Below are 92,049 nucleotides of genomic sequence, written 5' to 3' on the forward strand. Positions count from 1 at the left end.
CATGTTTCAGCTGCATAAAAAGAGCCGAAACATGTGAAATATAAGCTTGAAATTATTGGTTAAAACTTCTCGCCAACACCATTTGACAAAGAACCGCTTTTTATTATGACAGATCAAAGGGTGTCTGTTGCACTGTGATAGCTTCTGTGGGACAAGCCTCCCTAGCATCAATTAAATCATCTTCAAATAGCGTTGGAATATTAGCTTGACCTGAATTATTATCTAACGCATTATAAGCAAGTCCTTCATCATCATAATCGTAAATATCAGGTGCCAAAGCTCCACATGAGCCGCACGCGATACATAAACTTTTATCTACTTTCGTGTAATAACACATGTTGTTCCCTCCAAGTTAGCCATCCGTATTCATTCTTATTCTAAAGATTAATGTTAAAAGAGACAACCCTAAGATGGAACTAACGCTCGAATTTTTTTCATATAGCTGATATGATGATAGAAAGGAAGTGACACGATGTTTCGCTATCTCATGATTTATTTACTAAAAACCATTAACAGTAATCGGTCTCCTGCGGCGATTTATCATATCTTAACGGGTAAAAAATCATCTCAAACCATTCAGGATCTTCACTTGTTTCAATTACATACGTATTATCGGTTATTACCAAATTTATCACGCCAAGCTTTTGACTATGATGTTGATCAGATGGTTAATGAAGGTTTGATGGAGTGGCTTAACGCTAAAGATTACCGTCTCACAGACAAAGCGTGGGATTATTTATCGACTTACAAAGATACTTGTGATGAAGCTCATAACTTCGAACGGCCAATTGATCATCAGTCAAAAGAAATCTTTACTAAGCGGTTTTATTTAACGATACAAACGTTTACCCAGCGCGTTATGGATGACACTGGTTTTATTCCCTTGATAGACGATATAACGATTCAAGCATTTGTGAAACAATATTACCATCTGCATAAGCACGCTTTACGTGATTGGCTGGAGCAATGTTACGAACAACTTTACGATGTGTTAAAAACCTATCCCGATATTAGGCGCCACATTTATTTGGATCGTTTATCAACGGCTAATCATAATGGCCAGTCGCTGCAGCAACTTGTCGATCGGTACCATGTGACAGAAGCCGATATTTTACTGACACTGGCTTTAATTGAACGCACGTTATTTATTCGTAGTCAACAACACCAGACCCTTCTATCTGATTTATTGCCTGCTGACAATCAACCAAAGATATACGAACGCTTGATGACACGTTCAGCACGGAAAACGCATCAACTCGTAATCAAAGGCTACAAAATTGAGGATTTAATTCAACTACGTCAGCTAAAACGTGGCACTATTGAAGATCACCTCGTAGAAATCTGTATGTTGGATGATCATTTTAAACTCGATGATTACGTCGAAGAAGAGAAGATTGCGATCATTGAATCTTATCTATCAAAACGTCATACACAAAAACTTGCCGAACTTAAACGCACGTTACCTGAAGAAATGACTTATTTAGACTTGCGGTTAGTGTTTGCTCATTATCAAAAGAGGTTACATCAATGAATGCATTAGAAACGTTACAACATTACTTTAATTACCACGCATTTCAAACCGGTCAAAGAGCGGTCATCGATGATTTAAATGAAGGGCATGATGTACTACTAACGCTCCCAACGGGAGCGGGTAAATCAATATGTTATCAAGTACCCGCTTTAATGAATGACGGGTTAACCCTTGTCGTAACTCCGCTTTTATCATTGATGGAAGACCAAGTAAGACATTTAAAAGCGCACGGAATTAAGCGCGTTGCCGCACTTAATAGTTTTAATACAACGACCGAACGTCAACACGTTTTAAAAAATTTGAAGTTGTTAAAGATTCTCTATATTTCGCCAGAACTTTTACAGCAAGACTGGATTTTAAAGCGATTAAAACAATTGTCTGTCCGATTTTTTGTTGTCGATGAAGCCCATTGTATTTCACAATGGGGACATGAATTTCGTCCGGATTATATGAAATTAGAAAGTGTGTTGCAATCGTTAAAACACCCGACACTACTACTTGTAACAGCCACACTAACAGCGGATGTTAAACGGGATATCTATCAACACTTTTCTTCCAGACAAATCAAAGAACATCTTCATATGATTGATCGAGATAATATTAGTTTTATTGTGGAAAAATGCTCCTCTAATTATGAAAAAGATCGTTATATTGTTGACTGTTTATCCACTTACCACGTCCCAACCATTATTTATTTTTCAAGTAAAAAGGAAACGGAACGTGTGAGTCATTATTTAAAAGAACACGTGCCAACCCATCGTATCGCATATTATCATGGTGATTTAGAAAATAATGAACGGATGCTTATCCAACAACAATTTTTATCAGGTGAGCTTGATGTTATTTGTGCGACAAGCGCTTTTGGTATGGGGGTCAATAAAAAAGATGTCCGATTAGTGATGCATTATCATTTGCCAACGCAAATTGAAAGTTTTGTTCAAGAAGTCGGACGTGCAGGACGCGATCACTTACATAGTGTCAGTATTTCGCTAGTGACGGAACACGACCGATTAATTACCGAACGATTAATTGAAGGCGAAATGATAGAAGAGAATGTCCTGTTACAACTCTTCCGCCTGTTAGACCAACAAACGCATCTGGATTTGGCCCTTTTTTCAGATACCCACCAATTAAATGAGATTCATCGGCGCTATTTACAAAACTACCTTGAAAACCATGACATTATCACCGATAATAAGACTATCAATCATCACAAACTTACCGATCAGTTTAAAGATACATGGGTAAGAACAGTAACAGAAAGGCAACAATTTAAACGCAAAAAATTATTTGAGTTGTTGCTGGCGCTAAGTGATGATCGTTGTATTCGGCGATCAATTTATCAACCGTTTCAGCATGACATAAACAAAGACCGATTCGGTTGTTGCTCGGTATGTGGATTTCGATTGGCCCAATTTGAGCCGATACAATTACAAACGTCAATAGAAAACTTAACGTGGGAAGATAAGTTAAACAGGCGGATTCGTCCGTATACAGAAGTGTAAGATTGGAAGGGTGAATAAGATGGATGATCAACATGAAGATCAGGCAAAAGAATTAAGACAACGCTTCGAACAAAGTAAAACCGAAATAGATGAAAAACGCTTTTATACTGAAGATGAAGAAGCTCAAGATCGCAGCGTTCAAGAGGGAATTGATGTACTTGGGTTACCACCAAGAAGTCGCCTCCATGAAGAAAAAAAGCAGAAAGTAAGACTAAAAATCAGTTATGCGATGATTCGCTTAATGGTGATTATCTTTATTCTTCTTGTCGTATTGCTGCTGACGTATCCATATTGGAAAGATACATTTTTTAACACCTCTCACGAAGAAGTCGTTGGTGCACAAACGTTCGATCAATCAACTGTAAAAGACGACGCTCGTTTTCGTTTATCAAAAGAAATTGAGCGACAGGTAGAAGGACCGGCAGGAGAATTTGTCACGTATGAAGGGCGTTTATATATGACCTTAAAAGATGAAACGTTGGTTCAGATTGTTGACCGGTTTTATCAAACACCGGTCATACTTGACACAATTAAAGACATCAATCATATAACGTCAACAACTGAGGTGTTACCAGAAGGCACCCGTCTCTTTTTACCCCATGTAAAAAAATAAGCATCTAAGGAGGCGTCTTTAAGGCGTCTTCTTTCATGTCTAAATACCTAGTTTATTCAAGCTGTTAAGAAATGATCATAACTTTTTATCGTAACTTATGATATAATATTAACGGTTCAACGGAAGGAGTTGTTTTATTTGGAAGACGTATTAGTTATACATACAGGCGGAACAATCGCCATGATGGATGATGTTACATTAGGGACTATTGTCACAAAAGAGCATCCGTTAAAACAATATCGCAATGACTTAAATCAGTTGGCGACGATTGAGGAAGATTATTTATTTGATTTACCTTCTCCTCATATAACGCCAAAAGAGATGTTGCAGTTAGGTCAACATATTGAATCGCGTTTAAAAGAACGGGCGTTTTCAGGTATTGTTGTGACACATGGTACCGATACTTTGGAAGAAACAGCTTACTTTCTTGATTTATATTTACAAACATCCACACCTGTTGTTATTACAGGCGCGATGCGTTCAAGTAATGAAGTCGGAGCGGATGGATTATATAATTTAATTGGAGCAGTAAGGGTTGCGAGTGCTAAAGAGTCAATCAATAAAGGTGTACTTGTCGTCATGAATGATGAGATCCATAGCAGTGCATATTGCATTAAAACATCATCAAGTTCAGTTGCGACGTTTCAAAGTCCGCAATTTGGTCCGATTGGGATTATTACAAAACAAGAAGTTTACTTTTATCATAAATGGATGGAAAGAGAAAAAATTGCTTTTCAGACTGTAAATACTTATGTGCCATTGATTAAAGCGTTCGCAGGCATGGATGAAAGATTTATTGCGTCTTTGACAGCTCAAGAAATGGATGGCCTAGTGATTGAGGGATTTGGTCAAGGGAATTTACCGCCACAAACCGTTCGAACATTAGAGACGTTAATTGAGCAACAGATACCTGTTGTTATTGTGTCTAGAAGCTTTAAAGGCGTCGTTCAACCGACGTACGGTTATCCAGGAGGCGGCCGTGATTTAAAAGATAAAGGCTTTATCTTTGCTAAGCGTTTATCGGGGCCAAAAGCTAGAATAAAATTAATGGCCTTGCTAGAAGCGGGGTATAAATATCAACGTATCGAGGAAATTTTAGAACGTTAATGTATATTGGGGTGAAATGGATGGTGAAGATTGGAACCAATTTAACGCTTGAATTGAATGGTTTAGATGATGAAGTTAAACGCTTTAAATGTCGAGTTGTTGAACAGAAACAACACAAGCTCTACATTGATTATCCAATCAATGTAGAAACAAATCGAACGGATATTTTTCCAGTTGGCACAACTTTTCAAGTCTTTTATGTTGATGACCAGCAAATGGCGTATCGCTTTGAGGGAGAAATTACTGGACGTGTAAAACGAAACGTGCCTATGTTAGAATTAGTATATGATCCGAAAAAGATGAAAAAAATTCAACGGCGTGAATACGTACGGATTAATTCCAGTATGGATGTGGCGTTAAAAGAAACACAGACGAATAAAAAAATAGTGACACTCACCGCTGATATTAGTGGAGGGGGCATGGCTGTCCATGTGCCTCAAGCTTTGTCTTATCAACCAGGTACGACATTTGATGGCTTACTTGTCTTTAAAGTGAACCATGGTGGTTATCAATATGTTTTCGTTCAAATGGCATTGATTCGTATGAAAGAAGAAGCCGAACGTCACAATGTGATGTCGTTAAAATTTGTGTCAATTGATGAGAAAGATAGAGAAAAAATTATTCAGTTTTGTTTTGAGGAACAACTACGTCAACGACGTGGGGATTAAGAAAAAGGGGTTTTACACATGGAGAAAATTAATATTGCTATTGATGGACCAGCTGCAGCTGGAAAAAGTACGGTCGCTAAAAAGGTGGCAGAAGCGTTACATTACACTTATATTGACACCGGGGCAATGTACCGCGCAGCAACATACCTAGCCCTTAAAAATCATGCGAATTTAGATGATGAGCGAGAAATATTAGCTTTGCTTAAACAAGCGCCAATTTCATTGTCGTATACAGATGATGCTCAACACATTTTCTTAGGTGAGGTGGATGTAACTGATGCTATTCGGACAGATGACGTCTCAAACAACGTCTCACTCGTAGCGACTCATAAAGGTGTCCGAAGAGAAATGGTAAAAATTCAGCGTGAGCTGATTAAACAAGCAGGAGTGGTAATGGACGGCCGTGATATCGGGACACACGTTATTCCAGACGCTGCAGTGAAAATCTTTATGATTGCTTCAGTAGATGAGCGGGCGGAACGTCGATACAAAGAGAATTTGGCTAAAGGTTATGAAGCAGACTTAGAAGCGATTAAAGCGGATATTAGACAACGTGATAAAATCGATCAAGAGCGCGAAGTATCACCACTCGTAAAGGCATCGGATGCGATTGAACTTGATACGACTTCACAGTCGATTGATGAAGTGAAGAATGAGATTTTAGCCATCGTCAAAGAGAAGGTGAACTAAATGTCCTTTTATTATTTTGTGAAAAGTCTTGTATGGTACGCGTTAAAACCTTTATATCGAATGGAAGTCAAAGGTGAGGAGAACATTCCAATGACAGGACCTGTCATTGTCTGTGCCAACCACATTTCAAACCTAGACCCACCGCTTGTTGGCGGTTCAATCAAGCGGGACATGTACTTTATCGCTAAAGAAGAGTTATTTGAGAAAAAGTGGCTGAGCAAACTATTGTCCAGTATACATGTCTTTCCTATTAAACGTGGCATGAGTGATCGCGGGGCATTAAGAAAAGCGTTAGGTCTGTTGAAGAACGATCAAGGTTTAGTCATTTTCCCAGAAGGTACAAGAAGTAAAACCGGTCAATTAGGGAAAGGACTCAGTGGTGTCGGATTTTTTGCCTTAAGATCACAAGCAACGGTCGTCCCTTGTGCGATCATCGGTCCTTATCAAGTAGGGAAAAAAGTAAAAATTGTTTACGGGAAACCGATTGACATGGCCACTTTCCGTCAGGAGAAACAAGATGTGAAAGCTGTGACAGAGCACATTATGCAAACGATTAAACAATTAATTGAGAATAATCAGTAAAATTAGGAGATATCACTTGACAAATCGGCTGAAATGTTAGAACTTAGTACAAGGATAGTTATATTTTTGTTGGAAATGAAGGAGGACTTTTTGATGGATGAAATGACAAATGAGTTAGAAAATTTCAAAACATTTGAAGTAGGTGAAATTGTTACGGGTAAAGTTGTAGCAATTGAAGATAAGGAAGTGCTGGTTGCTTTCGGTTCTAAGGATGATGGCCGTGTGCCACTTAAAGAACTATCGAGTCTACCTATCGAATCACCTCGTGAACTCGTAAATATGGATGATGAATTAACATTAAAAATTATTAAAATTGATGATGAAGGTAGCGCTATTTTATCTAAGCGTGCCGTTGATAGTGAAAAAGCTTGGGATGACCTAGAAGCAAAACTTGCATCTGGCGAAGTATTTGAAGCACCAGTTAAAGATGTCGTTAAAGGCGGTTTAGTAGTGGATGTAGGTGTACGTGGTTTTATTCCAGCGTCACTTGTTGAAACGCATTTTGTAGATGATTTTGAGGCTTATAAAGGTCAAACACTGACACTAAAAGTAGAAGAAATCGATCGTGAAAAAAATCGCGTTATTCTCTCACACCGTGCCGTTGTTGAAGCAGAACAACAAGAACAAAAAGATCAAGTATTAGAGGCGATCGAAGAAGGTCAAGTATTAGAAGGTAAAGTAGCCCGCCTGACTGACTTTGGTGCGTTCGTAGACCTTGGTGGTATTGATGGTCTTGTACACATTTCACAACTTGCGCACGAACATGTTGAAAAAGCAAGTGATATCGTCAGTGAAGGTGATACAATCAAAGTAAAAGTCTTGTCAATTGATAAAGACCAAGAACGCATTTCATTGTCACGTAAACAAACGTTACCAGGACCTTGGGAAAAGGTAGCAGAAGAAATTAAAGCAGGTGACGTTGTTGAAGGTACCGTAAAGCGCCTCGTAAACTTCGGTGCCTTTGTAGAAGTATTACCACAAGTCGAAGGTCTTGTGCATATTTCTCAAATTTCACGTGAACATATCGGCACACCTCAAGAAAAGCTTGAAGAAGGTCAAACAGTAACAGTCAAAGTGCTTGAGGTCAATCCAGATGACAAACGTCTTTCACTTAGCATTAAAGAGCTTGAAGATGAACAAGTAGACCAAGAAGTTAAAGCTTATGAAAGAGAAGATGATGATCAAGGGTTTTCATTCAGTGACATGATTGGTGACAAGCTCGATCAGTTTAAAAACGACTAAGCGGATCGTTAACTAGTGAAGAAGGCAGACGAGTTTCTCGTTTGTCTTCTTTTTTGTTTAGTTAAGTGCAAGATGTGGAATGATATAAGGTAAGTAGTAGTAATAAGGGTAGGAGACCTGTAAGATAAGGGAAGGTCTATTCTTATTATGTACGATAAAATCAATGAAAAAGATTGTTTAATTGTTTGATATTTGCTAAACTTAAACAGTTAGTTTTTTATTGACAACAAGCTTTTTAGTGATGATGTCGGAACAGTAGCATCACTGGAAAATGCCGTTATCATGCATCGTTTGAAGATGAGGACCGCTTATCTTCATGTGGACGTTTTGCATGGTGACACTATAAGAAACAGAACAAATCACAAAACTTCAAATATAGAAAGGATGAACCTTTCATGAGAAAATCAACCGTAGCTATTGTCGGTCGACCGAACGTTGGTAAATCGACTATATTTAATCGATTAGTTGGTGAAAGAATTTCAATTGTAGAAGATGTACCAGGTGTGACACGTGACCGAATTTACTCTCAAGCAGAGTGGCTGACAACGTCATTTAATTTAATTGACACAGGAGGGATTGAACTAGGCGACGAGCCCCTCCTTGTCCAGATGCGCGAACAAGCGGATGTCGCGATTCAGGAAGCGGACGTGATTATCTTTATTGTTAATGGACGCGAAGGTATTACAGCGGCCGATGAAGAAGTCGCGAAAATTTTGTACAAGTCTAATAAGCCGGTTGTATTAGCCGTCAATAAAGTAGATAACCCAGAAATGCGAGAAAGTGTTTATGAGTTTTACAGCTTAGGATTTGGAGAGCCCTACCCGATTTCAGGAACGCACGGGTTAGGGTTAGGGGACATGCTGGATGCGGTGATTGGTCATTTCCCTACCCTTGAGACAGAGGAAAAAGATCTCGATACGATTTATTTTAGCCTTATTGGTCGACCTAATGTCGGTAAATCATCACTTGTGAATGCGATTTTAAACGAAGAACGTGTCATCGTCAGTAATATCGCGGGCACGACTCGTGACGCAATCGATACGCCGTTTAAACGCGATGATCAAGATTATGTCATCATTGATACAGCTGGTATGAGAAAACGCGGGAAGATCTATGAATCAACCGAGCGCTACAGCATTTTACGTGCTTTAAAAGCCATCGAACGTTCAGACGTTGTCTTGACACTTATTGATGCTGAAGAAGGCATCATTGAACAAGATAAAAAAATTGCGGGTTATGCTCATCAAGCTGGTAAGGCGATTGTCATTGTCGTGAATAAATGGGATACCGTTGAGTCAGATGAAAAAGCAATGAAAGCATTTGAGGAAAAAGTTCGTGTTCACTTCCCATTCTTAGATTATGCACCTATCGTCTTTTTATCAGCACTAACGAAGAAAAGAACACACAAATTAATTCCTGAAGTGAAAAAAGTCAGTGAAAATCATGCGATTCGCGTTGAAACGAACGTCTTGAATGATGTGATTATGGATGCCGTTGCGATGAATCCAACGCCAACAATGAATGGTAAACGATTAAAAATACTTTATGCGACACAAGTAGCGGTGAAACCACCTGCTTTCGTTGTTTTTGTCAACGATCCCGAACTGATGCACTTCTCCTATGAACGTTTTTTAGAGAATCGTATTCGTGATGCCTTTGGTTTTGAAGGAACACCTATAAAAATATTTGCCCGCAGACGTAGCTGAGGAGGATAATGATGGAAAAAGTAACGGTTTTAGGTGCTGGTAGTTGGGGTACAGCGCTTGCGCTCGTACTCAACGATAATGGTCATGATGTTTGGTTATGGACGCACTTAGAGGAACATGCTAAAGAAATCAATGAAACCCACCATAACAAAGCTTATTTGAATAACGTAGAAATTCCGGAAACAATCACGGTCACAAGTCATTTGACTGAAGCTGTGAAAGATACGACTGCGCTCGTATTTGTCTTACCGACCAAAGCAATTCGTCCGGTTTGTCAACAAGTGAAACAAGTGTTAGACCATCACGTCACCATTATTCATGGAACAAAAGGGATTGAACCAGAGACGTTTAAACGCGTCTCAGAGATGATGGAAGAAGAATTGACTAAAGCATACTTCGATGAGGTTGTTGTCCTCTCAGGGCCATCTCATGCAGAGGAAGTAAGCATTAAACAACCGACCACGGTGAGTGCTTCTTCATTATCAGAAAAAAGCGCGACGCATGCGCAACACTTATTTATGAACGATCGTTTTCGTGTGTATACGAATAAAGATGTTGTCGGCGTTGAACTTGGAGGCTCACTTAAAAACATCATTGCCTTAGGGGCTGGTATTTCAGATGGTTTAGGATATGGTGATAACGCTAAGGCTGCCTTAGTCACGCGAGGACTTGCAGAAATTGCACGTCTTGGAACAGCGATGGGAGCCGATCCTCTGACCTTTATCGGTCTAACCGGTATTGGTGACTTAATTGTGACTTCAACAAGTCAACATAGCCGTAACTGGCGAGCAGGGAACCTTTTAGCCAAAGGTGGTTCACTCGATGACATTTTACAAGAGATGGGGATGGTCGTTGAAGGTGTAAGAACCGCTAAAGCGGCCTATCAGTTAGCGAAAGAAAAGGGTATTGATATGCCAATTACCTCTGGTATCTATCAGATTTTATTTGAGAATGTCGATCCTCAAGCAATGGTTGATCAATTAATGACGCGTCAAAGACGTCCAGAAACAGATGAAATTCATGAGATGTTAAAAGCGCATTATTTAAAACAAGAACAATAATCTTATGACTAAATAAATACGTTTAATTTTTTACACATATACACCTTCTCTTGCATATAGTAAGTATTATGCAAGGGAGGTGTATTTTTTGGATCAAAAACAAATTGAACAGTTTATGGGCTACATTGAACGTCATACGTCTTTATCTGCGGATGATATTTTAAAGGTCGTACAGTCAGTTGATCATGCTGATTTCAGCGATGAGACGACGGTGCACGGACTGGTAGAGACTTTAGAACGTCTCACGCATAAAGAATTATCACCTCAGAAGAAACAAGAGGTCATCCGCATTATAACTTCTAATCAGCAACAATCGGGATTGTTGTCACTATTAAAGTTCTTCCACTAACAAATTCATGATTCGATGCATAAACCTCCCCCTACTCATCATACGCTTTAATATGAGCAGCTTGTCTTGAGATAGGGGAGGATTTAAATGGATAATGAGGCAGTCTTAAAAGATATTTCACTGAGAACAGATGGCGATATTTATTTAGGTGTTGTGGGTGCAGTCAGAACGGGTAAATCAACGTTTATTAAGCGATTTATGGAACGGGTGGTTTTACCACACATTAGCGATTTCTCAGAACGCGAACGAACAAAAGACGAACTACCACAAAGTGCTAAAGGTCGAACAATTATGACAACTGAACCAAAATTTGTCCCGAATCAAGCGGTGCAATTATCGGTCGATGAGGGGTTTGATGTCAGAATTCGCTTAGTGGATTGTGTCGGTTATATTATTGATGAAGCCCAAGGTTTTGAGGATGAACATGGCCCGCGGATGATTCACACCCCGTGGTTTGATGAAGCCATACCTTTTAAAGATGCGGCTGAAATTGGTACAAGAAAGGTAATTCAAGACCATTCAACGATCGGTGTCGTTTTATCAACGGATGGTAGTTTTGGTGAAATTCCAAGAAGCCACTATGTTGAAGCAGAAGAAAAAGTGGTCAGTGAGTTAAAAGAAGTCGGTAAACCGTTCATTATGGTGTTAAATACAACCAAACCAACGAGCGAAGATACCTTATACTTACGTGATACGTTAAAAGAAAATTATGATATTCCGGTTATTCCTTTAAATGTTGAGGAAAGCACAGAAGAAGAATTATACGCGATTTTACGCGAAGCGTTATTTGAATTCCCAGTATTGGAACTAAATGTGCAATTACCAGAATGGGTGTTGACCTTACATGATACGCACTGGTTACGGCAACATTTTAACCAAGCGATTAGTGAGACATTAAAAGAAATCAAACGATTACGAGATGTTGAAGAAATGATTCAAGCCTTTCGGACGTATGATTATATTAGTGAAGCCCATATAAATACAATGGAAATGGGGCAGGGCATTGCCTCGATTGATTTAGATACGACCGATGACATTTATGACCGCGTCTTAACGGAAATGATTGGCGAAGAAATTGAATCCAAAGCTCAATTTATAAAATTAATGCACCGTTTAACCTTAGCAGAAAAAGAGTATCGCGAAGTAGAAGGGGCACTACAGATGGTCAAGCAAACCGGTTATGGTGTCAGTAGTCCACAATTAGAAGATATGACGTTAGACGAACCGGAAATTATTAAACAAGGTCAGCGCTACGGTGTGAAACTTCATGCGAAAGCTCCATCGATTCATATGATTAAAGTTGATGTAACCTCGGAATTTGCGCCGATTATTGGGACGGAAAGTCAAGGTGAAGAATTGATTCGCTATTTGATGCGAGACTATGAATCCGATCCATTATCGATATGGGACCGTGAAGTTTTTGGTCGCTCACTTAGTGCGATTGTAAGAGACGGCATTCAAGCGAAACTCGCGTTAATGCCAGAGAATGCAAGAGAAAAACTCCAACTGTCACTGACAAAGATCGTCAATGAAGGGCATGGCGGTTTGATTGCGATTGTTTTATAATTGAAGCGTACGGCTTTGCCGTACGTTTTTTTAAAATGCATGTTTAAAACGAAAACAGTAGGGAAAACTGAGGATGAGCTTCTGTCATTGAGTCGTAACAAGTGCCATTATTGCTAGTAAAAAGGCTGAAATTAAGTGTTTTAAGGTAAAAAATGGGTGATAATTAACGAGAATGGGTTATTTTTCATTCTTTCTTTCGATTTTTGTTGAATTTATGGTAAAAGTCGTATATTATAAGGCTTGTCACCGATTTATTTGTGACAGAAGTATAGAATTGCAGAAACTTGTGAACGAATGGATTAAACACCATTTAAATTCTCATGCTTCATGAATTTAAATGCGGGAGGAGGTGAATATCATGAACAAGACAGATCTAATTAATGCTGTAGCTGAAAAAAGCGAACTTTCTAAAAAAGACGCAACTAAAGCTGTTGATGCAGTTTTTGAATCAATCATGGATTCACTTAAAGATGGTGAAAAAGTACAATTAATTGGTTTTGGTAACTTTGAAGTGCGTGATCGTGCAGCTCGTAAAGGCCGCAACCCACAAACTGGTGCTGAGATTGAAATCCCAGCAAGCAAAGTACCTGCTTTTAAACCAGGTAAAGCCCTTAAAGATATCGTAAAATAATGTTACATAGGGCTACTTAGAGGATGCAGCTTTCTGCATCCTCTTTTTACATCTAAAATGAAAGGGTGACCAACATGCAACCAGATTACATGATCATTAAAGCATTAGAAAATGGTGTTCAAGTCATCGGTTTGACCCGAGGGCAATCAACGAAATTTCATCACTCAGAGAAGTTAGATGAAGGAGAAGTACTTGTTGTACAATTTACCGAACATACATCAGCAATTAAGGTCAAAGGACATGCCGAAATTAAGTCGGGTTATGGAGATATTACAAGTGGACGAACAGTTCAAACGTGATCTCCATCGATTAGTGGCACATAAAATGAATGGGATGTTGTCGACAGATGAAACAGGTCTGATTGATACGTGTCTTTTGTCTATAGAAGGAGCGACCGTAGACCAAGAAGTTGTGATACATTGCCTGATACCAACACTCTATCTCATGCGTAGTCTTACCTGTCATCAGGTAACAGATGGCGTGTTAAGGGAAAATGTCCTTCAAGGAGATTATTATAGTAGTCTCTTTTACCGCTATATGGTTCAGCACCATTCACTCAGGACGTTAAAACGGGTATTAAAGGTGCTTCAATCGACTTACCTAGCCAATGTGTCTAATCAACAGAATAGACCGGCACCGCTTCAATATTTTCACTTATTATGGCAAGGTGATGACACACCAGAAGGACACCGATCACATCATCCAGTTTCGTTGTCAGACGTTAAAACGCTCGATACATATAAGCAGCAAGTCAAAATAGAAATGGTGTCTCTTTTTACAATGTTTGATTCCACACACAATGATGCGCTCAGTGCTTTAATGACTTCAGGTGGGAAACAAACCCGTCTTACCTTGTTTTATCACGCTTTAACTAAAGATTCGTCACGACAGCGGGATTTATTATCTATCGGGATCGCGATTGAAGGCATACATCTGGCCAGTTTAATTCATGATGACATTATTGACCAAGCAGATATGAGACGTCATCAACAAACGTTACATGAAAAGTTCACTCCTTATACGGCTTTACATATGGGAAATGCCATTTTCACTCAAAGTTTGCTTGCACTTGCCGATATAGAGGATAGAGAAGTTCACCGCGTGTTTAGTCGACTGTTTTATCAAATGGTCCACGGAGAAATACAACAACAATCTAACCGCTACAACTGCCACGTATCAACGTATCGCTACTTGAAAGTCATCCGAGATAAAACCGCGCTCTTTGTTGAAAGCATTTTGTACTTGGCAGGTTATTTATCAGGCTATACAAATGACACATTAAGGCATTTTCGTCGAAGTGGTTATTATATCGGAATGGCTTATCAACTAAAAGATGATATATTCGACTATACATCAACAGCAGCCACACTTGGTAAACCAGTCGCGAGTGATCAGAAAAATGGTTATTATACATTGGCTAGTGCTGTAAATGGGCCAAGACAAACAACACAGTTGGCCCACCGGTTTATTGAACGCGCACTGATTGAACTGCGGCAGTTACCGACCGACATAGATCAACGTGAACTGATCTATTATACAACCATCCTTTATAAACGCACGCGGTAATGAGAGAAAAGAGGAAGAGATATGTCAGACTATAAAGCATTTGTTGAAGCAATTTATAAACAGACAGGGATCGATTTAAAGCTTTATAAAGAAGTACAAATGAAACGACGGTTAACGTCTTTACGAGACAAAAGAGGTTTTACAACGTTTATGGACTATCATGCGGTATTAAAGAAAGATGACGCTCTGTTGCATGAATTTCTCGATAAAATGACGATCAATGTATCGGAATTTTTCCGTAATAAAGCACGGTGGGATGTGTTAGATAAAAAAATATTACCCACCCTGATAAAACCGAATCACACACTTAAAATCTGGAGTGCGGCTTGTTCATCGGGAGATGAACCGTATACGCTGGCGATGTTGCTTAGCCAACACATGGATTTAAAACATGTTGACATTCTTGCGACGGATTTAGATGAAAAAATTTTAGCGCGGGCAAGAGAAGGTATTTATACCGAACGCGCCCTAAAAGAAGTGCCAGAATCGTTAAAAAAACGTTATTTTAGCTTTGATCAAAATGTTTACCGGATTGATCCTGCACTGAAAAAGGCGATCACGTTCAAAAAACATAACTTACTAGAAGACCCGTATCCGAAAAATTATGATTTAATCGTCTGTCGCAATGTGATGATTTATTTCACCGAAGAAGCGAAACATGCCATCTATCATAAATTCTCTGATGCATTAAAAGATCAAGGTGTTTTCTTTGTCGGTAGTACGGAACAGATTTTTAGTCCAGAACGCTATCAATTCAAAGTGATTGATACTTTTTTCTATCAAAAAGTCAATAGTATGCCGAAGTAATCGATGGAGTAGTGTGCTACTCCATTTTTGTTACATCTGTTTAAAAGTGCGAAAAAAAAGAATAATCTATCAATTTATCACACACAACAGTCTAAAGGTATGTTATATTAATTTAAAAATAACTTTTGGGGGAGACGGATTATGAGATACTTAACTGCAGGAGAATCCCACGGTAAACAATTGACGACGATTGTAGAAGGTTTACCAGCTGGGATGCCACTCACAACAGAAAATATAAATGAATCACTACTAAGACGACAAAAAGGCTATGGCCGTGGTAAACGGATGCAAATAGAAAAAGATCTTGTTGATATTTGTGGTGGGGTACGCCACGGTTATACACTTGGTTCACCGATTGCGATGGTCGTAAAAAATGACGACTTTAAACATTGGGAAGATATTATGGGGGAAGATCCGATAGATCTTGATCAAGCGATTAGACGTACCGTGACACGTCCGCGTCCAGGTCATGCCGATTTAAATGGGGCAATTAAATACGGTCACCGTGATATGCGTAATATACTAGAACGCTCATCTGCTCGTGAAACAGGCGCCCGCGTTGCGGCAGGAGCGGTCGCTAAAACCTTGCTGAATCATCTCGGAGTGAAAATTGTCGGTTATGTGCATGAAATTGCCGGTATTACAGCGAAAGATCAACCGAGCTTAACAATCGATGAAAAAATCGAAAAATCAGAAGCATCCGATGTCCGTGTATTAGACCGTGATGTCGAACAACCAATACGTGATGCGATTGACCAGGCGAAAAAAGATGGCGATTCCATTGGGGGTATTTGTGAAGTTATCGTTGAAGGATTACCAGCCGGTATTGGTTCTTATGTACATTACGACCGTAAGCTGGATGCTCGGTTAGCTTTTGCGGTACAATCGATTAATGCCTTTAAAGGTGTGGAATTCGGTATTGGCTTTGAAGCGAGTCGTCGACCTGGCTCAAAGGTGCACGATGAAATCATTTGGTCAGAAGCGACTGGATTTAGTCGACGGACGAATAATTTAGGTGGTTTTGAAGGCGGTATGACCTCAGGAATGCCAATTGTTGTCCGCGGTGTCATGAAACCTATTCCAACGTTATATAAACCACTCCAATCGGTTGATATCGAATCAAAAGAAGTTTTCAACGCCAGTATCGAACGGTCAGATTCTTGTGCGGTTCCAGCGGCAGCTGTTGTGATGGAGCATGTCGTTGCTTTTGAGATCGCTAAAGCTATTTTGGAACAGTTCCCACATGATCAATTCAAGAAATTAAAAACAGCTTTTGATGACTACCGCGAAGAAGTGCGGTGTTTCTAATGGAACAATTATCGATTAAAACGAGTACACACGATTACCCTGTCGTGATTGATCAAGGACTTCGGTTTAAACTGAAGTCCTTCATCAATAAAGACTATCCATCCGTTTATATTATGACCGATTCTAATGTTGCACCGCTTTATTTAGATGACGTATACAATACACTTAAAGATCAATTCCATGTAACCTATTCCATTATCCCGGCCGGAGAAGAATCAAAAAGCAGTCGGGTTTATTTCGATTTAATGACACAGTTGATTGAAGCAGGGGTCGATCGTGATGGTCTCATCATTGCTTTAGGTGGTGGGATGATTGGCGATTTGGCTGGATTTGTGGCCGCGACCTATTTGCGAGGCGTTGATTTCATTCAAATGCCAACGACCATCCTAGCTCATGACTCAAGTGTCGGCGGCAAAGTAGCGATTAATCATCCACTTGGTAAAAATCTCATCGGCGCTTTTTACCCGCCTGTGGCGGTTATTTATGATGTCGAAACACTGCAAACAATTCCGTTTCGAGAAATTCGCTCAGGGTATGCGGAGATCGCTAAACATAGTATGATTCACACCCCACCATTTTGGGATCAAATTAAATCAGTGACATTAGATGAATCTTTATCTGAGACGACACTTATTCGTGATTTAATCCACGGGATTAATGTGAAAGCGAACATTGTTGAAATGGATGAACGTGAGGCGAATATTCGTCAGTTTCTTAACTTTGGTCATACGCTTGGTCATGCGATTGAATCAGAACTTGGTTATGGTAAGATGACCCACGGAGAAGCTGTGGCGATCGGTATGTTATTTGCGATGGAACTGAGTGAACAACATTTTTCTGTGTCGCTACCTGTTGATGCCTTTTATGACTGGATGAAGCGTAATAATTATCCGTTGAATTTACCACGTCTTAGTGTGAATCGATTGATGGAACGAATGAAACGTGATAAAAAAACGAAGAATGCGACGATTAAAATGGTGTTATTAAAAGCGTTAGGTGAACCTATACTCGTTGATATGGAAGACGTTTCCCTACGTCAACAGTTAGAATCCTTTTTAGAGAAGATGGTGATAAGATGATGAGAGGCATTCGCGGAGCAACGACAGTGAGTCAAAATAATTCGACCGAAATTTATGAAAAAACATCGGCTTTACTTGAAGCTTTAATTGAAAAAAATGCTATTGACCCGGAAGATGTGGCCCATGTGTTCGTCTCTGTAACAGATGATATTGATCAAGCTTTCCCGGCACGTCCCATTAGAGAAAAAGAAGGTTGGATGTTTGTGCCGGTGATGTGTATGAAAGAAATCAATGTGCCTAACGGCCTGCCACTTTGTATCAGGTTGATGTTATCAGTCAACACGGAGCAACCACAACAAGAAATCATCCATGTCTATCAAGAACAAGCTGTGACATTAAGACCGGACTTAGTAGAAAATGCGGAGGGGAAATAATGAAACATAAACAAATCTTTAATCACATGTCACCCTATAAACCAGGGAAACAAATAGAAGAAGTCAAAAAAGAATTAGGTTTAGATCGGATCGTTAAATTAGCATCCAATGAAAATCCATTCGGTTACTCAAAAAAAGTTGATCAAGTTGTGAAAGACTCAGCGAATCACTTTGAGATTTATCCGGATGGTTATGCGACAGTGTTGCGTGAGGTCATCAGTTCAGATTTACAAGTTGATTTAGACCAACTCGTGTTTGGTTGTGGTTCTGATGAAGTGATTGATATTATTTGTCGTGTTTATTTAGAAAAAGGCACCAATACGATTATGGCAACACCAACGTTCCCACAATATAAGCATAATGCTCTGATTCAAGGAGCTGACATAAAAGAAATCCCACTATTAAACGGTTACCACGATTTACAAGGGATGTTAGATGCGATAGATACCGATACACGCATCATCTGGCTCTGTTCGCCCAACAACCCGACGGGTTGTATCATTAATCAACCATCGCTCGAACGCTTTTTAGAAGCTGTACCAGAAGATGTGCTTGTCGTGATGGATGAAGCGTACTATGAATACATTGACCGCGATGATGCGCCTGATAGTTTAAGCTACTTAAATCAGTACCCTAACTTTATTGTGCTTCGTACGTTTTCTAAAGCCTATGGTCTAGCAGGTTTGCGGGTAGGTTTTGGTGTGTGTGACTTAAGTGTCGCCAACGTTTTAAACATTGCTCGTGGACCATTTAATACGACCAAGCTAGCACAATTTGCGGCAACGGAAGCTTATCGAGATCAAGACTTTATTCAGCATACTGTCGGTGAAACGAATAAAAACAAGCAGACGTTTATAGCCTTTTTAGATGAGATGGAGCTGGATTACTTTGATAGTGAAACGAATTTTGTCTTAGTGAAGTTACCTGTCTCAGGTGATGCGCTCTTTGATTACTTACTCAGTAAAGGGTTCATTATTCGGTCCGGTGAAGCGTTAGGTATGCCAAATAGTGTGCGAATTACGATAGGAGAAAAAGCGGATATGGATACTATGCAAGCACATATTCGTACTTTCTTAGCTGAACATGAAAAGGAAGATATGTAATGGCGCGGGTATTAGTAGCGGGTCTTGGTTTAATTGGTGGGTCGTTGGCGCTAAATTTAACGTCACATACCAATCATACGTTATTAGGTTATGACCATGATCAGAAAACCTTGCAGTATGCGAAAGAAAAGGGTCTCGTGCACGAAACCTACACCCTGTTTAAAGAGGCCGTTCAAGCGGCCGATGTGGTCATTTTATCGTGTCCTGTATCCGTCACGTGTCAATTAATTGATGACTTAAATCAGATTCCTTTAACAAAGCCTGTACTAGTGACAGATGTTAGTTCAGTTAAACAGTCCGTGTTAAAACAAGCGGAACAATTAACGAACCCACAGATTCATTTCGTTGGCGGACACCCGATGGCCGGCTCGCATAAACGGGGGGTCGAGGCAGCGAAGGAACATTTATTTGAAAATGCGATTTACGTGCTAACAAAAACAACGAGTGCAACAGCTGACGATATAACGTATCTTGAAGAGCTACTCAGCTCAACAAAAGCAAAGTTTATCGAATTAGACGGGGAAGAACACGATGAAATGACATCGGTTATTTCTCACTTCCCGCATTTGATTGCTTCAAGTTTGGTTCACCAAGCGGAGAAGTGGCAAGAGAAGCATCCGAGTATTCCGACACTCGCAGCAGGCGGGTTTCGAGATATTACCCGTATTGCTTCAAGTAATCCGAAAATGTGGCAAGATATTTTGTTTCAAAATAAAAACGTCATGAAACGGTTATTAAAAGATTGGATTGAAGAAATGAAACAGCTGCATCGCATGTTAGCATCAGATGAATCAGAAGCGATGTATCATTACCTTGATCAAGCTAAAAGATACCGCGATGGACTTGATCGTAAAGGACGCGGAGCTTTAATGTCTTTCTACGATGTCTATGTCGATATTTTTGACCAGCCAGGTGCGTTAAAGACCGTGGTTACTTTATTAGCTGAAGCTGATATCAGTATTAAAAATATTGAAATCCTAGAAGTAAGAGAAGGCATCACCGGTGTCCTAAGGTTAAGTTTTGTTTCAAAAGAGGATCAGTTAACGAGTCATCGCCTACTCATTAAGCATGGCTATGAAACGATGTTAGAAGACTAAAGGAGGGGTAATTTTGAGTGAGATCACATTACAACCAACGACAACACCACTGAAGGGTAAATGTTTTGTGCCTGGAGATAAATCGATTTCCCACCGCGCCGTTTTTTTCGGGGCACTTGCACAAGGTAAGACGGAGATTACGAATTTTTTAACGGGTGATGATTGTTTAACGACGATTAAAGCTTTTGAATCGATGGGTGTACAGATTACCCAACATGATGAGCATGTAGAAATTGATAGTGAAGGTTACAAACACTTTAAGGAACCAACGCAGCCAATTGATTTAGGTAATTCCGGTACAACCGCTCGGTTGTTGTTAGGGGTTTTAAGTGGGTTACCTTTTCATACAACCTTATTTGGTGATCAATCGTTAACGAAGCGACCGATGGACCGAGTGACGATTCCATTGCGTGAAATGGGCGCAAACATTGATGGCCGGGAAGAAGGTAAGTATTTACCACTTGCGGTGCGTGGACAGGCGTTATCGGCGATTACTTTTAAGCCTGAAGTAAAAAGTGCTCAAGTCAAGTCGGGTGTCCTTCTTGCGGGACTGTTAGCAAATGGGACAACGACGGTCGTTGAGTCAACAAAAACGCGCGATCATACAGAGAATATGTTACAAGCATTTGGGGCCGAGGTGACAGTGGATGGCTTAGCTATTCATATTGAAGGTAAACAAACGCTAAAAGGGACAACGATTCAAGTGCCACGCGACATTTCTTCCGCGGCCTTTTTTATTGTGGCTGCTTTAATTGTCAAAGGGAGCAAAATTACAGTAAAAGATGTTGGATTAAATCCGACACGGACAGGCATTCTTGATGCAATTAAGTTAATGGGGGCCACGCTTGATATTAAAGAAACGACAAACATCGGCGGTGAGATTATTGGAGATGTGACGGTGTCCTACCAGACGCCTAAGGGAGCGGTTATCGAAGGGGATATTATCCCGCGAATGATTGATGAAATTCCTATTCTCGCTCTCTTAGCCTCACAGGCCGAAGGTCAAACGGTGATCAAAGATGCAGAAGAACTTCGGTTTAAAGAAACAGACCGGATTGATAGTGTCGTCCATACGTTGCGTCTATTTGGCTGTCACGTTCAGCCGACACCAGACGGCATGATCATTGAAGGTAGCCAAACACTGACGGGTGCGACGGCTGATTCTCATGGTGACCACCGGATTGGCATGATGATTGCGATTGCTTCACTTATTGCGACTGGTGAGACAACTCTGACAGATAAGGAAGCCATTAACGTGTCTTATCCTTCTTTCTTTGACCATTTAACTGCGCTAACAAACGACAAGTAAAATAGAGTCACGCCAAGCTAGTCATCTAACTAGCTTGGCGTTTTTATTGAACTTCGCTCCGATTTTTTGTATGATAGTACTATTCGATTTTTTATCCTATTTAAACAGGAGAAAATAAAGGGGCGTTGACAAGTGGAAGAGATCTATCAAGCGATTCAACTTATTGAACAAAATCAAAACGAAGAAGCCTTACACATTCTTTCAGATTTTTTACCGGAAGCAAATGACGATGAGCAATTCGTCATTAGTGATTTATATATTCAACTCGGATTATTACCAGAAGCGAAGGATATTTTAGAGCGACTTTACACAAAATATCCAGAAGAGACGGAAATTAAACTGGTCTTGAGTGAAATTTATATTGATTTAGAAGATGATGAAGCAGCGTTAACATTGCTTAATCAAATTGATGCGAACGATCCGCATTACTTAGAGAGTTTACTCACACAAGCAGATCTCTATCAAACACAAGGGTTATTTGAAGTGGCTGAACATAAACTCTTAACGGCCAAACAATTGGCACCCAATGAAATTTTGATTGATTTTGCTCGGGCAGAGCTTGCCTTTTCTAATGGGGAGTATCAAAAAGCCATTCCGCCTTATCAAAAAGTTAAACAAGAGAAAGACACAATCGCAGAAGTCGCGATCGATAGCCGATTAGCTGAGTGTTATGCGCAAGTTGGAGAGTTCGAATCAGCTTTAGAACATTATAACCAATTCGATCATGAAGATGAGGAAACGTTATTCAGATACGGTTTTGTCGCTAGTCAAGCGCATCGAAATGATATTGCAATCAAAGCCTGGGAAACGTTGATAGATTTAGAACCAGAATATCCATCGGTCTATCCACAATTAGCTGACATTTATGAAGAAGAAGGATTGATAAAAGAAGCGTATGCCATTGCTAAGCGTGGTCTGGACTTTTTACCGCTGAATAAAGAGTTATTGCTTACAACAGCTGGGTTAGCTCGTCGAAATGGCGAAAAAGAAAACAGTTATCAATATGCTAGAGAATCGGTAGCCGTTGATGTTGGTTATAAAGAAGCGGTGTTATTTTTAATTGAAAATTACCGAGAAGATGGCGATGATGAAGCGATTATTGAACTGATCACGCATATATTAGACCAAGGTGAAGAAGATGGTTATTATCTTTGGGAGCTTGCGAAAGCATATGAAGAAACAGAAAACTTTGACCATGCGCTTGAAGCGTATCAAAAAGCCTATCCGGATTTCAAAGATGATCTTGATTTCTTAAAAGCGTACGGGTTCTTCCTCGTTGAGGAAGGCAAACATGCTGAGGCAAAAATCCTATTTGAACGATATTTATCATTTGATGTGACAGATTATGAAATTGAAAATTATTTGGAACGACTAAGTGATTCATCGTTGTAAGACGATGGAAAAAAACCTTTAATAAAGAAGGTGATAAAGTGACTGTTTCAATGCAGGAGAAAAAAGCGTGTCTTCACTGGTTTTTAAATAGACATCAAGTGAAACAACGCGATTGTATTTATTTGTTGCATTATTTAATGCGTGAAGAACATCTGTTAAACCACGTGCATTTTGTTTATGATGTCCAGTATGCACCGCGTGGTATATTAATATCAGCCGAAGGGGCAAAAAAACCGGCGTTTAAATTTTATAAAAATCATCTTGTCACAACCGAGGTCGATAAAGCGTTTCATGATATGCGGTTAAATAAGGATGAACCACTCTACATTGAACTAAGCTTTCTTGGCGTGAAAAGAAGTTTGGATTATCACCGAGTGTTGGAAGAAAATCCGTATATACCGGATGACTATTATTTGAATGAATCAGATAAACAAACCATCGATGCATTACTTAATCAGACGTTATCTGTCGGTTATGAAGTATGGCTAAGAAAAGAAATTGATCGCTGCTTGGATGAAGGAGATTTGGAACAGTTTCACGTGTTGTCTGAGCAATTAACCCATTATTTAACGGAAGAACAACATACTCTAATGGATTCCCATCCGTTAAATAAAAAGTGAGGAATAAACTGTGGTAACCTATTTTTACACTTTGTTAAAGCAACGTTTGTTTTTAATTGTACTACTGATCATCAACTTTTTCGGGACGATTTATGGCTATATTTGGTACGGTCCGCAACTCGCACAAACACCGGCGCGCTTTTTATTGTTTGTGCCTGACTCCCCGACGGCAAGTTTGTTTTTTACCATTTTTCTGTGGGCGCTGCTACTAAAAAAATCATGGCCACTTGTTGAAGCATTAGCGGTTGTGACCTTGTTTAAATACGGTGTTTGGGCGGTTGTGATGAATGTATTGATGCTTTTGACAACCGGTGATTTATCACCTGCGGGCTACATGTTAATCTTTTCTCATGGTGCTATGGCCGTTCAAGGTCTCTTATACTTACCGTTTTATCAGTTTAAGACAAAACATTTAATCATCGTCTTAATTTGGACATTGCATAATGACTTTATTGATTATGTTTACGGCATGATGCCCTCTTACCGCTCGCTATCAGACTTTACGCCAGCGATTGCTTATTTTACGTTTTGGCTCAGTTTAGTGAGTGTCTTTCTCGTTTATTATTTGATGAAGCACAAAAAAATAAACCACTTGCGTCGAGTCGTTAGGCGCTAAACAAAAGACAACGGTTTTCTTCATTGAAAATGGTTGTCTTTTTTTGTACAATGATGATAGCTTTGTCATTAAATTTGCTGTTTTCTGAAAAATTAGCTAGACTAGAGAGGAGAACGAGATATGTCAGACCGTGATCAACATGTTACATACGATGTCCAAAAGATGCAGACACGAGTGGACCGTTTTATTCGACAATTTGAAGAAGGTTATTTTAGTCCAGAAGTGATGATGTTGCGCTTTACTGAAGAACTTGGCGAATTAGCGAGAGAAGTCAATCATATGTATGGACCTAAGAAGAAAAAAGCATCTGAGGCGGCCAATACAGTGGAAGATGAACTCGGTGATATCTTTTTCGTCCTGTTATCCTTTGCCAATAGTCTTGATATTGATGCAGCAAAAGCGTTTGATCAAGCCATGACTAAAATTGAAACACGCGATAAAAACCGATTTACAAAAAAGAAGGAGTGATTCATGTGGCAAAAATTAACGTTGTCGTCGCTGGAGCGAGCGGTAAAATGGGCAGTGAAGCCTTAAGAATGATAAAAAAACATCAAGATCTTTGCCTTGTTGGGTGTGTAGATTTACACCATAAAGGTATGAAAGTAAAAGAAATTGAAGGGTTACCAGACTTTGATGCGATCTTTTATGATGATATCAATCAATGTTTAGATGAAGTTGAAGCAGATGTACTGATTGATTTAACGTCGCCAAAGGTAGGGTTTAAACACGCAAAAGCTGCGCTATTACATGACGTGAGACCGGTTGTTGGTACGACAGGGTTTACAGCAGAAGAACTTGAGGAACTGACCCAACTAAGTAAAGAACGAGAAGTCGGTGCTGTCATTGCGCCTAACTTTGCGATGGGTGCGGTGTTAATGATGCAGTTTGCTAAACAAGCAGCAAAGTACTTTCCAGATGTTGAAATCATTGAAAAGCACCATGATCAAAAACTTGATGCCCCGTCTGGGACGGCCGTAAAAACAGCCGAGCTTATTCAGGATACGCGGAAACAAAAGTCACAAGGCCACCCAGATGAACATGAGACCATTGATGGTGCGCGTGGGGCGGATTTTGATGGCATGCGGATTCATAGTGTGAGACTACCAGGACTAGTCGCTCATCAAGAAGTTATTTTCGGTGGACCAGGTGAGAACTTCACGCTTAAACACGACTCATTCCACCGCGAATCATTTATGTCTGGGATTAAATTTGCGATTGATCGCGTTGTTAAGTTAGATTATTTAGTATACGGGCTTGAACATTTAATGATGGACTAATGTTAGGGGGATAAGACAGATGAAAATTGCATTGATTGCACACGATGAAAAGAAAGATGACATGATTAATTTTGCGATCTCTTATAAACATATCCTTAAGGAGCATGCTTTATTTGCGACAGGAACAACAGGACAGCGAATTGCTGAAGCTACTGGCTTAGATGTGCACCGGTTTAATTCAGGGCCACTTGGTGGTGACCAACAAATCGGAGCGAAAATTTCAGAGAATGAAATGGATTTAGTAATATTCTTTAAAGATCCATTAACGGCTCAACCACATGAGCCAGATATTAGCGCCTTAATGCGATTATGTGATGTTTATCAAATTCCTCTCGTCACTAATCTTGCGGGTGCTGAAGTGATGATTCGTGCGCTAGAAGCAGGGTTTTTTCATTGGCGCGATGTCATTGATGCGTAAGGCAGGTAACTAAAACGATCATCATGTAAGTCATTATTAATATATTTAAAACACTCATCTTAACAGATGGGTGTTTTTAATGTTAACAAGGATATTTATGCTGTTAACATTCAAAAATTCGAAAGGTTATGTTAAAATCATGGTAACGACTGAAAGAGAAGGGGTTAACAAATGGATGTTTTCAAACCAGCCGAGCCGATTTTAACACGCTTAATTGAAGCAGGTTATGAGGCTTATATCGTTGGAGGTTCTGTGCGCGATTACTTATTAGGACGACCGATTAATGATATTGATATTGCGACAAGTGCACGACCTGAAGATGTCTCAGCGCTCTTTAGTCAGGTTATACCAGTAGGTATTGAACATGGTACCGTGATCGTTCGTCATGATCACACATCATTTGAAGTCACAACGCTACGTGAAGAAACGACGTATAGTGATCGACGTCATCCTGATAAGGTTAACTTTGTCACGGATGTCACAAAAGATCTAGCTCGTCGTGACTTTACTATGAATGCGATTGCTCTTACGCAAATGGATGCGCTTATTGATCCCTTTGGTGGGCAAGTGGATATTAATCATAAACGGATTCGGGCAGTTGGTAATCCTGCTGCACGCTTTAATGAAGATCCCTTAAGAATGTTGCGAGCGATTCGCTTTAGTAGCCAACTTGGCTTTGCGATTGAACAGAAAACTAAAACAGCGCTCACAGAGTCGCTTGCCTTGATTGATCATGTCTCTATTGAACGGATTCACGTCGAATTGGATAAGTTTTTTCAAGGAGTATATTTACATGAGGCGCTGATGCTTGAGGAAACAGAACAGTTACTCTTGCGTTTACCCTTTTTCAAAGAGTTTACAACAGTGATGGATGATTTAAAGCGTGTGAAAAGAGCCTTTCACAGTCTCATAGATGCGCTGGTCTATATCGGTTTTCGTCATCAAAATACCGCGTTAAAGTCTGTTTATGAGGCTTACCGGTTATCCAATGTTCAAAAGCGGGAGGCTAACATGCTTTATACATCGCTTACGTGTTATCAAAGTCAGCAACCCTTACCGTTGATCGCCTATCATTTAACTCCTCAGCTGTATCATCGCTTTACCGATTTAGCTGATCGTCTCTTCGATGAGACGCTATCATTAGAGGACTTAACAAAAATACATCAACAGTTACCCATTCATTCAAAACAAGACATAGCCCTCTCAGGCAATGATGTGATGCAATTATTTCCTGAGCGTAAACGCGGCAGATGGATTGGTCATATACTTGACCAACTTGAAGAGAAGATTATTACCGGTGAACTACCAAATCAACGAGAACAACTAAAGGAGTGGGTCATATGGTCCTATCCAATCGAGAAAAAATCATTCAATTATTAGCACAAAATATGCATACGTATGTGTCAGGACAATGGTTATCTGACCAACTCGGTATTTCAAGGACAGCGGTCTGGAAGCAGATGAAACATTTAGAGGAAGATGGTTATCATTTTAAAGCTGTTCCAAATAAAGGCTACCGATTAATTGATATGCCGGATAAGGTAAGTGAAAACACGTTATTTTGGGGGCTAGATACCGATGTGCTCGGTCAGATGTTAGAATACCACGACCAATTAACATCGACACAAGATTTAGCGCACACCCGGGCTAGAGAAAATAAGCCGGATGGCTATCTAGTTGTCGCTGATTCACAAACGAAGGGACGAGGAAGGCTACACCGGGCGTTCAGTTCGGAAAATAAAAACGGGGCATGGTTTAGTTTTATTTTAAGGCCAGAGCTATCGCCCGTTGAAGCCCAAAAAATCACCTTACTAACAGCGGTGAGCTTGGTGCGCACGATTAAACAAAAAACAACACTTGAACCCAAAATTAAATGGCCGAATGATATCTTAATAAATGGTAAAAAACTTGCCGGTATTTTAACGGAGATGCAAGCAGAACAAGACCAAATTCATTATATGGTGATTGGTGTAGGTGTAAATATTAATCAACGGCTGGATGAGTTTCCAGAAGACCTCCGTGATACGGTGACATCACTCATGATTGAAACGGATGAACGCTTTAAGCGGCGTTATTTTATTCAAGACTTCTTAAAACATTTTGAAACCTTATACCGCACCCTATTAACGGACGGGTTTGATTCGATTAAAGATGAATGGGAACAGCACGCTTTCAGGCGAGGTGAGACATTAACTTACCGATTGGGTGACAAAGAAAAAAGTGGCGTCTTTGTTGGCATTCATGAGACCGGGGCGTTGCTTATTAAAAATGGAGATCAAACCGATCGATTGTATTCAGCAGACATTCACTGGTTTGAAGGAGGTCACACATGAAAACGATTCTTGATTTTTATCAGATGAAACAAAACCGAGAGAAGGCTGTGATGATTACCGCTTATGATTATCCGTCAGCAAAAATGGTTGAACAATCAGGCGCAGACTTAATTTTAGTGGGGGATTCATTAGGCATGGTGATGCTAGGGTATGACTCAACAACCGATGTTACGCTTAGTGATATGGTTCATCATGCGAAAGCGGTTAGACGCGGGGCAAAAGAGACCTTTATTGTCGTGGATATGCCCTTTATGAGTTACCATATTTCAGTTGAAGACGGATTAATGAATGCCAAAAAACTGTTTCAAGCATCACAAGCACAAGCGTTAAAATTAGAAGGTGCAAGTGAGATGGTGTTAACGTTAACGAAACGTTTAACTGAAGCAGGGATTCCGGTCGTGAGTCATCTCGGACTGACCCCGCAATCAGTCCATGTGATGGGCGGCTTTAAAGTTCAAGGAAAAGACAAGCAATCAGCCGAAAAGTTGATAGAAGACGCAAAAAAGGTCGAACAACACGGCGCTGTCATGTGTGTATTAGAAGGTATTCCAGCCCCGCTAGCTGATAAAATTACGTCAGCGTTAACAATTCCGACGATCGGTATTGGCGCAAGTTTAAGCTGTGATGGTCAAGTTCTTGTTTATCATGACTTGTTGCAGTATGGGACGAGTCGCTTAGCGAGATTTGTGAAACCTTACGCAGATTTAAATCTGACCATTAATCAAGCGCTTAGTACCTTTGTGAGAGAGGTTAAACAGACACAGTTTCCTGAGGAAAAACATACCTATCAGTTAAATGAAGGTGTGTCGTTAGAGGAGGAATGAGTCCGATGGAAATGATCTACACGATTGATGACTTGAAGCGCTATGTGAAAGGAAAACAAGACGCTAATCAGACGATTGGCTTTGTGCCAACGATGGGGTATTTACATGAGGGGCATACGACATTAATTGACTATGCGAGAGAAGAAAATGACGTGGTTGTGGTTAGCGTGTTTGTTAATCCCCTCCAGTTTAATGACCCACATGATTTAGAGGCGTACCCTCGGAGTGAGGCCCATGACACAAACATCTGCGCCGCACAGGATGTCGATGTTTTATTTATGCCACATGCACGTGAGATGTACCCATTGGAAATAGGGGTGACGATGACTTTAACGAAACGCATGGGGGTCCTCTGTGACCGCACGAGACCCGGACACTTCGGTGGTGTACTGACGGTGTTAACTAAATTATTTCATCTCGTTGAGCCAACCCGTGTCTATTTCGGTTTAAAAGATGCCCAACAAGTGGCTGTCGTTGATTTATTAATTCAAGACTTTAATTTTAATATCATCTTACGACAGATCCCAACCGTCAGGGAACCTGATGGATTAGCGAAAAGTAGCCGTAATGTTCATCTCAGTGCTGACGAACGTCTTGAAGCCCCGCTGATTTATCAAGCGCTTAGTGAGGCAAGGACAATGATCACTAACGGTGAACGGAATCAACAGATCATTCTGTCACATGTTCAGGCTGTTATCAATCAAAGTCGTCACGCTGAGATTGATTATATTGAACTGTTGAGTTATCCTCAATTAGAAGCCTTAACATCATTAAAAGGACAGGTGATTCTCGCCTGTGCGGTTAAGTTTGAAAAAGCGAGATTAATTGATAACGTCATTATTGACATGAAGCTTGATGCTTAAAAACAATCAAGCTAACAATCAATGAATGCATGACACAAAAAAAACATGACATCCACATCAAAGAAGGGATCGATCATTATGTTTCGTACGCTAATGAAAGGTAAGTTACACCGCGCCCGTGTCACGGAAGCTAACTTAAATTATGTGGGTAGCATCACGATTGATCAAGCGCTTATGGAAGCGATTGATTTGCTACCCCATGAGAAAGTCCAAATAGTCAACAATAATAATGGTGCACGCCTTGAAACGTATGTCATTCCTGGTAAGAGACACAGTGGTGTCATTTGTTTAAACGGGGCTGCAAGTCGATTGGTTCAACCAGGGGATATTGTGATTATCGTTAGTTATGCGCTCGTATCAGAAGAAGACTTAACGACATTTACACCTAAAGTTGCCATTTTAAATGAAGACAATACGATTAAAGAGATGATTGACCAAGAAGCCCCACGCACCATTATTGAGTAAACATGAGTGTCACGTGAAAACTATGATTGAAGGTGAGCGAGATGACGACATTTGCGGTTGTCGATTTAGAAACAACAGGAAACCAAAAACAAGATCGAATCATTGAAATCGGGATTGTCATCTATCGCGATCAACAGATTGTCAAAACGTATCAAACCCTTATTAATCCGCATAGACATATTTCTCGGTTTATCGAACATTTAACGGGTATTAATAATGCGATGGTGATGGATCAACCGACATTCGAAGAAGTAGCGAATGATATTCATCATTTATTTGATGAAGCTTATTTTGTTGCGCATAATGTGCCGTTTGACTTAGGTTTTTTAAATCAAGAATTTGCCCGTGTTGGTCTTGAAAAACTTAACGTCAAAACATTGGATACGGTCGAACTAAGTCGCATGATGTTGCCAAAAGCTCCAGGATTTAAGTTGAATCAACTGGCTCAATTTTTAGCACTGACCCATGATGATCCCCATCGAGCCCTATCAGATGCCTATGTGACAACCGAATTATTAAAGGTGTTATTAAGTGAGTTAACGCAATTACCAAAGACGACCTTAAAGAAATTGTTGCCGTTAGCTGAGAAGTTGAAAAGTGATGTGATTCCAATCATTCATGACAGCCTTAATAAACCGCAAGCGGATCTAATTAAAGAGACAGAGGATCCATATGATTATCATTATGGTTTAGCGATTAAACGTGTCACTGACATCAAACCGAATCGATCTGAACCGATAACGCAATCGTTTGGTGACTGGCTAGATACATTTGAGACGGCGTTTAATGTACCACTTCGTCTCGGTCAACGCGAAATGAGTGAAGCGATTTATCATGCCTTTGTGACGCAATCATCGGCGTTGATAGAAGCGGGAACAGGAATAGGTAAAACGATGAGTTATCTCCTTGCGGCTATCTACTTTGCTAAAACATCAAAGGAGAAAGTGTTTATAAGTACCTATTTAAAGCAGCTTCAAAAACAGGTGCTACATGAAGAAGTACCCAAAATATTGGCTCATCTCTCTGAAACGTGTCAGATTGAAGTGTTAAAAGGGAAAAATCAATATGTAAGTTTAAAACGTTTTAGTGAGTGGATTGTGAAAACGGATAATGACCACTATGACTTTACTTTAACAAAAGCGATTGTCCTTATTTGGTTAACGAAAACAGAAACGGGTGATGTTGATGAAATTCAATTACCTCGGAGTGGGTATCAATTGTTTCATCAATTTTCTCACCGCTTTGATACAGATGAAATACAAGCCTTTAGTTATTATGAACATAAACTAGCCCAAATCGAAGTAGCAGATATCGTTATCGTTAACCATGCGCTTATGCATCAATTGATTCTGCAAGATAACATGCCTCTCAATCGACTGATTATTGATGAGGCGCATCACTTACCAGAAGTGATTGAGCAAGAAGAAGGGTTAATGTTTCACTCTCAAGCGATTCATGCCTTTTTAAATCAAGTGGTGCATCGTTTAAAGACATTTGATGTGTTAGATAGCAAGATGAAAGCCGCTATTGAAGATATAAAATATGATTATCAATGTTTCATTGATTACGCCCGTCAGTTTATGACCCATCACATGACAGCGGAACGATCAAAGAAGATGGTTACGATTGACCCGTCAGCTGCTGCGTTTGCAACGATGAAGGTAATGTATGAACGGTTTAAATTGTTGCTTGACGACCTACTTAAAGACGTTTATCGTACCCCACATCCGTTGATTCGGGAAGAGCTCACACCGATTGTTTCAGCCTTTTTGGCACCGTACAACCAATTTTTTATCGAGGATTCCACAGATGCTGTGTATTGGTTAGAAATGGATTTGACTCATCAGCAACAGCCGATCAGGTTTTATAAAAAACCAGTCGATATTAGTGAGACTGTGAATCGCTATTACTTTACTAAAGAGCGATCAGTCATTTTAACGAGTGCGACATTAACGGTGAATCATCGCTTTGATTATTTACAAGACCAATTAGGGATTGAAAAACCAATCAATACGTATCGCTTTCCAGCACTATATCCGACTGAGGACAACGTTCAAGTCCTTGTCCCAAATGATTTTCCGCGTCTTGATAATCGTGAAACGACCGCTTATATTGAGGCGTTAAGTGAACTTGTTTTTTCTTTAGCCGATCTAACTAAAGGACGTATGTTGATTTTATTTAATTCTTATCACATGTTAAAAGAGACGTATGCGTTATTAGAAGAACTGTTTCAAGATGATTACGTCTTAATTGCTCAAGGAATCTCAAGCGGGAGTCATGAAAAATTAAAGAAACATTTCCAACAAACAGACCAAGCTATATTGCTCGGAACCCATGCCTTTTGGGAAGGGTTAGATATCCCGGGTGATGATTTGAAATGCGTTGTCATTGCTCGATTACCGTTTCAATCACCGAGCCAGCCAGTCATTGAAGCAAAATTGAAGCGAATAGAAAGCAACGGTCAATCAGGTTTTTATTGCTATTCATTACCTGATGCGGTTATTCGCTTTAAACAAGGTTTTGGAAGATTAATTCGTCATGAAACAGATATAGGTATCGTTGTCGTGACAGATGATCGCCTGGTAACGAAAAGTTATGGTCGAACATTTATTGAATCGCTACCGTCAGTACCTGTCTTTCATCGACGTACGACAGAATTGTTAGACATGGCTCAAACATTCTTGAGTGACAAGTAAAGAGGTAAAAAACATGGAGAAATCTTAAAAAAGCCTCGATAAGCATTATGTTTCCTTAGAAAACCTGCTATAATATAACAAGGTTTATCATTACTTGTCATAAACACAAAATAACTAAAGGTTGGGATACAATGCGTAATGAAAAAATAGAAACATTATCAACGGTTAAGTTACAGAACAACCCAGAACTCTATAAAATAGTTGATAGTTTGAACCGGACATTAAAGGATGATGATTTGATGTTTGGTTTAGCACTAGATGAGGATGACGATGAGACAGCAATCTTCACAATTTATCGAACTTAATTACTTTAAAATTGTTGTCAGTATTTTATTACTTATAGGTTTATTCAGCGTTGGTTATAGCATTCATCTGTACGGTGTCATTCGCGATCATGAAGACCAAGGGTTTGAACAATCGATCGCACGTGTAAAAGAAGCTTATGACCCATCAACGATTGAAGAGGTGACTCGTTATCACGGGGAAGTCTTTTATCATGTGATTCACACACGTGATGAAGAAAGTGTCACCTATTACTTTGTGAATCAAACAGATGAAACGGCCGCGATTACCACTTACACAGTGGCATCTAATGACCCACTTCAGCCAATGATAGCAACATTTAAGTCTGAAAGACCGACCAACAAAGTGATTCGTGTGAACGTAGGTTTAAGACAGCAAGTACCGATTGTTGAAATCGTTTCAACCACAACATCTGGTACAGTTCGTTATGATTATTACCGATTAACCGATGGTACATATGAAAGTGGCTTAACCTTAAATAATGTGAACTAAGGAAAGGTGATTATATGCAATTAGCAAAACGTGTACAAACACTGACGCCCTCCACAACTTTAGCAATTACCGCAAAAGCGAAGGCACTAAAAGACAGTGGACATGATGTGATTGGTTTAGGCGCAGGTGAACCTGACTTTAATACGCCCGAATATATTATCGAAGCCGCAGAGCGTGCCATGCGCAGTGGTTTAACGCGTTACACGCCATCGGGTGGTATTTTGCCACTTAGAGAAGCGATTGCACGTAAAATGTTAAAAGATCAAGGCATTGATTATGACGCCGATCAAGTCGTTGTGACAACTGGTGCCAAACATGCGTTGTATACCTTATTTCAAGTGTTGTTAAATCCTGGTGACGAAGTCATCGTACCTGCTCCTTATTGGGTCAGTTATCCGGAACAAATTAAGCTTGCTGAAGGTGAACCTGTGTTTGTTTTAGGTAAAGAGGCGAATCAGTTTAAATTAACGCCCGAACAATTAGAACAAGCCATCACCGAAAAAACACGAGCGGTTATTATTAATTCCCCGAGTAACCCAACAGGAATGATGTATACAAGAGACGAATTAATGGCCCTAGGCAAAGTCTGTATCAAACATAATATTATCATTGTATCAGATGAAATATATGAGAAGTTGATCTATACAGACCAGCCACATGTTTCCATTGCCTCATTATCAGAACAACTAAAAAAACAAACCGTGATCATCAATGGTGTGTCAAAATCACATGCGATGACGGGGTGGCGAATTGGTTATGCGGTCGGGCGGAAAACAATCATTAAGGCGATGACAAATCTGTGTAGTCATTCAACATCTAATCCGACAACAATTAGTCAATATGCTGCGTTAGCTGCCTATACTCATGAAGAAGAAGAGATTACTCAAATGGTTGCCTCATTTAACGAAAGATTAGCGTACACATACGATTTATTAACACGTGTGCCTGGTATGACTTGTGTTAAACCGCACGGAGCGTTTTATTTGTTCCCGAATGTAGAAAAAGCGATTGACATGTGTGGTTTTAGTGATGTCGAAGAATTTTCAACAGCTCTGCTAGAAGAAGAACAAGTGGCTGTGATTCCGGGTACTGGTTTTGGCGCACCGAAAAATATCCGAATATCGTACGTGATTAAGAAAAGTCAATTAGAAGATGCGATGATCCGCATGACCCGCTTTATTGAGCGGCATGCAAAAATATAAGAGAGAGATTTTGGAGGGAAGTTTGTTGAAAACAACCATTAGTAAAGTAAATGAACATTTAAATGAAGAAGTAAAAATGGGCGCTTGGCTTAGTAACAAGCGTTCAAGTGGTAAGATTGCTTTCTTACAATTACGCGATGGCACAGGGTTTATTCAGGGTGTTGTCGTTAAAGCAGCGGTATCAGAAGAAGTCTTTAACTTAGCGAAATCTTTGACACAAGAATCATCGGTTTATGTGACAGGAACAATTGTAGAAGATACGCGCTCGCCTTTTGGTTATGAAATGCAAGTCACTGACCTTGAACTCATTCATGAATCCGTTGATTTCCCTATCACGCCAAAAGAACACGGGACCGAGTTTTTAATGGACCACCGTCACCTTTGGTTACGTTCAAAACGACAACATGCGGTGATGAAGATTCGCAATGAAATTATTCGCGCGACTTACGAATTCTATAATAAAGAAGGTTTCATTAAGATTGATCCACCTATCTTAACAGGTTCTGCAGCGGAAGGGACAACGGAACTCTTCCATACCCAATACTTTGATGAAGAAGCCTACCTATCTCAAAGTGGTCAACTTTATATGGAAGCAGCCGCAATGGCCTTTGGGAAAGTTTTTTCATTCGGACCAACGTTCCGTGCAGAAAAATCAAAAACACGTCGTCACTTGATTGAATTCTGGATGATTGAACCTGAAATGGCCTTTATGGAACATGAAGAAAGTTTACAAGTACAAGAACAATACGTGAGTTACTTAGCGCAATCTGTTGTTGAAAACTGTGCGCTGGAGCTTGATATTTTAGAGCGCGATGTTGACAAATTAAAACAAATACAAGCGCCATTCCCACGTATTACGTATGATGAAGCCGTTGAATTATTAAAAGATAAAGGCTTTGATGATATTGAGTGGGGAGAAGACTTTGGCTCACCTCATGAAACAGCGATTGCCGAAAGTTTTGATAAACCTGTCTTTATTACGCATTATCCAAAAGATATTAAAGCTTTCTATATGAAGCCAGACCCAACCAACGAAGCGGTTGTGCTTTGTGCCGATTTAATCGCACCGGAAGGCTATGGTGAAATTATCGGAGGCTCACAACGGATTGATGATTTAGACTTAATGAAACAACGTTATGAGGAACATAACTTATCAGGTGATGCTTACCAGTGGTATTTAGAATTGCGTCAATACGGTTCAGTGCCACACGCTGGTTTTGGTTTAGGATTAGAGCGAACCGTTGCTTGGTTTAGTGGGGTTGAGCACGTACGTGAGACGATTCCATTCCCACGTTTATTAAACCGTCTGTATCCATAAGCTTATATGTGACCATAAATAAAAACCCTCGGATCTTGTCCGGGGGTTTTCACCATCATGTGAATGGGGGAAGAATGTTGAAACAACACTATGAACGATTTATGCGCGATCAACTCACGTTCTCGAAAAAACTCTTAACCGATTACCGTCAGATTGGTATGGATGAAACGGAAGTGATGGTTGTGCTGCAGCTGATCCGTTTCCAGGCTGAGAATACGATGTTTCCGACACCGTCTGAAATGGCTGAGGTGACAAATTACGATGATCAAGTCGTCAGTCGCAGTTTGCGCCAGCTCATGCAAAAGCATCTTATGACAATTGAAGAAACTGAAAATGGTGCTGGTATTGTTGATGAATACTACTCATTAGAGCCACTGTGGCAGACACTATACACAAAAGATGATAAGAAAAGTACGCAGCCAACGGATCAAAGTGTCGAAGTGTTTAAGCAGTTTGAGCGTGAGTTCGGTCGTGTGTTATCGCCAATTGAAATTGAAACCATTAATATTTGGTTAGATGAAGACCAGTATGATGTCCGTCTCATTCAACAAGCGTTAAGAGAGGCTGTCTTGTTAAGTAAACTTAACTTTAAGTATGTTGATCGTATTTTACAAGAGTGGCAGAAAAAAGGGATTAAAACGGTAGAGGCTGCTAAAAAAGCCGGCAAGAAATTTCACCAACAGTCGAATCAGCGCACAGAAAAGGCAAGAAAACGCACCGATCCATCTGTTTACTATAATTGGCTAGATGAATCAGACGATTAATGGAGGTGGCAAGTCGTGTTAACGAATAAACAAATACGGTTCGTCCTTGATACGATGGCTGAGATGTATCCTGATGCTTGGTGTGAATTAAAGCATGAGAATCCGTTTGAACTCGTCATTGCGGTCGCCCTATCAGCCCAGTGTACGGACCAACTCGTCAATAAAGTGACGGATGCTCTCTTTAAAAAATATAAAACGCCTGAAGATTATTTAGCCGTGCCATTAGAAGAATTAGAACAAGACATAAAATCGATTGGCTTGTACCGGAACAAAGCAAAAAATATTCAAAAATTATCACAAAGAATTAAAGAAAATTTTAACGGTGAGGTGCCACGGACGCATGAAGAACTAGAATCTCTTGCAGGTGTTGGACGAAAAACAGCGAATGTCGTTATGTCAGTGGCTTTTGGCGAACCAGCGATTGCAGTTGATACACACGTGGAACGTGTGTCTAAACGCTTAGGGATTGCCCGTTGGAAAGACTCGCCGTTAGAAGTAGAAAAAACACTGATGAAGAAAGTACCTAAAGACGAGTGGAGTGACACGCACCACCGGATGATTTTTTTCGGGCGTTACCACTGTAAGGCGAGACATCCTCAATGTGACACGTGTCCGTTACTCGACCTTTGCCGGGAAGGACAGAAACGTTTACGTAAAAAGGAGAGAGAACATGCCAACAAATCGTCATGAGTTATTCAGTCGTTTTGATCAACAAAAACCTCATATCCAACAGTTATTTGATGCGCGTCAATTTAAAGAGGCGATTCAACCGATGAGAGAGGCGATTCAATCATTTAAAGTGTTATTGTATGAGTTGAATCAAACGGATGATTTAACGAAAGATATGGATAGCCTTTCAATCAAGCCGATCAACATTAAAGAACGGTTTGAGTATGTTGAAGGAAATCTAAAACAATACCATGCGTATTTACAACTCATCACGCTCTATGAAGAAGTAGAAAAGTTGTATGCTAAAGAAGCAATCAAACAAGCGATGAGACATCAACAGATACACCACTAATATAAAAACATCCCCAGTTATCTCTTAGTATAAAAAGATATCTGGGGATGTTTTATGTTAGTAATAAAGAGGATTAAGCCGCATCATCTTGTTGTTCAGCGTTTGTTTCCTCATCCGATTGATCGGTGTCATCGTCTGTTGGTTGGTCCTCATCTGGCTGGTCTGGTGTGTCTTCATCATCATCATTGCCACCATTCCCGTCGCCATTCCCGTTACCATTGTTATCATTACCATCAGGGGCTTCACCATCTGGTAAGTCGATCTCTGGTAGGTCGGGTTCTTCTTCTTTTTCTTTTGGCGTCATGATTTCAACGGTTTTTGTTTCACTCGTTAAGGTGACTTTTTCTGGATTAAAGGCCGTCACATTAATGGTGTACATGGTTTCAGGTTCCACCTCTTCAATCGTGAAGGTTGTCGCATCGGTATTGACAGGTTCACCTGATTGATAGTTGACCTCGAAGGCAACATCTACATCCGCCTCCATATTATGTTCCCACGTTACGGTGATGCTGTTTGTTTCCTCATCATAAGTGGCTTTTAAGTTCTCAACTGGATTTAATTGCTCATAAGCATCAGATACAGCCGAAGGCTCTGTCCCACGTTTGAATAGCTCAGTAATGACTTGGTCATTTGGTGTGAATTCACTCGGTAATTGAGCAGGATTTGTGCCCGCTTCAACTTTGACAGGTATGACACTGTCAGGACGAGTGAAATCGGTCACCTCTACGTTTTTAGATAACTCTGTCATCGCATACTTAAACAGCAGTTGTGAGTTGTATACATCCGGGACAGGTTTTGTTGAACTGTCAGCATAGCCTGTCCATACACCAATCGCATACTGGGTACTCAAACCAACAAACCATTTATCAACATTATTATCGGTTGTCCCGGTTTTACCGGCTACTGGAACACCTGAAACATTGGCTCTTGTTCCTGTACCTGAGCGTACAACATTTTTCATCATGTCTGTGACCATATAAGCCGTTGCTTCTGACATGGCCACAGTCGTTTCAGGTTCCACTTCAATGCGTCGGCCATCGGGATATTCAATCGCAACAACGCTATATGGTTCGGTATATAATCCACCGTTTCCAAAAGCCGCATAAGCTGCCGCCATATCAAGCGTAGAAGCTTCAAATGTTGACCCGCCAATCGCATCACGGACGTTTAATCCGCCATCAGGAATGGTTAAGCCAAGCTTTTGTCCGAATTCGCTGACTTGACTTCTTCCGATTTCATCAAAAAGATGGGCTGCGACGACGTTGGAAGATTGTTCTAAAGCGGTTCGTAATGTGACTTGACCACGGTAACGTCCCACATTATTAATCGGCTTTGAGCCGGTTACTTCATAAGGACCGTTATCCGGCATTTGTTCATACGTTGAGTAGTTTAAATACTCAATCGCTGGGCCATAAGAGAAAATCGGTTTAATTGATGAACCCGGTTGTCGTTTCGCTTGGATGGCCATGTTGAAGCCACCTGCTTCACGATTTCTGCCACCACCGATCGCTCGAATCGCACCTGAGGTTGTTTCAACGACAGAAAGACCGGACTGTAGTTCACTATCTGAATAACTGACGGGACTTTCATCAGACAGCAAGTATTCCACATAACTTTGTGCCTCTTGGTCCATTGTCGTATATACTTTCACACCATCATTGTATAAATCAATGTCATATTTCTCTTCTAATTCACGCTGGACTTGATCTAAAAAGTCGGTGTGACTGGTACGAGAGGCTGTTGAGACATTTAACATGTCTTCAATGGCCACTTGTTTCGCTTCTTCTGCTTCACTTTCCGAAATTTTTTCGTGTCGGACCATTAAATTCAGGACCGTTTCCATCCGTTCTTTAGCTAGGTCTGGGTTGACCGTCGGGTCATACGCTGACGGGCGTTGTGGTAACCCAGCTAAAAGAGCGGCTTGAGCTAAACTTAGTTCATTTAGATCCGTTATACCGAAATAGTTTTGAGCAGCGGTTGCGACCCCGTAGCCGGCAGAACCGTAATAGATCCGATTTAAATACATTTCTAAAATCGTTTCTTTAGAGTAAGATAAATCAAGTTGAATGGCTAACCACTGTTCTTGAACTTTACGTTCTAGCGTTTTATCAGGGTATAAAAAGGCGCCTTTAATGACTTGTTGGGTAATCGTTGACCCACCCTCTGAACCGAAACCGTCGGTCAAGTTGGCAATGACCGCTCCACCAATCCGGCGGATATCAATGCCGAAGTGGTCGAAGAACCGGACATCTTCTGTTGCTAATACGGCATCGATTAACACGGGTGGAAGCTCATCATAACTGACTTTGACCCGCTGTTCTTCACCAATATCAGCAAAAAGTTCCTGGTCTTTATCATAGACCTTACTTGAGGCAGGAATACTTAATTTTTCTGGGTCAAGTTCTGGTGACTTAGAGATGTAATAAGCAAATAAACCTCCCACGCCAACCACAGCAATAAGTCCTAAAATAAGCAAGGTTAACATCACTTTCTTAAAAGATACTTTCTTAGTTTTTTGTTTCTTATTTTGTTTCTTTTTCGTTTGTTTCATCTGTTCTTGTCGGCGTTTTTCACTACGCGACTTGTATTGATCAGACATCATTATTTCCTCCATTCATTCTTAAAAAAAGATCTCGTCAACGACAGTTAAATAATCAACGAGGGCAGGGAAACTTGCTGGGATGAGTGTCCCTTCATCTTTAACGGCTGTATAAGGTATCGACTTTCTACCGTCTTTAAATTGACGATGCCAATACGGAAAAAGTTTCACAGCCGGAAAGACATATGATTCATTATAAGCCTGGAAGCGAATAATCACAAAACATATCCCTTCGTGTTTCACGATATCTTCCATATGGTCGATTTGATGTTGATGGAAATTACTGAGTGGAAACGATGTTTTATTCTTCGTTTCTTTCGCTTCAAAATCAATGTACCTACCTTTATAGAGGCCGTTATAATCCGTTGTTGATGCTTGTTTAAAATAGGCTTCTTTAATCACTGCTGCACTACGTTTAGGGTAATCGACTTTTACAATTTGTACCGGGGTTGGTTTTTTGTGAATCACACATAGTCCCCGACTTAAGTAGTAATTGTTTGTGTCATTAATATCTTTTTCGAGCGTCATACCACGATTACTGAAGCGGTCATGCGGTGTATTGTTCTTCGTTGCATGTTGAGTTTTTACTTTTTTACCATTTGGGTAATTCAAACAGCATCCCTCCTGTTTCAAATATCATATCAAAAATTTATAAAATGGCGAGTGAAAAACACGATTTTAAGGCTTTGGGCTGATAACCGTCTCGTCATGGTCCAGTTGAGTTAGTCTAATTAAATGGTTGAATCTTCCTATAATAGTATAGCATATAAAACGTATGTTTGTATAATGAGAAAACAATGAAAAAAAGGTGAGAAAATGGTGGGTGAATCTTATTGTTTTTGTGTTTGTCAACGGACTCTATCCGTGCTAAAGTATGTATCAAGAGGTGAAAAGTCATGTCAGTCCTATCACAAACAGAAACAATCGATCAGATAAAACAAGCGTGTTTCATCCGCTATCAGACAGATAAGCTCCCGGCTAAACTTAATGACCGGGAGGCGTTTAACGTTATTAAAGAAGAAGTCACCCCACAGTTTCAGTTAATGGAACAATGGGAAGACCAACTTTTATCAGATATTAAAACACATGCCTTATCTATCCATCCGTCACTCGTTCAGTCTACCCGAGAAAACATGGAATTAATCATTATGCATAGCTTTTATCATGATACGGATGAGAAAAGGTTTCATGAACTCGTCAAATCTGTTGATGTGGTTCTTGATATGGTAAGAAGGGTATATCAACATGACTAAAGTGTTAGCGGTCACCGGCTATAAATCATTTGAATTAGGCATCCACAAAGACCAAGATCCACGGGTGATGATTATTAAAAAAGCGTTAGAAAAAAAGCTTATTGGATTACTTGAAGACGGCTTAGAGTGGGTGATTGTCTCAGGACAGCTAGGGGTTGAGCTATGGTGCGTTGAAGTCTGTCTCGACCTACAAGAACATTATGATTTTCAAATTGGGATCATTGCGCCATTTGAAGACCAACATAGTCGTTGGAAAGAACCCGATCAAGAGAAATATCAATTATTGACGATGACGGTTGATTATTTCAATACGCTCTATCAAGGTGGGTATAAAAATCCGGGGCAGTTTAAGATGAAAAATCAATTTTTTTTAGCTAAAGCTGATGCCAGCCTGGTGTTAATTGATGAAGACCATCCAGGAAGTGTGAAATTTTACTATGAGACGATCATAAAAGATACGGATCATTTGACATATACAATCACACCACTGGATTTAGAAGATATTGGGCGAGAACTACAAGAGATGGCGACATTTGAACAATCATAAGGACCGATGGTATGTTCGTTACTATAATTCTTATGAAAGTTTGATATAATAGAACAGATAAGAGAAGACAGGTTAACCTTATATTTATAACGGGGTGAAAAAATGGAGAATAAATTAACACAGTTATCAACAAAAGATATTTTAGACAAAGACTTTAAAACATCGATGCGTGGTTACAATCAAGAAGAAGTGGATGCCTATCTTGATGTGATTATTCAAGATTATGAAGCACTTGAAAGTAGAATTAAACAACTCGAAGAAGAACAAGCCCGCGCGTCACAAAGAAAGCCGGAGGAACCGGTAAGACCTCGCATGCAGGCAACGAATCATCAAGCTAACTATGATATTCTTAAACGTGTATCCAATCTAGAAAAAGCTGTTTTTGGCAAAAAGTATGCCGATGATTAAGTATTTCTAGACATTTCCACGTGTCAAATGACGTGAGATGTGTTATACTATTGAAGGAAAAATAAAGGGAAATGAATGTTTTGGTAATCGCTACAAGCGCTTCGCGTTTGTAGAGGAAAGTCCATGCTCACACAAGCTGAGATGCTTGTAGTGTTCGTGCTTGATGAATAAATAAATCAAGGCAGTCACAGTTGTGATTGACGGCAGGGAATGGCGCTAAGTCCTTGGATATGTGCCTAGTACCTTGAAAGTGCCACAGTGACGAAGTCAAGCGGGAAACCGACTTGAGTGGAACGAGGTAAACCCCACGAGTGAGCAACCCAAATTTTGGTAGGGGCATCTTGGAGTAGGGAACTTAACCGAAACAAGGACATAGTCAACTATGTAGATAGATGGTTACCGCTAGAGTACGAGGCTGACCACCGTTTGTAGTGCTTTAGAACAGAACATGGCTTATAAAACATTCATTGGTCATTTATTTTGAATCGATGAACCTTCCTCTGACTTTTCGGTCGTTGGGAGGTTTTTTTAATAATAATGAGGTGGATAAAATGAAAAAAGTACGGTTATTGGCAACAGCTGCAATGGGGCTGGAAGCACTTGTCGCAAGGGAAGTAAAAGAATTAGGGTATACAGATGTGATAGTTGAGAACGGGAAAGTGATGTTTGATGCTGACGTGAGCGCGATTCCGCGCTTAAACTTATGGCTAAGAACAGCCGATCGTGTTAAAGTCATTGTCGGTGAATTTGAAGCAAAAACGTTTGATGATCTCTTTGAACAAACAAAGGCGTTAAACTGGGAAGATTATATTCCTGAAGACGGCGCCTTTCCTGTTATTGGTAAGTCGGTAAAATCAAAACTTTACAGCGTGCCCGATTGTCAGCGATTAGTGAAAAAAGCGGTCGCGGAGAAATTAAAACAAAAGCACGGCGTCGCTATCAACATGCCAGAAACAGGAGCGATGTACAAAATTGAAGTCGCGTTATTAAAAGATAAAGTGACACTCACCCTCGACTCCTCAGGTACCGGCCTACATAAACGTGGCTACCGTCTGCGTCAAGGGGAAGCCCCGCTCAAAGAAACGCTCGCAGCGGCGCTTGTCATGTTGACAAACTGGAAAGCCGATTACCCATTAGTTGATTTATTCTGTGGGTCAGGGACGATTTTAATTGAAGCAGCTTTAATTGGACAAAATATTGCGCCTGGCTTTAACCGGGAGTTTGCGAGCGAGTCATGGGATTTCGTACCCCAGACGCTATGGGATCAAGCCTTTGACGAAGCAGAAAAACTGGCTAATTATGACCAACCACTTGACATTACTGGTACTGACTTAGATCCAAAAATGATTGAAATCGCTAGAGACAATGCCATCGAAGCGGGACTAAGTGATTTAATTACGTTTAAACAGATGCAAGCACGTGATTTTCACCCGAAAAAAGACAATGGTTATTTAATCACCAACCCACCTTACGGTGAGCGTTTAAATGAAGAAGAAGAAGTGAAACAAATGTATCGTGATCTAGGAAAATCGATGGCGCTTAATTCAACGTGGAGTAGTTACGTCTTAACGTCACACGAACAGTTTGAGAAATTATTTGGTATGAAAGCTACGAAAAAACGGAAGCTATTTAACGGATTTATTAAAGTTGATTACTACCAATACTTTGGTAAGCACAATAAGTAGGAGGGATGAGGATGACCGTTACTGTTCAATCATTCAAAGACTATTTAAAAAAAATTAAAAGTTATGAAGAAGCACTGAATTTAATGGCGTGGGACCTAAGGACGATGATTCCTAAAAAGGGGATGGACCAGCGTTCAGAGGTTATCGGGCAATTGTCTGAAACGATTCACACACTGAAAACTTCCGAGGAAATGAAGCGGTTTTTAGATGAGCTACCGGCAGAGGTTGAGAGTGATCCGGTCATGAAACAAATGTTGAACGTTTGTCAGAAAGATTATGACCGCGATTCAAAAATTCCAACCGCAGAATACACCGCTTTTGTGACCCTTCGTTCTAAAGCAGAAACGGTTTGGCAAGACGCGCGCGAAAAGAATGACTTTTCCATGCTTGCCCCGTATTTAGAACAACTCGTTGAGTATAACCAACGGTTTAGTGAGTATTGGGGTTATAAAGATAATCGGTATAACGGTTTATTAGACCAATATGAGCCGGGATTAACGACGGATGTTTTAGACCCTGTGTTTGATGAGTTAAAACAAGCGTTATCAACCCTCGTTAAAAAAATTCAACAATCGGATGTTGAGGTTGATTCCAGTCAGTTGCTTCATTATTTCCCGAAAGACAAGCAACAAGCCTTTAGTTTGAGCGTGCTTGATAAGATGGGGTATGATTTTGATGCGGGTCGTTTAGATGAGACGATTCATCCCTTTGCGATTGGTATTAATCAAGGAGATGTGCGCGTGACGACACGTTACGATGAACATGATTTCAGAACGGCGATTTTTGGGACCATTCATGAAGGGGGCCATGCCCTGTATGAACAAAATATTGACTCTGAATTTGCTCTAACACCACTCGCTGAAGGTACATCAATGGGGATTCATGAGTCACAGTCACTGTTTTGGGAGAATTTCATCGGACGAAGTGAAGCGTTCTGGAAAAGTCAGTATAGGTCTTTCTTATCGTTTGCGCCTGAAGCGTTCCAAACGATTGAACTATCAGACTTTTACCGGGCGATTAATGAAGTGAAGCCAAGTTATATTCGGATTGAAGCAGATGAATTAACTTATAGCTTGCACATTATTATTCGCTATGAATTAGAAAAGGCATTAATCGAAGGGTCATTGAAAGTAAAAGATTTACCTGAAGCATGGAATGATAAGATGGAAAGTTACTTAGGTATTCGCCCAACAACAGACCGTGAAGGTGTGTTACAAGATATTCACTGGGCAGGCGGGGACTTTGGTTACTTCCCAACGTATGCCTTAGGTTATATGTATGCTGCGCAGTTACATGAGGCAATGAGTAAACAAATCAATATTCCAATGATGATTCAAACGAATGACTTTGAACCGATGAAAGAATGGTTAACAGAACACGTTCATCGCCATGGACGGATGAAAGAACCGTTAGAGATTATTAACGATGTCACCGGTGAAGGGTTAAATCCTAATTATTTGATTAATTATTTAACCGAAAAATATCAAGTCATTTATCAATGGAATTAAATAATGAAGCAGCTCACCTCAACACTCGTCAGTTGAGGTGAGCTGCTTCATAATAAAAGAACATTCGTTCTTGTAACGTGGCGCGGGCTACTTTATAATGAAAGCAAGACGAATCCGCGAGATAAAGGTGGTAGAGTAAATGGTAGGGCAATTAGAATCGTATTTGGATCATTTATATGCCAAAGGCTTTAAGTTGTCAGCGTCAGATATCAAATTTATTTATTTCGGTAAACAAATCACAGCGGCGAGTGATTATACCGTTCGTCTCGCCATTGAATACACGTTAAAACTAACGTATGGGTTTGACGGGTCTTTTTTTGTGAATCTACTAGAACATCTCGATGAACAAAAGATTACCAAAAGACATGAGGTCGAAGCTTACTTAAAAGTTAAGAACATGATTGAATAACGGTTGACTCTGTTTGTAAGCCGGTGCGCGCTAACAGATCGGCTCGCTTATTGTCTTTGTCAGGAATCCACTTGATGAACACATACGGAAAATGGGTGATAAGTTCGGCTATTTTTTCATAATAACTTAGAAAGGCTGGATTTTTCGTGTAGGCTTTTTCAATCGTATCAACGACAATTTTTGAATCCGATCGAATTGAGAGAATCTCATCTGGATAGTTATTCTTTAGAGTAACAAGCGCAAAGAAAAGGGCGTGAAACTCCGCTTCGTGATTTGTTTTCTCACCAATAAAGGTATAACCCTCTAGACAAACCTGCTTATTTTTCGCGACGAAACTTGCCGCACTCTTACCATTCTCGCCAAGGGTGGCCCCGTCAATATATACTTCTAACATGCTTATACCTCTTTATCTGTTCAAATTTTTAATCTATGTTTTTAGGTAGGCGGATCGTCTAACATATAAAAAAGCGATGAATCAACGTCACCGCTTTAAGGATGAGATTTAGTTTTTTGTGACGTTAGCGGCTTGAGGTCCACGGTCACCTTCAATGATATCAAAAGCAACAGATTGACCTTCCTCTAACGTTTTAAAACCATCTTCTTGGATGGCAGAATAGTGAACGAAAATATCATCACCTTCTTCAAGTTGGATAAATCCGTATCCTTTTTCTGCGTTAAACCATTTGACAATACCGTTTTGCATTGCGTGTGCGCCTCCTCAATCTCACGAATTTAAGCTATATAAAGAATCATCAAACATAGAAAAAGCCAATACCTGTGTCAGATATACGACACGTGCATTGACATTCATAAACCTGACTTTTCCCTTAAGCTTTGGTCAAAATGATAACGCATTTATTGGAAAAAGTCAAGCATTACACAATCAAGAAAAGGAGAGAAAGTCATGAACGAACATACCGTATTATCTACACTTAAAAAACACATCTATGACCGCTTCTGTAACGATACATCTGGCCATAATTACGACCATATGATCCGGGTAAGCAATATGAGTATCTACATCGCCAAACAAGAAGGACTTGACCCGTTTTTGCCAGAAGTGATAGCCCTGACCCATGACTATTATGATGACAAATTAGTCCAAGACCCAGCGAAAAGTAAACAGGCACTCATGGTACTATTAAAGCAGGTCTGCTTTAATAACGATACGATTGACGTGATCATAAACGCCATTGATGTCATTTCCTTCAGGCACAACAAAGAAGCAACCACCTTACTTCAACAAGTTGTTAAAGACAGCGACCGACTCGATGCCATTGGGGCGATGGGGATTATTCGTACGATTCAATACGGCACGACGCACAACCGTCCGTTGGATGAAACGATACAGCACTTTGATGATAAGCTATTTCACTTAAAGGACTTGCTTCATACGAAAACAGCACAAACGATCGCCGAAGAGCGCCATCAGTTGATGCGTGCTTTTTATGATGGCTATTACAATGAACGTGATTTTCTCAAACATAATAATTAAAGACGCTCGACACGTGTAAAAAAAATTCCGAGTGGGATTAAAGCAGCTTTTCATGTATAATAGTGTCTAGTATATTTTTCAAATGAGGAGTTTTAACATGTCTGTAAATGAACAACAATACTTAGATTTATGTCGCCATGTGTTAGCTAATGGTGAGAAAAAGTCCGACCGAACAAATACCGGTACATATTCTGTCTTTGGTGCGCAAATGCGCTTTGATTTAGCAGAAGGCTTTCCGCTACTAACGACCAAGAAAGTGAATGTTAGATTGATTGTCTCAGAATTATTGTGGTTCATTCATGGCGATACGAACATTCGTTATTTACTGGAGCACAACAATAACATCTGGAATGAATGGGCCTTTAAGCGCTGGGTCGAGAGCGAGAATTATACCGGACCTGATATGACGGATTTCGGTAATCGTTCCCTTGTAGACGCAACATTTAACGCCGAGTATAAGGAACAAATGGCCATTTTCAAACAACGTATTTTAGAAGATGATGCGTTTATGACACAATACGGTGACTTAGGTCCGGTGTACGGCAAGCAGTGGCGTCACTGGCAAACGTCTCGTGGGGAGACGATTGATCAATTAAAAGACGTGATCGAGAGCTTAAAAACGAATCCAGACTCTCGTCGCCATATCGTCACGGCTTGGAACCCAGAAGATATCCCAAGCAATATGGCTTTGCCCCCGTGCCATGCGATGTTTCAGTTCTACGTGGCGAATGGCAAGCTAAGCTGCCAACTCTACCAACGCAGCGCCGATATCTTTTTAGGTGTCCCGTTTAATATTGCGAGCTACAGTCTCCTTGTCCACCTCATTGCTAATGAAGTGGGGTTAGACGTCGGGGAATTTATTCATACCTTAGGGGATGCCCATATTTATCAGAATCACCTGACTCAAGTAGAAGAACAACTCTCACGTGAGATGTATCCTCTACCTGAGATAAACATCACAGAAGGTAAAAGTTTATTTGAGTTAACGGTCGATGATATTACACTTGTCGGCTATGACTCACATCCACCGATTAAAGCACCGATTGCTGTATAGGAGGGCTATGATGATTAGTTTAATTGCCGCACACGGAAAAGACTTTGTGATTGGAAAAGATAACTGGATGCCGTGGGACTTACCACGGGACTTACAGTTTTTTAAAAACCAAACACTCGGTAAAACGATTGTAATGGGACGAAAAACATTTGAAAGCTTTAAAAAACCTTTAAAAGACCGTCATCATATGGTGCTTACGAGGCAGACAGACTTCACTTATCCGGGAGTAGAGGTCTATCACGATATTGAAGACTTAAAACAGGCGTTACAAGCGCGTGATGATGAAGTGATGATTATTGGTGGTGGAGAGATTTACAAACAATTTTTACCGGTCGCTGACCGGTTATATATCACCTATATCGATGCCTCTTTCGAAGGGGATACGTATTTTCCGGATTACCGTGACGCAGGATTTGTTGAAACGTCAAAAGAACAAGGTGTAAAAGATAGTGAGAACCCTTATGATTACTACTTTATTCAATATGATCGCGAGTATCTGGATAAAACTGTGAAGGAGTGAAGCAGATGGGCAAAAGTTTTTATGAATATATGATGCGTTACCGAGGCATGAAGCAGTTAACAGATGAAAAAAAATTGGCGGATTGGATGTTTGAAGATCATGACTTTCCGCGTCAATCGGAAAAATATGATGAAGTGAGTCGTTATTTAGAATGGAATTTACCGTTTACGACTGTTATGAGTGTGTTTGATGCGCTCTGGTATGATTATTTAGAAACGCGCCGTTAATACTAAAAAGAGCTGGATGATGACTTTCAGCTCTTTTTTCAAATCAAAATTTAGAGAGGTGAGAATATGAAAATCCTTCATACTGCCGATTGGCACTTAGGTAAGATTGTCAATGCCGTCCATATGACCGAAGACCAGGCCTATGTGCTTGATCAATTATTTGACATTATTGACGCGGAACAACCGGATTGTGTCGTTATTTCGGGTGACATTTATGACCGCTCAATCCCTCCGAAAGAAGCGGTTGATTTATTTGACCGAACGATCACTAAACTAAGCCAGCAATATGACTTTCCGGTCCTTGTGACATCAGGTAACCACGACAGTCCTGATCGCTTACAATTTGGTCGGGCCTTATTTAGAGACAATCAGTTATATTTTGAGACGAAACTGACCCATCCGATTGAACACGTGACCTTGACGGACGATAAAGGCCCAGTGACTTTTCATTTGATCCCTTTTTTTGAACCTAATGAAGTGCGGTTTCACTTTCAGATTGATGAGATGCTCACGCATCATGAAGCGATGGAAATTGTCGTCCAATCGATTCGTGACCGCATGGATTTATCCGAGCGCCACGTTATTTTAGCGCATGCTTTTATCGCAGGTGGAATGGAAACAGACTCAGAGGAGCGCCTATCGATGATTGGTGGGAGCCCTTATGTTGATCAGTCCGTGTTTGATGGGTTTGACTATATTGCTTTAGGACACCTCCATCAGCCCCAACAAGTGAAACGCCTAAATGTGCAGTATAGCGGGTCGTTATTAAAGTATTCCTTCTCAGAAGCCAGGCATAAAAAGTCCGTTACCATTGTTAACTTAGCCGAAAAAGATAACGTCACGATTGAGCGGCATTTACTTGAGCCTAGACGCGATTTACGCATCATCGAAGGGACGTTTCATGACATCATGACCACAACCGAAGCCAGTGATGATTATTTACTCGTTCGTTTAGATGATACCGAAGAAGTGATCGATCCGATGGCAGATTTACGTAAAAAGTTTCCGAATATTTTACGACTAGAATATAAGCGGACCCACCGGGATGTGGCCTTAGATGAGCTTGACCAAACACCGGTGACCGAGCGGATGAGTGATGATGCGTTATTTGAACACTTTTATCAAGAGATGACGGGTGAGGCGATGACTGATGATGAACGCGCCTTGTTACTGGAAGGGCTCGACTCAATTAAAGACAAAGAAAGGGGGCGCTAACCTTGCGGACACTTTTTTTAGAATTTCAAGCCTTTGGGCCATACAAACATAAACAAACACTAGATTTTACTGAGCTCGGGGAAGAGTCACTCTTTCTTATTACCGGACCGACTGGCGCGGGGAAAACGACAATTTTTGATGCGATTTGTTTTAGTTTATACGGAAAAGCCAGTGGCACTGACCGTGACCATGATACGCTAAGAAGTGACTTTAGTAGTCATGACACCGACACGTTTGTCCGCTTTACCTTTTCTGTAGGAGACGAGACATACCGTGTGTTAAGAAAACCAAAACAATGGATTCCAAAACTTCGCGGCGAAGGCCTAAAAGAAGAGCCTGCCACCGCCGTATTAGAAACATGCATTGACGGGGCATTTGTTGTGACGGAATCAAAGATCAATGAGGTCAATGATAAAATTAAACGGGTCCTTGGTCTTGACTATGATCAATTTTTGAAGATGATTATGATTCCGCAAGGTGAATTCCGCCGTTTGATTAGTGAGAATTCACAAGAGCGGGAACAAATCTTACAAAAGTTATTTCAAACAGCGAAATACGCCGAGCTACAAGACTATTTTAAAGACAAAGCGAAAGAACAAGCTCAGCAGTTAGCCGATTTACAACAAAGACTTCAATTTGAGTGGCAGCGCATTCCTTGGGATAGTGAGGTTGAGGTTGATCAGTTAACAACAACTCAACTGATTGAGCGACTTGAAACAAAAATGCGTGAGACGAAACAGCACATCCAGCACAATGAGACCAAACAAACCGAGCTCAAACAATCTATGGATCAAAAAAATAGAGCGCTTCAGCATCAAACGCACTTGCTCGAAGCTTTCAGTGATTACGAAACAAAACAACAAGAACTCGCGGTCTTGTTAGAAAAAGAACCTGAGATCACCAAAAAGAGACAGACACTAGAAGCGGCGGAAAAAGCGGCGACACTCGATTACTATTATCAAGACTATCAGAGTCGAAAACAAGAAGTGCAAAACAAATCAACAGAACGGGATACCGTCCTAAAAAAAGTAGCGAACGTGACCCAAGCCTTTCATGAACAACAAGCTGAGTTTGATCGCTTACACAAACAGGTGGACACGTTTGATTCCGTAAAGGATGACTTAAAAGCAGCCAAACAACAACGCGAAGATTGGCTGACCTATGAAAAAAAGACAGACAGCTTAATAGAACAAGGCAATCACTTACGTACACTGACAGAAACCTACGAAGAGAAACAGGCAACCCTGTCTACCTTAGCTACAGCCATAAAAGAGAAGGAAGTGATTCTAAACGCGCGCCATGAAATGGAAGCAAGCTACTTGAAAGTTTTGAATGAACAAGAAAAACAAGAAACGGTGCTTAAAAAATTAAGCGAGGCAAAAACCGCGACCCAAACACTCGCGCAGTTAAGAAAAACATATAAGGACGAACAAACGCAGCTCCAGTCTTTTGAAACGGCTGTTGAGAAAGCAAAGCAAAAAGAAACGGAGACCGACAAGCGCTGGCGCGACGGTTACGCTAACCGGCTTAAGGAAGCGCTATCCAGCGGGGAACCTTGCCCTGTCTGTGGTTCTAAGGAACATCCCGGTGCTCGGCATACGCAAGTAGCGCTCGTGTCTGATGCGGTATTACAAGCGGCTAAGACTGATCGTGAACAAAAAGAACAAGCGCTAAGACAAAAACAAGCGGAGTTAGCCGAACTGAAATTGAAAGGGACTTACCAAAGAGAAAAAGTGGACGGTTTACTGAAAGATGTCTCAAAAGACAATGCCTCTACTTCTGATGTTTCGGCATTACAAGAATGGATTGACGAACGTGAAGCGCAGTTAACGGACGTTAAAAAAGAAGTTAAGCATTACGAAGAACAAAAGCGTCGATTAAGTGAGCTTGGGACGACACTTGAAAAAGAAACAAAACAATACAGTAACTTAGAAGCGGAACTAAATGCGCTGATGGATACAATCGTAAAAGAAAAGGAAACCGTTCAGAAGCTTGAAACCGAATGTGAGCTGTTAAAACAACGCTTACCAATAGCTGAGATGACGTTTAGACAATTTGAAGCCCAGTTTAAAGACAAACAAACAAAGCTTAAAACATTCGAAATCGAGTATGAACAAGCCGATAAAAAAAGACGCCAACTCGAGACTGATAAACAGACACTCGAAACAGAACTAAATAGTCTCACCCGTTATTTAACCGAACTGCGTGAAAAAGAAACAGATCGACAAGCAGCGTTTCAACAACAGTTAATCGATTCAGCTTTTCATAGTGAAGCAGACTTTTTAACCGCGCGGCAACCAGCTGATGTGAGAGAAACATTGAAACGTGAGATTCAAACCTTTGATGAGGCGCGACAAACGTTAGCGGTTCACATTAACACCTTGACCGACCGGATCAATGATCAAGAAAAACCAGATATCGCCCCACTTAAAGCGGAACTTTCAGTACTTGATGAGCGCTATAACACGCTCGTAAAAGAAACGACGCGACTGGAAGAATTATTCGAGTTAATGGCGCAGGTAAGAAAGAAAGTAAACCAACAGTTAGACACTATCAAACAAGCCGAACAACAGTATCAGACAATCAAAAAATTAGCGGACTTAAGCCGCGGCGAGAATCACTTGAAGTTATCGTTTGAGCGGTTTGTGTTATCAAGCTTTTTAGATGACATTTTGGTTAAAGCGAACCAACGGTTAGTCGAATTAACCGATTACCGTTATCAACTTAGACGCAGTCATGAAATCGCCAAACGTGGGGCCCAAAGTGGTTTAGACTTAGAAGTGATTGATCACCATACCTCGAAGGTGCGGTCAGTGAAAACTTTATCAGGCGGGGAAGGGTTTAAAGCCTCGCTCAGTTTAGCACTTGGTATGGCTGACGTTGTTCAAGCTTATAGTGGTGGGATTCAACTGGATACGTTATTTATCGATGAAGGGTTTGGCACGCTTGATGATATTTCACTGGAACAAGCAATTAATACGTTAAAAGGGTTGAGTCAGAAAAACCGTATTTTAGGCATTATTTCGCACGTCCCCCAACTAAAAGAAGAAATTTATGCTAAACTAGACATAACCACATCACCCAATGGGTCTGATGCGGCCTTTAGCTTTTAATTATTGATAGAACAGAAATGAGGGATTTATATGAGTATGCCATTATCATTAGAATGGACATTAGTAACGGAAGGAAAAGAGCGTCGACTTGAGGAAGAAGACAATCACTTTACGTTAACACTTGAAGGGTATCGTTTATATCCCCTTCATGAAAGAATTGAAATTAGACGGCATCAAACATCTGACCAAATTGGGTTTGGGGAAATTAAATCACTAACCTTTACGGAAAATAAAACCGAGATCCTTTATCAATTGGTGTCGCTTTATAGTGTAAATTAAGCGTGTATCACCGCTTTATGTCAAAAAAGATTATTTCTTGCGCTTGCCCAGGAAATAATCTTTTTTATTTGTCCATTAATTTCCCCGCACTTATTATCTCAGAATTTAGCTCTATCCTTGAAAGGGTTCATCAATCTATACCAGAAGCAAATGGGACGTTTCTCTTGGCGCGCGCATATAGTAAGGTAAAAGGAAATAATGAGGTGAAACTATGTGTGCTTATTACCCAAACGGACCGTATATGCCCTACCCGCCGTACTACTATCCTTATCAACCACCGACGCAAAAGTTAACCAAGCCTAAAACCTTAACCAATATGACCGCAACCTCTCAAGTAACAAAACAATTAAAAGATTTACCCCAATATTTAGATCAGCTTCAACATGTGTTGAAAACGACTCAATCGTTTGTCCCTTATATTAAACAATATGGGCCTTTGCTTAAGAGTTTACCGGAATTAATTCAAGTGTTTAAGTCTGATGATAAACCGGCGGAAAAAGCGTCCAAGTTACCCGCTAAAACTAAAGAGACAGATCGGCCTAAACAGATGAACTTTTTATCTGAGCCACTCCCTGACACGAACCATAGTGATGAAAGTGAGCAACTTGAACCACTCATCTCTACCGATTATAAACGTCCGAGCTGTTTAACGATAGAAGCATTTGAAGAAATCGTCGACTCAAATGGCCCGGCGCTGTATATATAAGGCGTCCGTAACAAAAGATAATTAGCCAAGCGTCGGTGGTTGAATTAACGTAGAAAGTCGTCAAGTATAATCAAGTTAAAAACCTCCCGCCTCAAGTAAACATCATACACGAGCGAAATAGTTGATTGAAGGCATCTTTCGCCGTACACTGTAATTAAAAGGTGGGATGAAGATGACAAAACAAATCGCAACATTCGCGGGTGGTTGTTTCTGGTGTATGGTTGAACCATTTGATGAACAACCGGGCATTGAAAAAATCGTCTCTGGCTATACGGGTGGACATACAAAAAATCCAACGTATGAAGAAGTATGCTCCGACACAACCGGTCACGTTGAAGCCGTTCAAATCACGTATGACCCGGATGTGTTTCCGTACGAGAAATTGTTAGAGTTGTTCTGGCGTCAAATTGACCCAACGGATGATGGGGGACAATTTCATGACCGCGGGGAATCGTATCGAACAGCCATTTTTTATCACAACGATGAACAAAAAAGACTGGCTGAACAGTCCAAACAACAATTAGAGGCTTCTGGTGTCTTTAAGCAACCTGTTGTCACAGACGTTCGTCCAGCGGATACATTCTATCCAGCGGAAGACAAACACCAAGATTACTATAAAAAGCACCGCTTCCATTATCGTCTTTATAAAAAAGGCTCGGGTCGAGCGGATTTTATCAATAAAACATGGCATAAACAACCGGACCAATCGGAACTTAAACAACGTTTGACCGAGATGCAGTATCATGTCACACAAGAAAACGGGACAGAACCACCGTTTCAGAATGCTTACTACGCTAACGAAGAAGACGGCATTTATGTCGATATCGTCAGTGGTGAGCCGCTCTTTTCAACAACGGACCAATATGATGCCGGTTGTGGGTGGCCAAGCTTTACCCGACCACTTAGTCGTGAACGGCTAGAAGAGAAAATGGACACAAGCCATGGTATGCGCCGGATTGAAATCCGTTCAAAACAAGCTGACTCACACTTAGGTCACGTATTTGATGATGGACCTAAAGACCAAGGTGGTAGCCGCTATTGTATTAATTCAGCTGCGTTACGCTTTGTCAAGAAAGAAGATTTAGAAACAGAAGGTTACGGCGAATACTTGAGTCTTTTTGAGTAAGGAGACGTGAGATAATGGATTGACCGACATACCGCCGAATCAAGCTGATTCGGCGGTGTTTTCTTACATAGGATGAAGACGTAAAGACTAAAGCATTTTATAAGGACTTATTTTAAAGACGGAGGTAATCAGTATGACACAAATTAGACAAGCAAATGAAGTGGATATTCCAGTCATTCAGAAGATTGCAACGGAGAGTTGGCATCACACGTATGAAACGTTAATCCCGCTTGACATCATCAACCAATGTATCGACGTTTTCTATCATCACGATCGATTAATAAAGCGAATAAAGCACCACACAGTCCTCGTCGCCATCAAGGATCAACAACTGATTGGATTTATAGATGCCTCAAACGATAAGCCGGATGCTTTTCTTTATGCTTTGTACCTGAAACCTGACGTCACGCATAAAGGCATAGGTTCAGAGCTTTTTAAGGAATACTTGAGATGCACGCACCCTAAGACAGTGACCGTCGATGTTGAAAGAGGCAATGATCCTGCTGTTTGCTTTTATGAAAAGCACGGCTTTAAATATGAAAGGGCGTTTGTTGATGTGGTGTTTGATTACTCGCTACAAACAGAATGTTACGTTTGGAGAGAAATAGAAGCAACAGCGACACAGGGGTTAAAGTGAAAATCGCAGTGAAATAGCCTTATCTTTTTTGACAAAACATGATAAACTAGAACAGAAGTTTATTGAGCTAAAGGAGAGAATGACTGTGATTCATAAAGATTGGGAACAACGTGACACGATAAAAACGATTCGTTGTGTCCATGCGGACGCAAAGAAGTTTGTCGTTGATACCATGTTAACGCCAGGGAAAGATTATGAAGTGAAAAATGAAACTGATGAATTTTATTTCATCTTGGATAACTCCAATCGTATCGGTGGTTTTAGAAAAGAATATTTTTCTGAAAAAAATGAATAAATGTGGTTTTCTAGGGTCAATTTAAGGTAATAGTTTAGGTAAGAACATTTTTAATGATACTAGCCTCAGGGGGAGATGATCGCATGAAACAACTGATACTCATTCGTCATTGTCACGCAGAAGGTAAGCATAAAGATTCACCGCTGACAAATTTAGGTGTGAATCAAGCACGTCGCGTAGCTGAATACTTAGAAAAAGAAGGACTTCGACCAAAAAAACTGGTATCAAGTCCATACATGCGTGCTGTAGAGACTGTTCGTCCTTATGCGAGACAAAATAATCTTGAGGTGATTAAAGATACGCGTCTTCAAGAACAGGTGTTGAGTGATCAACCCGTGGATGATTATGTCGGGGTCGTGAAAGCGTCTTTTAGTGATCCAGATTATAAACTCCCAGGCGGAGAATCAGCGAAAGATGCTCTCTGTCGTTTTAAACAAGTGATTGATGAGTATAGTGAAGAAGATGCCCCACTTTTAGTGGTCACGCACGGTCATTTACTCGCCCTTTACCTTCATGAAATTAACCCTGATTTTAACTTTAAAGATTGGCAAGTACTGAAGAATCCTGACGTGTTTATTGTCCATATTGATGGTGATCATCAAGAACTGAAACACGTTTGGTGATAAATGGCGTCAACATTGAAGAGGAGGAGAACAAATGGCTTTTGTAATTACATCTGAGTGTATTGATGAGAAAGCAGGCGAATGTCAAGAAGTGTGTCCTGTGGATTGTATAGAAGAAGGAAAAGATATGTACTATATTGACCCCGATATTTGTATTGATTGCGGGGCATGTGAAGCGGTCTGTCCTGTTGATGCGATATTCATGGAAGATGAAGTACCAGAATCAGAACATGACTATATTGCCCTGAACCGTCGTTTCTTTGAAGAAAATGAAGGATGACATAAAAGGTCGTAAGCTTTAAAGCTTACGACCTTTTGATATTGAAAATAATTTTTAACCCCCTTATTATCTGTGATGAATCGTTTAGTTGCGGCTTTAATAGGTTGTTCGAAAACGGCTATAGCCCGTTAGTTCTTCTGTTACCTCAACGTCCACATCTGTCACTTTAGCTGAAGGACTTATACCGCTTTTAATTTCATCGATGAGTTGATAGACTTTGCTTGCCTCACCTTCTATTTCAGTCTCAACCGTTCCATCAGGTAAGTTCTTAACATAACCAAAGACGCCAATCTCGTTTGCTTTCATTTCCGTCATATAACGAAAGCCTACGCCTTGGACGCGTCCGTGGACAATGACGTGCGCATGTAGTTTTCCCATCGTCAATCTCCTTTCTAGCTTGTTTATCTTCAAGTGCTGATCCATTTGTGCTCTATAGATTTAATACCCGATAGCCGGTAACGTTAAACGAAGGAGGCATGTGTAACCGCTTAAATATAGTATTTATAACAAAAAGTACGTTTAACTGTGATAAAAATCACATCATTTTCAGATGAAACCTTTATAATTAGCCATAGACTGTATTTTTAGAGGTGACAAACATGACAACTTATCAACCAGAATTACAAGCAACCGCTAAAGACATGGATGAAGTCAAACGTGTTCTAAAAGCTGGAGCTGACGCCGTATTTGTTGGCCACCAACAATTTGGTAACCGCGTTGCGGGTGATTTTACATTAGAAGATATCAAAGCGGCCACGGCTTATGCCGCGTCGTTAAATAAAAAAGTTTATGTGATGGTCAACGCCATTTATCATAATGATCATTTACGTGACTTACCTGATTACTTAGGGCAACTAAAAGAAATTGGCGTCAACGGTATTGTCGCAGGTGATCAAGCGATTTTTCAAATTATTCATGACTTAGACTTTGACTTACCACTTATTTGGAACCCAGCCACACTTTCAACGAATTATCAAACACTAAACTTTTGGCATAAACGCGGGGCTACGCGTGCTGCTCTATCGAATGAGTTACGCCTCGATGCTTCAATTGAAATTAAAGCGCATGTGAAGTGTTTGATTGATATTCAAGTTCATGGCATGAGCTGTATTTTTCAATCCAAGCGGAAACTTGTCAAGAACTATTATGACCATATTGAGCGCGACTATGATCCAATGGTTGCGCGCTTTATTAAAGAAGATCGTAAATCAGAAACACATTATCCGATTTTTGAAGATGCCAACGGCACCCATATTATGAGTACATCGGATTTAATGATGATTGATCATTTAGATGAGATTCTAGCTGGTCAGATTGACGGGCTCAAAATCGAAGGTATTCTAAAACCTACCGAATACAATGAACACATTGTCGCGATTTATCGTGAAGCGATTGATACATGTCTAAAAGACAAAGACGCTTATCAAATGAAAAAAGCGCGATTTAAACAAGCGATTTATCAGATTCAGCCTAAAGACCGACAGCTTGATACGGGTTTCTATTTCAAAGAACAGATCTATTAAAAAGGGGTAAGGACGATGGAGCATACACGAAGAAAACCAGAATTACTTGCGCCAGCGGGTAATTTAGAAAAGTTAAAATTTGCGATTCATTACGGTGCCGATGCCGTTTATATCGGGGGAAAACAATTTGGCCTGCGTTCTAACGCGGGAAACTTTACATTTGAGGAAATGCGTGAAGGCGTTCAATTTGCGGAGAAATACGGCTCGAAAGTCTACGTGGCAACAAATATTATTGCCCATAATGAGAACTTAGAAGGCGCACATGAGTACTTTAAGACCCTTTATGATGTCGGGATTCATGCGGTCATCGTGGCTGACCCAGCGCTTATTCAAGCCTGTCGTGAAGCGGCACCGGACTTAGAAGTGCATATTTCAACCCAAGCCTCGATCGCCAACTGGAAAACGGCTGAGTTTTGGAAAAATGAGGGTATTCCACGCGTCGTCTTAGCCCGTGAAGTATCGGTTGACGAGATTCGTGAGATGAAAGAAAAAGTTGACATTGAGATAGAAGCGTTTATTCACGGGGCGATGTGTATCTCATACTCAGGTCGTTGTGTGTTGTCTAACCATATGACCTCACGTGATGCTAACCGCGGGGGATGTGCCCAGTCGTGCCGGTGGAAATATGATTTATTTGAAGACGGTACAAAGGATGCAACAGAAGTATCAGATGAAGCGGATGAAATGTATACGATGAGTTCACAAGATTTAAGTATGGTGGAACATTTACCTGACTTAATTGAAGCAGGCGTTGATTCATTAAAGATTGAAGGTCGAATGAAGTCAATTCACTACGTCGCGACGGTTGTGAACGTCTACCGTAAAATCATTGACACGTATTTTGAAGATCCTGAAAACTATCAACTAGATCCTGCTTGGGTTGAGGAGATTTGGAAGGCCGCCCAGCGTAACTTAACGACCGCCTTTTACTATCATGAACCGACGCATAAAGATCAATTATACGGTAAACCAGAACGCTTACCGAAATATGATTTTGCGGGACTTGTGTTAGATTATGATAAAGAGACTCAAATCGCAACGATCCAACAACGGAATAACTTTGGCGTTGGCGATGAAGTCGAATTCTTTGGTCCGAACTTCTCACACTTTAAACAGACGATCACAGAGCTATATGACGATAAAGGCGAACCCGTTGACCGGGCGAAGCATGCGATGATGATCACAAAAGTCAAAGTCGACCAACCAGTGGAATATTTAAATATGATGCGCAAACAAAAATAATATAACTTTTTAGGCATACGATGACATCACTGTTGTCGTGTGCTTTTTCATTGTGAGGAAAGAAAAATCATTGAAGGTATTATGAGAACAAACTAAATACTTTTTTGTATCTCAATAATTAGACGTTTAAATCGCTTAGTTTGGAATGTTTTCTAATAATTTGAAAAAAGTGTTGATAATCGTCATGTAAATTGATACGTTAGTATATAATGTTAAACATTATAGAAGGTGAGTTTCGTTTGAAAAATCATCAGACTGAGGTGAAAGAATGAAGGATAATAGAGATAAGCTTATTGTGTTGTTATTGATGGTTGGTCTCGTTGTGGTCATGACCTTTGGCTTTAGCATCATCAATAGTGTCAATCAGACACATCAACAGTTAAATAACGAGGTCCAATTTTTACACCAACTCGTTAGAGACATGGAATATAATATCTCAGAGACAATCAATCGTGACTTAGAAGAAGTAAATAGTGATATTCATTCAGTAGACGTTCAATACTTATCGGCTGAACTTGACAGTCAAGAGGTCACCGCCGATATCTTTGTGACGTTAAAAGAAACGAATCCTGATGCGACTTATGCGCTAAAATTAATTGACGCACAGTCGCAAGATAATAAGCCTCACGTATTAACGTATGTAAGTGATACGACCTATAAAGTCACGTTATCACTTCCGGTCACGAACAATTATACGTTCAATGTCACTGAAGAAAGCACAGATGGGTCAAAAAGGCTGATGTCGACGGTTGAAAGTGATTTGCCTATACATGATGAACTGTCGTATAATCGCTTTGATTTTTTACAGCATCACATCGGTTTAGATAATGGTAAACTTACTGCTGGATTTGAACTTAATATCAAAGATTTTCAGTTAGCTGATTTTGGACTTCAAAGTGTTACGCTAGAAGTTTGGAGTCATGAGGGCCAAGTGGTTAATCAAGATATTACGGAGCAGTTGACGAGAGAACTTTCACCAGCAATGGAAGAGTATTATACCGGCGCATCCATGGATGCGGAAGGCTACGCCTATGATAATACAGCATCTTATCATTATGAAGAGCCTGTCTATGAAGAAGAGCGAACACGTTATTATTATGATGCCTCTTTAGATGTTGAGGCGTTAAAGGAAACGAACTTAGAACAAATAGAAGTATTCATTACTGTGAAAATGAATGATGGCGTGTTTGAGACGTTTACACTTCATTGGTAATGTCTATATGCGCTATAACAGAGCGGATAGTCACATATAAGCGGCAGGAGAAAAAGATAGGATTCTCCTGCCATTTATTTTTTAAGGAGGATTTGTACCTAATCAATACCGCTCGATTTTAACGGACAAAAGTGAGGGATTAACAGGCTTGATAAAAGGGTATATAAGCATGTAACTTAGACGTTTTTATACATAATAGGGAGTGAAAGCATATGAAAAGAAAACCGATACTCTTACCTGTTTTTTTAGTATGGTATACGATTGGTGTTATTCTGCAAGTCTTTTTCACCGTACCTGACGCGCTTGCTTTTTCTAAGTCATTATTTCTCATCTTTTACTCAGTTAGTCTCATCGAGTTGATTTGGGTATTTGAACAAAAAGGGAAGGCATTACTTGTTGGGAGTGCTATTGTAGGTGTCGTAACATTTTTTATTGAAGTACTTAGTGTCGAGACGGGTTTTCCGTTCGGGGAATATGATTATACGTCTGTTCTCGGTCCGCTCGTGTTAGGTGTGCCGTTTACGATTGCCCTAGCTTGGGTGGGGGTCTTATTAAATAGTTTATTGATGGCAAGTCAAACAAGTAAATGGCGCCGGGCGATTGAGACGGGTATATGGGTTGTGATAATTGATTTGATTTTAGATCCGGTCGCGATCTTCGAATCATTTTGGACGTGGTATAACCCAGGGACCGTTCATTACTTCAATATTCCCATTACGAATTTTGTTAGTTGGTTTGTGATTGGGGCAGGACTTAGTCTACTATTCCCACTGTTCGAGCGTCCAAGACCATTAGCCCGAACGAATACATTGATTTTTGAGCTGATGTTGTTGATGTTTGGTTTGTTGTCGTTGAAGCATGACGAGATTGTCGTCTTTGGCTTAAGTGTTCTTTTCATCCTATTAGCTGAAGGGAAATACCGTTATGATTACCGCTAAACATGCTTCCCTGTTTAAGTCGGTGTTCTATCGCTATCTTAAGTTTTATTTATTGAAGAAGCAGTTCGGGAAAATTGTTGTACATGGTCAGTTAACACCAGTGGAAAAGCCAGTGTTGTATTTGATTAATCACAGTTCTTGGTGGGATGGTTTGATTTTATTTTATTTAGTTGAAACATTAACAAAACAAAATCATTATGTGATGATGGATGAAACCGGGCTGAAACGTTACCCGTTTTTCCGTAAATGTGGGGCGTTTAGTGTGAATAAATCAAAGCCTCGGTCATTAGTCGAGACGTTTCAGTATATGGATCAACTCATGACGCAGCAACAACCTATTTGGGTGTTTCCTCAAGGAAAGGTCGAACACCAAGAAGCGGTGCCATTTGTTTTTGAACCAGGACTCGGTCGCATCATGACATTAAAAGAACACGTCCATGTCGTACCCGTCACATTACAATATGTCTTTTTAGAAGAACAAAAACCAGTGGTATCGGTTATGATTGGTAAGGGTTTAATCACCGCTAAAAAAGACAAATCGAAGCGAGAATATCTAAAACAAGCTGAGGCATTGATGACGAAGCAATACGGGATTCAAAAACAGATGATGATTGATGATCCTCACTTTTATAAAGCTCCCACATGGCAGTCAATCCTGAAGTCTTCGCGCTCAACGAGTGATTGGCTGGATGCCTTTAAGAGGACAAAGCGATGACAACGGCTATTTGTCTCATTATCATCATTCAAGTCATTCAATTATGGTTTGTTGTGGTTAATCTGCGTTATTTTTTACCACCTGAAAAAATCGTGAGTGCGAACGTACCTTTAGATGACTTACCGACGATCAGTGTCCTTATCCCAGCACGGGATGAGGAAGATAATATTAAAGCGTGTATAGAATCCGTCTATAATCAATCAATCCTTCCACTTGACGTACTCGTATTAAATGATCACTCTGTTGATAAGACCGGGGAAATCTTAACGGACTTACAATCCGTCTATCCTACCCTTAAGGTCTATGAAGGTAGAGAACTACCAGAAGGCTGGCTAGGAAAGAGTTTTGCCTGTCATCAATTAGCAGAACGAGCGCAAGGCGATTGGTTCTTACTATTAGATGCGGATGTGCGACTCATGCCGTTGGCGATTGAAAGCATTTTACCGGTGTTAAAGGCACAGAAAACAGGCATGATTTCAGGTTTTCCGAAACAACATGTGGTCACTTTAGCTGAAAAGTTGATGGTGCCGATGATGTTGTTTACCGTGCTCATGCACTTGCCACTTAAATACGTGACCCAATCGCATAAGCCGAGATTCGCGGCAGCACATGGTGGCTTTATCGCGATTGAAAAAAATAGTTATCAAAAAGCTGGGGGCCATGAAGCGATTAGAACGTCGTTATTAGATGATATGTCACTGATGAAAAAACAAAAAGCACTGAATCAACCGGTTCGCCTACTAAAAGTAGACCCATTCGTTCAGATGCGTATGTATCATTCTTTTCAATCCGTCTGGCTGGGGTTTCAAAAGAATATGTTTAGCTTGTTCAATAAGAAAGTAGGCTATATGTTAGGGTTGATGAGCTATTATACGGTGCTATTTCTTTTACCGTTTTGTTTCCTTCCATGGGTAGATGTTAGATATGTTTTATTCAGTTACGGTTTGATGGTTTTAACGAAGCTAGTCATTGACTGGAGAAACGCAGTGCCTAAATGGCTGAGTTTCTTTATACCCCTTAGTATTCTATTTATGATCGGCATCGGTGTCGATTCAATGTATAAAAGTCTCACGCACCGAGGTTACATCTGGAAAGGAAGGCGATATCAATGAAAGATTGTTTAGTCATTGGCGCAGGGTTAGGCGGCTTATCAGCTGCCATAAGGTTAGCACATGCAGGTTACAACGTGACGATTCTAGAAAAAAACGAGGAAGCGGGAGGGAAACTACGTCCTATTACCTTAGGGCCTTATCAGTTTGATTTAGGTCCAAGTACGATGACGTTAAAACACGTGTTTGACATGGTTTTTCAATCTGTTGGACGAAAGCCTGAAGATTATCTTGATTTTTATCCGATTGACAGCGGAACGAGAAACTTTTTCTCACCGGATGTTCACTTAGATTTTTCTCGTGATGAAGCGGCAGTGAAAAAACAAATCGCTGAATTTAGTAGACACGATGCCGATAACTATGAGGCATTTTTAGAAGAGGCAAAGCGCCTCTATGACATCAGTCATCGGCAGTTTTTTAGTCAACTGATGTATCCACTTACGACGCAATTATCACCGTCATTGATCAAAGATTTTATTAAAATCAAGCCGTTTAAAACATTAGCATCATTACTAGATGACTACTTTGAGCATCCTTATACGAAGAAGATGTTTTTACGCTATGCGACGTATGTCGGCTCAAGTCCATACCAATCACCGATGATATTCGCCATGATGGCGCATTTAGAAGGCTCACAAGGTATTTGGGGTGTAAGAGGAGGCACATACGCCATTGTCGATGCGTTTGTCCGTCTAGCAGAAGAACTTGGCGTTGTCATTAAATACAATCAAAACGTGACGAAGATTCGAAAGAAACATGACCGTGTCATTGGCGTTGAGGTAGGAGATATCTTCTATGATAGTGATGTTGTCATTGTGAACGCCGATGCGTTAACGGCCTATCAGACGTTTATGTCACACCATCCACTGAGCTACGCCTTACGTAAAAAAGACGTGTCATTGTCAGGGTTTGTTTGGCTTGTTGGGATCAATCAGACATACGATGTCTTAAAACATCATAATGTCTTTTTTCCAGTAGACTATACACAAGAATTTGAAGCCATCTTTGACGATTTAGATGTACCTGAAACACCGACGATTTATATTTGTCAGTCAAGTGTGTCAGAACCGGAGCGCGCGACACCTGGTGGAGGCAATCTTTTCATCTTAATCAATGCGCCCCATCTTTCAGACAAGTTGGTCTGGAATGAGGCAACCATACATGGGATGAAGCGGCGCATCATCCAGCAACTTGAACATTTTGGTCTCGTGCAGTTAGAAGAGCGGATAGAAGAAGAGTTTTTCTATACACCGAAGGACTTGATGGAGCGGACAGCGGCCTATAAGGGCGCCATTTACGGTATGAGTTCAAATAGTGTTTCACAAGCATTTTTCAAAGTTGAGAACCGTGATCCTATCTATCGTAATCTTTACTTTACCGGTGGCTCCACTCATCCAGGTGGAGGCACACCGATGGTCACCCTATCAGGGCAGTTAGTGGCAGCGGATATTATTAAAAAGATGTAGTAACGAACTATTTTATGTATCTGGTGGGATTAGTTGTATAGCCCATCTTGTTTTTAACCTATCTAAACATGAAAAAGGTGAACCAATGAAGTCATTCATGGTTTACTTTTTTCATGTTTTCGTTATATGATGAGACAAGGTTAAATACTGAAGGGGTTTTTTCATGACACGCCATAAACTATTAAAGGTTAGTTATATCATCATCGGATCTTTTTCACTGGCTTTAGGGACGATTGGGATCTTTCTCCCGGTCTTACCGACGACGCCATTTTTACTGCTTACAGCTTATTTCTATTTAAGAAGTTCAGAGCGACTGTATCACTGGCTCCTTCATCATAAAGTCTTCGGTAAGTACATTCAGGACTATATCAAATACCGAAGCATTCCGTTAAAGACAAAAATACTAGCACTTGTGCTTCTTTGGCCGTCAATCATTGTGACGCTTTATTTCATTCCGCTGTTACTGGTTAAGGTGATGCTTGTCTTAATCGCCTCAATAGTTACCGTGTATATAATAAGACTGAAGACGAGAGTAGAAGAAGAGGGTGTTGAAGAGACGATGTGTGTGAATGAATAACAGAACGCTGATTATAATTAAAACAAAAAGCCTTTCCTGCCTTGTTGTGTAGGAGAGGCTTTTGTGCGTTATCGTATATACTGATCGTGATAATAAAAATATAGTAAATCAGGTCGTATATCTTAAGTGTTATTCCAGATGGTTTAAGTCAAGGTCATGTGCATGATGTTTTTGAACAAGTGCTTCATCGTCTTTTGCGTTATCGGTAAGGGAAATGGTTGTTTGTGTTACTTCGTCATTATTAATTTGGATCTGTAGATGAAATAAGGTTCATCTTCAAAGGTTACTTCCACGCTAAAAACAGGTAACTTGGACAATCTACCGCTGATAGATTTTATGTCATTTTCATCATATGCCTGTGCATTGGAAAATATAAAATTATACCAAGTATGAGTAATGGCATAATCCAAGCGAATAGTGCAGCCGACTTTTTGCTGATTTTAGTCATGTAAGCCTCCTAAAAACAACTGATTCTTATGTTTAAATGTGAAATTAGTCCTTCTTGATAAATACAATCCACCTAACAGTAAAAAAAGGGGGCTTTTGTGGTGGTTGAACTTACTATAATTAGAAAAAGATTTGAAAATACTTGAAAATATGTTACGATGGAAGGGATTACATAGTCGAAATTCATCACGATATGACAAATGTTTGCATGAATGTGGGTTGCTTTAATTAAAAAAGTGTACAAAAAAAGCGCCGAGACAGCGCAACTTTAAGTTGATTTCGGTCAAAGCCTTATTTTAACTCGCCATGTTGAATTGAATAACTCCAACACAATCATTGTAACAAACAAAAAGAATTTTGAAAAGGCTTTTTTAAAAAATTAACTATAATTCACAATAAAGGAGTGGTTTTGGATGAAGAAGGCATATAGTATTGGTCTTGATATTGGGACAAACAGTGTCGGTTGGGCGGTCACAAGTGACGATCATGACTTGATCAGAAGACGGATGAAAATTAATGGCGATCATGATAAAGGATCGATGAAGAAAAACTTTTGGGGTGTCCGACTATTCGATGAAGGTGTCACCGCGGAAGAGCGCCGTGTAAACAGAACAACGAGACGTCGGTTACGCCGACGTAAAAACCGCGTGCATTACTTACAATCTTTCTTTATGGACGAAATGAAAAAAGTTGATGAGAACTTCTTTCACCGTCTAACAGAGAGTTTTATTGTGCCGATGGATAAGGATCATGATCGACATCCGGTTTTTGGTACGATGGAAGAAGATGTCGCCTATCATAACCAATTCCCAACCATCTATCACTTACGAAAATATTTAGCAGATACCGATCAACAAGTAGACCTGCGTTTAGTATACTTAGCGCTTGCGCATATCATTAAGTTCCGTGGGCATTTCCTTATTGAAGGTGAATTAAGCACAGAACATGCATCAAATGATGCGGTCAGAGAGACGTTTAAATCGTTTCTACATCAATACAACCAAGCCTTTCATCTGCAACCTGATGACACTTACATTAATCGGATCCCAGAAGATTTATCGGTTGAAGCGGAATTAACAGCCAAAGTATCGAAATCAAGAAAAGCAGAAAGTGTCTTACATAAAGTTGAGACAGAAAAGTCGAACGGGACGTTCCATCAATTCCTGAAATTAATGGTTGGCAATCAAGGGAATTTTAAAAAGCCATTTTCACTTGATGAAGACCGTAAGTTAGACATGGGAAAAGAAGATTATGAAGAAGATGTTGAAAGCTTGCTTGCAGAAATCGGTGAAGATTACCGGGAGTTATTCCTTGCTGCCAAAGACGTTCATGATGCGATTGAACTGTCGGGTATTTTAGACGGCGCTGAACCACATACAAAAGCACCACTATCAAGTTCAATGATCGCGCGTTACAACGAGCATAAACAAGATTTACAAGCACTGAAAACGCTAGTGAAAGCCGAGCGACCAGATCGCTACTTTGATATCTTTAGAAATAAAGCAAAGGATGGTTACGCCGGCTATATTGAAGGAAAAACAACTGAAGAAAGCTTTTATAAGTTTATGAAAAAGGAATTGAGTAAGGTTGACGGGGCCGAAGCCTTTATTAAAAAAATTGATGAAGAGCGTTTCCTAAGAAAACAGCGCACATATGATAACGGGGTCATTCCTCATCAAATCCATTTACACGAACTAAAAACAATCATCGAAAATCAAGGACAGTATTATCCGTTCTTATTAGACAACAAAGAAAAGATTGAATCGCTATTAACGTTCCGTATTCCGTATTATGTTGGTCCACTCGCCAAAGGACAAAGTGAGTTTGCCTGGATAGAGCGAGAAGGCGGTGAAGCGGTTCGACCATGGAATATAAAAAATGAAGTTAATCTTGTGGGTTCAGCTGAGAAGTTTATTGAAAAGATGACGAATAGTGACACATATTTACCTGACGAAAAAGTGTTACCGAAGCATAGTATGTTGCTGCAGAAGTTTAATGTGTTTAATGAATTGACGAAAGTAAAATACTCAGATGAACAAGGACAAGTATGTAACTTCTCAAGCAAAGAAAAACGTGACATTTATCAAAACTTGTTTAAACTACATCGCACGGTCTCACTGAAAGTATTTGAAGATTATTTAAGAAATGACTATCAACTTGAAAACCCGAAAGTACAAGGGATTGAGAAGAAATTTAATGCGTCATTAAAAACCTATCACGACTTGTTAAAACTGGGTATTTCTCGTGACACCTTAGATAACGAGGCATATGCCGACCGACTTGAAGACTTAGTTAAAATCTTAACGGTCTTTGAAGATAGAGAGATGATTCGTAAACAGTTAGAAGGGTTTAGTGATCTGTTTGATCAAGCGACACTTAAGAAGTTAGAGCGTCGCCATTATACCGGGTGGGGACGACTATCGGCAAAACTGATTAACAGTATTAAAGATGAACGGACGCAAAAGACGATCCTTGATTATTTAATCGAAGACGATGGTCCGAAGAAAAACATTAATCGTAACTTTATGCAACTGATCAATGATGACAATCTTTCGTTTAAAAAGACGATTGAAGAAGCACGTCTCAATCTTGAATCAAATGATTTAAAAGACGCCGTCGACCAAATCCCTGGAAGTCCAGCAATCAAGAAAGGCATCTTACAGAGCTTAAAAATCGTTGACGAGATTGTGGGGATTATGGGGTATGAGCCAGAGTCAATTGTGATTGAAATGGCACGTGAGAACCAAACAACATCTCAAGGGCAACAAAATGCAAAAGAACGATTAAATAACGTTGAAGGTGCATTAAAAGAGTTAAAAAGTGATTTACTGAAAAAACATCCCGTTGACCAAGACATGCTTAAAAATGATCGCTTATATCTTTACTACCTTCAAAACGGCAGAGATATGTATACCAACCAAGAACTCGATATCAACAAATTATCAAGTTATGATATTGACCATATTATCCCGAGAAGTTTTACAACGGATAACTCGATTGATAATCGCGTATTAGTGTCATCAAAATCAAACCGTGGTAAATCAGATGATGTCCCGAATAAAGATGTAGTCCAAAAAATGAAACCATACTGGACCTCTCTTTATCGCTCAAAACTGATTTCTAAGCGTAAATTTGATAACTTAACGAAGATAAAACTTACTGCTGATGATAAAGCTGGTTTTATTAGAAGGCAACTCGTTGAAACGCGGCAAATAACAAAGCATGTCGCAAGCATCTTACATCAACGTTATAACAATCCTGAGTTAGATGAACCAGCTGTTAAGATCGTGACATTAAAGTCAGCCTTAACAAGTCAATTTAGACAAGCTTTTGGTTTATATAAAGTCCGGGAAATCAATGATTATCATCATGCACATGATGCGTATTTAAATGCGGTAGTAGCCCGGTTACTGATGAGCTTATATCCACAACTTATTCCTGACTTTGTGTATGGTGAATACCGTAAGACAAGTGCATTTAAAGAAAACAAAGCGACGGCGAAAAAGGAATTTTACACGAACTTGATTGAACGGTTTAGTAAAGAAGATAAACTACCTGATGAGAATGGTGAGATTGCCTGGGATAAGGCGAGGGACTTAGCGAAGATTAATCGGGTGCTAAGTTATCATCAGATGAACGTTGTGAAGAAAACAGAAACAAATAGTGGTCAATTTTTTGATATAAATATAAAAGCTAAAGGTGCAAATAATAAATTGATACCAATCAAGGATCATTTAGATGTAACTAAATATGGGGGCTATGGCTCTCCGAATATTGCCTACTCGATTATTTTCACTCATGAAAAAGGGAAAAAAGCAAAAGTTGTGAATGAAATTCTAGGTATAAATATAATGGATCGCACTGTCTTTGAGAAGGATAGAGAGAAATATTTGAAAGATCGAGGATATGTCAATCCTATCTTTAAATATAAAGTACCACTTAATACATTATTTGAATTTGAAGATGGTAAGCGCAGAATACTTACTGGTGCAAGCGAACTACAAAAGGGAAATCAATTTATTCTACCAAAACATCTTGTCAATTTAATTTATTACTGTAATAAATACGTAAATTCACAATTTAAAAATGTTGATTATGAGAACTATATATACGATCATAAACATCAATTTTCAGAATTACTGAATTGTGTTCTTGAATTCGGTCAGAAATATGTACTTAGTTTGTCCAAGGTAGAAAAAATAAGGAACGCTTATAAAGAATCATTCAATCAAGCAGAAATCAAAGAAATAGTAGCTTCGTTTATAACATTGATGGATTTAAATAAGATGAAACCTTCTGCAGATTTTAATTTTTTCGGAGTGAAGATTGGAGAAACACGTTACAGAAGTACAAAGGAAGTACTAACTTCTAAAATCATTTATCAATCAGTCACAGGTCTATACGAAACAAGGAAAGAGGTCTGATTATGGGATGGCGAACAGTTGTAGTCAATCAGCATTCAAAACTAGCCTATAAAAATAACGCGTTACTGTTTAAAACCTCTGAAAAGCAAGAAGTGATTCACTTATCAGAAATTGATATCTTAATTCTTGAGACAACAGATATAACGTTAACGACGATGTTGTTAAAACGCTTAGTAGATGAGAATATCCTTGTGATATTCTGTGATGACAAACGGTTACCATCCGCAAAATTGATGCCTTACTTTGGTAGACACGATAGTAGTCTGCAACTTGCAAAACAAGTCATATGGGAAGAAGAAACAAGACAAACAGTCTGGACAGAGATCATCGCGCAAAAAATTCTCAATCAACATCTATATTTAAGAGAGATTGAACATTATGACAAGTCCCAATCGATTTTAAGATTATATGATGGATTGGAGTTGTTTGATCCAACAAATCGTGAGGGACATGCGGCGCGGATTTACTTTCAATCGCTATTTGATAACTCCTTCTCTCGTGAATTACAAACAACAGTTAATGCCGCATTAGATTACGGTTATACGTTACTACTTAGTGTGTTTGCGCGAGAAATCGTGAAAGCGGGTTGTTTAACGCAGATCGGTATGAAGCATATGAATCAGTTTAATGATTTTAATTTAGCCAGTGACATCATGGAACCATTTCGGCCATTAGTGGATCAAATTGTCTTTGAACATAGAGAAAAAGAATTCATGCAGATCAAGCGGCAGCTCTTTAAGCTGTTTACGAATAACTACGTCTATAATTTCCAACAGATGTACTTGACTAATATCGTCCAAGACTATACGAAAAAGGTCATTAAAGTACTAAACGGTGAAGCGGAACTAACGGATATTCCTGTGTTCAAGGTATGAGTTATCGCTATATGCGGATGATTCTTATGTTTGATATGCCAACGGAAACCGCCAATGATCGAAAGCTTTACCGTAAATTCAGGAAATTTTTAATAGACGAAGGATTTATTATGCATCAATTCTCTGTTTACAGCAAGATCTTATTAAATGGCACGGCTAAAGCGGGAATGGTCGCTCGCTTAAAAAAGCATACACCGAACGCCGGTTTAATTACGTTATTAACCGTAACAGAGAAACAATTTGCCAAAATGATTTACTTAAGTGGGGAAAGAGATAGTTCAATTGCGAATACGGACCGACGCATTGTCTTTTTAGGAGATGATTATGATGAAACTTAATTATCCGGTGTTTGATGAGTCCATCACATTAGAAAATTCACCAATTTTAGTACTAGACAATGCGACGTTATTTTCAGATTTTGTCCAAGCAATTTTTAATTATGAAGTGAGTCCATTAAAATTATATGATCAAAGCTATCAATCGCTAAAATCATCTGAACTGCTTGTTATTACTGATATTTTAGGATTCGAATTAAATTCAGCGACAATTTTAAAGCACATATATACAGATCTTGAATCACAATTAAATGATGACCCAATAGTCAAAACCGAATTAGAGAAGCTGATGATGTCCATAAATGACATCATCAGTGATCAATTACTAGATCATGACTTAGATATTCAAATAACAGAGATTACTTTTCCAGCATTATTTAAAGCCTTAAATATAAAAATCAATAATCAAGCGGTATCTGTAAATGACAAGATCGCAGATATCATCCAGCTATTTAAATATCAATCAAGAAAAAAGCTATTGATCTTTGTTAATACGTGTTCATATTTAACAGAAGAACAAGTAAAAGAAACACGAAATTATTTATCGCTGAACAATGTTACCGCTTTGTTTATCGAACCAAGAACGGTGAAAGGTTTTTGGCAGTATATTTTAGATGAAGATTATTATCTTAGTTATGAAAATGTGTTATAATTGTAAAAAATGGTCCTTGAAAATTAAATGTTTAACCATAAATCATTCAATTCTGAAGCTTTGCCATGTGCGAACGGCGCGATTACGAAACCTCGAATTTTTGTCTGCGAGGTTTTAGAGCTGTGTTGATTTGAATGATTCCGAAACCGTTGTCTACTCATTTGCATGGTTTTAAGCGTTTTAGAGCTGTGTTGATTTGAATGATTCCGAAACACGAGATCGCACGTGTGAAACCTATAAAAGGTTTTAGAGCTGTGTTGATTTGAATGATTCCGAAACGAATCCTAACAACCGACCTAAGTTTAAGAAGTTTTAGAGCTGTGTTGATTTGAATGATTCCGAAACTTAAATTTTGGAATGGTGTAAGGGGTATTCGTTTTAGAGCTGTGTTGATTTGAATGATTCCGAAACGGGGTAGAGAGCCTTATATTATGATTGACAGTTTTAGAGCTGTGTTGATTTGAATGATTCCGAAACCTACTGTAACGATTACTAGCGGTATCGGTGGTTTTAGAGCTGTGTTGATTTGAATGATTCCGAAACACAACTTTGATTTCCTATCAACTTTCTGTTGTTTTAGAGCTGTGTTGATTTGAATGATTCCGAAACTGGTATGATGCTGATAAACGTGTGTTGTTTGTTTTAGAGCTGTGTTGAATTGAATGATTCCGAAACAGAGTAACAATGTTACCAAAGAGTTACCGAGTTTTAGAGCTGTGTTGAATTGAATGATTTATTAAAAAACAGAAGAATTAAACAGGGAAGGGGAGTAGTATGCGAATAATTATTTCACCAGCAAAGAAAATGAAAGTAGATACCGATGCCTTTACATATGAACAATACCCGCAGTTTTTAGATCAAACGAAAGAGCTGTTAACGTATTTAAAATCGCTTAGTTATGAAGAGTTGAAAAATATCTGGAAAGCTAGTGACAAAATATCGACAGAAAATTATGAACGAATTGAACATATGGATTTAGAATCAAATTTGACACCCGCAATTTTATCGTATGAAGGTATTCAATATCAACATATGGGGCCAGATGTGTTTGAGCAGCAACAATTTGATTACTTACAAGAGCATTTAAGGATTCTGTCAGGCTTTTACGGTATCTTAAGGCCATTTGATGGTGTGAAGCCATATCGTCTTGAAATGCAAGCGAAACTGCATGACGATACATATAAATCAGTGTATCATTTTTGGTCTGATCAATTAGCAAAACAGTTGTTTAGTGAGACAGATACCATCATTAATTTAGCTTCTAAAGAATATAGTCAAACAATTACGAAATATAACGAATCAGCGCGAATTATTACGTGTGTATTTGGTGAATTAAAAGATGATAAAGTTAAAGAAAAAGGCACATTAGTCAAGATGGCGCGTGGTGAAATGGTTAGATTTTTAGCTGAAAATCAGATAAATGACGTTGAAAAGATTAAAGGATTTAATGGTTTAAACTTTAGTTTTAGTAAAGAACATTCATCAGATGACATGTTTGTGTTTATTAAACAAGACTGATCAGCATGTGTATGCGATGAAGTTAAAAGTTCATATATATAACTGATTTTGTTGTAGGTCTTAAAAAGCTTTAAAATTTTAATTTTGTCTCACTATCTCAAGTATACTTTACTTATGAGATGTGAGATTATTCTTTTAATACAACTTCCTATAATATATATTATGTTAACTAGATTGTTTTATTAAATAAACATGCTGTTGATTTTTAAATAGTCGCTGCTCCCTTCCGCTGAACCGAATTAATGATAAGGTCATTTCTTTATGAGTATGCGTATAACTGTTTGGCTACTTTCTCGCCAGTGTTGTCACTATTCTTTTATTATTGGTGTGTGGATTATGTATTTATACCAGTTAATCTTATCAATCCATTAGCATCTAAACGAACGCTTTTAATTGATTTACATATAACTAGCTACTTTATGTTATTATCATTATTGTACATATTTCTAGCTACATTATGCTCTCATCACGGTAACTACTATAACAATCGTATTTTGGAGGTTCTTTATGACGCAACAAAAAAACTTGAAATCAACTGTCAATGCTGATGGATTTGAACAGATAAATCATACCTTTTATCAACTTCCCCTTCAGTTATCATCCCACAGCATGTCAATCGCTAAAGATTCATACCAACCGTGTTATTTTCATCAAGAAGTTGAATTTATCTACATACTGGATGGCGCGATGGTTATCTATATAAATGGGGCTGTGTGTCACTTAAATAAAGGTCAAGGTTTATTTATCAATACTGAGCGACTGCATGTCATAGCCTCAACTGGGGGTTCAAGGTGCTCATATATGACGATGATCTTTGATTCTGAATTGGTACGTCCCTCCTTCCCTTTTACATATGATGTTATTGAACAAGTAACAAATGAATCTGCGCCTGATTATGTTCACCTAAGGCCAGGACAAGTTAAAGAATCACAATTGCTACAACTCATTATGCGAGTCTATCGTTTAAAAGATAAAACATCTGTGACCGTCGAACTTGATATGATGCGGATTGTGTTATCCGTGTGGTCTATTCTTATTGACTTAGTTGAGCCGCTTCAAGCAGAGTCAGACAGATCAAATAAAACAATTGATCAATTAAAACAGATGCTGACTTACATCCACTTGAATTATCAAAATAAGCTAAACCTTGATCTGATCTCAAAAAGTGCAGACATTTCAAGAAGTCATAGCTGTGACATCTTTCGAGAAGAATTACACAGTTCACCAATTCAATACCTGCAGCATTACCGACTATATAAGAGTCTTGATCTGTTGCTGACAAATGATTTATCTGTCACAGAGATTGCTTATAGTGTAGGTTTTAATTCACTGAGCTACTATACCGAAACATTTCGTAAGGTGTATGATGTGACACCGTCACAGTACCGAAAAGATCATCGATAATAGTGGAATAATTGTGTTATAATCCAGTTGGATTATAAATTTAACAACTTACATAATGGAGGTAATATTATGACGTCCCCTTTAGATAAATTTTATAAAAAATCGATTAATGAACGTATTGAAAGCTTAATGAGTGCTGGATTTATTGAACATGAGCATATCAGCAACTTTAAACAGTCTTTCTCTCTTCCTGAAGGTGTCAGTAACCATATGGTCGAAAATGTCGTAGGTACTTATCAATTGCCTTTAGGATTAGGGATGAACTTTTTAATTAACAGCAAAGACTATTTAGTGCCGATGGCAACAGAAGAACCGTCCGTTATTGCGGCCGCAAGTTTTGGTGCTAAAACGGTGCGTGCGGGTGGTGGATTTACGACAACACAAGAAAAACGTTGGATGATTGGTCAGGTCATTCTAAAGAATGTCGAAGACCCGGAAGCGATGAAAGAAAAAGTCTTAGCACATTATGATGACTTAGTGGAACGTGCTCATGCGGCTCACCCATCGATTGTGAAGCGTGGCGGTGGCGTGAAAGACATAGACGTACGGATCATTGAAAGTAATCCAGAAGAACATACACCAGAATTTTTTGTGGTGCATTTATATGTGGATACAAAAGAAGCGATGGGGGCAAATATCGTCAATACGATGGCGGAAGCGATTAAAGATGCGCTCGAGATTATTACCGGTGGAACTGCCTTAATGGGGATTTTATCAAACTATGCGACCGAAGCCCTTGTGACCGCGTCATTTCGGTTAGACCCCTCCCTCCTGTCACGTAGCGGTTTAGAAGGTACCGAAGTACGTGACAGGATTGTAGAAGCGTCACAAATTGCGAGTGTCGATCCTTACCGGGCTGTCACCCACAACAAAGGGATCATGAACGGGGTAGAAGCTGCGGTGCTTGCGACCGGTAACGATACCCGGGCAACATCTGCTGGGATCCATGCCTATGCGAGTCAGTCGGGTCAATACCGATCGTTATCGAAATACTATGTTGATGAACATGGCTACCTAGTAGGAACCCTCACGATTCCACTTGCGATTGGTACTGTTGGCGGCTCGATTTCGATTCATCCAGGGGCACAGTTCACTCAACATATTTTAGGTGACCCTGATGCGAAGACATTAGCGGGTATTGTTTGTGCAGTTGGTCTTGCGCAAAACTTCTCTGCTCTGCGTGCGCTTGTGACAGACGGGATTCAGCGCGGACATATGGCGCTCCAAGCGAAATCTCTGGCAATGACCGCAGGGGCCGTTGGGGTTGAGATTGATGTCATTAGTCGTAAGTTAAGACGATCGCAACCAATGAACTTAACCCAAGCGGAAGCCTTACTTGAAGAATATCGGAATCAGTCATGATGAAAGAAAAAAAGCGGGTTAAGACGTTACTGATCAATGTTTTAATTGCGGGACTTGCTATAGTGAGTTTTTGGTATACAAATCAAGAGCCACTTAAAGAGAGTGCGTATGATGTTGAAGTTACTGATGAACATGTCATTATCGATCTTGAATTCACGGTGACCAATAAACACTTTTCAAAGCGATATGCGGTAATTAACTATCAACCTTTTATCCATAATCATGCGATTGATATTGTTGAAATTGATCCAAAGTTATTAGGAGCAAATGAGTCCTTACATGGCTCACATACCATCTATCTAAATAAAGAGAACATGAGTGACGCAACGATTAAACAATTGATTAATAAAGACATCAGTCCCATCCAATCTGTCACATTAGGTAAGCGGCATCGATAACGTATAAAATCGCCCATCTACTCAGTAAAATGATGAGAAGATGGGCGATTTTGATTGGTTGTTAAGGGATTAAGACTACTTTGCCTAGTTTGCCTTCTTCCCTAGGATGGATTCATTGTCAGCTTTCCCCGTAATATCTGATCATTGAATCCTCAGGAAAGTAATGGCTCTGGATCGCCAACCAGATTGCTCTCCGGTACCAAAACCTCCCTAACTAAAGCTTAATAAAACTAGTCGCATGAATTACCACGCACAACGTCAATTTTAAAACTATCAAGAAAAAAATGCTGATGATCAATAAAAAAATTAAAAAAATATTACCTGCAAGTCGATAGTCTTCAGTAATAATATAGCTAAAAATAATCATCCCTAATAAAATTGATGACACTCGCACCAAGATTAAGAGTTAATATCTATTTATTATTTAATATTTGTATTTACTCTCACTTCCTGCAACTTTATAGGCTGAGCTCCATTTCAATGAATGTATATACTGCGTTATTAGTCTTTTGAGAGTACTTCTTCGTTTTTGAAAAACCTAATCTATCGTATACTTTTTGTGCTCTAGTATTAAATTCTGCTACACCTAATCGTATTGTTGAGATATTGTAATTATCTTTTATGAATTCGATTATGATTTTAATAAATTCTTCGCCAAGACCTTTACCTGTGTACTCAGGTTTAATTCCGATACCTATTTCAACAATACTTTCAGTCAAGGATAAAGTGAAAAAGCCAAACAGTTCATTATCATTTAGCACTTGAAAATAATTGTCCGCTCTTAATGATGGTGTTGTCATTTCTTCATAATCTTCAGGATCTTCTGTCATATTATAAAATGAATACGGGTCTGGATACTTCCAATTATCAGCAATATCTTTAGCGTTTTCATCGCTCAATAGATCTATTTTATGTTGCATGATTAACCTCCAAACTTTCAAATGTATTTAAATATTTTACGGTAAAGCATAGCTACTCATTTAAGAGTGATCAATAACATCGATCTTAAAACTATGAAAAACAAATATGTCTATGATTATTAGAATCAAACGATAGCTGAGGAGTGAAATAAACGATTTTTCTATAGCACCTAAAATGAATAAAAGTATAGCCGAAATTATTTTTACTGTATACCAACGTGTTGCCGTTATTTCGAGTGTGCCATGGTTGTTTACTTTCACTTCCCTACTTTTCAGTCCAAATTGGCTAACTTTTAATGAAGTGTCTTGTTCCGGAATATTCACGTAAACCGTTTCATTTTCAGCTACTTTAGCGATAATGTTCCTGACTATTTTATGTTAATAGGTGAAAATGAACCAATCTGTCTTTTAAACTTTAGTGTCATTGATTTACTACCCTCTTTTACATAGCAATCGAGACGTAAAATAATAAATTACGGTAAAAACGAGGACGTATAAACCGAAATCTAACAAAAGCTTGATACCAAGACCATCACGAAACGGCGTGTAATCAAAGTTTAAGACCGCTTTGATGACGCTTGATACAATGTAACTTAAGGTAATGGTAACAATCATAACAATTGATTGTTTCGTCTTTGTTTGCACATGTTTCACCTCACTTTTATCATGTTTTATTCTTTCAATAGCAAAGCGTTGTTTCACAGTTTCTCTCTTGCTTTTATGTAAGTGCGCATGATGTTACCCCCATTATACATGAGTCTCTTTCCTTTTATAACATAAAATGTCTATTTATCCGATTTTTCAAAGAAGACCGATGGTTGACTTTTTAAGCGACAAGTTTACACACAAAACTATTTGCTTTTGTTTTAAACGTTAGATATCATTTCGTTATAGAACGCAATACTATGTATAAATTGTACTTATTTGTACAATGTAAAAAAGCTACTAGTGCGTCAACACTAACAGCCTTATAGACTTACTCCCTTCAAGGGGGGACAGTACTGCGATGGAATAATCCGCCGAGACCTCAACTCATAGGCGGATTATTTTTTTGCGTTGTTTAAGGCAGTGTCTGCGAGAATCAACACGGAAACATTAATCATGATGGTTAATGTTTCGAATACCGTCACCTTGAAAGGCAAAAATCCAGAGGACTCACCTCTGGACTTTAAATATTACGCTTGACGTTTATATTGACGCATGTGTTCCGTCACACCTGTAAAGACAAAAGGTGCGGGATCTTTCGTTGTATCAACCGTATAATCTTTCTCACCGACTGGGAGCTTTTCTTCAAAAATTTGTTCATATTCTTCAACGGTAAGTGCCGTACGGTTCTTTAACATGGCTGTATGATGGTCAGTATTTAAGTATTGTTCATAACCAGGTACTAAAACACCGGTAAAGAACTCCCCTACAGAACCTGATCCATAGCTAAAGAGACCAATTCGGTCACCCGCTTCTAGTGTTTGACTATTTTCAAGGAGGGATACGAGCGATAAGTACAGTGAGCCTGTGTAAATATTTCCGACAATCGCGTTATAATATTTACTAATGTCAAAACCATTGAGTAACCGTTCTTGGTCTTCTAACTCTGCCGCTTCAACAGACTTTCTGAGTGCTTTTAAGCCCATTTTTGTATACGGTAAGTGGAACAGTAACGCATCAAAGTCTTTTAATGAGCGGTTAGTTTTCTCGTTATAACGCTCTAATAAATCTAAGAAGAAGTTAATATATTGATCCACTGAGAATTTCCCTTGGACAAAAGCGGTCTCAGAATACAGCGGACGCCAAAAGTCCATCGCTTCTTCTGTCTTATAGACACTCGTTGGTTCGATCGAAAGAATCTTCGGCTCTTTTGCGACAACAAAGGCAACAGCCCCGGCACCTTGTGTGATTTCACCGGCGGTGTTTAATCCGTAACGAGAAATATCACTGGCAAGAACGAGCACTTTACTGTCTGGGTTTAGTGCAATATGTCCGCGTGCGGCTTGGAGTCCTGCCGTAGCGCTGTAGCAGGCTTGTTTCATTTCTACGGCGCGTGTATAAGATGGTAATCCTAATAAGTTATGAATGTATGTGGATGCCGCTTTTGAGTGATCGACACCTGATTCTGTCGCGAAAATAACGTAATCAATCGCTTGTTTATCTTCCTCAGTTAAGATAGACAAAGCAGCATTGGCTGCAAGTGTCACCGCATCTTGAGAAGTTGGTGCGACGGCCATTTTTTCTTGGCCAATGCCAATCGTGAATTTTTCTGGTTCTACCCCGCGTTTAACAGCTAAGTCCTTTGTTTCCACATACAGATGTGGGGCAAAGAAACCAATTTTATCAATCCCTATATTCATATGTTTTACACCCTCTTTTCTTCTCTATTCGTTGTTTTTCATCTTGTGGTGTCTTGTTTAACACCAATCCCCAATACCTACTATAACATTTTTTGATCAAAATCATGTAGATTAATTTCACAATTTGTTATACTAATGTAGTCCTACTATAGCAAATTCCTCTTTAGTTTGTCATTTAGTATGACTAAATTATTAATAAGGAAGTGATGATTGATGAATGACGTCGTCATTGTCAGTGCCGTTAGAACCCCGATTGGTAAGTTCGGTGGCAGCTTTAAAGATACATCAGCACGTACACTTGGTACCATTACGGTAAAAGAAGCGTTAACACGCGCTACTTTAACGCCTGATCAGGTCGATACCGTGATTTTTGGTAACGTCTTACAAGCAGGAACGGGTCAAAACGTTGCCCGGCAAATCGCGATTGATGCGGGTATTCCCTATGAAGTTCCCGCGATGACGATTAACGAAGTATGCGGGTCAGGTTTAAAGTCTGTGATTTTAGGTAAGCAACAAATTCAACTCGGCGAAGCGGATATCGTTGTCGTCGGTGGAACAGAAAATATGAGTATGACCCCCCATCTGATTCATCAGTATCGCTGGGATAAAACAACCGAAGGTAAGAAACCGGTCGACGTGATGATTCATGACGGTTTAACCGATGCCTTTAGTTCGGTCCATATGGGCATTACCGCTGAAAATGTTGCCGAAAAATATCATGTGACCCGAGAAGAACAAGACGCGTTTGCTCTCTCTTCACAGATGAAAGCAAAACATGCTCAAACAAGTGGTCAGTTTGATGACGAAATTGTCCCCGTCCCTGTGAAGAATGATGCTGGCGAAGTGATGCACGTTACACAAGATGAGTACCCGCGTCCACAAGTGACGCTTGACGATTTAACCAAACTAAAAACGCCGTTTAAAGAAAACGGGACGGTGACAGCAGGTAATGCGTCTGGTATTAATGACGGCGCCGCAAGCTTGGTCTTAATGAGTAAACAAAAAGCAAAAGATTTAGGCATTCCTTACTTAGTTGAAATTAAAGCGGATGCTGAAATTGGAATGGATCCGCAATTCATGGGCTATACGCCTTATTACTCAACGAAAAAGTTAGCTGAGAAAGCCAACATTGATTTAAACACCGTTGATTTATTTGAATTGAATGAAGCGTTTGCCGCGCAAAGTATTCCAGTCGTTAGAGACTTAGGGATTGATTCTGAGCGTGTGAACGTCAACGGTGGCGCGATTGCTTTAGGCCACCCGATTGGCGCAAGTGGTGCCCGTATTTTAGTCACCTTGCTGCATGAATTAACCAAACGTGAAGCAAAAACCGGTATTGCTGGTCTTTGTGTTGGCGGGGGTATTGGGATTTCTATGCTTGTTGAACGTGACTAAAGCTAAAAGGTAAAACCATAAGCGGCGAATCAACCTAGATCCGTCGCTTTTATTTTCTTTGGTTAAAAGGATTCATGAGCATAGAAGATAAATAATCGAAAGGAGTGGGTCCGTGATGTTTACCTTAGGAAGAAAAGTGAGTCTCACTTATCGAACGAATCAAATTATTTTAAGTTTGTCGCTCATCTATGGCATTATTTGTTACATATTAACGACAGATATAGCGCAAAGTGCTGTGGCAGCTGGAAGTTTATTTGTCTCCTGGGCATTAGTCAGAGAAATTGATTGTCGGCGTGAGTACGCCGCTTTTGTGGCGGTAGGGATTTATATGATCCTACAATTACTCTTCCCCTTCCATATCAGTTTAGGGCTGATCTTTCTGATGATTCTACTAATGCGGGCAATCAATCAGATTACCGGAAAGCCTCTTTCAGTGATTGATTTCTTGAGTGTGATTGGACTTTCGGGATACCTAACCTATACAACCAAAAGCAGTGTCTATCTGATGCTCGTTATTTTGATGTTGTTGGTTAATGTCCGTTTAAATAAAAACGGACAGAGAAATATTTATCTTGCATTGATGGTTACAGCTATGACTGTCGTCATCAGTCTATTAACGCCACTTAATCTTGACATTAATCGATTAGCCATTGAACCACTCGCCCTTTTCTATTACATCAGTTTACTCGTCTATTTCATCTATATTCTGATAGATAAAGACAAGGAAAGTGTCACCGACCTTGGTGAGCCCGCTTCTGTTAGGCGCTTGCTTTATGCCCAACTTTTTTATGGTCTAGCGCAGGTCGTTTTGATTATATTCGGAGATATGTCAATTGGTAATAGGCTTATCTTTATCTCAAGTATGTTAGGTGTTGTGATCTATGGTGTGATTGATCAATATAAAAAGAAACAAGTGAATGAATAATTTGGATATGATTGTATTGAAGTGTAAAGAGCTCTTTCTTCTCACACTAAAATAAGTAGATGCTAAAAAATAAATATGAAGAGGATTGCTTAAACTTCTACACATTTACGTGGTGTCATACTCTTGAACGGATTTTTAGGGTTATTTTCGGCTAAAGTGGTTCATTTTAAATTACACATACAGTTAAAGACAGTATTGAAGAGAATTTCGGGAAAATTGCTTACCTGCGTTAAAGAAATAAAAATATAAGAAGTCGGATAAGCGAATATAAAAATATGGAAAATGGAATAATTGATAGCAATTTCAACCACTGCTTCTTTGTCGCAAATCCTAGTAGTAACATAACTAGGCCTAAGACAAAAGTAACGTAAATGAAGATAGCTGACATATAGTTTTCCTCCTTAAATGTGTCATAAAATAACTCTATTCTGTCTGACGCAATAAAAGTGACGACCAATGTTTAAAACGCAATCAGCTCATAAAGTACTGTTACACGTGAACGGATCTCAGAGAATAGATAAAGATAAACACACCTATAATATAATACATCATCGCGGTCAATAGATGAGGGGAAAAGTCATAGACGAAAAAAGCCAGGCAATAAAGACCAAGCATAACAAACGAAGGTAATTGGATTTTAATTGTCTGCCAATCAATCATCTCATCTGTCAACTTCTCTTCTTTATCGTCACGATTATGGATAGGGACCGGCCTGCGGTAAATGCCATAGAGTAGATTTTCTGACCCTAACACCATTAAACAATAAACCAAGATGTGGTCATAGTTTTGAAAATTAAAACCAGTGTTATTAAAGTAACGTGTCATTTGAATGACAAACATAAAGGTAGTAAAAACGAAGACAACGGTACAAATGTTTTTACTGAATACGTAATCGACCACATTATCATAGGTTAATTTAGGGTGGTCATTATGAAAAAAACGCTCATTAGCAATGATATATCGGAACAATATGGAGCATAACAACATAAAGGCAATCGATGTGAGCGATGACCAATAATGTAGTTGCGTATTCGCAAGATATAACTGGATAATTAAACTGGCAATAAAAATGAACAATTCTATGCTTCTGCCTTTTAAGGCCACTTTAATTGTTTCTTTTATAAACATCTTGATTTACCCCTTTGCGTTTTTGATACATTACCATGCGTGTCACTTCTCGGTACGTAATAGACCGCTTCAAAGGCTGTCATATGTTTTTTGACAGGATCAATGATATGACTATTATTTATAAAGAAGGTCATAAACCTTTTTAAATGATTGGTTTAAGCATGTGCGTGTATATATTCTAATCGAATAACTATAATAATCTAAAAATTTTAAACATTCATTCTAATTCTTTACCTAAATGTAATACAATAAAAACGGCATGTTTTACCACAAATATGTAAAATCTAAAAGGAGATGTATGTATTGAGAAAAAACAAACTATTAATGTTAGCCGTATCGCTTACCCTTTTACTTATCAGTGTCTTTGTTTGGAATATGCGAGAAAAAGGAAATTTCACAATGCCGCAACAGGCATTAGAGGCATACCTTTCTGAAGTTCAACAAAGACCCTATTCATTTGAAAAAGCTATTAACTATGTAGATGATACAAATTTAGATGATGCATTTTTACAAACGCTTAAAGAAGAATCAATCGATACAAATGCACCAACTTATATAGACTTTGATTTCTTAGAAGAATCGGTAAATTCATCAAACGAAAAGGCATCTATAGAAGTCGAATTTAATTATGGTGATGACTATAAACCTGTCACGACATTTGATTTTAAAAAAATTAATGGTGATTGGAAATTAGATTTACAAAATATCCAAGAAGAATATTATTCAATCATCAATGATTGAGCTATTTATACCGAACTGATGTTATAATTTTTAATTCAGGCTGCAAAACGTCGTCCCCTACTTAATAGTCAGACGAGTCTTTGGTGTGTTGATTCAATTTTAAGGTGTAAACAAGTCCCCAAGCAATGAACAAGGACATCGCTGGAAAGATGATATTCCATGATGTCAAAATAAGTTCGCTCTCCGGATAATAATACTTACTATACCAAGTTTCATAGATAAGATTTAATAGCAATGTGATCAAAGGGGCAACCCATACCTTTTTAGTAAAAATAGCTGCTAAAAGACCTAAGCCGATAACGATTAGTGGAACAATAAATAACTGCATTAAAAAAGGATCTATCGATTCAGTGAATGCCATAATCTCTCTCCCTCTATAAAATATTAAGTAGAAATAAATGTATTGCATCTATCTTTTTCAACAGAGTATCACCTTCATCCCTTCAGTATATGTTTGGTAAATTGGTTTAAATATTTCAAATGAAAGACTAAAATATCCCTCTTTATAATTATAATTTACATTACTGTTATTTACAATGATAGACAAGAAAAAAAGAGGATGTGCTTATAAAAGCATCCCCTCTTTTTATAATGTTTACCTTAAATCATGAATCATGCCACACAAGTGAATCCACTATGAGTGGTAAGCGGGCACTAAAGCCATCCCCAAATTCTGATGGATAGTAATAACCGATGGTATAATCATCGTCTTGATGTGTAAAACTGCCAATCCGACCACTGAAACCGTCTTTTACAAGCGTTTGTTCGGTATCGGTAAAGTCAAAGGCCATCGTATCTGCCGCTTCTGTTGTGAAGCCATTACTTTCGAGTGTGACTAGCACATCTGCTTCCGTTTCTTCGTAGATAAACAACCTTGCATCTTCATTTAAAGTGCCACCGAAATTCGTGTAGACATCTAAGTCACCATCGTTAAATGCTCCTTGCATATCATCAGGAATATAGACGGAGAAATCAGCCTCTTCATCTTGAAGGAGGTTAAGTGTCATCTCCTCTTCCATACCTTCAATCATCATCGTTTCTGTCTTTGTTGCGGGTAGCTCTGGTAACGTCGTGGTGTCATCCTCGCCTTGATCATCTTCCCCTTCATCTGATGGGTCACTGTCATCCTCACCATCGTCTACTGGCTCATCTGAGTCGTCATCTGGTGTTTCTACTGGCGGGTCTTCCGTCCCCTGTTGACCTTCATCTGTTGTATCCTCGCTATTACAAGCAAACAACATGAGAAGACTTGCGAGTAATATAAAAAACAACCGTTTCATCATCAAGATCATCCTTTCTGTTTAAAAGCTTAGTATAGTATACTGTTCCCTGAAAAAGAGATGTGTAAAAGTGACTTTGGGACGAATTTTCACTCGGTCCATTGTTTCAGTCAAAAAAGTATTGGCCAAGAATATTTGGAAAGATAGAGCACTTATTCCGGATGAAGAATAAGTGCTCTTTTCTATCATATTAGAATGAAAATAGAATGCCGATGATGGCACTAAAGGCGATAAAGACGACCGGGTGTAAATGTTTAAATAAACGATGCTGCATGATGACGTATAACACTACACTGAAAATCAACGCTTTGATGTTAATGACGTCCATTAGTGATTGTAGTCCACTATACACCGAGGTATTTATAAGATCATGATACATAAAATTAAAACCAGCGGCCGCAATCAGAGCGGTTGAAGCGGGTCTTAAGCCGTAAAACGCCCCTTGAACGAGTGTGGATTGCTTAAAGCGCTCGAGTACATGGGCGAGAATAATTATGATGATAATGGACGGGCTTACAAGGCCAAGTGTAGCAATAATCGCTCCAGGTACACCGGCGGTAGAAAATCCTGCATACGTCGCCATATTGACCCCAATCGCTCCAGGTGTTGATTCAGAAACAGCTATCATGTCAGCGAGCTGTTCATAACTAAACCAGCCGTAGCGATCAGATAAATCGTACAAAAACGGTAATGTCGCGAGACCACCGCCTACCGCGAAAAGTCCGGTTTTAAAAAATTCAATGTATAACGTCAGTAACATTATTTCACCGCCTTATTTAAGAAGCGGAAACTAACCACACCAAGAACACCGGCAAAGATGACAAAATAGACGGGTGAATAAGACGTGAACACCGCGAGTAAAAAGACAATCGTAAAGATGATCAGACCTACTTTATCAATTACGGCCTTTTTCCATAATTTTAATACAGCTTGTAAAATCAAAATATACACACTCACTCTGATCCCACTAAATGCTGAACTTAACAGCGCAGAATCGCTTACTGCATTTAAGAAATAGGCGATGATACTAATAATAATCAGCGACGGGAAAACGACACCAAGTGTTGCCGCAACTCCTCCCAAAGTGCCTTTTGTTTTTTGACCAATAAAGGTAGCGGTGTTAATCGCAATTATGCCGGGCGTCGTTTGGCCGATGGCGTAATAATCCATCACATCTTCATTTGTCGCCCATTGTTTCTTTTCAACGACTTCGCGTTGTAAAATCGGTAACATCGCATAGCCGCCACCAAACGTTATGGCCCCGATTTTCGCAAAGGTTATAAATAAATCTAAAAGTACCTGCATCGTTATGTAATCTCCCTTATAGATAGCTGTATATTTTCATGTCATCACGAGTTTGACAAGCTGAAGGCCTTCAGCGACTTTTAATGGTGTGATGTCTGTCAAGTCATGCTTTTGGTATAGCGTCATCGCTGGGGTGTTTTCTTGGGCTGTTTCGACTTGGATTGACTTATCTCCTTTAAGGTCAATAAGTGCCTGAAGTAAGTCACTAGCAACGCCCGTTCTAAAATAATCCGGATGAACAACGAGTTTATTGATTATTAGCCGATCTTTTGCTACTTCGTACTGTAAAAAACCACGGATGCTCCCTTTTTCTATGCACATAAGTATCGCATCATCAGCTTGTGCGAAGGCGCAAGAAGTTTCAAGTAGTGGCGGGAAAGTGTCAATATTGAGTAACACTTTTTCAACCGTATAGCTTTGTGTTTGTAGGTCGTATAATTCGTGTATCGTCGTTATTGGTAACGTGTTGATGACCTCAACGGGTTGAATGAATCTGTCTGAACGCTCTTCTATCATTCTAAATAACCATCAAAGTCAAAGCGGGGGTCGTTTGTTAACTTTTTGTAGGCCGCTTTTAGTTTTGGCTTTCTCGCGATAACCAGGCGAGTTTGTTCGGCTAAGTTAATCAGGTCAGAATTTTGTTCTTGTTTCGGTAGTGATCGTTGGTGCGTGACGGTATCATTTAACGTATGATTAAGTAAATTAAGAATGCTGTGTTGGGTTTTGATGATTTGAATAAGGACCTCATCATCGACGTGTTTATCCATGGTGCTTCTCCCCTTTTATTTTTTCTTTTCCTTATACTATACGACTCACTGCATTATCATGCAAGTCATTCATTCAAGAATGATGATTATGTGCTGACATTGTCCAATCCCCTGATTACGTGTATAATAACGCTATAATAATAGATAGGTGGGGTATTATGCACGAATGTCCAAGTTGTGGTAGTGAGTATGGTTATGATGATGGCGTGGCTTATAATTGTCCAGAATGTGGTCACGTATGGACCGATGAATCTCTAAAAGAAGAAGAAATTAAAGATGCAGTCGGTAATGTCCTTTCAACCGGGGATGATGTCACCCTTATTACCGATGTTAAGTTAGGTAAAGATACGATTAAACGCGGCACAAAAGCGAAAGGGATCAGAATCTTAGATGAGCCACACAATGGTCATGATATTGACGGGAAAGTGGATAAATTCGGTAGTATTTATTTAAAGTCTTCCATTGTGAAGAAATTATAAGTCATCAAAAACCAGCATGGATGCCCCGATGAGTCATCCGTGCTGGTTTTATTTGTACAATAGGAGGTGTTAATATGCCAATAAAACGCAAGGTTATTCTTTTTATCGCGTCCAGCCTAGATGGTTATATTGCCACGGAAAAGGAATCACTCGATTGGCTTGAGCGTGTTGAAGGCGAAGGTGATAATGGTTTCTCCGAGTTTTATGACACTGTCGATACCGTATTGATGGGAAAGAAAACGTACGATTGGGTGATGCGCCAAGATTTAGAGGCGTTTCCCTACAAGGGAAACGCGACGTATGTCTTTACCAGGTCTATGGTTGAAGACACGGACAATGTAAGCTTTATGAACAAGGACATAGAGTCTTGCGTGCATCAGCTGAAAAATAAAGACGGTAAAAATATTTGGCTAGTTGGTGGTGGCGACTTAGTTCAATCCTTTTTGCAAGCAAAACTAATAGATGAGATCATTGTGACTGTTGCCCCAACATTATTGGGTAAGGGTATTCCTTTGTTTAAAAAGCAAGATGTATCGGTTGACCTTGAATTAAAGGGAGTTAGAAACTTTAATAAGTTTGTGGAATTACATTATGAGGTTAAAAAATACGTGTGAATATGAAAAGTAGAAGCCCAGACCTATTGCTTAAGTCTGGGCTTTCACTTTAAAAATGCACTTTTAACGATGCGTGTGACTAGTCTTTCATTTCAATGATTCGATCAATCATTTTAGCATGCTGGACGTTATAACACGTAGTTAGACAAAAAAATAAACATAAGAAATATGGCAGCTGCCCATACACAGATTTTCGAAGAGACGGCGCGTTCTATGTCGTGTTTCTTCTCCGTTTCATTAATAACTATGTTTGCTTGTTTTATGGTATAGCTGTAAAAAACAATAAGGACTACATAAAACAATAATTCTAACAGTGAAGAAAAGTTTTGTAGTAGGATATAAAACGGACTAATCAAAGCAATCACGCCTAATGTTAAGACGTTAAATCCGGTTAATTTGAGATTCAAGCGAAACCATCCTTTCATCTTTCTCATAATAATATAGTTTTTTTATGTTGTATTACTCTCTTCCGTTAAGCTCTAAAATATTGACTCCCTCTGATGCTTCTGGTGATTCAAAAAAATTGGTTACATAAGTAAACATTGCTTCTGTATCAAAATCTGCTCTTTCAGGTTGTTCGTTACGCCTTTGTGCCAATTGACATAAGCATTGCTCATTAGTAAGATTCAGATAAATCAATTGATGACTACCCTTAACTTCGAATACCATATCTAAAAACCACTTACGCTGCTTTTTAGTGTTAGCAGGAAAATCCATCACGACATTTGTACCGACACTTAATATATTTTGGACGTGCTTTCTCACCAAGGGTTTGATTTGTGCCGAAAATTTCAGGAAGTCTTCAAATGAGTTGATTTGATTGGGATAAAGAGCAGAAAGCCATTCATCCTCAGATAACAGTACGGCATGTTTATCTATTGCTATTTGTTTTGATTTAGTTGATTTTCCTGCCCCCATTTTCCCACAGAAAAAGTATAGGGTCCCTGTTTGTTTCATCTTTTTAAACCTCCTGGCTTATGTTATTTGTTGTTATGCTACTTTTCGGATCAGGCTGATGTATAGGCATAACTTGCGTGATTATGGTTTCTAAAATGTTCGTATTAGCTTTAGTAGAATAATTACCTGTGTCAGATTTTTTCAAAAGTGATACTGATTTAGTTGTTATCTAAAGCCATTATGCCATCGATTTTAAATTGACCGCGCTCACTATTGAACTACCCCCACCTAACATTCTAACGAATGTTAGAGGAAGGGGATTCCGTAAGGACACCTAAAGGCGACCCATGCTCATTCAACTAAGCATAGGTTTTTCTACTTTCCAACCGCCGCAAACCTATTTTCTCAACATCTGTTAAAGCATGCCGGGGAAATAGTGCGTTCCAGGAACACAACTTGCTTTGGTCGAATCGTTCCGTCTGGTAGAACGCATGGGTTCTAACAAAAGACAGGGTACGCGTCATATACGCCCATTGCGCCCAATGGTGTAGACCTTGTTTCTGCTCTGGAACAAGTGA

Annotated in this window: 100 protein-coding genes, 1 other RNA gene and 1 CRISPR repeat array; of the genes, 82 read left to right on the forward strand and 19 right to left on the reverse strand. The window is 39.5% G+C overall.

The annotated features are described in order from the left end of the window. Positions 1–103: 103 nt before the first annotated feature. Entirely contained in the window at positions 104–337 is a 234-nt protein-coding gene (locus BM390_RS08235; protein ID WP_062319277.1) for a ferredoxin, read from the reverse strand. Between the two features lie 135 nt (positions 338–472). On the opposite strand from BM390_RS08235, the gene BM390_RS08240 reads away from it, so the two are divergent. From BM390_RS08240 to BM390_RS08440, 41 genes are all read left to right on the forward strand, one after another. Further along, entirely contained in the window at positions 473–1,531 is a 1,059-nt protein-coding gene (locus BM390_RS08240) for a helix-turn-helix domain-containing protein (RefSeq protein WP_089854272.1), read from the forward strand. Continuing rightward, complete coding sequence (locus BM390_RS08245; protein ID WP_089854274.1) at positions 1,528–3,036, forward strand: RecQ family ATP-dependent DNA helicase; 1,509 nt, start codon at positions 1,528–1,530, stop codon at positions 3,034–3,036. Before BM390_RS08240 ends, BM390_RS08245 begins: the two co-directional genes overlap by 4 nt. A 19-nt stretch (positions 3,037–3,055) precedes the next feature. Next, complete coding sequence (locus tag BM390_RS08250) at positions 3,056–3,649, forward strand: hypothetical protein (RefSeq protein ID WP_062319288.1); 594 nt, start codon at positions 3,056–3,058, stop codon at positions 3,647–3,649. A 138-nt stretch (positions 3,650–3,787) separates the two neighbouring features. Continuing rightward, positions 3,788–4,756, forward strand: a complete 969-nt coding sequence (locus BM390_RS08255) for an asparaginase (RefSeq protein WP_062319290.1) — start codon at positions 3,788–3,790, stop codon at positions 4,754–4,756. Positions 4,757–4,776: 20 nt separating this feature from the next. Continuing rightward, the gene (locus BM390_RS08260; protein WP_062319439.1) at positions 4,777–5,424 is read left to right on the forward strand and encodes a flagellar brake protein; all 648 of its coding nucleotides are present in this window, start codon (positions 4,777–4,779) and stop codon (positions 5,422–5,424) included. 18 nt (positions 5,425–5,442) lie between these two features. Beyond that, on the forward strand, positions 5,443–6,114 hold the full coding sequence (gene cmk, locus BM390_RS08265) for a (d)CMP kinase (protein WP_062319292.1): 672 nt from the start codon (positions 5,443–5,445) through the stop codon (positions 6,112–6,114). Continuing rightward, entirely contained in the window at positions 6,115–6,696 is a 582-nt protein-coding gene (locus tag BM390_RS08270; RefSeq protein ID WP_062319294.1) for a lysophospholipid acyltransferase family protein, read from the forward strand. It abuts the gene before it with no gap. Between the two features lie 93 nt (positions 6,697–6,789). After that, positions 6,790–7,938 carry a 30S ribosomal protein S1 gene (gene rpsA, locus BM390_RS08275; protein WP_062319297.1) on the forward strand — a complete coding sequence of 383 codons (1,149 nt, stop codon included), beginning with the start codon at positions 6,790–6,792 and terminating at the stop codon, positions 7,936–7,938. 395 nt (positions 7,939–8,333) lie between these two features. Further along, complete coding sequence (gene der, locus BM390_RS08280) at positions 8,334–9,644, forward strand: ribosome biogenesis GTPase Der (RefSeq protein ID WP_062319299.1); 1,311 nt, start codon at positions 8,334–8,336, stop codon at positions 9,642–9,644. An 11-nt stretch (positions 9,645–9,655) separates the two neighbouring features. After that, positions 9,656–10,705 (forward strand): NAD(P)H-dependent glycerol-3-phosphate dehydrogenase, encoded by a 1,050-nt coding sequence (locus tag BM390_RS08285; protein WP_062319301.1) that lies wholly within the window; start codon positions 9,656–9,658, stop codon positions 10,703–10,705. Positions 10,706–10,793: 88 nt separating this feature from the next. Further along, positions 10,794–11,054, forward strand: a complete 261-nt coding sequence (locus tag BM390_RS08290) for a stage VI sporulation protein F (RefSeq protein WP_062319303.1) — start codon at positions 10,794–10,796, stop codon at positions 11,052–11,054. A gap of 87 nt (positions 11,055–11,141) precedes the next feature. Further along, positions 11,142–12,620 carry a stage IV sporulation protein A gene (spoIVA, locus tag BM390_RS08295; protein WP_089854277.1) on the forward strand — a complete coding sequence of 493 codons (1,479 nt, stop codon included), beginning with the start codon at positions 11,142–11,144 and terminating at the stop codon, positions 12,618–12,620. 358 nt (positions 12,621–12,978) lie between these two features. Then, the gene (hbs, locus tag BM390_RS08300) at positions 12,979–13,251 is read left to right on the forward strand and encodes a non-specific DNA-binding protein Hbs (RefSeq protein ID WP_062319305.1); all 273 of its coding nucleotides are present in this window, start codon (positions 12,979–12,981) and stop codon (positions 13,249–13,251) included. A gap of 74 nt (positions 13,252–13,325) precedes the next feature. Then, positions 13,326–13,550 carry a trp RNA-binding attenuation protein MtrB gene (gene mtrB, locus BM390_RS08305; protein ID WP_062319307.1) on the forward strand — a complete coding sequence of 75 codons (225 nt, stop codon included), beginning with the start codon at positions 13,326–13,328 and terminating at the stop codon, positions 13,548–13,550. Beyond that, positions 13,528–14,817, forward strand: a complete 1,290-nt coding sequence (locus BM390_RS08310) for a polyprenyl synthetase family protein (protein WP_062319309.1) — start codon at positions 13,528–13,530, stop codon at positions 14,815–14,817. Before mtrB ends, BM390_RS08310 begins: the two co-directional genes overlap by 23 nt. A gap of 21 nt (positions 14,818–14,838) precedes the next feature. Further along, positions 14,839–15,624, forward strand: a complete 786-nt coding sequence (locus BM390_RS08315; protein ID WP_089854279.1) for a CheR family methyltransferase — start codon at positions 14,839–14,841, stop codon at positions 15,622–15,624. A 141-nt stretch (positions 15,625–15,765) separates the two neighbouring features. Beyond that, complete coding sequence (gene aroC / locus BM390_RS08320) at positions 15,766–16,932, forward strand: chorismate synthase (RefSeq protein WP_062319311.1); 1,167 nt, start codon at positions 15,766–15,768, stop codon at positions 16,930–16,932. Continuing rightward, the gene (gene aroB, locus BM390_RS08325) at positions 16,932–18,011 is read left to right on the forward strand and encodes a 3-dehydroquinate synthase (protein WP_062319313.1); all 1,080 of its coding nucleotides are present in this window, start codon (positions 16,932–16,934) and stop codon (positions 18,009–18,011) included. Before aroC ends, aroB begins: the two co-directional genes overlap by 1 nt. Beyond that, on the forward strand, positions 18,008–18,385 hold the full coding sequence (gene aroH, locus BM390_RS08330) for a chorismate mutase (protein ID WP_089854283.1): 378 nt from the start codon (positions 18,008–18,010) through the stop codon (positions 18,383–18,385). Before aroB ends, aroH begins: the two co-directional genes overlap by 4 nt. After that, positions 18,385–19,488 (forward strand): histidinol-phosphate transaminase, encoded by a 1,104-nt coding sequence (hisC, locus tag BM390_RS08335; RefSeq protein ID WP_062319315.1) that lies wholly within the window; start codon positions 18,385–18,387, stop codon positions 19,486–19,488. The genes aroH and hisC overlap by 1 nt, the downstream gene beginning before the upstream one ends. Then, positions 19,488–20,585: a prephenate dehydrogenase gene (locus BM390_RS08340; protein WP_089854286.1), complete on the forward strand. Its 1,098-nt coding sequence runs from the start codon at positions 19,488–19,490 to the stop codon at positions 20,583–20,585. The genes hisC and BM390_RS08340 overlap by 1 nt, the downstream gene beginning before the upstream one ends. 13 nt (positions 20,586–20,598) lie before the next feature. Beyond that, positions 20,599–21,894 carry a 3-phosphoshikimate 1-carboxyvinyltransferase gene (gene aroA / locus BM390_RS08345; RefSeq protein WP_062319316.1) on the forward strand — a complete coding sequence of 432 codons (1,296 nt, stop codon included), beginning with the start codon at positions 20,599–20,601 and terminating at the stop codon, positions 21,892–21,894. Positions 21,895–22,026: 132 nt separating this feature from the next. After that, complete coding sequence (locus BM390_RS08350; RefSeq protein ID WP_062319318.1) at positions 22,027–23,286, forward strand: tetratricopeptide repeat protein; 1,260 nt, start codon at positions 22,027–22,029, stop codon at positions 23,284–23,286. Positions 23,287–23,324: 38 nt separating this feature from the next. Beyond that, complete coding sequence (locus BM390_RS08355) at positions 23,325–23,906, forward strand: ReoY family proteolytic degradation factor (RefSeq protein WP_062319320.1); 582 nt, start codon at positions 23,325–23,327, stop codon at positions 23,904–23,906. A gap of 10 nt (positions 23,907–23,916) precedes the next feature. Further along, positions 23,917–24,522, forward strand: a complete 606-nt coding sequence (gene lhaT / locus BM390_RS08360; protein ID WP_062319322.1) for a lipoprotein heptaprenylglyceryl N-acetyltransferase LhaT — start codon at positions 23,917–23,919, stop codon at positions 24,520–24,522. 120 nt (positions 24,523–24,642) lie between these two features. Next, positions 24,643–24,990 (forward strand): nucleotide pyrophosphohydrolase, encoded by a 348-nt coding sequence (locus BM390_RS08365; protein ID WP_062319326.1) that lies wholly within the window; start codon positions 24,643–24,645, stop codon positions 24,988–24,990. Between the two features lie 5 nt (positions 24,991–24,995). Beyond that, positions 24,996–25,799: a 4-hydroxy-tetrahydrodipicolinate reductase gene (dapB, locus tag BM390_RS08370; protein WP_062319328.1), complete on the forward strand. Its 804-nt coding sequence runs from the start codon at positions 24,996–24,998 to the stop codon at positions 25,797–25,799. Between the two features lie 19 nt (positions 25,800–25,818). After that, positions 25,819–26,217 (forward strand): methylglyoxal synthase, encoded by a 399-nt coding sequence (gene mgsA / locus BM390_RS08375; protein ID WP_062319330.1) that lies wholly within the window; start codon positions 25,819–25,821, stop codon positions 26,215–26,217. 171 nt (positions 26,218–26,388) lie between these two features. Beyond that, entirely contained in the window at positions 26,389–27,597 is a 1,209-nt protein-coding gene (locus tag BM390_RS08380) for a CCA tRNA nucleotidyltransferase (protein ID WP_062319332.1), read from the forward strand. Beyond that, positions 27,558–28,550 carry a biotin--[acetyl-CoA-carboxylase] ligase gene (locus tag BM390_RS08385; protein ID WP_089854289.1) on the forward strand — a complete coding sequence of 331 codons (993 nt, stop codon included), beginning with the start codon at positions 27,558–27,560 and terminating at the stop codon, positions 28,548–28,550. The genes BM390_RS08380 and BM390_RS08385 overlap by 40 nt, the downstream gene beginning before the upstream one ends. Then, positions 28,547–29,374 carry a 3-methyl-2-oxobutanoate hydroxymethyltransferase gene (gene panB, locus BM390_RS08390; protein ID WP_062319339.1) on the forward strand — a complete coding sequence of 276 codons (828 nt, stop codon included), beginning with the start codon at positions 28,547–28,549 and terminating at the stop codon, positions 29,372–29,374. Before BM390_RS08385 ends, panB begins: the two co-directional genes overlap by 4 nt. A 5-nt stretch (positions 29,375–29,379) precedes the next feature. Continuing rightward, positions 29,380–30,237, forward strand: a complete 858-nt coding sequence (gene panC / locus BM390_RS08395) for a pantoate--beta-alanine ligase (RefSeq protein WP_089854292.1) — start codon at positions 29,380–29,382, stop codon at positions 30,235–30,237. A 78-nt stretch (positions 30,238–30,315) separates the two neighbouring features. After that, positions 30,316–30,702 (forward strand): aspartate 1-decarboxylase, encoded by a 387-nt coding sequence (gene panD / locus BM390_RS08400; RefSeq protein WP_062319341.1) that lies wholly within the window; start codon positions 30,316–30,318, stop codon positions 30,700–30,702. Between the two features lie 41 nt (positions 30,703–30,743). After that, positions 30,744–33,398 (forward strand): ATP-dependent DNA helicase DinG, encoded by a 2,655-nt coding sequence (gene dinG, locus BM390_RS08405; protein ID WP_089854295.1) that lies wholly within the window; start codon positions 30,744–30,746, stop codon positions 33,396–33,398. Between the two features lie 131 nt (positions 33,399–33,529). Then, positions 33,530–33,703, forward strand: coding sequence for a YpmA family protein (locus tag BM390_RS08410; RefSeq protein WP_082394364.1), 174 nt, complete (start codon positions 33,530–33,532; stop codon positions 33,701–33,703). Beyond that, entirely contained in the window at positions 33,669–34,193 is a 525-nt protein-coding gene (locus BM390_RS08415) for a hypothetical protein (protein ID WP_062319347.1), read from the forward strand. Before BM390_RS08410 ends, BM390_RS08415 begins: the two co-directional genes overlap by 35 nt. A 14-nt stretch (positions 34,194–34,207) precedes the next feature. Further along, a complete protein-coding gene (locus BM390_RS08420; RefSeq protein WP_089854298.1) occupies positions 34,208–35,395 on the forward strand; it encodes a pyridoxal phosphate-dependent aminotransferase in 1,188 nt (395 codons plus the stop codon). A gap of 25 nt (positions 35,396–35,420) precedes the next feature. After that, positions 35,421–36,713, forward strand: a complete 1,293-nt coding sequence (gene asnS, locus BM390_RS08425; protein ID WP_062319350.1) for an asparagine--tRNA ligase — start codon at positions 35,421–35,423, stop codon at positions 36,711–36,713. 77 nt (positions 36,714–36,790) lie between these two features. Further along, positions 36,791–37,477 carry a DnaD domain-containing protein gene (locus tag BM390_RS08430; RefSeq protein WP_062319352.1) on the forward strand — a complete coding sequence of 229 codons (687 nt, stop codon included), beginning with the start codon at positions 36,791–36,793 and terminating at the stop codon, positions 37,475–37,477. A gap of 15 nt (positions 37,478–37,492) precedes the next feature. Continuing rightward, positions 37,493–38,167: an endonuclease III gene (gene nth / locus BM390_RS08435; RefSeq protein ID WP_089854301.1), complete on the forward strand. Its 675-nt coding sequence runs from the start codon at positions 37,493–37,495 to the stop codon at positions 38,165–38,167. Continuing rightward, positions 38,148–38,498, forward strand: a complete 351-nt coding sequence (locus BM390_RS08440; protein ID WP_062319354.1) for a YpoC family protein — start codon at positions 38,148–38,150, stop codon at positions 38,496–38,498. Before nth ends, BM390_RS08440 begins: the two co-directional genes overlap by 20 nt. A 73-nt stretch (positions 38,499–38,571) precedes the next feature. Here BM390_RS08440 and BM390_RS08445 read toward each other — a convergent pair whose 3' ends face one another. Together BM390_RS08445 and recU are read right to left on the reverse strand one after the other, a co-directional pair. After that, entirely contained in the window at positions 38,572–41,097 is a 2,526-nt protein-coding gene (locus BM390_RS08445) for a PBP1A family penicillin-binding protein (RefSeq protein WP_062319356.1), read from the reverse strand. A gap of 21 nt (positions 41,098–41,118) precedes the next feature. Beyond that, positions 41,119–41,709, reverse strand: a complete 591-nt coding sequence (recU, locus tag BM390_RS08450; protein ID WP_062319358.1) for a Holliday junction resolvase RecU — start codon at positions 41,707–41,709, stop codon at positions 41,119–41,121. A 284-nt stretch (positions 41,710–41,993) separates the two neighbouring features. On the opposite strand from recU, the gene BM390_RS08455 reads away from it, so the two are divergent. The 7 genes from BM390_RS08455 to BM390_RS08485 all read left to right on the forward strand — a co-directional run bounded on the left by BM390_RS08455 (position 41,994) and on the right by BM390_RS08485 (position 46,907). Then, complete coding sequence (locus tag BM390_RS08455) at positions 41,994–42,350, forward strand: DUF1798 family protein (RefSeq protein WP_062319360.1); 357 nt, start codon at positions 41,994–41,996, stop codon at positions 42,348–42,350. Continuing rightward, positions 42,343–42,897, forward strand: a complete 555-nt coding sequence (locus BM390_RS08460; protein ID WP_062319362.1) for an SLOG family protein — start codon at positions 42,343–42,345, stop codon at positions 42,895–42,897. The genes BM390_RS08455 and BM390_RS08460 overlap by 8 nt, the downstream gene beginning before the upstream one ends. A 102-nt stretch (positions 42,898–42,999) precedes the next feature. Further along, the gene (gene gpsB, locus BM390_RS08465; protein ID WP_062319364.1) at positions 43,000–43,305 is read left to right on the forward strand and encodes a cell division regulator GpsB; all 306 of its coding nucleotides are present in this window, start codon (positions 43,000–43,002) and stop codon (positions 43,303–43,305) included. A gap of 75 nt (positions 43,306–43,380) precedes the next feature. Next, positions 43,381–43,766: RNase P RNA component class B (gene rnpB, locus BM390_RS08470), an RNA gene on the forward strand. 90 nt (positions 43,767–43,856) lie between these two features. Continuing rightward, the gene (locus BM390_RS08475) at positions 43,857–44,990 is read left to right on the forward strand and encodes a THUMP domain-containing class I SAM-dependent RNA methyltransferase (RefSeq protein WP_062319366.1); all 1,134 of its coding nucleotides are present in this window, start codon (positions 43,857–43,859) and stop codon (positions 44,988–44,990) included. 11 nt (positions 44,991–45,001) lie between these two features. Further along, positions 45,002–46,498 carry a carboxypeptidase M32 gene (locus tag BM390_RS08480; protein WP_089854304.1) on the forward strand — a complete coding sequence of 499 codons (1,497 nt, stop codon included), beginning with the start codon at positions 45,002–45,004 and terminating at the stop codon, positions 46,496–46,498. A gap of 139 nt (positions 46,499–46,637) precedes the next feature. Beyond that, positions 46,638–46,907, forward strand: coding sequence for a DUF6123 family protein (locus BM390_RS08485; protein ID WP_062319368.1), 270 nt, complete (start codon positions 46,638–46,640; stop codon positions 46,905–46,907). Here BM390_RS08485 and BM390_RS08490 read toward each other — a convergent pair. Next, positions 46,888–47,301 carry a ribonuclease HI family protein gene (locus BM390_RS08490; RefSeq protein ID WP_062319370.1) on the reverse strand — a complete coding sequence of 138 codons (414 nt, stop codon included), beginning with the start codon at positions 47,299–47,301 and terminating at the stop codon, positions 46,888–46,890. The genes BM390_RS08485 and BM390_RS08490 overlap by 20 nt on opposite strands. Before the next feature lie 108 nt (positions 47,302–47,409). Beyond that, on the reverse strand, positions 47,410–47,610 hold the full coding sequence (locus tag BM390_RS08495; protein WP_062319372.1) for a cold-shock protein: 201 nt from the start codon (positions 47,608–47,610) through the stop codon (positions 47,410–47,412). Positions 47,611–47,811: 201 nt separating this feature from the next. Between BM390_RS08495 and BM390_RS08500 the strand changes: the two genes are divergently transcribed. The 13 genes from BM390_RS08500 (at position 47,812) to fdxA (ending at position 58,477) form a co-directional block, all read left to right on the forward strand. Further along, positions 47,812–48,402: an HD domain-containing protein gene (locus BM390_RS08500; protein ID WP_062319374.1), complete on the forward strand. Its 591-nt coding sequence runs from the start codon at positions 47,812–47,814 to the stop codon at positions 48,400–48,402. A gap of 97 nt (positions 48,403–48,499) precedes the next feature. After that, the gene (locus tag BM390_RS08505; RefSeq protein ID WP_062319376.1) at positions 48,500–49,456 is read left to right on the forward strand and encodes a thymidylate synthase; all 957 of its coding nucleotides are present in this window, start codon (positions 48,500–48,502) and stop codon (positions 49,454–49,456) included. A gap of 10 nt (positions 49,457–49,466) precedes the next feature. After that, a complete protein-coding gene (locus tag BM390_RS08510; RefSeq protein WP_062319378.1) occupies positions 49,467–49,976 on the forward strand; it encodes a dihydrofolate reductase in 510 nt (169 codons plus the stop codon). A gap of 5 nt (positions 49,977–49,981) precedes the next feature. After that, positions 49,982–50,203, forward strand: a complete 222-nt coding sequence (locus BM390_RS08515; protein ID WP_062319380.1) for a YozE family protein — start codon at positions 49,982–49,984, stop codon at positions 50,201–50,203. Positions 50,204–50,269: 66 nt separating this feature from the next. Continuing rightward, complete coding sequence (locus BM390_RS08520) at positions 50,270–51,418, forward strand: exonuclease SbcCD subunit D (RefSeq protein WP_089854307.1); 1,149 nt, start codon at positions 50,270–50,272, stop codon at positions 51,416–51,418. A gap of 2 nt (positions 51,419–51,420) precedes the next feature. Further along, the gene (locus BM390_RS08525) at positions 51,421–54,531 is read left to right on the forward strand and encodes an AAA family ATPase (RefSeq protein WP_062319382.1); all 3,111 of its coding nucleotides are present in this window, start codon (positions 51,421–51,423) and stop codon (positions 54,529–54,531) included. A 30-nt stretch (positions 54,532–54,561) separates the two neighbouring features. Next, positions 54,562–54,810 carry a DUF2584 family protein gene (locus BM390_RS08530; protein ID WP_062319384.1) on the forward strand — a complete coding sequence of 83 codons (249 nt, stop codon included), beginning with the start codon at positions 54,562–54,564 and terminating at the stop codon, positions 54,808–54,810. A 211-nt stretch (positions 54,811–55,021) separates the two neighbouring features. After that, positions 55,022–55,516: a VrrA/YqfQ family protein gene (vrrA, locus tag BM390_RS08535; RefSeq protein ID WP_062319386.1), complete on the forward strand. Its 495-nt coding sequence runs from the start codon at positions 55,022–55,024 to the stop codon at positions 55,514–55,516. A gap of 172 nt (positions 55,517–55,688) precedes the next feature. Beyond that, on the forward strand, positions 55,689–56,642 hold the full coding sequence (msrA, locus tag BM390_RS08540) for a peptide-methionine (S)-S-oxide reductase MsrA (protein WP_089854311.1): 954 nt from the start codon (positions 55,689–55,691) through the stop codon (positions 56,640–56,642). Between the two features lie 133 nt (positions 56,643–56,775). After that, positions 56,776–57,279 (forward strand): GNAT family N-acetyltransferase, encoded by a 504-nt coding sequence (locus tag BM390_RS08545; RefSeq protein WP_062319389.1) that lies wholly within the window; start codon positions 56,776–56,778, stop codon positions 57,277–57,279. Positions 57,280–57,364: 85 nt separating this feature from the next. Beyond that, complete coding sequence (locus tag BM390_RS08550) at positions 57,365–57,574, forward strand: DUF6501 family protein (RefSeq protein ID WP_062319391.1); 210 nt, start codon at positions 57,365–57,367, stop codon at positions 57,572–57,574. 83 nt (positions 57,575–57,657) lie between these two features. Next, on the forward strand, positions 57,658–58,197 hold the full coding sequence (locus BM390_RS08555) for a histidine phosphatase family protein (RefSeq protein WP_062319393.1): 540 nt from the start codon (positions 57,658–57,660) through the stop codon (positions 58,195–58,197). Between the two features lie 34 nt (positions 58,198–58,231). Beyond that, positions 58,232–58,477, forward strand: coding sequence for a 4Fe-4S ferredoxin (gene fdxA / locus BM390_RS08560; protein ID WP_062319395.1), 246 nt, complete (start codon positions 58,232–58,234; stop codon positions 58,475–58,477). 96 nt (positions 58,478–58,573) lie between these two features. On the opposite strand, the gene BM390_RS08565 is transcribed toward fdxA, so the two are convergent. Further along, positions 58,574–58,855 carry an acylphosphatase gene (locus tag BM390_RS08565; RefSeq protein WP_062319397.1) on the reverse strand — a complete coding sequence of 94 codons (282 nt, stop codon included), beginning with the start codon at positions 58,853–58,855 and terminating at the stop codon, positions 58,574–58,576. 221 nt (positions 58,856–59,076) lie between these two features. Between BM390_RS08565 and BM390_RS08570 the strand changes: the two genes are divergently transcribed. The 16 genes from BM390_RS08570 to BM390_RS08645 all read left to right on the forward strand — a co-directional run bounded on the left by BM390_RS08570 (position 59,077) and on the right by BM390_RS08645 (position 78,675). Beyond that, positions 59,077–60,000, forward strand: coding sequence for a peptidase U32 family protein (locus BM390_RS08570; RefSeq protein WP_062319399.1), 924 nt, complete (start codon positions 59,077–59,079; stop codon positions 59,998–60,000). Positions 60,001–60,015: 15 nt separating this feature from the next. Further along, a complete protein-coding gene (locus tag BM390_RS08575) occupies positions 60,016–61,242 on the forward strand; it encodes a peptidase U32 family protein (RefSeq protein ID WP_062319401.1) in 1,227 nt (408 codons plus the stop codon). A 268-nt stretch (positions 61,243–61,510) separates the two neighbouring features. After that, positions 61,511–62,455: a hypothetical protein gene (locus BM390_RS08580; RefSeq protein ID WP_062319403.1), complete on the forward strand. Its 945-nt coding sequence runs from the start codon at positions 61,511–61,513 to the stop codon at positions 62,453–62,455. A 212-nt stretch (positions 62,456–62,667) separates the two neighbouring features. After that, positions 62,668–63,393, forward strand: coding sequence for a carotenoid biosynthesis protein (locus tag BM390_RS08585; RefSeq protein ID WP_062319404.1), 726 nt, complete (start codon positions 62,668–62,670; stop codon positions 63,391–63,393). Beyond that, entirely contained in the window at positions 63,380–64,108 is a 729-nt protein-coding gene (locus BM390_RS08590; RefSeq protein ID WP_062319407.1) for a lysophospholipid acyltransferase family protein, read from the forward strand. The genes BM390_RS08585 and BM390_RS08590 overlap by 14 nt, the downstream gene beginning before the upstream one ends. Then, the gene (locus BM390_RS08595) at positions 64,105–65,220 is read left to right on the forward strand and encodes a glycosyltransferase family 2 protein (RefSeq protein WP_089854314.1); all 1,116 of its coding nucleotides are present in this window, start codon (positions 64,105–64,107) and stop codon (positions 65,218–65,220) included. The genes BM390_RS08590 and BM390_RS08595 overlap by 4 nt, the downstream gene beginning before the upstream one ends. Next, positions 65,217–66,683: a phytoene desaturase family protein gene (locus tag BM390_RS08600; RefSeq protein WP_089854318.1), complete on the forward strand. Its 1,467-nt coding sequence runs from the start codon at positions 65,217–65,219 to the stop codon at positions 66,681–66,683. The genes BM390_RS08595 and BM390_RS08600 overlap by 4 nt, the downstream gene beginning before the upstream one ends. A gap of 163 nt (positions 66,684–66,846) precedes the next feature. Then, a complete protein-coding gene (locus BM390_RS08605) occupies positions 66,847–67,260 on the forward strand; it encodes a YbaN family protein (protein ID WP_062319413.1) in 414 nt (137 codons plus the stop codon). Between the two features lie 860 nt (positions 67,261–68,120). Continuing rightward, positions 68,121–72,131 (forward strand): type II CRISPR RNA-guided endonuclease Cas9, encoded by a 4,011-nt coding sequence (gene cas9, locus BM390_RS08610; protein WP_089854321.1) that lies wholly within the window; start codon positions 68,121–68,123, stop codon positions 72,129–72,131. A 2-nt stretch (positions 72,132–72,133) separates the two neighbouring features. Beyond that, the gene (gene cas1 / locus BM390_RS08615) at positions 72,134–73,006 is read left to right on the forward strand and encodes a type II CRISPR-associated endonuclease Cas1 (protein ID WP_089854325.1); all 873 of its coding nucleotides are present in this window, start codon (positions 72,134–72,136) and stop codon (positions 73,004–73,006) included. A gap of 11 nt (positions 73,007–73,017) precedes the next feature. Then, complete coding sequence (gene cas2, locus BM390_RS08620) at positions 73,018–73,344, forward strand: CRISPR-associated endonuclease Cas2 (protein WP_256212412.1); 327 nt, start codon at positions 73,018–73,020, stop codon at positions 73,342–73,344. Beyond that, entirely contained in the window at positions 73,334–73,993 is a 660-nt protein-coding gene (gene csn2 / locus BM390_RS08625) for a type II-A CRISPR-associated protein Csn2 (protein ID WP_062319420.1), read from the forward strand. The genes cas2 and csn2 overlap by 11 nt, the downstream gene beginning before the upstream one ends. Before the next feature lie 111 nt (positions 73,994–74,104). After that, a CRISPR array of direct repeats spans positions 74,105–74,734; the repeat unit is 36 nt; unit sequence GTTTTAGAGCTGTGTTGATTTGAATGATTCCGAAAC. A gap of 33 nt (positions 74,735–74,767) precedes the next feature. Then, positions 74,768–75,511, forward strand: a complete 744-nt coding sequence (yaaA, locus tag BM390_RS08630; RefSeq protein WP_062323519.1) for a peroxide stress protein YaaA — start codon at positions 74,768–74,770, stop codon at positions 75,509–75,511. Positions 75,512–76,018: 507 nt separating this feature from the next. Beyond that, positions 76,019–76,915 carry an AraC family transcriptional regulator gene (locus tag BM390_RS08635; protein ID WP_062323521.1) on the forward strand — a complete coding sequence of 299 codons (897 nt, stop codon included), beginning with the start codon at positions 76,019–76,021 and terminating at the stop codon, positions 76,913–76,915. Between the two features lie 27 nt (positions 76,916–76,942). Further along, a complete protein-coding gene (locus BM390_RS08640; RefSeq protein WP_089854328.1) occupies positions 76,943–78,277 on the forward strand; it encodes a hydroxymethylglutaryl-CoA reductase, degradative in 1,335 nt (444 codons plus the stop codon). Then, positions 78,277–78,675, forward strand: a complete 399-nt coding sequence (locus BM390_RS08645) for a hypothetical protein (RefSeq protein WP_062323525.1) — start codon at positions 78,277–78,279, stop codon at positions 78,673–78,675. The genes BM390_RS08640 and BM390_RS08645 overlap by 1 nt, the downstream gene beginning before the upstream one ends. Before the next feature lie 458 nt (positions 78,676–79,133). Here the strand turns inward: BM390_RS08645 and BM390_RS08650 are convergent, their stop codons facing one another. The 3 genes from BM390_RS08650 to BM390_RS08660 form a co-directional block, all read right to left on the reverse strand. Then, positions 79,134–79,595, reverse strand: coding sequence for a GNAT family N-acetyltransferase (locus BM390_RS08650; RefSeq protein ID WP_062323527.1), 462 nt, complete (start codon positions 79,593–79,595; stop codon positions 79,134–79,136). A gap of 432 nt (positions 79,596–80,027) precedes the next feature. Continuing rightward, positions 80,028–80,297: a hypothetical protein gene (locus tag BM390_RS08655; RefSeq protein WP_062323528.1), complete on the reverse strand. Its 270-nt coding sequence runs from the start codon at positions 80,295–80,297 to the stop codon at positions 80,028–80,030. Positions 80,298–80,770: 473 nt separating this feature from the next. Continuing rightward, positions 80,771–81,940 carry a hydroxymethylglutaryl-CoA synthase gene (locus BM390_RS08660; protein ID WP_062323529.1) on the reverse strand — a complete coding sequence of 390 codons (1,170 nt, stop codon included), beginning with the start codon at positions 81,938–81,940 and terminating at the stop codon, positions 80,771–80,773. 213 nt (positions 81,941–82,153) lie between these two features. Between BM390_RS08660 and BM390_RS08665 the strand changes: the two genes are divergently transcribed. Both BM390_RS08665 and BM390_RS08670 read left to right on the forward strand, forming a co-directional pair. After that, positions 82,154–83,335, forward strand: coding sequence for an acetyl-CoA C-acetyltransferase (locus tag BM390_RS08665; RefSeq protein ID WP_089854331.1), 1,182 nt, complete (start codon positions 82,154–82,156; stop codon positions 83,333–83,335). A 115-nt stretch (positions 83,336–83,450) separates the two neighbouring features. After that, a complete protein-coding gene (locus BM390_RS08670) occupies positions 83,451–84,260 on the forward strand; it encodes a hypothetical protein (RefSeq protein WP_089854334.1) in 810 nt (269 codons plus the stop codon). 489 nt (positions 84,261–84,749) lie between these two features. Here the strand turns inward: BM390_RS08670 and BM390_RS08675 are convergent, their stop codons facing one another. Next, positions 84,750–85,388 carry a hypothetical protein gene (locus BM390_RS08675; protein ID WP_062323536.1) on the reverse strand — a complete coding sequence of 213 codons (639 nt, stop codon included), beginning with the start codon at positions 85,386–85,388 and terminating at the stop codon, positions 84,750–84,752. A gap of 303 nt (positions 85,389–85,691) precedes the next feature. Here BM390_RS08675 and BM390_RS08680 point away from each other — a divergent pair, with 303 nt between their 5' ends. After that, entirely contained in the window at positions 85,692–86,129 is a 438-nt protein-coding gene (locus BM390_RS08680; protein WP_089854336.1) for a hypothetical protein, read from the forward strand. A gap of 61 nt (positions 86,130–86,190) precedes the next feature. Here the strand turns inward: BM390_RS08680 and BM390_RS08685 are convergent, their stop codons facing one another. The 6 genes from BM390_RS08685 to BM390_RS08710 all read right to left on the reverse strand — a co-directional run bounded on the left by BM390_RS08685 (position 86,191) and on the right by BM390_RS08710 (position 89,481). Then, entirely contained in the window at positions 86,191–86,490 is a 300-nt protein-coding gene (locus tag BM390_RS08685; RefSeq protein WP_062323540.1) for a DUF2651 family protein, read from the reverse strand. Positions 86,491–86,734: 244 nt separating this feature from the next. After that, positions 86,735–87,409 (reverse strand): hypothetical protein, encoded by a 675-nt coding sequence (locus tag BM390_RS08690; RefSeq protein WP_143103159.1) that lies wholly within the window; start codon positions 87,407–87,409, stop codon positions 86,735–86,737. 190 nt (positions 87,410–87,599) lie between these two features. Continuing rightward, on the reverse strand, positions 87,600–88,169 hold the full coding sequence (locus BM390_RS08695; protein WP_062323545.1) for a chromate transporter: 570 nt from the start codon (positions 88,167–88,169) through the stop codon (positions 87,600–87,602). Then, a complete protein-coding gene (locus BM390_RS08700; RefSeq protein ID WP_062323547.1) occupies positions 88,169–88,714 on the reverse strand; it encodes a chromate transporter in 546 nt (181 codons plus the stop codon). The genes BM390_RS08695 and BM390_RS08700 overlap by 1 nt, the downstream gene beginning before the upstream one ends. 36 nt (positions 88,715–88,750) lie before the next feature. Continuing rightward, entirely contained in the window at positions 88,751–89,230 is a 480-nt protein-coding gene (locus BM390_RS08705; protein WP_062323549.1) for a GNAT family N-acetyltransferase, read from the reverse strand. Beyond that, positions 89,227–89,481 (reverse strand): hypothetical protein, encoded by a 255-nt coding sequence (locus BM390_RS08710; protein ID WP_062323550.1) that lies wholly within the window; start codon positions 89,479–89,481, stop codon positions 89,227–89,229. The genes BM390_RS08705 and BM390_RS08710 overlap by 4 nt, the downstream gene beginning before the upstream one ends. 158 nt (positions 89,482–89,639) lie before the next feature. Between BM390_RS08710 and BM390_RS08715 the strand changes: the two genes are divergently transcribed. After that, the gene (locus BM390_RS08715; protein WP_062323551.1) at positions 89,640–89,960 is read left to right on the forward strand and encodes a zinc ribbon domain-containing protein YjdM; all 321 of its coding nucleotides are present in this window, start codon (positions 89,640–89,642) and stop codon (positions 89,958–89,960) included. A gap of 74 nt (positions 89,961–90,034) precedes the next feature. Continuing rightward, positions 90,035–90,574, forward strand: coding sequence for a dihydrofolate reductase family protein (locus BM390_RS08720; RefSeq protein WP_062323552.1), 540 nt, complete (start codon positions 90,035–90,037; stop codon positions 90,572–90,574). 128 nt (positions 90,575–90,702) lie between these two features. Here the strand turns inward: BM390_RS08720 and BM390_RS08725 are convergent, their stop codons facing one another. The 3 genes from BM390_RS08725 to BM390_RS15475 form a co-directional block, all read right to left on the reverse strand. Next, the gene (locus BM390_RS08725; protein WP_062323553.1) at positions 90,703–90,981 is read right to left on the reverse strand and encodes a hypothetical protein; all 279 of its coding nucleotides are present in this window, start codon (positions 90,979–90,981) and stop codon (positions 90,703–90,705) included. Positions 90,982–91,033: 52 nt separating this feature from the next. Then, the gene (locus BM390_RS08730) at positions 91,034–91,531 is read right to left on the reverse strand and encodes a P-loop nucleotide/nucleoside kinase family protein (protein ID WP_089854342.1); all 498 of its coding nucleotides are present in this window, start codon (positions 91,529–91,531) and stop codon (positions 91,034–91,036) included. Positions 91,532–91,830: 299 nt separating this feature from the next. Continuing rightward, the coding region (locus tag BM390_RS15475) for a hypothetical protein (protein WP_177220689.1) at positions 91,831–92,049 on the reverse strand (219 nt) is incomplete at its 5' end.

Source organism: Halolactibacillus miurensis (genome assembly GCF_900116255.1).
GTDB lineage: Bacteria > Bacillota > Bacilli > Bacillales > Amphibacillaceae > Halolactibacillus > Halolactibacillus miurensis.

What these genes read in the sequence shown, in the direction of transcription:
- BM390_RS08235 (WP_062319277.1), bottom strand. Translation starts at nt 337, where the DNA reads ATGTGTTATTACACGAAAGTAGATAAAAGTTTATGTATCGCGTGCGGC.
- BM390_RS08240 (WP_089854272.1), top strand. Translation starts at nt 473, where the DNA reads ATGTTTCGCTATCTCATGATTTATTTACTAAAAACCATTAACAGTAAT.
- BM390_RS08245 (WP_089854274.1), top strand. Translation starts at nt 1,528, where the DNA reads ATGAATGCATTAGAAACGTTACAACATTACTTTAATTACCACGCATTT.
- BM390_RS08250 (WP_062319288.1), top strand. Translation starts at nt 3,056, where the DNA reads ATGGATGATCAACATGAAGATCAGGCAAAAGAATTAAGACAACGCTTC.
- BM390_RS08260 (WP_062319439.1), top strand. Translation starts at nt 4,777, where the DNA reads ATGGTGAAGATTGGAACCAATTTAACGCTTGAATTGAATGGTTTAGAT.
- cmk (WP_062319292.1), top strand. Translation starts at nt 5,443, where the DNA reads ATGGAGAAAATTAATATTGCTATTGATGGACCAGCTGCAGCTGGAAAA.
- BM390_RS08270 (WP_062319294.1), top strand. Translation starts at nt 6,115, where the DNA reads ATGTCCTTTTATTATTTTGTGAAAAGTCTTGTATGGTACGCGTTAAAA.
- rpsA (WP_062319297.1), top strand. Translation starts at nt 6,790, where the DNA reads ATGGATGAAATGACAAATGAGTTAGAAAATTTCAAAACATTTGAAGTA.
- der (WP_062319299.1), top strand. Translation starts at nt 8,334, where the DNA reads ATGAGAAAATCAACCGTAGCTATTGTCGGTCGACCGAACGTTGGTAAA.
- BM390_RS08285 (WP_062319301.1), top strand. Translation starts at nt 9,656, where the DNA reads ATGGAAAAAGTAACGGTTTTAGGTGCTGGTAGTTGGGGTACAGCGCTT.
- spoIVA (WP_089854277.1), top strand. Translation starts at nt 11,142, where the DNA reads ATGGATAATGAGGCAGTCTTAAAAGATATTTCACTGAGAACAGATGGC.
- hbs (WP_062319305.1), top strand. Translation starts at nt 12,979, where the DNA reads ATGAACAAGACAGATCTAATTAATGCTGTAGCTGAAAAAAGCGAACTT.
- mtrB (WP_062319307.1), top strand. Translation starts at nt 13,326, where the DNA reads ATGCAACCAGATTACATGATCATTAAAGCATTAGAAAATGGTGTTCAA.
- BM390_RS08315 (WP_089854279.1), top strand. Translation starts at nt 14,839, where the DNA reads ATGTCAGACTATAAAGCATTTGTTGAAGCAATTTATAAACAGACAGGG.
- aroC (WP_062319311.1), top strand. Translation starts at nt 15,766, where the DNA reads ATGAGATACTTAACTGCAGGAGAATCCCACGGTAAACAATTGACGACG.
- aroB (WP_062319313.1), top strand. Translation starts at nt 16,932, where the DNA reads ATGGAACAATTATCGATTAAAACGAGTACACACGATTACCCTGTCGTG.
- aroH (WP_089854283.1), top strand. Translation starts at nt 18,008, where the DNA reads ATGATGAGAGGCATTCGCGGAGCAACGACAGTGAGTCAAAATAATTCG.
- hisC (WP_062319315.1), top strand. Translation starts at nt 18,385, where the DNA reads ATGAAACATAAACAAATCTTTAATCACATGTCACCCTATAAACCAGGG.
- BM390_RS08340 (WP_089854286.1), top strand. Translation starts at nt 19,488, where the DNA reads ATGGCGCGGGTATTAGTAGCGGGTCTTGGTTTAATTGGTGGGTCGTTG.
- BM390_RS08365 (WP_062319326.1), top strand. Translation starts at nt 24,643, where the DNA reads ATGTCAGACCGTGATCAACATGTTACATACGATGTCCAAAAGATGCAG.
- mgsA (WP_062319330.1), top strand. Translation starts at nt 25,819, where the DNA reads ATGAAAATTGCATTGATTGCACACGATGAAAAGAAAGATGACATGATT.
- BM390_RS08380 (WP_062319332.1), top strand. Translation starts at nt 26,389, where the DNA reads ATGGATGTTTTCAAACCAGCCGAGCCGATTTTAACACGCTTAATTGAA.
- BM390_RS08385 (WP_089854289.1), top strand. Translation starts at nt 27,558, where the DNA reads ATGGTCCTATCCAATCGAGAAAAAATCATTCAATTATTAGCACAAAAT.
- panB (WP_062319339.1), top strand. Translation starts at nt 28,547, where the DNA reads ATGAAAACGATTCTTGATTTTTATCAGATGAAACAAAACCGAGAGAAG.
- panC (WP_089854292.1), top strand. Translation starts at nt 29,380, where the DNA reads ATGGAAATGATCTACACGATTGATGACTTGAAGCGCTATGTGAAAGGA.
- panD (WP_062319341.1), top strand. Translation starts at nt 30,316, where the DNA reads ATGTTTCGTACGCTAATGAAAGGTAAGTTACACCGCGCCCGTGTCACG.
- dinG (WP_089854295.1), top strand. Translation starts at nt 30,744, where the DNA reads ATGACGACATTTGCGGTTGTCGATTTAGAAACAACAGGAAACCAAAAA.
- BM390_RS08410 (WP_082394364.1), top strand. Translation starts at nt 33,530, where the DNA reads ATGCGTAATGAAAAAATAGAAACATTATCAACGGTTAAGTTACAGAAC.
- BM390_RS08415 (WP_062319347.1), top strand. Translation starts at nt 33,669, where the DNA reads ATGAGACAGCAATCTTCACAATTTATCGAACTTAATTACTTTAAAATT.
- BM390_RS08420 (WP_089854298.1), top strand. Translation starts at nt 34,208, where the DNA reads ATGCAATTAGCAAAACGTGTACAAACACTGACGCCCTCCACAACTTTA.
- BM390_RS08440 (WP_062319354.1), top strand. Translation starts at nt 38,148, where the DNA reads ATGCCAACAAATCGTCATGAGTTATTCAGTCGTTTTGATCAACAAAAA.
- BM390_RS08445 (WP_062319356.1), bottom strand. Translation starts at nt 41,097, where the DNA reads ATGTCTGATCAATACAAGTCGCGTAGTGAAAAACGCCGACAAGAACAG.
- BM390_RS08455 (WP_062319360.1), top strand. Translation starts at nt 41,994, where the DNA reads ATGTCAGTCCTATCACAAACAGAAACAATCGATCAGATAAAACAAGCG.
- BM390_RS08460 (WP_062319362.1), top strand. Translation starts at nt 42,343, where the DNA reads ATGACTAAAGTGTTAGCGGTCACCGGCTATAAATCATTTGAATTAGGC.
- gpsB (WP_062319364.1), top strand. Translation starts at nt 43,000, where the DNA reads ATGGAGAATAAATTAACACAGTTATCAACAAAAGATATTTTAGACAAA.
- BM390_RS08475 (WP_062319366.1), top strand. Translation starts at nt 43,857, where the DNA reads ATGAAAAAAGTACGGTTATTGGCAACAGCTGCAATGGGGCTGGAAGCA.
- BM390_RS08480 (WP_089854304.1), top strand. Translation starts at nt 45,002, where the DNA reads ATGACCGTTACTGTTCAATCATTCAAAGACTATTTAAAAAAAATTAAA.
- BM390_RS08485 (WP_062319368.1), top strand. Translation starts at nt 46,638, where the DNA reads ATGGTAGGGCAATTAGAATCGTATTTGGATCATTTATATGCCAAAGGC.
- BM390_RS08490 (WP_062319370.1), bottom strand. Translation starts at nt 47,301, where the DNA reads ATGTTAGAAGTATATATTGACGGGGCCACCCTTGGCGAGAATGGTAAG.
- BM390_RS08495 (WP_062319372.1), bottom strand. Translation starts at nt 47,610, where the DNA reads ATGCAAAACGGTATTGTCAAATGGTTTAACGCAGAAAAAGGATACGGA.
- BM390_RS08500 (WP_062319374.1), top strand. Translation starts at nt 47,812, where the DNA reads ATGAACGAACATACCGTATTATCTACACTTAAAAAACACATCTATGAC.
- BM390_RS08505 (WP_062319376.1), top strand. Translation starts at nt 48,500, where the DNA reads ATGTCTGTAAATGAACAACAATACTTAGATTTATGTCGCCATGTGTTA.
- BM390_RS08510 (WP_062319378.1), top strand. Translation starts at nt 49,467, where the DNA reads ATGATTAGTTTAATTGCCGCACACGGAAAAGACTTTGTGATTGGAAAA.
- BM390_RS08515 (WP_062319380.1), top strand. Translation starts at nt 49,982, where the DNA reads ATGGGCAAAAGTTTTTATGAATATATGATGCGTTACCGAGGCATGAAG.
- BM390_RS08520 (WP_089854307.1), top strand. Translation starts at nt 50,270, where the DNA reads ATGAAAATCCTTCATACTGCCGATTGGCACTTAGGTAAGATTGTCAAT.
- BM390_RS08530 (WP_062319384.1), top strand. Translation starts at nt 54,562, where the DNA reads ATGAGTATGCCATTATCATTAGAATGGACATTAGTAACGGAAGGAAAA.
- vrrA (WP_062319386.1), top strand. Translation starts at nt 55,022, where the DNA reads ATGTGTGCTTATTACCCAAACGGACCGTATATGCCCTACCCGCCGTAC.
- msrA (WP_089854311.1), top strand. Translation starts at nt 55,689, where the DNA reads ATGACAAAACAAATCGCAACATTCGCGGGTGGTTGTTTCTGGTGTATG.
- BM390_RS08545 (WP_062319389.1), top strand. Translation starts at nt 56,776, where the DNA reads ATGACACAAATTAGACAAGCAAATGAAGTGGATATTCCAGTCATTCAG.
- BM390_RS08555 (WP_062319393.1), top strand. Translation starts at nt 57,658, where the DNA reads ATGAAACAACTGATACTCATTCGTCATTGTCACGCAGAAGGTAAGCAT.
- fdxA (WP_062319395.1), top strand. Translation starts at nt 58,232, where the DNA reads ATGGCTTTTGTAATTACATCTGAGTGTATTGATGAGAAAGCAGGCGAA.
- BM390_RS08565 (WP_062319397.1), bottom strand. Translation starts at nt 58,855, where the DNA reads ATGGGAAAACTACATGCGCACGTCATTGTCCACGGACGCGTCCAAGGC.
- BM390_RS08570 (WP_062319399.1), top strand. Translation starts at nt 59,077, where the DNA reads ATGACAACTTATCAACCAGAATTACAAGCAACCGCTAAAGACATGGAT.
- BM390_RS08575 (WP_062319401.1), top strand. Translation starts at nt 60,016, where the DNA reads ATGGAGCATACACGAAGAAAACCAGAATTACTTGCGCCAGCGGGTAAT.
- BM390_RS08580 (WP_062319403.1), top strand. Translation starts at nt 61,511, where the DNA reads ATGAAGGATAATAGAGATAAGCTTATTGTGTTGTTATTGATGGTTGGT.
- BM390_RS08585 (WP_062319404.1), top strand. Translation starts at nt 62,668, where the DNA reads ATGAAAAGAAAACCGATACTCTTACCTGTTTTTTTAGTATGGTATACG.
- BM390_RS08590 (WP_062319407.1), top strand. Translation starts at nt 63,380, where the DNA reads ATGATTACCGCTAAACATGCTTCCCTGTTTAAGTCGGTGTTCTATCGC.
- BM390_RS08595 (WP_089854314.1), top strand. Translation starts at nt 64,105, where the DNA reads ATGACAACGGCTATTTGTCTCATTATCATCATTCAAGTCATTCAATTA.
- BM390_RS08600 (WP_089854318.1), top strand. Translation starts at nt 65,217, where the DNA reads ATGAAAGATTGTTTAGTCATTGGCGCAGGGTTAGGCGGCTTATCAGCT.
- BM390_RS08605 (WP_062319413.1), top strand. Translation starts at nt 66,847, where the DNA reads ATGACACGCCATAAACTATTAAAGGTTAGTTATATCATCATCGGATCT.
- cas9 (WP_089854321.1), top strand. Translation starts at nt 68,121, where the DNA reads ATGAAGAAGGCATATAGTATTGGTCTTGATATTGGGACAAACAGTGTC.
- cas1 (WP_089854325.1), top strand. Translation starts at nt 72,134, where the DNA reads ATGGGATGGCGAACAGTTGTAGTCAATCAGCATTCAAAACTAGCCTAT.
- cas2 (WP_256212412.1), top strand. Translation starts at nt 73,018, where the DNA reads ATGCGGATGATTCTTATGTTTGATATGCCAACGGAAACCGCCAATGAT.
- csn2 (WP_062319420.1), top strand. Translation starts at nt 73,334, where the DNA reads ATGAAACTTAATTATCCGGTGTTTGATGAGTCCATCACATTAGAAAAT.
- yaaA (WP_062323519.1), top strand. Translation starts at nt 74,768, where the DNA reads ATGCGAATAATTATTTCACCAGCAAAGAAAATGAAAGTAGATACCGAT.
- BM390_RS08635 (WP_062323521.1), top strand. Translation starts at nt 76,019, where the DNA reads ATGACGCAACAAAAAAACTTGAAATCAACTGTCAATGCTGATGGATTT.
- BM390_RS08645 (WP_062323525.1), top strand. Translation starts at nt 78,277, where the DNA reads ATGAAAGAAAAAAAGCGGGTTAAGACGTTACTGATCAATGTTTTAATT.
- BM390_RS08650 (WP_062323527.1), bottom strand. Translation starts at nt 79,595, where the DNA reads ATGCAACATAAAATAGATCTATTGAGCGATGAAAACGCTAAAGATATT.
- BM390_RS08660 (WP_062323529.1), bottom strand. Translation starts at nt 81,940, where the DNA reads ATGAATATAGGGATTGATAAAATTGGTTTCTTTGCCCCACATCTGTAT.
- BM390_RS08665 (WP_089854331.1), top strand. Translation starts at nt 82,154, where the DNA reads ATGAATGACGTCGTCATTGTCAGTGCCGTTAGAACCCCGATTGGTAAG.
- BM390_RS08670 (WP_089854334.1), top strand. Translation starts at nt 83,451, where the DNA reads ATGTTTACCTTAGGAAGAAAAGTGAGTCTCACTTATCGAACGAATCAA.
- BM390_RS08675 (WP_062323536.1), bottom strand. Translation starts at nt 85,388, where the DNA reads ATGTTTATAAAAGAAACAATTAAAGTGGCCTTAAAAGGCAGAAGCATA.
- BM390_RS08685 (WP_062323540.1), bottom strand. Translation starts at nt 86,490, where the DNA reads ATGGCATTCACTGAATCGATAGATCCTTTTTTAATGCAGTTATTTATT.
- BM390_RS08690 (WP_143103159.1), bottom strand. Translation starts at nt 87,409, where the DNA reads ATGAAACGGTTGTTTTTTATATTACTCGCAAGTCTTCTCATGTTGTTT.
- BM390_RS08695 (WP_062323545.1), bottom strand. Translation starts at nt 88,169, where the DNA reads ATGTTACTGACGTTATACATTGAATTTTTTAAAACCGGACTTTTCGCG.
- BM390_RS08700 (WP_062323547.1), bottom strand. Translation starts at nt 88,714, where the DNA reads ATGCAGGTACTTTTAGATTTATTTATAACCTTTGCGAAAATCGGGGCC.
- BM390_RS08705 (WP_062323549.1), bottom strand. Translation starts at nt 89,230, where the DNA reads ATGATAGAAGAGCGTTCAGACAGATTCATTCAACCCGTTGAGGTCATC.
- BM390_RS08710 (WP_062323550.1), bottom strand. Translation starts at nt 89,481, where the DNA reads ATGGATAAACACGTCGATGATGAGGTCCTTATTCAAATCATCAAAACC.
- BM390_RS08715 (WP_062323551.1), top strand. Translation starts at nt 89,640, where the DNA reads ATGCACGAATGTCCAAGTTGTGGTAGTGAGTATGGTTATGATGATGGC.
- BM390_RS08720 (WP_062323552.1), top strand. Translation starts at nt 90,035, where the DNA reads ATGCCAATAAAACGCAAGGTTATTCTTTTTATCGCGTCCAGCCTAGAT.
- BM390_RS08730 (WP_089854342.1), bottom strand. Translation starts at nt 91,531, where the DNA reads ATGAAACAAACAGGGACCCTATACTTTTTCTGTGGGAAAATGGGGGCA.